This is a genomic window from Candidatus Sulfurimonas baltica (assembly GCF_015265455.1).
Lineage (GTDB): Bacteria > Campylobacterota > Campylobacteria > Campylobacterales > Sulfurimonadaceae > Sulfurimonas > Sulfurimonas baltica.
In genome coordinates this window covers 115,344-230,686 of sequence record NZ_CP054492.1, presented here as the reverse complement: position 1 = coordinate 230,686, position 115,343 = coordinate 115,344, and the positions used below count along the sequence as shown (strand labels likewise).

The window sequence follows — 115,343 nt, the reverse complement described above, 5'->3', positions numbered from 1 at the left end:
TCTCTTAAAATATTAGGAGGTTCACGGTGTCAAATTGTATCGGAATTGATGTATCAAAAGCAAGTATAAATATTCATATAGCAAAGAATAAGCAGGATTTAGTTTTAGAGAATAGCATTAAAGGTTTCAGGTCTCTTATCTCTAAATTAAAAAAAATATATAAAAAAGAGATGGAGAATATTGTCTTTATTTTTGAGCCAACAGGTAGTTATTCTGAAGCACTTAGAAAATATTCTTCAGAACAAAATATCAAGTGTTTTATCATAAATCCTAAGCAGTTTAGTAATTATGCTAAAGCATTGGGAGTGGAAGTAAAAAATGATATTGAAGATGCTAGAGTTCTTTCAAAAGCTCTTCATTTAGCTAAAGATAATCAGATCAAGGTTCCTGTATATAACGAAGATATAGAACATATTAAGGAGTTGATGAGTTTTTATAAATTCACGAAAAAACAAACAACACAACAGAAGAATCATCTTGAAGCATTGACAAGTAAAGATGGTGATAACTTCTCAATTAAAGAACTTAAAAAGTCTATCAAAGAATCGAAAGAAAAAGAGCTTAGAATTATTGAACAAGTACAAACTTTAATTGATTCTACGGATGAATATAAAATTGCATATGACAATATTATATCAATAAAAGGAGTTGGTCAAATTGGTGCCATTGTACTTTTACATCTCTTTTTAAAATACCCAGAAGCTAATCAAAGGCAGATTACCTCGTTAACAGGTCTAAATCCAATTTATAGACAATCCGGTACATCAATTCAATCAGGTTATAAAATAGCAAAGTCAGGCGCAAGTCTATATAGAAGTGTGATTTTTATGTCAGTTCTTACTGCTGTACAACATGATAAAAATTTTAAAAGTTTTTATGAGAGATTGAAATCTAAAGGAAAACATACAACATCTGCTCAAATTGCTGTCATGCGAAAAATAATACTTACTGCACATTCTCTTTATAAAAATAATAGAAAATATAATGAAAATTATAATACTCATGAAGCTTCTGATATGGAATAAAATTGAAGAGAATTGTTACTATCGGTATCATTTTTAAAGGAAGTTAAACGTGGCGACTTTCGCACATAGATTTCACTAAATCCACGAACTTAATTTGAGTATTAAAGCCCATAAATAGCCACTTTTTAGTATAATTTTGTCACCACAACATCAAAAATACAAGGCTATTTTATGGAACTTGACAATTATATACAAACTGCAGTGAGAAGCATATTAAAGAATCCAATACTTGAAGTGCTAACAGAGATAAAAATCACAAAAATACTTAAGCAGAGCAACTTCATTAAACGAAATGTTGGCTATCCACCATTTCAAATAATATTACACTTCGTTTATATGTTAGTGATGCAAAAACGCCAGTCAACATTTATAAAAAAGAGCGATAGTGCATTTGGGAAAGATGCCTATTACAGATTTATCAAAGATAGTCGTTACAACTGGCGAAAGTTTTTAATGCTAAGTACTACTGCACTTTTGCAAAGAATAAAACCACTACATAAAAATGGTGAACATCGCTTACTCATTATTGACGATACAGTAGAGTCTAAGAGAGGTAAATACATTGAGGGAAGCTGTAAATATATTTGGAGCAATAAAGAACATAGGAGTATCAATGCGCTCAATATCGTATCTCTAAATTATGCAGATTCACATTCAACTTTTCAATTAGATTTTTCTATAAAAATGAATGGTAGCAATAGAAAAGATATTTCAGAGTTCACAAATAAGCTACATCACAGAAGTAATGCATATCAGAGAAAGAGTGAAATTACTAAAGGCAAAAATATACTAGCTATTGAGATGCTGCAAAGAGCTTTGGATAACGGTGTTGATGCAGATTACTTGCTCGTAGATAGCTGGTATGCTAAACCGAATTTCATACATCAAGCTAATGAACTTGGCATGCCAGTAATAGCAAGACTTCCAAACAATAAACTTATTTGGAACTTTAAAGGCAAACATAAAACTATGAATGCAATCTATGACAGTATGAAAAACTATCGTCACAAAAGTAGTGGTAAACATGGCAAAATATCGTACAAATATTTCGATGCCATTGTAGAACATGCAGTTTTAGGTAAAGTCAAGCTCGTATTTTTACACACAGGTAAAGAGTTGTTAGTTTTTATCTCAAGTGATATTACTATTGCAGGCAAAGAGATTCTAGCAACTTATAAAAAGAGATGGAATATTGAACAAGGCTATAAAGATCTCAGAAACCTCTTCGGTTTTGGAAAAGAAGAAAATCGTATCTATGAATCACTAATTGCAAAAATAACGCTATCCATGTTCGCATACAATATTGTAAGCTATATAAATCGCATAAAACATGAGCCTCAAACTCTTGGAGAACTATTTAGAGATTTAGAATGCGAACTTGAAACTTTGGCAATATCTATGCAACTTTTTATTCAAATACTGACAAAAATCTCTGAAATCCAAAATGTTGTCAAGGATAATAAAAATTTACTCAATATTATCGCTGTGCTCAGTGCTTATACTCAAAAAGAGTTAGGTTTTATGTGCGAAAGTTGAGTAAATTAACTAAAACACTTTAGGCTGTTAGAAAAAAAATGTACTGTTTTTCTTCATGATTTTCACCAAATCCTATAACAGGCATAAGCGGATGCTCATTGGAAATTTTCACAACCAATTCATACATCATTGCTTGCATTTGCAAAGAGTCAACAAGCTCTAGTAACTCCTTTGTAGTATCATTTTCATCTGCAAATCCTAACTGTAACTGTTTGGTGTCATGGTCAATAAACAAAGATGAAATAACTTTTTCACCGGCATTTTGAAAATTCTCTGAAGTGTTTTCTTTTAATAGCATAGCTACGAGCGTGTACTCTTTAGAGTTTTGTATATTCTCTCGTATATCATCTATCATATCTATAATATATTTCATTTTTACCCTTTAAATATAACAACTAAATTTTTCCAGATTGTTTTGCTTAATATAGTGAACAGAGTTTTTCACCATATTCTTTTTCAAAAAGTCCGTGAGATTTTTTGTGACAAATGCTAGATTCAATATTTTCTAATGACAAAGTAGAATCTTCAGTTTTAGCTACTATAGAGCTAAACCTTTTTAAGTATTTTAATCATATATAGCAAAATAACAGCGCCTATGGTGGCCATAACTATAGAGCCTAAAAAACCGCCTGTGGTTATGCCGAGCAAACCGAATACAAAGCCACCCAATAAAGCGCCGACAATTCCCACAATTATATTGCTAATGACGCCAAATCCTCTTCCTTTCATTATGATGCCAGCAAGCCACCCAGCCAGCGCACCAACTGCTAAAAAAATTATTAAGTTAATGATATCCATAATGTCTCCAATTTTATTTTTTTCTGAAAAGATATATACCTACAAAAAAACTGACCGCTCCGGAGATGTAGAAAGTCATGACCTTGTCTGTATCTGAACCTGTGACAGCTTGTGTTATTTGTGAGCCGACAGAACCGGATAGTTGATACCCCCATACTGCAAGACCAACTCCTAAAACTACTAAGCCTATTCCTATAATTTTTGTTGTAATTCCTGAACCCATTGCCATATTAAACTCCTTCAATTAAAAAAGATGAGATGTTTTTATTTATTTATTTAAGGAATAGTATAGCATATAAATAATTGGCGTTATCGGTTATTAATTTAAGTTTATAGCTTTATTGAATTGATTAGAAAGTAAGGATAGAAGTAGGTCGAAAAAATAAAATTTTAGTTTTCTTCAAGTCTCTGTAAAGTAATTATTTAAGGGGTTTTATTGAGTTTATTAAAAGTTTATGGTGCGGATGATGGGACTGATAGTATCCTGTAAGCCCCATAATGTCGGCAAAGTAGAGTTATATTTTATCATAATTTCAGTTTCCCATAAGTTTCACACTACTGTATTTAACCCATAATGAGCAATTTACAAACAAGACTATTTTACTTCTCTTGTTAGAAAATCATAACCTGGTTTGAATAAGTTACGAACTTTTAAATCTTTATGCTTCATAATCTTTTGAATCATTTTCAAGTCTGACAGTATAATAAAATTACTTATTTTTCCATCATTACCATCATTACCATCATTTAAATATTTACTAAACGATTTTTCATTATCAATGATGTAATTTTGTAAATCAATATGTTTATTATCATTTATATCATATGTTACATTAGTAAAGAATTCCGGTTGATATAAGTATAATGGATTTAAGACAAAACCTATTAGTCTATACTCTTTTTTACAATCTTTTAAAGTTGTAAATGGAGAATTTTTAATATCTATAATTTCATCATTTAATTCATTATCAATTAGTTCCTTAAAGGATATTTTATCTTTATATAGGTTCGGAACAGTATCAATTGTTCCAGCAAAAGACCATTGTATTTTATTTTTAGCTGCAGCTTCTGATTTATGTCTTACTTGTAAAATATAATAATTCTTATTATTGAAGTTCAAAGTGACAATACCTGTCAATCCTAATGGATTTGGTAGTAAGTTAAAAAGTTCAATACTATTTGATAAAAGCTTTTGACTACTATAAGTTTCATCTAAATTATTTTTCAATAAACTTCTTAATGTAAATATATTTTTAGAATCTGTGCTACTACTCGAAGAAAGTTTATAATCTGGAAAGTAATGAGTATATGCTATATCATAAAATGATGCTTGATTACAATGAATCTTTAATTTATTATCTTCAATTACAATTCTTTTCACTGCTATTTTACTTATGTCAAGAGAGCCATAATGAGTTCTAAAATAATCATCTTTATCAAAGTCAATCCATTTTAATAAATTTTCTATTAGTTGTGGTTGGCTGTAATATTCTTCTTTATTAAAAATAATTTCTATATTATTAATATCTACATTAAAGTTCTTTAGTTGATATATCTTTAAATTTTCTTTTTCATCTTCATTAATTCGTCCATCTTCATCATTATATATAATTCTAATAACTAAAACTGTAACAGTTATTAAAAATACAATTGCTATATCCACAAAAAATGGAAATATATTATCAATTATTCCCTGAAAAGTATGTTTCGTATATATTTCATATACAACGTAGATTATAAATATTAAATAAATAATAAATAATAATGAAAAGGTTAATTTATTATTTTTTATTAGATAAAAAAAATCATATTTTATAGATAAATTATCAACTATTTTACTTAATCTTTTTTCAAAATCCAATTTTTGCCTTTTTAGTATAAATTCTAAGAATTACATTACTCAACTTTCGCACATAGATTTCATTAAATCCACGAACCAATTTTAAGTATTAAAGCCCATAAATAGGCACTTTAATGTATAATTTTGTTACCACTAACATCATTATAAAGGCCTATTTTATGGAACTTGCAAATTATATAGAAACTGCTATGAAAAGCATATTAAAGAATCCAATACTTGAAGTGCTAACAGAGATAAAAATCACAAAAATACTTAAGCAGAGCAACTTCATTAAACGAAATGTTGGCTATCCACCATTTCAAATAATATTACACTTCGTTTATATGTTAGTGATGCAAAAACGCCAGTCAACATTTATAAAAAAGAGCGATAGTGCATTTGGGAAAGATGCCTATTACAGATTTATCAAAGATAGTCGTTACAACTGGCGAAAGTTTTTAATGCTAAGTACTACTGCACTTTTGCAAAGAATAAAACCACTACATAAAAATGGTGAACATCGCTTGCTCATTATTGATGACACAGTCGAAGCTAAAAGAGGTAAATTTATCGAAGGTAGCTGTAAATATATCTGGAGCAACAAAGAACATAGAAGTATCAATGCTTTAAATATTGTATCTCTAAATTATGCAGATTCACATTCAACATTCCAGCTTGATTTTTCTATCAAGATGAATGATAGTTATCGTAAGAATATATCAGAGTTCACAAATAAACTACATCACAAAAGTAATGCTTATCAGAGAAAGAGTGAAATTACTAAAGGCAAAAATATACTAGCTATTGAGATGCTGCAAAGAGCTTTGGATAACGGTGTTGATGCAGATTACTTGCTCGTAGATAGCTGGTATGCTAAACCGAATTTCATACATCAAGCTAATGAACTTGGTATGCCAGTAATAGCAAGACTTCCAAACAATAAACTTATTTGGAACTTTAAAGGCAAACATAAAACTATGAATGCAATCTATGACAGTATGAAAAACTATCGTCACAAAAGTAGTGGTAAACATGGCAAAATATCGTACAAATATTTCGATGCCATTGTAGAACATGCAGTTTTAGGTAAAGTCAAGCTCGTATTTTTACACACAGGCAAAGACTTATTAATTTTTATCTCAACTGACATCACTATAGCTGGTAAAGAGATTTTAGCGACCTACAAAAAAAGATGGAATATCGAGCAAGGATATAAAGATTTACGAAACCTATTTGGGTTTGGAAAAGAAGAGAATCGCATCTATGAATCGCTGATTGCAAAAATAACGCTATCCATGTTCGCATACAATATTGTAAGCTATATAAATCGCATAAAACATGAGCCTCAAACTCTTGGAGAACTATTTAGAGATTTAGAATGCGAACTTGAAACTTTGGCAATATCTATGCAACTTTTTATTCAAATACTGACAAAAATCTCTGAAATTGAGAATGTTGTAAAGGATAATAAAGATTTACTCACTATTCTCGCAGTGCTAAGTGCTTACACTCAAAAAGAGTTAGGTTTTATGTGCGAAAGTCGCCACGTTTAACTTCCTTTAAAAATGATACCGATAGTAACAATTCTCTTCAATTTTATTCCATATCAGAAGCTTCATGAGTATTATAATTTTCATTATATTTTCTATTATTTTTATAAAGAGAATGTGCAGTAAGTATTATTTTTCGCATGACAGCAATTTGAGCAGATGTTGTATGTTTTCCTTTAGATTTCAATCTCTCATAAAAACTTTTAAAATTTTTATCATGTTGTACAGCAGTAAGAACTGACATAAAAATCACACTTCTATATAGACTTGCGCCTGACTTTGCTATTTTATAACCTGATTGAATTGATGTACCGGATTGTCTATAAATTGGATTTAGACCTGTTAACGAGGTAATCTGCCTTTGATTAGCTTCTGGGTATTTTAAAAAGAGATGTAAAAGTACAATGGCACCAATTTGACCAACTCCTTTTATTGATATAATATTGTCATATGCAATTTTATATTCATCCGTAGAATCAATTAAAGTTTGTACTTGTTCAATAATTCTAAGCTCTTTTTCTTTCGATTCTTTGATAGACTTTTTAAGTTCTTTAATTGAGAAGTTATCACCATCTTTACTTGTCAATGCTTCAAGATGATTCTTCTGTTGTGTTGTTTGTTTTTTCGTGAATTTATAAAAACTCATCAACTCCTTAATATGTTCTATATCTTCGTTATATACAGGAACCTTGATCTGATTATCTTTAGCTAAATGAAGAGCTTTTGAAAGAACTCTAGCATCTTCAATATCATTTTTTACTTCCACTCCCAATGCTTTAGCATAATTACTAAACTGCTTAGGATTTATGATAAAACACTTGATATTTTGTTCTGAAGAATATTTTCTAAGTGCTTCAGAATAACTACCTGTTGGCTCAAAAATAAAGACAATATTCTCCATCTCTTTTTTATATATTTTTTTTAATTTAGAGATAAGAGACCTGAAACCTTTAATGCTATTCTCTAAAACTAAATCCTGCTTATTCTTTGCTATATGAATATTTATACTTGCTTTTGATACATCAATTCCGATACAATTTGACACCGTGAACCTCCTACTATTTTAAGAGAGTTCGTTAGCATAGGAGTAAACTCCTATGTGACTTTTAAGCAATAATACTACACATAACTTTGCCTCGTGATTCAATCCGATCTAGCTTCAACTTTTTCTTGCAAAAAAAAGATATTAGAAACCGATCCACTCGCCACTCAAATTTAAAGTGTAATTATCCGACTTTCGCACAAGCTAGACTATGCCGCTTTAGTTAAGTACCGATACATTACTTCTAACGAACAACTCAAAAGAAGTATAAACTAAAAATTTACAAAAAAAAGAACATACGAGTTGAGTAACTTACAATGTTATATGCAAACATAGATAGTGTTATTTTTGCAATTAGTGATTCATAGATACGATTTTCTTCTTTTCCAAAACCGAAGAGGTTTCTGAGATCTTTATAGCCTTGTTCAATATTCCATCTCTTTTTATAAGTTGCTAGAATCTCTTTGCCTGCAATAGTAATATCACTTGAGATAAAAACTAACAACTCTTTACCTGTGTGTAAAAATACGAGCTTGACTTTACCTAAAACTGCATGTTCTACAATGGCATCGAAATATTTGTACGATATTTTGCCATGTTTACCACTACTTTTGTGACGATAGTTTTTCATACTGTCATAGATTGCATTCATAGTTTTATGTTTGCCTTTAAAGTTCCAAATAAGTTTATTGTTTGGAAGTCTTGCTATTACTGGCATACCAAGTTCATTAGCTTGATGTATGAAATTCGGTTTAGCATACCAGCTATCTACGAGCAAGTAATCTGCATCAACACCGTTATCCAAAGCTCTTTGCAGCATCTCAATAGCTAGTATATTTTTGCCTTTAGTAATTTCACTCTTTCTCTGATATGCATTACTTCTGTGATGTAGCTTATTTGTGAACTCTGAAATATCTTTTCTATTGCTACCATTCATTTTTATAGAAAAATCTAATTGAAAAGTTGAATGTGAATCTGCATAATTTAGAGATACGATATTGAGCGCATTGATACTCCTATGTTCTTTATTGCTCCAAATATATTTACAGCTTCCCTCAATGTATTTACCTCTCTTAGACTCTACTGTATCGTCAATAATGAGTAAGCGATGTTCACCATTTTTTATGTAGTGGTTTTATTCTTTGCAAAAGTGCAGTAGTACTTAGCATTAAAAACTTTCGCCAGTTGTAACGACTATCTTTGATAAATCTGTAATAGGCATCTTTCCCAAATGCACTATCGCTCTTTTTTATAAATGTTGACTGGCGTTTTTGCATCACTAACATATAAACGAAGTGTAATATTATTTGAAATGGTGGATAGCCAACATTTCGTTTAATGAAGTTGCTCTGCTTAAGTATTTTTGTGATTTTTATCTCTGTTAGCACTTCAAGTATTGGATTCTTTAATATGCTTCTCACTGCAGTTTGTATATAATTGTCAAGTTCCATAAAATAGCCTTGTATTTTTGATGTTGTGGTGACAAAATTATACTAAAAAGTGGCTATTTATGGGCTTTAATACTCAAATTAAGTTCGTGGATTTAGTGAAATCTATGTGCGAAAGTTGAGGAAAGTAAAATGTAGTAAATATAGTTCTAAATATTTTTTACAAAAAAGTTTAGTGTCAATTTATACACGAAAATATTTTCAAACAAATGCTTCTGGTGCTCAAAAAAATATGCCAAAAATAAATCAACCAATAGTATTAAACACTATGATAGCTCTACCACCACTTGAAGAACAAAATGCAATATTAAAAAAAATAGAAAACCTTTATTCAATTTGTGATGAACTTGATACTCAAATCAATAGTTCAAAAACAAATAGCCAAACACTTATACAAGCAGTATTAAAAGAGGCATTTGAAAAATAATGATAAACAGAGAACTATACAAAGGATATTTTACACATGATGATATGTCAAAATGGCAATGTCCTACATGTAATAGTGGTTCATTGCAAGTAATACAAGATAAATTTTTGAAACAACATAATTCTGAAACTGAAATCAATTATCATGAGAATTGGTTTCAAGCACCAGAGATGATAACATATACATTTACAGCATTATTATCATGCACTAATCCAAGTTGTAAAGAAGTTGTGACTTGTTCAGGAACTGGTGGTGTAGAAAGAGAACAATATTCATATGATGATTATAGACATGTCGAATACTTTAAGCCTGTTTTCTTTTACCCACCGTTGAATATTTTTCAAATACCTGAAAAAACTCCTGAAAATGTTCAAAATTCTATAAAGTCATCATTTTCACTTGTATTTAATAATAAGTCATCCGCAGCAAATCAGGTAAGGATTGCAATAGAGTGTTTATTAACACACTTAAAAATTAAGAACTATCATACAAGTGGAGGAAGAAGAAATAAACTATCCTTACATAAAAGAATTGGATTATTACCGACAAAGTATCAAAAAATCAAAGATATTTGCTTGGCTATAAAGTGGCTCGGTAATGCAGGAAGTCACTGTGACGATGATATAACACTTGACGATGTATTTAATGGCTACGATATGCTCTCTTTTGTTTTAGAAGAGCTATATGATAACAAACACACTCATGTTACAAAATTAGCTAAAAAAATAAATGCTAAAAAAGGTGTGTAAATGATAGTAAAATTAAATGGTGGCTCCACTGATTCACATATGATTTCACTAACTGATATGAGAAAATTGTCAGATAGTATTCAAAAAATATCTTATAACTATGAATATCAAATTCACGGTACTAAAAATCAAAATATTTACATAGAAGCGAATAAAGAAGGTAGCTTTGAGATACTTTTAGGGTTAATTGACCCCATAAGTATGCAAACAGTATCAGAAGGTCTTGTAGGTGCTTTTTTGTATGATTTAATACATAAAATGAGAGAATATCTAAACTCTGAAACTAAAACAGAAGATATTAAAAAACTTGTTGATGAAACTTTTAAACTTGCATTAGATTTAGTAGAGGCTGAATATTTTGATGTAAGGTTTGAAAAGAAAAAACAAACTATCGAAAAAAATACTAAACTTATAAATGCTGAACTGGCTAATTACCAAGCGATGAAACAAATCGCTTCAATAGTTGGAAAAAATACCGAAGAACATTCATTAAAACCCACTTCAATAACATTCTCATCAGAAGCCGAAGGCAATATTGAATTATTGGAGATAAATAATTTAACAAAAGAACTCTTGAATAAAAATGAGATAAATACCATTAAAATTGAAAATATAACAATTTCTGGTGTTCCTGACGGACTGACAAGAGCCAGTATGTCATTTATGATGGAAGTTGCTTTTATAGGCAAAATAAAAGTCCATACTAATAATAAACAGTTAGAAGCAGTCAGTGATTATTTTAAAAAATCTAATTCAATCAAAATTGAAGTTGAACCTATCATTAGAATGGGTGATTTAATTGAAACAAGAGATGCTAAACTTATTAAAATTATTAAGGACTAAAATGCGTATAGCACAAAGTAAAATCCAGAATGTCGATAAATTTCTACTTGAATTTAAGAAAGATGAAAATTTATATATTATTTTAGATGATATTGATAGTTTCAAAGATAGATTATTGCAGGTAGGTTTTAGCAGTTCCTTGCCAATTGGTGAGAAAGTTTTACCTTCTATATTATGCGGTAATGTATCTGAAATCAATGCTAATGGAAGATATGAAAAATTAAAAGACCTGCCAAAAGAAACATATTATAAAACACAAAGTGCAACAATCAAAGCATATGGTAAGCATGATGTGCATATTACAAAACAACAACCATATAAAAAGTTTCAAGTTGGACTTATAGAAGTAGCTCCTTCAATGGAATTACTAATTTTACTTGATGATAATAATGAAAAAATAGTTACCTCTGATAAATTGATATTCAATGAAAATAATAAAAACTTAATAAAACATACAATAAATCTATTTTTAGAACTCTTTGGTGAATGTAGTGTTGTAGATATTGAATTTCTTTCAAGACAAAAAACAAAAATAAAAAAAGTAAGTTGGAATATTTTACCGCAGGGTGTAATGCCGTGGGTTAAGTTAAAAGAAGCACTAATTGATTTACTTGATAAAACAGAAGTTGTAAGTAAGGAAGACACATTAAGAAGGTTTGAATATATCAATAGTTTCAGTCCTGATTTTGTAGCGACTGGTAATGGTGGATTTAATGACTATGTTGTCTTTGGTTTTACTGATAGAAATTTATATGTATTAGAAAACTCATTTGCAGGAAATGCTACATATATATTTAACAATGATTGGGAAACTCTTTCTCAATTATCGAAAGCAGAAATATTAGCAGAAAATTTACAAGTGCATAGACTTATACATAGAAAATATTGGAAGAGAAGTATAAAAGATATACTGAATAAATAATGGTATTGCAAAGTTTTACAATTCAAGGTTAGAAATAGGTTAGAAAAATAATTTTGAAGTTTTCTTAAAGTCTTTGAAAGTTCGTTATTAAGGGAGTTTTGAGAGATTCAGTTATTTGATGGTGCGGATGAGAGGAAACTAAAAACAAACCCTATCAAATACCACTAAATACCATAAATACAGACTTTACTATTTTCAATCACTCTAAAAATACCCTATTTAATGGTATTAAATGGCACCCATTTGGCACCAAATATTCTTTTAGATATCCATATCCATATTTTCAACATTATCTACATTTTTAAAATGATTTATTATTTGATAGTCAATGTCATCAGTAAATGAACTAGCTTCATTAACATAGCCTTGTTCTACACCAAACTCATGTAAAATACTTAATTCAACTCTCTTATCTTCATATGCTTTATGTATCTTCTTATACAGAGCTATTTCCCTGTTAAATTCATCCATAAATATCTTTTTGAATAATTTTAATAGTAGCAATTTTTTATCATTATCAAGTTTATTAAAAATATCAACTGCATCTTCATTAGCATCTTCTAATAATAATAAAAGTATAAATATCATTATTCTTCCTCATCTATATCTATATCTATTTCTATTTTATTAGTTATTTTTGAAATATCTCTACTGTCTAATAACTGAGGGTATAGCTTTAATTGTTTTAAAAACTCTTCTGCAAACTCAATAGGTGTTAAATTATTTGCTTTATTGACTCCATATTTCATTAATTCATTGATATCTTCTTCTGAACTGTCCTTTAATTCATTAAGTGCTTTATCATTACCTAAGAACTTATCTATTCTCTCCTCTTCTTGTTTATCTTTAATATTAGCCATTATATGACCTCCTTATTTTTATATACAGTTTTAAGTTGAAATGCATTTGCTTTTGTACTTCTGTCAAAAAATCATCTTTCATTTAAGAAAAACTCTAAATTATTAGGTGCATATTAGCACCTAACTTCAAAATACAATGCTCTTATCAATTAACTTTTAGAGGTTGATTGAAATTTAACACCTATCTAAAAAGGATATTTTTTGAGAAGTTTATTTGACAGTCTAGATGAGACTATAAATCATAATACTATTACTGATAATGTGATAGCAGGTAATGTGGAAGTGATTTCATTTGATAATGGCACAAGTGCAACTGTACATAATAATGATTGTATTAAAGTTATGGATAGTTTGATTGCTGATGATACTTATATACCTCTTGTTGTTATGGATCCCCCCTACTTAATACTTAATACAAAATCTGGTAGTAAATCTAATTTATCCAAATCTTTACAGAAATCACAAGATAAATTAGTAAAAGCTTCTATTACAGAAGGCTTTGACTATGAAGCTGTACTTGATAGATTAGTCAAATTACAGAAAGGAAAAATAAATATGTATATCTGGTGTAATAAAGCACAGATACCTACATACTTTAACTATTTTATAGATGGGCTTGGTTGTTCATTTGATATATTAAAATGGGTTAAAACTAACCCTATTCCTACCTTTTACAATAAATATACCACTGATACAGAATATTGCCTGTATTTCAGGAAGGGTGGACTTTGTATGCCTAAAAATATGGAGGATGCTTCAACTTTATTCCTTGATGCTACTAATGCAAAAGATAATAAGAAATATGCTCATCCAACAGTAAAGCATTTAGAACATATTGAGAGATTAATAAGAAATTCAAGTAGAGAGAATGACCTGATCTTAGACCCATTCTCAGGGAGTGGCACAACTGCTGTTGCTGCTCTTAACCTTGGTAGAAACTTTATAGGTGCAGAACTAGACAAAACATTTTTTGACACCTCTGTTTCAAGAATAAAAAACAATCCTGTAAATAAGCCAATAAATAACAATAGTAATTTATTTGCACAAGATGTTGCTTAAAATATAAGGTGCATATTAGCACTCTATATGAAATTATAATACTCCCATCAAAACATTTATTGAGTCAAATTAGTAAGTGGATTGTAAATAAAATTTAAAGGATAGATTTTGAAAAATACAAAACACAGTGCAGAGAGCACAAAACACACAAATAGTTTCACTAATGAAAGTGCAGAAGAAAGACTAGAAGCTTTATATGAAGAGTATGAAAACTCTCCTCAATATGAAATAGATATGGAAAAACAATCACAAGATAATGAAGATAAAATAGATGCAGATCTTGAACAGTTAGAACATCTATATACAAGTCATCCTGACTATCCAGCAGAGGAGATATAGTATGTCCCATATTAATAATGAATCAACAGTATTAAACTCTATTCTAAATGACAACTCTTTAATGGAAAACATTGACTTAACTGTTAATGATTTTACTGTAAAAGAAAATAAAGAAATGTTTACAAATATGAAAGCACAATATGATGAAGATGGTTATATTGAACTAAAAGAACTCTTAGTTGATTTAGATCCAAAATATATGGATGACTATCAAGATAAAATTGAATCTAATTCAGTAAGTGATATTACAAGATATGTCCATAGAATGAAAGAAATCACTAAGAAACAAGCTATTGAAAAAGCTTTAAAGAAGTACTCTACTATTGATAAGGATATTAATTCAAGTCAAGTTATAGAAGAATTAGGGAGTTTAGTTTCAGAGCTAGAAAAGGAATCAAATGAAGGTACTTTTTCACTTGATATTCAGAATCTATCTGATGTAATAATAGAGCAACCTGCTTTTTATTTAACTGATTTTTTACCATTACAGAAAAATGAAATAAATCTAATAAGTGCTGGTGGTGGAGTGGGTAAAAGCTACTTGGGTATTTTACTACTCTCTAAATTAAAAAAAGAATATGAAGGGATAAATATATTTTCTTGGTTTTCAGAGGATACAGCAGGTTTTGTAAAAAATAGAGGAATTGAATTAAAAGCAATTTATAATAATGAAATTGATATTAATTTTGATTTGGCTGGTAAAGGTCATGCAATGGGGTTTGTGGATAAAGGTAGAAATGGAAATCTTCAAGCAAGTAAGTTTTTTGAGTTCTTTAAAAAACAATTGGTTTCTTATGATGTGATTCTATTAGACCCACTTATTCAATTTATGGGAAATATTGATGAAAATAACAATGGAGAAGTTAGGTATTTTTTTAATTTGTTAAATACTTGGGCAGAAGAAGAAAGTAAAACTTTTATCATAATACACCATCATAATAAAGGTTCTAATGATGCCAATGGTAATAAAACCACCAGTGTAAGGGGGGCCAGTGCTATTATTGATGCTGTTAGGGTGCACTACTCTATTAGTGCAATAGACCCAAGAATAAAACCTATCAAGGATAGCAAAGGTAAAGCTGTTAAAGTTGAGCAAAAGATGAGTAAGATTTACAGATATTGCAAAGTAGAAAAAGCTAATCATTTTGATCCAGGGGATGGTGTATTTGAGATTAAAATATTTGCTCCTAAATCAGAAGACAATCAACCAATAGTTTCCAAAGAATTAGTAGCACCAGTAGAAGTAAATAACAACACAGCTGTTTATGACTGTGATGAAATACCATTTTAGGAGATAGGATTATGAGTAAAATTTTATTAGATATATTAAGTAATGCAACAAGCAGTGTGGATACTACTAGAAGCTCTATTTTCTTGCCATATTCCAATATACAAAGTACTAATACTTACAAAAATTTTGTAAGTAATGGAAATAAAGGTTCTATTTTTGAAAATAGAGAGTATAAAATCAAGATAAGGAATAGACTTCTTGGTCAATCTCATAGAGATATACTTGATGTGATTTTTTCTGAAAAGCTACTCAAAAGAACTACAAATAATGAGCACTATGCTGAGTTCAGTTTGTATTTTATTTTGAAGAAATTAGGAAAGAGTCAAGGTGGCAAGAATAGAGATTTCCTCAAAGAAAAGATACAAGATTTAGTTGATGTTGTAATTAGCCTTGAAAGATTTTATGGTAGTTCAAATAGTTGGTCAGATATTCATATACTAGACAAAGCACAATATAGCTCAAAAAATAATAAGTTTATTATTAAGTTTAGCAGTGATTATATCAATAGTTTTAAGACTGATACCCTAGTCAACTATGATAAATATCTTCCAGCAATTTTAGCTATCAGAAATGACACTATTAAATCATTTGTGAGGTATGTATTAGCTAATGATTTTATTAATTTTCAGTTAGTTTATGTGTTGGAACAGCTTGGAATTAATACTAAGGCCATTGGCACAAGACAACTTAATAAAATTAAAAAAACTATTAAAGATTTTGACTTATCAGTGTTTGGAATTACTATAACTGATTCTGAACAAGTAAGCTACAACAAGCAAAATGATATTAATTTTTGGACTGTAGATACTGAGCTTAAAAAGGCTGGTGTATCTCAACAAGTAGTATCAGCTTCTGCACAGGCTAATAATACACTGTTAAAAAATAGTTATGATCAAGCAAGTGGAATTACAATCTACTAAGGCTAAATAGTGAATCTATTTAGCTCCCTTCTCTCTTAAATCTCATAGAGCAAGTTGAATGGTTAATGTGTGAGAAAATTAGGTTTAGCTAACTTTTTTTACATATTTAACACTACTTGCTTTTGCTAAACAAAAGAACTCTTTATCTTCATATATGGATTTTGCAGAGGTAAAATCATTTACATACTTTTCTTCAATTGTAAGGCTTCATATAACTCAATCCAAAATGACTTCATATATTCAGCATATTCTTTTAGCTGTTTTAATGAAATATTTTTTAAAGTATGTGTGGTAGTATCTGGATTGTCTCCAAAATGCTTTTCAATTTTACTATCAATCAAGTCAGGTCTTATAACTAATAGCTTTTCCTTTGCCCTGCCATCTCCATGTTTATTTATGTCACATATATGTTGTAGCTCTTCATTGATTTTATAAAAGTTAGAGGGTGTAATTGTTGAGATAGATAAACTTGCAATTTTTTCTTTTCTAATTCCCCATTTTGTATCACTAAAAATTTTATTACAATCCTGTTCAAATAAATGATAAAGCCAAACTGTTGTCATATTTAAAAAATCATTTTTCATTTCTGTATATGTTACATAATATTCTCCACCAGTATCATATGCTTCTTCATAGTAAGGAGATGGATCTTCTGCTCCTCCATATGTTTCAGCAAGTTCTTCTAATCTCTTATCAGCAGCAGCTTGTGCCTCTACTTCAAGATTATCAAAACTTGGTAGCAACCTTGTTTCAATTGTAGTGATTAAGTTATCTATACCTAAAATCATTTCATTCTTATCTGCTTCATACATTTTTAAAGTTCTAATCCAATATTTCCAGAATAAACAGGAACTTGTTCATAACTTGCACCCATCTCATAAGACTTCTCTTGAACATTTGATTTAACATAGTCATATAATCTATTTATGTCAGTATTATTATTAATGAGACCTCTCATTAAATAATAAGAGAAAAGTCTATTACTTTTTTCATCATATTTATTTGAGTATTGAGTTCCACTTCCAGCACTTATAACCACCATTTTATTCTTATTAAAAGTTACTGACTTAGGTTTAATCCTTGTTGCAGCCACACCTTTTATAAGGGCTTGATTATCTGTTCCCCCACTAAAACAACTATCTATGAAAGCTACAATTTTTGTAGCTTTTGAATTAGAAAGTTTTTTATAAATATTTTGAAGCTTGAATCTTTCATCATCTATATAAGCTGGATTCATATCTTGGGCTAACATGTATGGAGCATTATCTTGTGCTGGAACTGGAATACCATGTCCACTGTAATAAAAGTAAACAGTATCCCCACTCTTTACTCTTCTGAGCATATCTTTCAAGTTATAATCTATTTTTGAGCTAGTAGCTCCTCTATTTATGAGGGTTCTAATATTGCTCTCTGGGATACCAAGTCTTTTCTCTATAACAGATTTAAACTCTTTTGCACTATTAGCTGAAAATGCCACAGGGTCTGTATATTCATAGTTTTCTATTCCTACTATGAAGAGCCATTTAGTATTATCTACTTTTTTAGCTTTTGATTTTTTAAGAAGACTTGGAATATCATTGACTCCTCCCTTTGTTTGTTCAAGGAGTGCTATTTGTGATTCAAGTGCAAGTTTTTGTGCTCTTAACTCTGCTTCTTTAATAAGGGTTTGTTTTTTATATCTTACATTTTTTTCTAACTCAAACTTCTGTTTTTGAAGTTTTGCTATTTCAGGGTCTTTAGAGTAACTAACCTCGCCAATGCTATAATCACTTGCACTCACAGCTAAGGATGAACTTAGAAGTGGTGAAGCAGGCAGATTTAAACTACCGCCGCCAACAGCTACACTTATGTTCTCACTTTTAAAATTAATATCACTTAGCATTGCTATATAAGGAGTGTTTGCTTTTTTTACAACTATCTTTTTTAAAGCGAGTTGATTATCTTTGTAGTCAAAAACTACACTTGTTTTTAAAGAGTTTATGTTTTTTTCAAAACTCTCTGCTTGGTCTATTGGAACTCTTACAGCAACCTTTTCGCTAAAACCACCTTTTGTAGATGTTACCACTCCAAAAAACGTCTCACTATCTGCATCATACTTTAAACTATTTTCTAAGTATGGTTTTCCATAAACAATTGAGTAAGCTTTTTCCATAGCTTTTAAAGTTATATCATCTATTTTTTTTTGTTTTTTAGCCAATTCATTGTTGTAGTTATCTGTAAGTTTTTTTACTTCATCATTATATACTCTTACATCTTTCGCATAATTTACTTCTAAAGTTTTTATAGTTTTTAATCTTTTTGCTTTCTCTTTTTTTACTCTTTGCTCAAAAGTACCAGTCTTTTCATACTTACCTTTTGTAAGTTTTTTGGCTAATGGTATAGTTGGCTGTTTTGGTTTATTTGGCAAGGTTGGTTTACTTGGTTGTAACTCTAACCCAATAAGATAATTTGTTAAAGCTGTAAACTTTTCTGATTGATTGATGTTGTATGGATTTTTCAGACCACTTGCATACCCAGACAAAACAAAAACCATCAAACCTAAAATAAAAACTCTTTTTATCATTATAAACACTCCATTAAAGAAAAATCAAATAGCAAAGTTACTGTCCTGCCCTAACACACCTAACATAAAAGTTACTTGCCTTACCGTAGTAGTACTGACCGCCATTGCTGAAGTAGACATTCCACGCACGTGCTGTATTACTAGCATTGGTAGTAGAACTCCAATAACCGTTAGAGATGGTATTTTTAAACTCTTTTTTTATAGCCGGTGTTCTGTTTTTATCCACTATACTTTTAAGTTCATCTATATTTGGTAATCTCCAGTCATCAAAACCCACAAGAGTTAAATCTTCACAATACTGTTTTGCTCCTGACCAATTTTTCATAGTTGACAAAACATCTTCATTATCCTGCCACATCAAACCATTATTATCCTGCCACATCAAACCATTATTAAAGGTGGCCCAAGCTTCCACTATCTCAGGATACTTCTTGTCAACATAATCTTTTATAACTTTGTCATACTCCGCTTGACTCAGCTCACCACTAACATCACCACTCCAAACCATCTCACTTGAAAAAAGAGTAAGGGGTAGTATAAATAAAAATAGTTTTAAAATCATTTTATTGTATCCTTACAAAAATCAAAGTTACTGTCCTGCCCTAACACACCTAACATAATAGTAATAAGTCTTACTGAAGCTGCTCTGACCGCCATAGCTGAAGTAGACACGCCACGCACCGGTAGTATTACTAGCAGTGGTAGTAGAACTCCAATAACTGCCAGAGACAGTATTTTTAAACTCTTTTTTTATAGTTGGTTTTCTGTTTTTATCCAATATGCTTTTAAGCTCATCTATATTTGGTAGTCTCCAGTCATTAAAACCCCCAAGAATTAAATCTTTACAATACTCTTTTGCACCAATCCAGTCTCTTTCTATGAATATAGCATCTTTGTTATCTTGCCACATCAAACCATCTAAGGAGATTGTATTATTTTGTATCTCTTTTTGTTTTTTTTCCCAAGCTTCAACCCTCTCAGGATACTTATTATCAACATACTCTTCTATAACTTTGTCATACTCACTTTGACTAATTTCACTACTGGCGTCACTGCTCCAAACAACTTCTCCTGCAAATAGACTAAAAGGAAGTAAGAATAAAAAAAGCTTTAAAAACATTTGTGTTTTCCTTAAATATAATATCTATAACTATTAGTTGTTTCATAGTAAATTTCCTTAAAATTAAAGCTCTAACCCAATATTCCCATCATATATTGGAACCTGCTCATAACTTGCACCCATCTCATATGACTTTTCCTGTACATTTGATTTTACATAATCATATAATCTTTGAGTATTTGAATTGTTTTCAATCAATCCTCTCATAACATAATATGAGAAAAGTCTATTACCCTTTTCATCATATTTATTTGAGTATTGAGTTCCACTTCCAGCACTTATAACTATCATCTTACTTGTATCAAAAGTCACACTCTTAGGTTTAACTCTTGTTGCAGCTACACCTTTTATAAGTGCTTGATTATCTGTTCCACCTGAGAAACAACTATCTATAAAAGCTATTACCTTAGTTGCTTTTGAGTTGCTCAGAGATTTGTAAATATTTTGAAGCTTAAACCTTTCATCTGTTAAATAAGCTGGATTCATATCTTGTGCCAACATATATGCTTCATTGTCTTGTGCTGGAACTGGAATGCCATGTCCACTGTAATAAAAGTAAACAGTATCCCCACTCTTTACTCTTCTGAGCATATCTTTCAAGTTATAATCTATTTTTGAGCTAGTAGCTCCTCTATTTATGAGGGTTCTAATATTGCTCTCTGGGATACCAAGTCTTTTCTCTATAACAGATTTAAACTCTTTTGCACTATTAGCTGAAAATGCCACAGGGTCTGTATATTCATAGTTTTCTATTCCTACTATGAAGAGCCATTTAGTATTATCTACTTTTTTAGCTTTTGATTTTTTAAGAAGACTTGGAATATCATTGACTCCTCCCTTTGTTTGTTCAAGGAGTGCTATTTGAGCTTCAAGGGCAAGTTTTTGCTGTCTTAATAGATCTGCTTTTGCAAGAGATTGTTTTTTATCTCTTTGCCTATTTTCAAGTTCAAACTTCTGTTTTTGCAGTCTTGCTATTTCTGGATCTTTTGAATAGTTTATTTCTCCAATATCATAATCAGCTGAACTTATAGCCAAAGAAGAGCTGAGAAGTGGAGTAGCTGGAAGATTAAGACTCCCATTATTTACTGCTACTGATACTGCTCTATCTTGATAATTTCTAATAGTAGAGGTTGCTATGTAAGTGATTTCAGAATTTTTAATGTTTATTTTTTTTAACACTAATTTCTTATCTTTATATGTAAATATTACATTAATTTTTAGTAAGCTTAAATTTTCTTTGAATTTTTCTGCTTCATTGATTGGTACAATTATTTCAATTTTTTCTTCAAATCCACCTTTTGTAGATTTTATATTAGTATAAAATTTTTCATTATCTGCATCATATTTTAAAATTTTATCTAAATAAGGTATTCCATAAACTAGATAATATGCTTTAAGTATTGACTCATATGTAATTAAGTTAATTTTATTTTTGTTTCCTGCCACTTTATTGTTATATTCATCTGTTAATCTTTTGATTTCAGAATTATATAATTTGACATCTTTGGTATATTGTTTTTCAATAGAAGTGATTATTTGTAATCTATTATTTTTCTCTACTGCTACTCTATCTTCAAACATAGCAGTTTTTTCAAATTCACCTTTAATAAGATTCTTTGCTTTTGGAACTATTGGTGTATCTGGTTTTTTAGGAAACTTTGGTTTTTCTACTTCCAATGCTTTTGATATCAATTTATTAGTTAATACTTCCATCCTTTGTTTGTATAAAGCCATTTGATCTATCTCAGACAAGACAAATTTATCACCTACACATAAGAATAAATTTTGGTTATTTTGAAAATCAAAATCAGCACTTCCTGTTTTTATATTGACAGCAATTGCATTTGGTATATTGTCAATATCTTTAGTATCAGAACTCCAATAATAATTTAATGAAATATTAGAAAATATACTTCTATTTTCTCTAATATAATTTAGCTCATTTTGGCTTGGAAGTCTCCAATTTGAAATACCATGATTTGAAAGATCAGTGCAGTATTTATAGGCTTTCTTCCATGTTGCAATATTGTTTTTTTCTTTGTTAGCCCAAGTTAAATTATTGAAATTCAATAGCTCTGTTGGCTCATTATCTATCTTCACATTATCAAAATTATTCCAATTCATTTCAGCAGTTTTTTCATCAACAGATACATCTATATTTTTTGCATAAGATATTTCACTATTATTAACTTTACTGGTTCTGACTTCTGGTTGTCTATCCATACATCCATTAATAAAAAATAAAGTAGCTGAAAATAAAAAAAGTTTTAAAAGCATTTGTTAATCCCTTGTATTAGTAAAATGATTATTATTTGTTGTATTCTAACATATTAAACTTAGCAGGACATACTAACACCCCATATAAGACTTAAAAATACCCCATTGAGGACTCATTATTCCCCTAAAAAGACCTAATATCACCATAGTTTTTTAGCTCTCCTAAGAGTATCTTTAAGAGTGTCTTTAAGATACTCTCTTAATTAAATCTCTTTATAGAGATATTAATACAAGAGTAGAGGGTTAATAAGAAAAGAGGTCTGCTTCAATAAACATTGAGATTATGTTTTATTAGTATAGGGGTTTATAAAGAAAGAAGAACCATAGTAACAGGCTTATCTGCTGAACTGATTATTTTGTCTGTATTCCAGCTTCACATATTTCTTTTTATTAACTCTAATTCAACACTTTTCCACTGTTTTTTATACCATTATTCAATATTGCACATAAAACATAGGGCAACACAAAAATAGTAAAAATTTACTCTATTTTCCTATCAAGTCAATTAAGCTCATATTGCTTTCTCTTTTCCCACTTCTTAGTTTCTTCAAGGTAGAACCTATTTTGATCTTTGCTCTTTGCATAATTCCAAGCTGACTTTCAAGAGATTTTACTCTTGCTTGAAGCTCTTGATTTGATAAAGTTAGTTTAGCAACCTTAGTTATATTTTCTTTATTAACCCTTTCTGAATCTGTGTGTGATTTTTCAAGTTTAGAGAGTTTATGTTCTGACCTAACCAGTGCAGTGTTTTTAGCTCTAACTCTCTTGTCAAAATTCTTGACATTTTCTTGATAAAACTCATCTGACAATCTCTCATTTCTCTCTAAATCTGATGTAAGTTTTTCAACTGTACTATTTAACTGATTATTTTTTTTAAGTAGTTTATTAGTGCTAAGACTTGACACAAGCAATTTAAACTCTATTTTCATAGCTTTAACAGTGTTTAGCAAACTGTTTAAAACTTTTACCTTATCAATATTCCCTTTTGAGTCTTTACTTTTTTTGATAAGTTTAGATTTTAGTTGTTGAGTTTCTTTCTTGGCTTCCTCTGTAACTTCTAGGAGAGTTTCTTTTTGTTCTCTTTTAAACTTTGCAAGAGTTTTATATTCTCTTTTTCCATTTTTAACTATATCCTCATAATCTATATGAAATTGCTCTACAACTCTACTCTGTTTAATTTTTTGCTCCCATTCAATAGCTAAATCTTGAATGTGTTTCTCATCATCTTTATATTTTAATTTCATATCATTTGTGAAACTATTATCTGCATCATATTCTATTAAATAGTGGATGTGCTGTACATTACCTGGCTGGTCTCTGTGGATTACTGCCTTGATGAGTTTGGCATTTAAATTGTCTTCTAAAAACTGTCTTGATAAATTGTATAGTCTATTGGAGTACTGTTCATCTTCAAGTAAGTGTCTAACACCTGTAATGCTAAATACTATTTCTCTGTAAGATATTTTATTGCCTCCAGCATTATCTTTTCTGCTGTCTGAAATTGAATCCCTCTGTTCTGTTAGCTCTTTGATTTTTGCTTCATTCCTTGCAATAGCAGATTCAGCTCTGCTTATTCCTTTTTGGTCTGAAATAAATTGTGCATTTTTTAGTTTTAAAGTTTGTTTGTTTAGCTGATTTTTATAGCTTCCAATTGTTCTGGTTAATTTACTTCTTAATACTGTTGTTGCTTTGGCATCAGGAATGTTTTTTGTTTCAGTATCTTGAGAAAATTCCTCATTAATATAGATGATATTATCAAATACTCCTTTGAACCTGTTGTATGGTTGGACTATGTGTGTAACCCTTTCTTGTAGATGTTTTTTTGTTTTGATGGCTTTGATTTGAATGAAACTGGTTGACATTTTATGTACTCCTTTTGAATATCTATTTTAAGTACAAAGTGTCAAAAAAAGGAGATGTGATAAAATTTTTGGACAGTTGATAGAGTTTGTAAAAAAGAAAGTGTTAATAGTGATTGCCAGGCAAATACATACTTATGGATAACAGTGATTGAATGAAAGGAGCAACAAAACTAGTGGGATATACATATGTCCTAACTTTCTGTTTTTTAAGTTCTATATGATAAAATCTAACAAATAATCATTTTCTTTAAGGAATCTATAAATGCTTTTAAAACTTTTTACAACTTCATTAATCTTACTTTTAGCTACTGGATGTGGAAATATAGAACCAAAAGTTACAAGTTTGGATAACACTCACAACAATCAACCAGAAGCATCAAAACTAAAAGTAACAAGCATAGATAGCACAGAAGTATTAAGCAATAAAATAGTTTGGGATGGAAGTAAGTCTGAAATTGATAATAATGAATATCAAAAAATTATCACAAATTACTCTAAACAAAAATATCCAGAAAAGTACAAAAACATACAAAATTCAATTAATAATGTAGTTAATCAAGGCAACATAATATGGCAAGACAATATTGATACCAAAACAGTGAGAGTTAACTTATATGATGCAGAAAAGTATTGCAAAAACCTTAACTTTTCAGGACATGGAAACTGGTATTTGCCATCTGAAAAACAATTGGTGGATTTAGATCAAAAAAATATTAAATATTATTTAGATAGTTATTATTGGGCTGCCAGTGGAAGTGTTGTAGGTTTTAAAACAAAAAGTATTGTAAATCCTTATGGTGCATTTCCTTATTATGTTAGATGCATAAGTGATAACACAGAAGTATTAAGTAATCTAGCTTTTAACAATATCTTAGAGGATCAAGAAAAAGTCTCTATAATAACTAACCACTTAATCCTCAAAAAATATAATTTAGAAAAAGATAAGTTTGAAAAAACATCAGATTTTAAAAAAAGAGTAGATTATGTGAAAAATAATATAGAAGAAATTACCAATGTAAATATGAGTAAAGCATATAATAAAATTTATGCTAAACCATTAATAAAATCAATTGATTATGATGCTGATAATGAATTGTTTTATGGTAAATTAACATCTAGTGAAGGACAGTTTTCCAAAGATATAGCTATAAATATTCCATTAGAAATTGCCAAAGATTTTTACAAGTATGAGAAAAAAGTAAAGGTAATTTATGAATATAGAGATGAAAAGGTTTTTTTAAAAAATATTGTTGTTCCATATGAAGGGAAAATATACTCAGCTGTATTGAGAGATGCAGACTATAAGCCCAATGATATTAAAGTGGCAATATATAAGCAAATTGAGTATGGTGAAAATATAATTAAAGAGTATCAAAATGACATTCCTAAGTTTTTAGAAAATTCCAAATCTGGTAAGACTGATAACACCAAATGGCTTTTTATAGTTGGAATAGAAAATTATGAGTTTACAGATTCAGTCAAGTATTCAGAAAATAGTGCTGAACAAATTAAATCTGTTATGAAAAAAAGACTTGGGATACCTGAGAACAATGTTAGAACCCTAATAAACCAAGGTGCTACCAGTGCTAAAATAGATTATAACTTGAAAGATATGCTCAGAAGAGTAAAAAGTGGAGATACTATCTATTTTTATTATAGTGGACATGGTATTCCAGTCCCATCTCAAAATAATGAACCATATATGTTGGCACAAGATATGAATCCAGCTTATCTAACAGATGAAAGATTCAAGCTCCAAAATATTTATAAATCTCTGAGCAATTCAAAAGCAACTAAGGTGGTAGCTTTTATTGATAGTTGTTTCTCAGGTGGCACAGATAACCAAGCACTTATAAAAGGTGTAGCTGCAACAAGGATTAAACCAAAGAGTGTGACTTTTGACACAAGTAAGATGATAGTTATAAGTGCTGGAAGTGGAACTCAATACTCAAACAAATATGATGAAAAAGGCAATAGACTTTTTTCATATTTTGTAATGAGAGGATTAATTGAAAACAATTCAAATACTCAAAGATTATATGACTATGTAAAATCAAATGTCCAAGAGAAGTCATATGAAATGGGTGCAAGTTATGAACAAGTTCCTGTTTATAATGGGAATATTGGATTAGAGCTTTAAAAAATTAAGGAAATTTACTATGAAACAAAAAATAAAAATCTTATTGCTTTTTACACTGTTGCAATTACCAGTTCAACTACTGGCAGATTATAGTTATGATATGGCAGTGAAGGCTGATAATTATATAAAAAATAATAACTATAAAGATGCAAAATATTATTTGGAAGAAGCTGCAAAAGGTGGTAGTAATGAGGCTTGGTCAAAATATCTACTTGGGTATATGTATGTCAATGGCTCAGGAGTAACAAAAAACTATACAAAAGCAAAACAATATCTTGAAGAAGCAGCAAATGGTGGAAGTATAGAAGGAAAATTTCAACTTGGAACTATATACCTGAATGGCTTGGGAGTAACAAAAGACTACACAAAAGCAAAACAATATTTTGAAGAAGCATCTGACAGTGGACATATAGGTTCAAAATATCAACTTGGAAATATATACCTGAATGGCTCAGGAGTAACAAAAGACTATTCAAAAGCTATAAAATTATTTAAAGAAGCTTCAAATGCTGGTAATTATGGTTCAAAATATAATCTTGCCCTGATGTATAGAGATGGGCAAGGTGTAACAAAAAACTATTCAAAAGCTATACAATTATTTGAAGAATGTTCCAATATTGGTGACACTAATTCAAAGGTTTTTCTTGCAAATATGTACTATAGAGGGCAAGGTGTAACAAAAAACTATTCAAAAGCTATACAATTATTTGAAGAAGCTTCTAAAGATGGTTATGGATTTGCAAAATCTAGCTTTGGCTGGATGTATTACACAGAAAAACCAATCAAAGATTATAAAAAAGCAAGAGAACTATTTGAAGATGTTGATAGCAGTATTTCACTTGATGGAAAATCCAACTTAGCTCTTATGTACTTTAGAGGACAGGGTGTAGAAAAAAACTATTCAAAAGCTATACAATTATTAGAAGAAATAATAGAGGCTAATAATGATTTTCCAGATCCTAAAAATAATTTAGCCTGGATATATTTAAATGGTTATGGTGTAGAGAAAAACACTGAAAAAGCACTTAAACTTTTTAAAGAGGCTGCTGAAAAAGATAATGTGGCAGCCAATCTAAATCTTGCTTGGATATACAAAAATGGAATAAATGTAAAAGCAAATAAACAAACAGCAACTTATTGGCAAGAAAGAGCTAACAGTCTTGGAAAAGATGCTTCACAAGAAAATTATCAATTAACTTATCTTTTTGATGCACCTACAATTAGTGACAATATAGCAGTTCTTGTTAAAAAATTTCAACAAAAAAAAGTAAGCTATAAAAGATATTTAATTGTAATTGGTGCTGAAAACTATGAATACACAGATAATATAGTTTACTCACAAAACACTGCCCAAATGTTTACAGATGTAGCCCAAAAAACATTAGGAATATCAGAATCAAATACACTTGAACTAACAAGCAAAAATGCTTCAATGGGTAGAATTCAAATGAAAATGAAAAAATTACTTAGAAGAGTAAAGCATGGAGACACTGTCTACTTCTATTATAGTGGGCATGGGATCCCTGTTGTTTCACAAAAAAATGAACCTTATATCCTACCAATAGATGTTGAGCCTGAATTTATAAGTGAAGCACCCTTCTTTAAATTACAAAATATTTATAAAACACTTGCAGATAGTAAAGCTTCAAAAGTGGTAGCCTTTATAGATAGTTGCTTTAGTGGTGCCACAGATGGAGTAAGTGTCATCAAGGGTGTGGCTGCAACGAGAATAAAACCTAAGAGTGTAACTTTTGATACAAAGAAAATGGTTATATTAACAGCAGGTAAAGATAATCAATATTCAAATATGTATGAAGAGAAAAAGTATAGATTATTTAGTTATTTTTTAATGGAATCAATGCTAAAAGGGAGAACAAGTCTCCAAGATATTTATAGTGATGTCTATATTAAAGTTAAAGATGAATCATATAAGATGGGTGATATGAAATTACAAGAACCTACAATGAGTGGAAATAAGGCTATGGAATTTTGAAGATAGCTTTTCTTGCCTTGCTGGCTTTATTGTTTGTAGCTTGTGGAACTCCAAAACCAAAAGTTTATCCACAGTGGTATAAGAACAGAGAGCTACAATCAGCAGTTAAATATGAAATAATAGGTTATGGTAATGGCAATACAATTAAAGATGCAGAAGCCTCTGCAAAAGAAGATATAGCACAAACTTTGATTAGTAAGGTTGATAGTAGTTTCACTTCTACTTCAACAGATGATAAAACTACCAGTAAGGCTATACTAAAAGTTACAAGTAACTTAAATCTGCAAAATGTAAAAACTATCAAGCAAGAGCAAATTGATGGTTTGTTTTATGTAGCTCTAAAATATAAAAATCTTGACTTGGCATATAGAGTGAAAACTACTATTGGAAATTTTGAATGTACAAAACAAGAACTAAACTCTTATCTTTTACTAACCCCTCTTGTCAAAAAACTAACTGATTCACTTGGTTGTAAACTTAATTTTAAACTTGATAGAAGAAATGAAGCTTGGTATCTAAAATATAAAGAGTATTTATTTTTACTCAGTGATGATGAATTTGAGGAATTATATGAAACAAACATAAATGATAATTTTGAGTTTAAATCTAATAAAACAGTTTTAACTGATGGAGATAGTTTTTACTTCACATTTAACTCTAAACAAGATGGATATATTACACTTCTAAATGTTTATGAAAATGGTGTTGTCACACTACTTCAACCATCAGCACCTATAAAAAACAGTATTCAAATCCCCTCAAAAGATAGTGAAAACTATTTTGAAGCAGGGTTAGTAAAAGAGGATGAAAATACTTATGATTTATATGTAGCTATCTACACAAAAGAGCCACTTAATATGAGTAGATTTGAGTATGCTAATGAAGATTTGGCTTCAAGTGAGTTGGCTTATAAATTTGATGAACTAATTGGTGTTATGAATCAAGCTGAGTATAGTTCTTTGTTGCTTAGAACAAGAACAAAATAGGCTAATTTTATGGAGTCTAAAAAATACACTTGTTCAATATGTAAAGATGAATTAGATGAAAATAATTTTGATATAGAGCAAAATAAATGTATTTTACACTGTGAAAAAACTGATAAAAATGGTTGGTATTCCATAAATTCTCATGATAAAGAATGGACTGAAAAGTTAAATACTTTTTGGCTATATATTCAACAGCAATTAGATAATATATATCAAGATAATTTACTTGACTATTATGATACTACAAGTGAATACCAATACACAGATGTTATATTTCCAAAATTTGAAAAAGAATATGAATACAACCACTATGCAAGTAATGAACCTGATATGGGTACAAACTTTTTCTCATTTGGTGTATTTGAAAATCAAAATGAACAACCAAGCCAAGAGGTAAATCAAATATTCAATAAATTAAGTATTACTTTTAAAGGTTGTACTTTTTTAGATGAAGCAAATTTTAAAAAATATTATAGAAAAAGCCCGCTCACTTTTAATGAGTGTAAATTTGAAAAAACTCTACTACTAGGTAAAACACAAAAATCTCAATTAAGTTTCTATGACTGTGATTTTAATAATAAAGATTTAGATATTAGTGAGTCTATTTTTGAAGATGTCTTAATTATGAAAAACTGTAAAAATATAAATTTATTTGATATTAGTAATTCAACTCTAAATGGTTTTAGCAACTTTATGAATTCAAATTTTATAAAAGCTGACTTTACTGGAACATTATTTGGTGATTCAGTTGTTTTTATTGAAACTACTTTTCAACAAGATATTGACTTCAAATATACAACTTTTAACAAATTAGCACTTTTTAGAGATAGTGTATTTAGTGATACTTTGAACCTTAGAGATACTATATTTAAGGATGAAGTTAATTTTTTAGGTATGAAAGCAAATATGGCAAATAGAGAAACAGCAAGATTGATAAAAAGCTCATTTGAACAGCAAAAAAATCTTATAGAATCGAATAAATATCATGCATTAGAATTAAGAGAAAAAAGCAAAGAACTCTCTCTATTAAAAAACTTACCTGAATGGATTTTATTTAAAGCTCATTGGATATCTTCTAATCATTCCCAGAGCTATATATTAGCTTTATTTTGGATTATAGTTATTAGTATATTGGGAATAGAAAACAATGTAATTTGCTCTTTGTTTAGTTTCATCTACAGTGATGACAAACTTAATGATATTGCTATGTCTATACATAGTATTTTAAGTGTAAAGTCTGATAGTTTTAGTATGTATCAACTATTTTTAAAAATTTCAATGGCTTATCTGGTTTATCAATTTCTTGTATCAGTAAGACAAAATACAAGAAGAAAATAGGCTGATTATACAATAGCATTTTTTGCTATGAAATCCTTATATCATATTTTATGTGTAATTTACATTTAGGGTATAAAAACCACTCTAAAAGTGTTGAAATTAGGGTGATTAAAGAAGAATGTTTAAGTTGGAATATTCCAAAATACTTAGTTCAGTAGATAAACTTGTCACTATGTCTATTCTTTCTTTATAAACCCATGTCCCAATAAAACATCATGTCAATGTTTATGGAAGTAGACTTCTTTTCTTACTAACCCTATACTCTTGTATTACAATCTCTATCAAAGAGATTTAATTAAGAGAGTTCTTAAAGGAACTCTTAGAGTACTCTTAGGAGAGCTAAAAAACTAGGGGGATATTAGGACTTATTAGTGGGATAGTAGTTCCTCAATGGGGTAAAATCAGGTCTTCATTAGGGGGATAGTATGTCCCAAATAGTTGATTTATCATATTTTTAGAGTTAATAAAAGTAAACAATATTCACTTAAAATGAATCTATATACTTGGTACTTGATACCATTCAACAATAAAACTTTGATATAAAATTGGAACTATAATTTAGTAAATTAAATTTATACAATAAATCAGAAGAATTTATCATATAAATTGTAATTATTGCATTAAAATTCATACAGAAAATATAAATATATTTTGTATAAATTTGAAAGTTTTAAATATCTATAAAAGTAGATAAAATAATCCTTATGTGGCAACTATGCCACATATTCCCATAAGACACCATCACTATCTTCAAAGTATGAACCTTCAATTTCCATATCTCTACCTAATTTATCATAATCAAAATATGATTGTAAATTCTCAGGCATAGTCTCTAATAAACCACAATCATTTACATAATTATAAGCCACATCAGATATTTTTACTTCTCCTGTACAAATTAGATTATCAATATTCTCAATTGCACTATCTATATCATTGGCAAGATTGTTTTCAAGCATTATTTTAACTGCTGTTTGTTGTTGCTCATCTAATGCTTCCATTTTTTCAGCAATTTCATTTAAATTAGTTAGTGATGAATATTCACTAATTACCAAATAATCACACTCATAATCTGTAATAAAAAATTCTTCATGGTAATGATCTGAATTACAAATCTCTTTACCCCTCTGTAACTCATTTTCAATAGCCTCAGCAAGTAAATCTTCATTCATTGGCAATGTGTACCAATTTCCCACTAAATGTCCACAATTGTAAGCTTCTAGGTCAGTAATGTAAACTCTCATAATAAAATCCTTTTATCAAATATTTTTAAAAATGTTTGGCACTCTAAGGAGTGAAACTCTCTTTGCCCTTGTCTCTAACTCTTCCTAATATTCTTTTGGGCTAAATGCCCTTTTGAACAAAGACAATAAATTGCACTATGCTTGGAGAAAAATATAAACTTGTTTGATTTTTATGTAAGTAATGCAGTGCAGTAGAATTCTATTGTCTCAAAAGGGTTTTAGTTTTAAAGAAACTTCTATAATTAATAAAAGCTCTCTCAATGAGAGCTACTGAGTAGGTAAAAGGGGAATGGGAATGACTAACACAAATTGAATAGGAATAAAGACCTTGGCTTTATGATAAATATATCAAGATTTTAGCTTGGTATCCAGCACTTACTTACTTTTCTACAACCTACTATTACTACTATATTTATTGAAAATGCTAATTACTTTTTGATGCAAGTTCTTTGGTGCAACAATTCTAATATCACTGAGTGTGTCTAAAACAATTGCAGTTGCATTATTAAGAGTGTCATTTGCTATGACATAAAAATATGAGTCTTTAATTTTAAACTCTCTTGGAATAATTGATTTAAGCTCCTCTGTCTTAATAATAGTTTCAAACTCTACAATTTCATCTGCTTTTGCATATATTTTCATATGATCAAGAGGCTGGATTTTGAAAAACTCTAATGCAGTTAGTGGTAGTTCTAAAATAATTGTATATAGCTTGTCTTCAATAGACACCTTATCTTTAAAAGCCTCTAAATACTTTGGATTACATATATAATAATAGTCATTACCTTTTTTATCTTTATCTGTAATATAGGAATTTACACAGCTGAAATCTTGGGTTATCTCTTCTTTTATATTATCAATAATATTAGTGTCATATATTTGAATTCTAACTATGTCTGATAAAGTAACTGTATATGTCTCATCATTTTTATCACTGTACTCTAAATACTTTTCATCCTCACCAAAAAGTATTCTGATTGGTGTAATAGTAATTATCTTGGTAAATATTTCAATTTTATCCATAGTCAAAGTTAAGCTATCTTTACTACCTGAATTATCTACCATCCTAGTACTAACTTCATTGTTTATATTATCAAGAAAGTATTTTTCAAGCTCAAAGTTCTCATTGTGATTTTCAAAAGGTTGTAAGACATACTCTAAAACAGAATCAATTTTATCAAAAAATTTAGGAACTGGTGTTGATATTGAAGACCTAGAATATTGGATTAATATTGGTGCTAATATTTTTAATAAAGATTTATTATATATATAATATTTTTGTTCTGCAAACCATTTATTAATTTCCATAGTATAGTAGGTGTATGTTTTATTGTATAGTATGTTGTCTTTTTCAAAAGAACTTTTCATAGATTTTGTGTTATTTTTTATTAAATGAAGACATTTCAATGTACCTAAGCTTCCATTTAATAAGTAATTTATTGAATCATCAGATGATGCTGAGTAACCTAAATCCTCTTTAATATATTTTAATATATCTATTCTTGACATTACATTTGAATCATCAATAAACTTATCAAATATCTTGTACATAACTTTACCTATCTCATAATCTTTACCAATATATTTTCTACAAGTTTTAACAGATTTTTGATCAATCTTTTCATATTCACTTTGAACATCTTTGATAGTCAATATATTTAGCTGATCTGCAATATTATATAAATCATTATCCCTGTTAAAGGGGTTAATCTCTTCAAGCCTGATTAATAAATTCTCTTTATCTTCTTTTAGTTCTTTTGCTTTTTTCTTCTCTTCTGCCTTAGTCATTATTTTTCCCTTTAAGTTGATAACAACAGTATATCACACTAGGTGCATATTAGCACCTAAGTTGAAAATATAATACATTTATCTTTACTTATAAAGGCTAACAGATGAATGTAAATTTTGATGCATTGGAGCAAATTCCAAAAATACTAGAACTACTTAAACAGTTATTAGACACTAAAAATAATCAAGTAGAAAAAAGGTGGCTCTCAACAAAAGAGACTGCTGAATACCTTGGATATTCCAAAGATGCTATTGATTCAAAAGTAAAAAGTAATGAATTTCTTGCAGGTACTCATTACCACCAAAGAGCTTCTAAAAGAATGTTTGACAAGTCAGTACTTGATAAATGGGTTATTGGTATAGATATGATAGATGTCTGTGCAAATAGCAATATCAATGCAACTATAAAACATATTACAGATCAATTTGTAGCCTAAATAATTAAAAATTCATCCACTCTAGGCTATAGTTCTTATCTGTATTTATGGTTGAAAGTGGTTTCAAATAAAAAGGAAAACACATGAGACTATATGTAAAAAAAACAAAAAATAAACAAGGTGTTAAAGAATCTCTATGGATTGACTTCACTCACAATGGAGAAAGACACAGAAAGCCTTTAAATCTTGGCAATACACCAGCTAATAAGAAGATAGCACTAAATCATATGATTCCAACTATCCAACTTGCAGTTTCAACTGGTGAGTTCTTTAAAAATAAAATGATAACTGTTAGTGAGTATATGGATAAATCTTTTGAATTGCAAAGTTCAAACAGAAAAGCACCAACTATTGAAGATTATAGGAGCAAGTACAACAAGCACCTCAAACCTGTCTTTGGCAAAAAAATGCTGGATTCAATTAAAGGTACTGACATTACTTTATGGCAGAATAAAATGCTAAAAGATGGGTATGCTATTAGAACTATAAAAGGTGTAAGAGGAATACTTAGTACTATGTTTGAAGATGCTATAAGAGAAGAAATTATTGAGAAAAATCCAATTAGATTAGCCTCTTTGCTATCTGCAAGAGGTATGAAAAAAACTTCTGAGGATGACCTACTTCCTTTTACAATAAATGAGATTAAAACATTAATTGCAAGTACTGAAACTACACAAATGAAAAATTTCTATATGCTACTTTTCACCACAGGTTTAAGAGGTGGAGAAGCCATTGGGTTAAAATGGAATTTGGTGGATTTTGACAAGAGAGAGATAAAAATATCTTCTCAAATTGGAAGAGGAGTAACTGGATCACCTAAATGGGATTCATTTAGAACTGTACCAATTATTGAAAGCTTCTTGCCCTTTATAAAAAGTCAATTTGAAATCACTGGGGAACAAAGTGAGTATGTATTTTTAAACACTCTAAACAACCCATATTGGGATATCTCAAAGATTAGAGAAGGTAACTGGAAAAAGGATTTAGAAAGGGCAAAAGTTCAGTACAGAAAAATACACCAAACAAGACACACATTTTGTTCTACTATGATAAGTGCTGGTGAAGACATAAATTTAGTCTCAAAAGTTGCAGGGCATAGCTCTCCAAGAATGACACTGGAAGTTTATTCTAAATATATACCAAGAGATTTAAGTGATTTTGGAAATGTTTTTAATAAAATATAAGGCACTGAATGGCACTCATATGGCACCAAGGTAATTTGATAGTCTCTGAAAGTAAGTATTTTAGGGGTTTGTTAATTTGATGGTGCGGATGAGAGGACTTGAACCTCCACGCCTTGCGGCACCAGATCCTAAGTCTAATCTTTACACTTTTTCATTCTTTATTAAATCTTTTCAAATCTCAACAAAAGCCCAGCACATCGTATTTTAAAGACATGCTTGTTTTTTCATTCTTTTACATTTTAATCTATATTTTTTCAAATACTGTAGTAAAAACTGTAGTAAAAAACTACTTTTTTTGATACAATTTCATATCAACGATATTTTATTATCAGATTAATAGAAGATAACTTTTGGACAAGAAAAATCGAATGTTTTTAGCTATCTTAACAAAACGAATTCTATATAAACTAGGAAATATTTTTCAATCTTAGAGAATTATATACTAAAGAAAAAAACTTGAAGAATGGAGTTTCTTATGGCATTAAAACCTGTTGGTGGCAAATATGAAGGCGTATGGATTAACGAGCTTAAAAATGGTGATAAATCATACTATATAAACTATAGAGACGAGCATAATAAGCCCGTTAAAGTTTTAGTTGGTAAATCTACAATATCAAATAGTTTTACTGCTAGAGATGCCTATAGCAAGCTTATAGAAGTTAAATATAAACTGCAACACGACCAAGAACCAACTATAAAAGGCTCTAGAACTACAAAAATTAAATTAGATACCATCTGGGATGAATATTTTAAGTATTCTAAAGCCAATAAAAAGTCATGGATAACTGATAAGCAAAACTATAATAAACATATAAAACCACTTTTCGGAAGCAAACCCGTAAAAAGTTTAAAATCCTTAGATTTTGAAGATTTTAAGCAAAAATTATTTGCAGAAGGATATGAAGCACAAACGGTTAAACATCAACTTACTTTAGTAAAAACAATTATAAATCACGCCATAAAGCATGATATAGTGAAAAATTTCAATAATCCACTAGCAAATGGTAAAGTCAAAATGCCAAATATAGATAATAATCGACAAGCATTTTTAACGAAAGAAGAGGCTAAAAACCTACTAGATATATTAAAATCTACTCATCTTCTAACTTATCACTTAACAGTATTGTTACTTTTCACTGGTGCTAGATTTAGTGAAGTTACTGGCGCTGCCTCACAAAAGAATAAGACTAATGAAAAAACAGGATTAACTTGGAACAATATAAATTTTAAAACAAACTCAATTTATATTGTAAAAACAAAAAAAGGTAGTGAAAGGCATATATATATGAATGATTTACTCTTAGAGACAATAAAATATTTACAAAATAATAAAGATAAAAATTCAAATAGAGTAATCTCCAACAGCAGAGGTGGCATTGTACTGAAAATGCCGGAATACTTCATGACTGCCATCGAATCTATAATACCTGGAAATAAGAAAAAAGACATGAAGTATAAAATTACCGCTCATAGTCTAAGACATACACACGCAAGTTGGCTTGCTCAAAACGGATTAGATATTTTACAGATTAAAGATCAACTTGGGCATAAAGATTTAACTATGACTCTTAGATATAGTCATTTAATACCCAATACTAGACATGAAGCAACTAAAGCCTTATCAATATAAACAACTTCTTAATGAACTAAATATTAAGTATACGCAAGCCTTATATCTATAACTATATTTTTAGATATAATCTATAAAATAAAATAAAATAAAACTATACCTAGACCCAAGAGCATGTCACCTGTGCCATTAGAACTGCTTAATAGTATATCAAAGGAATCATAAATGATAAAAACTGCTGAAGATATATTAAGCTTAAGTGAAAGTATCGAGCTTGAATGTAAACTAGCAATCGGTCGAAATGGGACGGGTGGCTTACCTGGAAAAACATTCTGGGAAACATATAGTGCATTTGCTAATACTAATGGTGGTACTATATTACTCGGCGTGAAAGAGAATAAAAACCATACCTTTGAAATTGCAGGCGTTCAAGATGTTCAAAAGGTTCTAGATGAACTATGGACATCAGTTGAAAATACACAGACGGTTAGTTGTAACTTACTAAAAAAAGAATTTGTGCAAATTATTTCTATAGATGACAAGAGTATTATTCAAATCTATATACCAAGGGCCTCTAGACATGACAAGCCTGTACATAGAACAACGAACCCAATGGATGGCACATATCAACGACTACATAGTTCAGATATTAAATGTTCTAAAGAAACTGTAAGACGAATGTTGTCTGAACAGTTAGAAGATAGTCGTGATGATAAAATGCTTGAAAATTATGACATGGCAGATATAGACCAAGAAAGTTTGCGAGCTTATCGACAAATGTATAGTAATCGTGACTCAAGCAATGAAAGAAATCGTTACGATGATGTTGAGTTCCTTCGCAGTATTGGCGGATGGAAGAGAGATAGGAAAAGTGGTTTAGAAAGCTTAACTATAGCTGGTTTGTTAATGTTTGGAAAGCTGATGAGTATACAAGAAGAGTTTCCAAACTACATGCTTGACTATCAAGAAAGAGCTGAAGCTAGAGCAAAGGCTCGTTGGATTGACCGTATAAGTTTAGATGGTACCTGGTCCGGAAACTTATTTGATTTTTATACGCGTGTTATTCGCAAACTAACAGCAGACCTAAAAGTGCCTTTTAAACTTCAAGGTGACCAAAGACAGGATCAAACCGCAGTACATGATGCACTTCGTGAAGCTTTGGTCAACACAATAGTACATGCTGATTATAGTGGGAAAGCTTCTATTTTGGTTGTGAAACGGCCTGATATGTTTGGATTCAGGAATCCTGGGTTAATGCGTATTTCTATTGAACAAGCAATTAGTGGTTATGAGCATGATTGTCGTAATGAAAAACTACATCAGATGTTTCATTTTATAGGTCTTGGTGAGCGTGCTGGTTCAGGTATTCCAAATATATTTATGTGGTGGGGAGAAAATCATTGGCGACCACCATATCTGCATGAAAAGCTAGAACCATATGACCAAACGTTATTTGAGTTAAGAATGGCTGATCTTATATCTTCTGATGTTATAAATGAAATGAAAATTTTATTTGGTCCAGAGTTTGACACATTAGATAACACACAAAGGTTGATACTATCCACTGCTTTTAGTGAACAAACTGTAACTCACGCTAGACTAAAAGAGATTTGTAATGAACATAATTCAGATCTTTCTCAAACACTGCATAAACTTGTGCGAGATGATATGTTGCTTTCAAGTGGTTATGGTCAAGGCATGGTTTATTATCTTCCTAATCAAGTTCTAGTTACTCCAGATGATGTTTTTGGAAGCTACCTAGTAACAGAGAATGGTGATAAACTTATAACAGAAGATGGCAATAAAATTGTAACTGAAGGTCTGGGGGTAAGCTCTGGGGGTATGGGGGTAAGCTCTGGGGGTTATGTAGTTAAAGGACTTGAATTTCCTATTTTTGATAGTGTAGCTAGTATGGATGAGTCATTACAAAATAGCTTAAAAGAAATAACAAAACCAATAATAGATAGCAAAAGGTTTCCAAAAAATGAATTTAAAAAAATTGTTAAAATGCTATGTGAAGATAAATTTTTAACATTAGCAATTTTAGCCGAGTTGCTAGATAGAAGTGAAGACTATATACGAAAAGATATTTTAAATCCAATGGTAGAACAAGAGGAGTTACTAAGAGCATTCCCACAAACACCAAACGATCCTAGACAAGCTTACACATCAAGAAAAGAACATAAAACTTCCTAAAAAATTTAATATTATCGGAGACCGTTCAGAGTTTTGTGTCAGTAACCGATAGTCATTAAAATTATATCACAGTTCAGCTTCTGCTCCTTCATTTAGAGAAAGTTCCAAATATTACAGTTTTTGAACAATTTATCGATGTAAAAGATTAAGAACTTGATTTTTACCATTTCTTTTTACAGGAATTAGTGCAGTTTGTAGTGCTTATTTTAGTTTTAGCTTCATCATTTAATTGACCAAGAAGTGTGGTTACCGGTGCAAGCAACTTACCGTGAAATCCCTTCAATCAGCAACACAAGAGAGTTCCAAGCAAGACGTGCGAAAATCCGTTTCAAAGATGGAAAGAAAAATAGCTTTGTAAATACACTTAACGGTAGTTCTCTTGCTGTTCGTAGAACTTTAGTAGCTATCATGGAAAACAATCAACAAGAAGATGGAAGTATTACTATTCCTAAGGGAGTGTAATAAATTCTGTGTCAACACCTAATTTCTCTTAAAATTGTATCATAATCCTAAAGCGTCTTTTAATCTCTCCTTGAAAAATATGTTGAGTTGAGAGATTGTGAGACTCCAGTTATGTATCGGCATAGTCCATTTTTTCTCAGCATTTCTTATCCCAGCAAACAATAATTTCAATAGGCTATTATCGTTAGGAAAAGCGCCTTTTGTCTTTGTCAATGTCCTGAATTGTCGATGTACGGATTCAATAATATTAGTAGTATAGATAATGCGTCTAATAGGCTCTGGATACTTAAAATAGTTGGATAAATTATCCCATTTATTTCTCCATGATTCAAATACTATAGGGTATTTTTTACCCAATTTTGACTCAAGTTTATCTAGTGCCAGTTCAGCTTCTTCTTTTGTGAAAGCTTGATAAACGCTTTTAAGCTCGCCTACGAATATTTTCTGATCTTTAGATGCAATGTATTTAACGCTGTTGCGTATTTGATGGACTATACAGAGTTGAATTTCTGTATCTGGAAATACAGCATTAATAGCTTCAGGAAACCCCTTTAGCCCATCTATGGAAGCAATGAGAATATCCTGTACTCCACGGTTCTGTAAGTCAGTAAGAACCTGTAGCCAAAATTTAGCGCCTTCACTTTCATTGAGATATAATCCTAATATCTCTTTTTTGCCTTCGAGATTTACCCCGAGTACGGTATAAAAAGCTTTAGAAATGTAATGACCATCTTCTCTCACTTTATAGTGAATAGCGTCCAGGTATATGAATGGATATATCGCGTCAAGCGGTTTTATTTTCCACTCTTCAAGCATTGGTATTAGTTTATCAGTAACGGTGGTAATAGCTGGCTTAGAGAAGTGTACACCATAGATATCTTCTATGTGTTCGGTAATCTGCGAGTAGCTGCTTCCTAAGCTAAAGAATGAAAGCATCTTTTTTTCTATTTCATCTGATAGATGTGTTTGGCTTTTTTTCACAATTTGAGGCTCAAAACTTCCATTGCGGTCTCTTGGAGTCTCTAGTTCAAACTCGCCATGCTCAGTTCTCATGGTTTTTGACATATAACCATTTTTACGATTCTTTTGAAGGTCTTGAGCTAGATGAGATTCTAGCTCTGCTTGTAGTGTCATCTCTGTAATCTGTCTAACTAAATCTGTCAGAGCGCCATCTTTACCAGATAAGCCTTTTCCTGATTTTATCTTCTCTGCAAAATCCGCAACATCTATTTCTATTTTCATCTGTATTTCCTTCTGTGTGTTCAATTTTACCAAATTGACACAGAATTATTTACAGTCCCATTCCTAAAGTTTTGAAGCCTTATTTGGGGATGTAGATTCTTCTTTTTATACTGAATAGGCAGATTGAACTGCCTATTAACTGCCACTATTCTCTCCTAAAATAGATACCTAAACCCAACATTCACATTGTGAGCACTGTTATGTGTTAATTGTGATTGTGCATTGAGTAGGTCTATCATAGTTGTATGATTCATAAAGTTGAGTTCATACTTCATAGTAAGTTCTATATTGTTTGAAAGTGGGTATCTTGCACCTAGGTTAATACCACCCATGTATGAGTCTGAGTGTATATCATTATCTGTAGTGTTTACAGGGTTTTTAGACCATGTAAGTTGTGAGTATCCAAGTTGTGCACCAATGAAGGGTGTGACTTGATTGTACTCTCCTACTTTAAACTCTGTAGCTAGGTAGAAGTTATTTTCATAGGTATCATCTTGTTCTACTCTTTGGTAGTTAAGAGAGATATCTACATTTTTAGAGTGGTGGTATCCTGCTTGAAGTGTAAGGTTATATCCACTCTCTTGTATCTCATTTCCTAGGATGATTACTCCTACATTATCTCTTTGGTCAACATTCAAGTAAGAGTATCCTGCGCTTACTCCTACGAATGTATTTTTTAGGTAATTACTATCTGCTGTAGCTACACTTCCTAAGAGGAGTGTAGTTATAAGTGTTACTTTCATATAAGACATATCTATTCTCCTTTATCTTACTATATGAGCGACTCCGCTCACAAGGCATATTTTTTTATTTCCATCTACATCATGGTAAATACTTACTGTTGTATTAACATCATCTTTAACGATAGCATCGCCACTTAAAAGTGTCTCATAGGTAGCTATATCGTTTTCATCCGGTGCTGTTATACATGCTATGCTAACGGGTATGATAGTCTGTCCATTTTCAAACGAGGCATCACCACCTCCTCCACTACAAGCATTAAAGCCTATAGTGAGTAGAACGAATGTTATGATTGCTGTTATGTTTTTCATCTTTTTCTCCTTACTCTATCACTAAGTCTGTAGTGAGGTTTGCTTGTGTTTTAATATATAAAACACTATTAATTTCATCTATTTCAACACTGTTTCCAGCATCGAATTCTGTTGACTCTTTGAGTGTTCTTGAGACAATTTCTCTATCGTTCTCATCTGTAGTACTTACTTTTTCAAACTGTGTATGGGTTGTTCCATCTGTGTTAGTCACTACTACTGCTCTTATGACATAGCCATCTGCATCTGGAGTGTTATCGCCAACTTCTGTTTGTACTTCACCTGTAGCTTTAATAACTGTAGCTGCGCCTTTTACTTTTGAGGTAGCGATAGATCTACCGCTTGGAGTTGTAACACTATGCTCTGCTGTTCCATCTGCTTTTGCTTTTACGGATACTTGAGTTCCATTTACATCTACTGAAGTTACAATCTCTATAGAACCATTTGCATCTTTAGCAATACGAGTTGAAGCGCCTACTTTTTCTGAAGTTGCTGTTGTTGTTTTACCAGTAACTGTTAATAGATGGCTTGCTTCTCCTGTTACGCTTGCGTTTACTTCTAGAGATAGATTTACATCTGAGTATGTTGTTTTTACTCCACTCTCTGTAAAGGCTACTTCTGAACCATTTAGATCTGAAGTAGCTGTTATAACTTTTCCAGCCACTGTTATCTCGTGGGTTACTGTTCCGTTTGTGTCTTCTTTAGTAGAAATCGTAAGATTATTGTCAATGCTGAGTGTTGTCGTTGTACCATTTTCATCAGACTCATAATCTACAACTCCAACTTTCTCTACATCCTCTCCATCTTCGAGTGGTAGGACAGTAAAGTGAAGTATATTTGATACATTTAAATCTCCATCGCTTAGAGTAATATTTATATCACTAGAGCCTACTGCTCCATCTATAGCTTCGAAGATAAGAACATTATTAGTAAATGACACGCTTGCAAGAGAATCATCTTCTATTACTGCAGTGTATGTAAGAGGATCTTCCTCTACATCTGTACCAAGAAGAGTTATATTTACATCTACAAAGTTTTTATAAACGATTTTAGTCTCAGCTATAGCAAACTCTGGTGCATCATTTACAGGAGTTACATCTACTGTAAAAGTTTTAGATACTGCTGCATCATTTTCATCTCTTACAGTTACAGTAATAGTCACTTCACCATTAGCATCTGCTACAGTTGTTAGGTTGTAGTCAAGTGTTTGACTCCATGCTGCTTGATCTAAAGGGTTTGTCCAGTTTGGTGAAACCATAAGAATGCCAGAGTCACTTGAGGTCATTGTTACAGTTAGTGCATCGCCGTCTATATCTGACACATTAAGTTCATAGTTGGCTGTAGCGCTATCTTCTAAGAGTGAAAGATTTGCAAAGACTGTGTCTATTGCAGGGTCATCATTTACAGCTGAAATTGCAACATCAAAGCTTTGCGTTGTAGTTTGTCCATTTGCTGTAGCGTTTACATCCACTCGCACTGTTCCGTTTGCATTTTCTACAGGTGTTATTACTACTTTATCATTAACGATAGTTACAGTAGCTATTTCACCATTACTCGAAGTTGCCACGTAACTAATCGCATCTCCTTCAACATCACTTGATATAAGTGTCAGACTTACCACATTGAAGTCTTCATCTAAAAGTTGGCTTTGAATAGTACTTAGTATAGGTGCATCATCCACCGGAGTCACATGTATAGTTGCACTCTTCACTTCTGTCCATGCTTCACCATCATATGCTTTATATGTGAAGCTTACATCTGTGTTGTTATTTTCACTTGGAGTATATACAAGAGTTGGTAACTCTGTAATGCTTACATTTGTATCTGCACCTAGAGCTATATTATCTCCTAGATGTAACATACCATGAGAAGGTAGAGTTACAATAGTAAAGATATTAGGATACAACTCATTTGCATCTTGAGATGAATCATTCGTATCACTATATACAGTTGTAGGATCTAATGTTGCGAAACTGTAGTTATTATCTTCATTAATCACTTTTTCAAAGTTAAGAGCTGTTGGAACATCATTGAGAGTATTAATATGAAGTGTAAATGACCTCGTGCCATTTTTATCTCCATCAAATGCGCCTAGAGTTATGTTTATATCTCCATATACATTTGCTTTTGGGGTGATGATAACAGATACATTGTTATCACTAATTCTAGTGATATTAAAGTCTCCATCCATTAATGATACTTTCGTTGAATCATTAGAATCAATTACACCTACTAAGAAAGCAGTAGGAGTGTAGTCATCACTGAATATGATATAGATTGGTTCTGTTTTTGAATCTTCGTTTATAGTTACTATGGAGTTATTTATATCAACTCCGTTAGAAGTTATATTTACATCAGGAGCGATGTTGTTTGCAGGATCAATAATAGTCACAACACCTGTTGCAGTGTTTGAATAAAGACCGCTTGCGTATGTATTATCGATACTTGTCATAATAGACCAATTAACATTTGCATTCAGTCCTGAATTATCTCCAGCGTTGAATCTGTAGTTTGCAAGATCCATCATGGATACTTCAAATGGAACTGAATCTATAAGAGTCCATGTAGAGCCTCCATCTGTTGTAGTTTCAAATGTTCCTACAGATGGTAAAGTTTCTATTTTTAACATAATTGGATTGTGTCCATCAACATCACTAAAGTTTGGTGAAAATGTATCAAAAGTATTTTGAGAGTTAGGTCCGACTGTTGCTGCCATAGAAAAAGCCACTGGTGCATCATCTGTTGGAGTTACTGTAATGCTAAATGTCTCACTATATTTTTCACCACTTGGATCTTCTACAGTTACATTTAACTCTGTTGTTCCAAATTTATTTGCAATTGGTGAAATTGACAATGCAAGACCGCCACTGTAGTTTGCATTTGCTATCCAATCTGTAGAGTTAGTTGGTATAGATATGATTGTACTATCATTCATATCTACAGATAGTTTTAGGTTATCACTATCTATATCTGATGGAGCGATAGATACATTAAATGTATCGAAATCTTCATCTTTGGTTATATCAGATATAGATGCAATGACAGGCGTGTCATTTACAGCCGAAATTGCAACATCAAAGCTTTGGGTCGCAGTTTTTCCATTTGCAGTTGCGTTTACTTCAAAGTTTACTAAACCATTTGCATCTGAAATATATGTAACAATTAAGTCACCATTTGCATCTACTACTGCTGTAGCGATTGAAGGGTTTGAAGAGGTAACTATGTAAGTAATAGGATGACCTTCTATATCATTCACCGCTAGAGTGATGTTTAAATCATCACCATCTTCAATACTTGTCTTATTTGCTATGGCTTCTAATGTTGGTGCATCATCAACTGCAATTACATTTATCGTAGCTGTATTGGCTGAGTTAGAGCTAGTTCTTCCATCATTTACTTTAAAACCAAAGCTATCATATGGAGTTCCAAATTCATTTACTGCTGGAGTGAACGTTAAGTTTACTATGTCTTCTACAGCTATTTGTTGATTTAGCGCTACGTTGTTGCTGTTTAGTTTTAATGTTCCTTTTGAAGGAAGAGTTGTTATTACTATTGAGTCTAGAACGTCGCCATAATTTGCATCAACATCGTTAAAGATAGATGTGAAGTTTGAATCGCTTACGTTTAGATTACTATCTTCATCTATAGTAAAGCTAATATTTGACGCTGTTGGCGCATGATTTATATTCTTTACTGTAATTTGGAAGTTATGTTCAGTTAGGTTTGTGCCATCACTGAGTGTTAGGTTTACATCATGTACTCCAATATCTGCAATTGTTGGGGTTCCTGATAAAATAGTTTTAGGAAGTTCAATCTTTAAAAAACCTGTTTTACCAGTTTCTGCAACATATATATTTCCTTGATTATCTAAATCTATACCTCTTGGTGAAGATAATCCACTCTTTAATATAGTAGTTTCAACTCCATTATATTTTTTAAGCGTATTATCTTGATCTGTAAAATAAATATTATTATATTTATCAACAGCAATACCCCATGGTGCATTAATACCACTGAAAACTACAGATGTTGATGAACCATCATATTTAATAATCTCACCATCTCCTTGATTTGTTATGTATAAATTACCATCATTATCTACAGCTATATGTCTTGGTGTGTTTAGTCCTGTAATTATAGTTTCTACAGTATTTCCATCATATTTTTTAATGACATTATTTCCTGTATCACATATATATAGATTATCATCCTTATCTATAGATAGACCATTTGGGCCTGACAATCCTGTAATTATAGTTTCTACAGTATTTCCATCATATTTTTTAATAACATCATCCATACTGTCGCTAACATATACATTACCATTACTATCAACTGCTACACCTAAAGGCATATTTAATCCTGTTATAATTGAGCTTTGAGAACCACTATCATACATATCAATAGTTTTATCTCCAAAAGAATCAGTAATATATACTTTTCCACTATTATCAATAGCAATATCATAAGGGACAGTAAGTCCTGATCCTAAATAAGAAGATTGCAAACTATAAGTATTAAGTTCCAACCAACTAGGAAGTTGTGTGTTACTTCTCACACTCCAGTTTAAGTCATCACCATCGACATCACTTCCTAAAAGTGTATAACTATAAATACTATTTTCAACTACGCTTGTAATTGGTGTACTTGTGATAGTTGGGGTATCATTTATAGCACTAATGTTAACATCAACATTGATTGTATCTGTTGATTGTCCATCGTCTACTTTAACTACAAAGCTATCAGTTCCATTGTAATTTAGATTTGGTGAATATGTAATATCTTGAGATGTACCATCTGGATTCGAACTTACTGTGGCTACTCCATTTGATGGAAAAGATAAAATACTCCAAGATAGAATATCACTATCAGCATCTGTTGCATTCAAAGTAAATGTTACATTCAGATCTTCACCTGTCTGTTGCTGAGTATCTGTACCTTCAGTGATAATAGGTGCCGTATTGACTGAATTTGATATCTTAACTTTAGGAGATTGCCAAAAATCAATTTCCCATCCCCATGGATTTTGAGTTACTACTTGATCGAAATTATATATCCTTTCAGTAGTAGGGTTAGTTACATTTTTCAGTGTTACCTCTAACGTTGAGTTGGCACTAATATCCTCAGCTAATTCTACTCGTATACTACCCATAATAAAAGATCTAGCTCGTACACAAGTAACAGCTACACCATTTAATGTAATAGAGTCTATAATATCAGCACAAGGGACAGTATAATCATCACCAGAAACGCCTAGCGTATAGTTGAATGAAAATTGACTAGGAAAATCTACAAAGAGGACAGAATTCTTATACCATGGAGCTGTCTCGTTTATATATGTAAAAGCTGTTTGGGTTGTATATGTAAATTTATACTTTGTAGTTGCACCTGTACTATAATCGTCTGCTACTATAGAGGTATTTAAAAGCGTCCCCGCAGAGGTATTTAAAAGCGTCCCCGCTTGCAAAGCTATAGAAAGTACCAACATAAGTACAAAAGCTTTTAATCTAAAAACTTGCATTTCATATCCTTGTGTTTTATTTTGTTTGTTTTCATCTTTCTTTCTTCCTTTCTTTCTAAAATCTACACATAGAATACCAAAACGGTGACGGAGCGGTGACGGAGCGGTGACGGATTGGTGACGGAAAATGAATTTTTTCGTGTGCTATACTTACACTTGTAAAAATAAAGCTCAAAAACACCCCTTTAATGGATAAAAGTGAAACATACATGATTAAATATATTTTTACTTTTCTCTTTTTTATCACAACTCTATTTTCAGATTCAAATATTATGGTTGGTGAAAATGATGCTGTAGATAATGATTTTAAAATTTCTTACATCAAAGATGAAACTGCACTTTTAAACATTGAAGATATAGCGACACAAGATTTCTCTAAAACCACTCCCAACAACTTTACCTTAGGCTACACAAAAGGTGCTCTCTGGCTTAAGTTCAGTGTCACAAATGCAAGCTTAGAAGAGCGTTTTATCATCTCACTTAATGAGAGTTTTTATGAAGTAGCAAATCTTTACTACTTCGATAAAAAATGGATAAAAAAGTCAAATGGAGTTTTTGTACCCATTCAAACTAGAGAGGTAAAAGAGAGCAAACTCTCGTTTGAGGTACCAATAGCTACTGGACAAACTCAGACTTTTTACGTACAGCTTCAAGGAAAGTACTCTTGCTTTGGTAAAGTCACTGTAGAAAAAAAGAGCTTCCTTCATTACAATAGTATTCTTAGCATGAACACTATAAATATTCTTTTATTTGGCATCTTGCTAATGATTGTACTTTTTAATCTTTTTTTATATCTCAAACTAAAAGAGAAGATATTTCTATACTATGTCGGTTACAGCTTTTTTAACCTTGTGTACATTGTAAACATGAGTGGTCTTTTAAGTTATGTAGGTTTAGGAAAGTACATCTATCACTTTCACCTCTCAGCTGCCTTTATGATAGGATTTTTAGTTCTCTTTTCACTCGAGTATCTTAAAGTAAAAAAATATCTCAAAAACTACTATAAAGCATTAAGACTACTCTCTGGAATCTTTTTTATTTTAGGTATTCTTGTATTATTCTCTTATCAACCATGGAATAAAGTTATTAACAATTTAGCAGGATTGACAAGTATTATTCTTATACTCATTTCAGTGATTATCTATTTTAAGGGCTACTCTAAATCAAAATATTATATTTTAGCCATGATGACTTACTTTGTATTTGTTGTGCTATTTACCTTTATGGTAGTGGGGCAGTTCGAGTATACATTTACTACAAGATATGGTTTTATCATTGCTTCTGCAATCGAAGCGATTATATTTTCTCTAATGTTAGCTGACAGATACAACGAGATGAAAGATGAAACGATTGCAACACAAAAAGTGCTAATAGACATAAAAAACACTACACAAGATCAACTAAAAAAAGAAGTGAGAAACAGAACAGATGATTTAACAAAGACAAATAAACAGCTAAAGCTACTCATAGATGAGAGAGAGTTGCTTTTAAGAGAAGTCTATCACAGGGTAAAAAATAACTTTCATGTCATCATCGGAATGCTATGGTTTGAAAATACAAAAGTAAGCAGTGAGGCTCAAAAATTTACAGAACTGATAAATCGTATAAAATCCATGTCTATGATACATGAACACCTTTACAATTCCTCAGACTTAGTAAATATTAATCTTAAAGAGTATCTTGAGAAAATCGTGAGAAACCTCTCTGCCTCTTATGGAGATATAAACTTGCAAATGAGTGATATGTCAAATAAAGTTATTGTTGAGTTTGACCATGCAATCTCCATTGGAATTCTTGTAAATGAAGTTTTGACGAATGCTGTAAAACATAATCAAGAGCATAAAAATCTCAGCATTAAAATAGCCTTGTATAGTGAAAAAAATAGAACTTTTTTAATTATTCAAGACAATGGTTTAGAGTTTAAAAAAGCAAAGAATGAAGATGGCTTAGGTTTAAAACTCATAGACCAATTTTGTAAAAAACTGCCAAATTCAAACTATACTTTTGACTTTAACGAAGGCACAAAATTTAAACTTAACTTTGAGAGCACTCATGCACACATATAATATTTTAGTAGTAGAAGATGACGTCTTTGGTCTGCAATACATAAAACATATACTTAGAACCTTAGGTTACAAAAATATATTTGAAGCGACAAATAAAGATGAAGCATTCAATATAGTTCAAAACCAGACTATAGACCTTGTCTTTATGGATATAAACATAGATGGGTCAATAGATGGCATTACCTCTGCTCATCTTTTAAATGAACTCTATTTTCTTCCCATTATATTTACGACTGCATATGGGGACTCTGCTACTATTTCAGATGCCAGTGACACAAATATTTTTGGCTATTTAATCAAACCTTTTGAATTAAGTGATGTAGAAGCAACACTGACAGTCGCACTCAAAAAGATAAAATATGTTCATCAAAGTATCCTAAAAGTACTTAGTCCTAATAAATTTATTGATTTAGGCAACAATCAATTATATAATCTTACAAAAAAAACATTTTTCATAGACAATATGCCTGTTGATTTGACAAACAAAGAACTTAATCTCCTAGATCTACTATGCAGAAATATAAATAACAACGTCTCTAATGAAACTATTAAAACAATACTATGGGAGAACAAAAATATCTCAAACTCCACTTTAAGAGATACAATGTCAAGACTTAGGAGAAAAGTCCCTTTATTACAAATTGAAAATATTGTCAATTATGGATATATTTTAAAAGGTAGTAATACTTTTTCTAGTACAAATTTGGCATAGTTCCAAATTTAATAAAATATAGTAAAATTCACTTTTAAATATTCAATATTTACATCATCTATTATTTTATATTTTAGGCACTATACGCGTTAATGGTTGGTACTACTTTTAGTAAAATAAATATCATATTGATAGAGGAGAAATACACTGTTTTATAACGCACACGCATAGCATAAACTCCACAGCATCTCTAGCATTGCCAGTACAGAGACCTCTATCAAGTTCATTTTCTTCTTATATTTGAAACAATTTTTAGTAACAGGAAGATTGTTCCAAATAGAGCTGAATTTTGGAACATACTCCAAAACACACTTTAGGAGAAAAGTACTCTAAATAATAGCCCTATCTATACTCTTCAATAATTAAATCAAACTCTCTTTTGGACTCTTCATCAGTATCAAAAAAAGTATCTTCAATTTCTAGTTTATCATACTTATAATACTCTTTTCTAATTCTATATTTGAAACTTTTATCTGTGTAGACTATACAATCTAAATTTATATAAAATCCTAAACAATCATCCATCTCAATTTCAATAATTTCTTTTATTTTCATTCTATTTTACCATCCCAATCAACATTATTTACACTACTGCAGTTTTTAGAGTGAGGGTTACTATTATCTGAATTACCTAACAACTCTTTAAACAAATCAGTAGGGTAGTTATACTTAACATACTTGTAAGGTGTATTGTTGAGTTTTCTGTGAAGCTCATAGAGATTATCTCCAGCATACAGATAAGCTTCAATCTGATTTTTCATATCATTCATAGAAGAAATTACACTCCTATTGGAAGTTTTAGCATATTGAATATTTTCTAATGAAAGTAATACTTTTTCAAACTGATATTGAGAGAATCCCAACTCTACCATTATCTTAAAAATGGGTTGAGAAATACTCTCCTTAAAATCTTTGAAATCAGAAGCTATTAATCCATATATAAAAAATGAGAATAGAGTTTTATCGTTGGTAATTAATACACAGTTGTATCTACCAAATTTGAGTAAATTACAATGATAATTACCTATATCGTTATGCTTCGTGGTATCAATCTCTACTAAATCTACTTTGAGTTTATCTGATAATTTTTTTGTTAGTTGTAGAATCATTCTTAACTCCATATCTCTTTATAAAATGATACTCAAACTTCATTGACAATAGGATTATATGTTAACTCCCTATTTAATTAAATTGAAGACATAACTAAGTGTGCATATGACGGAGTATCCGGACACCTCTGCCGTTTCAGTTCGGACAGTTTAAGAAGAGATATTTTCTGTAACAACATTTTAGCATAAGTGTCCGGATGCTATTCTAATATTTCCTTATTCTCTATCGTAGATTTGATTTTTCGCATAGATGGTCCACTTAATTCTACCCTGTGAGACGAGTGAACAACCCTGTCTAAAATTGCATCTGCAATTGTGTTGTTATTGAGATAGTTGTACCACTCACTCACTGGAAGTTGTGAGGTTATAATAGTAGAATTTATCTCAGTTCTGTCCTCAATAATCTCAAATAAATTTGTAGCGTCATCTTCAATCATTGGCGCAACTCCAAAGTCATCAAGAATCAGGAGCTGAAATCTTGAATATTTTTTGAGTAAATTTGTATAAGTCCCATCTATTCTTGATATTCGTATCTCCTCAAGCAATGAAGGTGTCCTTATATAATATGCTCTGTATCCGTCAATAATTGCGCGATTAGCCATTGCTTGAGCAATGTAACTTTTACCAGTGCCTGTTTTACCCGTGATTATGACGTTTTGCTTGGAATGTATAAAATTTAGTGCTGCCAGAGAGTGTATCTGTGTCTTATTTATTTTTCTTCTTGGAGAAAAATCTATAGCATCTATTGCAGCTTGTTTATCTTTTATTTTTGAAAGTCTAAATGCCATCGCAATGCGCTTATTTCTAAGAAAGATATCCTGAGCATCAAGAAGTTGATAGAGTCTGTCTTCGAAACATAGAGTGTCGTAGTTAACATCTTCTATCTGGTGCATATATGCATCTTTAAAACCTTTGTAGCTTAACTCGCCAAGTTTATTGATTATTGTTGTGTGATCCATTGTATTTTTCCTTTTTTATTTATATTCATCCGCACCGCGGATATTAGTGTGTGTATCAAAGAGTGATTGTTTAGGAGGAATTGTGTTGTTGGCACTCTTTGCAAGATAGAGTTTTTTATCAAGTATGGACTTAATAGACTTGGTTGTGACAGTTCTCATTCTTACTGCGTACATAAGCGCTAATTCTAGTTCTGTTTTTCCATAGATGCGAGCTAGTGAGAGTACAGCAGATATTTTTCTGTACGCTTGAGGATTGTGTTGCACTTCTTCAAACGCATCTTCTACAAACACACTTGAGAATTCACCGATATTTTTAGCCCATGAGCGGAGTCTATCTGGGTTCATCTTCTCATTGATGTATTGATGGTCATTTGGCATATGCTCATGAAGTGTTGAACTCTCCCCAATCCTCCTGAGTCTTGGATGTGTGGCTATGAGTTTATGTTTATGATAGATATAAACACTCTGAGTTGAATATCTCACTTCAACTTCTTCTTTTATGTATTTAAAGGGTACGGAGTAATTGCACTTTTCTAAAGTTATGTGGTAGTCTTGATTGACACGAGCGATTTTAAACTGCTTATAAACATATCTGTTCATAGGGAGTGGATTTAAATATGGCTTATCAAGTTCTTCAAATAGCTCAGTACGGCTTTTTTGCAGATGCTTGATAACTTTATCATTATATCTATCAAGAAGTGGAGCAAGGGCTTGGTTTAGTTCGTCTACACTAAAGAATTTGTGATGGCGAAATCTTGCTAATATGTAGCGCTGTATAGCTTGAACACCTTGTTCTGCTTTAGGCTTGTCTTTTGGTTTACGAGGTCGTGCCGGTTCAACAGCGATGGAATAGTGTCTATTTAAATCAGCATAACTTTCATTGACGACTATTCCATTTTTATTATTGGAGATAATGGCTGACTTGAGATTGTCTGGAACTATAACTCTTGGTATACCACCATAAAAGCTATAACACATTACATGTGAATAAATAAAATCCTCTTGTGTTTGACTTGGTGTTGCATGTACAAATGTATATCCACTCGCTCCCAATACAGCTACAAATATCTGTGCTTTTTCGACTTCGCCGGTTCTTTGATTATAAATTGGCATCGTTAAGCCACTATAATCCACAAAGACTTTTTCGCCCGCTAAATGGGTTTGACGCATTGATGGGTTAAGTGTTCGTTTAAATCTGCTGTAGTATAAACGAAACTGTGTATATTCGTATCCATCAGGGTTGTCTACCTTATACTCTTCCCAAAGAAGTTGGAGTGTCACCTTAGTTTTTTTGCGGAGTTTCATCTCTTTGTGGAGATAGTTCATGTCTGGCATTGCTCTACGAGAGACTATAACAGATGAGTGTTCAGGAAATAATTTTAATCTTAGTGAGTCATCGTCTAAAATATTGATTTGCTCAATACTCAGACCAGAGGTTTTAAATCTTTTTATGTAATCGGATATTGTACTTTTAGCTACTCTTGTAGCACCTTCAATTCTCCGCAAAGACAAATTCATAACACTATGAAGTTGCAGTACATCTCGAACTTGTTTCATTGATATTATCCTCATTTAACACCCTTGTAAAATCATTTACAATCAGTGTATTTAAATTTAGAAAATATCTCTTTCTTAAACGATTCTAAAATCGCGTTTTTTATCCAAAAGTGTCCGAATCATTTCCGGCATCACTGTCCGATTAGAACCGGCACGGGTGTCCGAACTAAAACGGCATTGGTGTCCGATTTGCTCCGTTTTTTGCATAAGTGTGATTTTTATCCATAATTTCTAAGTAAAAAAGCAGATGAAAGATTAAAAAAGCGTGCTATTAGAAATGCAGAAAATGATATAGAAAAACTAAATAGGGCTAATCCTATTGTTTCTTATAGCCCTATTGGCAAAGAGATGATTGATGCTATGGATAATGACCCTATAGCTGCAATTAAAAAATATGCTACAAATTTTATTACATTACGAGAAGTAAAGAGCCATGTTAATGCTCAGAATATTGACAATAAAACTAAAGCTGTTATTAGCGAAAATACTATTACTAACAGTATTCAAGAAAATACAAAAAAATCTATTGATATATATGCAGTACATAGAAATGATGGGACAATTATTGCAAGAGTTTCTAGTGATCAAGAATTTAAAATTGATGACGAACTCTCTATCGGTTCTGATGTTAAAGCATTAGCTAAAGTAATTGCTTATAACAAAACTCCCTTACCATTGGCAATAGGTTTATTCGGCCGTTGGGGTAGTGGAAAAAGTTTCTTTATGCATAAATTAGAAGATCAGATCAATTATTTGAGCAGTTCTGAAGAGAGTGTATACTGTAAACATATTGTGCCTATAAAATTTAATGCATGGCACTATTCTGACTCAAATTTATGGGCAAGTTTAGTCAATAAAATTTTTCATGATTTGAATATATATATATCAGGTTCAGACAAAAAAGACTACAAAACACTTTACTCAAAACTTGAATCAGTAAAAGAACATATTAATGAAAAAAAGAGTCAAAAGCAAGAGTTAGAAGATACTAAAAAAATTAATGAAAAAGAACTTGAAAAAATAGCAGGTACTAAAGAAAATTTAGAAGGACAAATAGCTAAATTAAAAAATACTTCTACAAAAATATTACAAATACCTAGTGTTAAAGAACGAATAGATATTTTTTCTAATGATGACACTTTAGGCTTTAAGAGTTTTAAAGATATACATAAAGCTTATGTTGATGCTAAAAAAATTGGAACACTCCTTAAGCAAGTATGGAGTTTATTATATAAATCAATATATTTTTGGATATTTTTGATAATTCTTATTCCTTTTATTATATATTATAATGAAATTAATAATTGGCTATTATCAATACTTACTCCATCTTTACCAGTAATTCTTCTAATAGCTAAAAAAATATCTACAGTAAGAGAAAAAATAACTCCATTAAAAAAAATTATAGATCATTGGGACTCGTATGAAGAATCTGTTATACAACAGAATACTGAAGAAGAAAAAGGTTTACTTAGCCAAATTAGCTCTCTAAATTTACGTATTATAAATATTCAGAATGATATCTTTGATGAATCTAAAAATATTGAATATATTGAGAAAGAGATAGAAGATATTAAATCAGGGAAACGTCTTGCTTCATTTATTTCTCAAAGGTTTGAAAGTGATGATTATGCAAAACATCTTGGAGTAATTTCAACAATCAGAAATGATTTTGAGGCATTAACGAGTCATCTAACAAATAGCAATGAGGAATCTGAATATAAGATAGATCGTATTATTTTGTATATAGATGATTTAGATAGATGTCAACCAGAAATGGTTATGCAAGTGCTTGAAGCAATACATTTAATACTAGCTTTTGATTTATTTGTTGTTGTTGTTGGAGTAGACCCAAAATGGGTTTCTAATAGTTTAATATCAAATTCAGCAACAGGCAACAATAAAATCGCTCCTTCAGAATATTTAGAAAAGATTTTTCAAATACCATTTAAGCTTAAAAATATGGATACTCAAGATAAAAAGAATTTGTTAGATTCTTTACTACAGCAAGACTCAGCAGGTGTGGAACAAGACTCAGCAGGTGTGGAACAAGACTCAGCAGGTGTGGAAGGCTCACCAGATAGTAAAAATCAAGAGGTCACGCGGCTAGAAATTACAAAAGCTGAATTATTATTTATATCTAAAGTTGTGAATTTTGTTGGTGACACACCTAGGACAATTAAGCGTTTTGTCAACATTTATAGAATAATAAAATCACATGCAGATATGCCTCCTTACAGTGAAGAATTTCATTCGCATTATGAAATTATAGTTTGTTTCTTGGTTATCTTATTTACTAAATTAGATGATGATGAATTACTTAAAGATAAATTCTGGCAAAATATAATTAAAGAGGTTGGATTTGATTCTAAATGCGAAACAGTTACTGGTATTCATCCTAAAATAATTGAAAGATATAAAACATTTGTTATGAGGTTTAGCTTTGATTAAAATTGATGTTCAATACTAAAAGTTATATGCCAAATACTAACAAAGAAATATTTTTTGATAATATAGTTCCTAAATTTATCTATAAAACCCAATAATTCTAGAGTGAGTAAGGAGGAGAGGCTGTAGTTAGGGCTTAAAGCATGCCAAAAAATTTGGCAGACCTATCTGCTCTTGATTTTTACATATATACGATATATGTTATAATTCCATCGTTTCGATCAGTTATCGAATAGCCTCTTCGCCTTTTACACGCTCAGCAAGAGCATACCATGCAACTGTCGGTTGTGCTGTACAGCTTGTTCCTTGTCTATATGTGATAGTTTAGATTTAGGTCTTGGTATGAGAAGGTGATGAGAGCATAGTATCATCCACAGCGCTACTAACTCGCGTGTAATCGATCCCCCTTTTTGTTTCCATGTGAGAGCAGCCGCGACTATATCAATTTCTACTATTTTTTCAATATACTAGGTACTCATTATGCTTTTTAACTATGCTATTACACATAACAGTATATTTACTTCATCAGACGCTTGATAATACGCCTATCATTTTATTTTTAACATTGATAATTGATTGAGTTGGGAACAGGTACCAAGTATTCCTATGAAAATTACTCAGCGGGAAGCCAAGAGGCTAACCGCACAATATATAAATATTGCTGCAATTGGGAATGCAAAAACACTTGGTACCCCGCTAAATAATTTAAACTGGGTAATACTACTACTATTGTTGAGGAAAGTTAATAAAGAGAAATACACGATTATAGAACAAAGCACTATTGTATTTCTCAACAATATCTTTCAAATTCTTGCAAAAGTTTTCATTAATTTTTTTTAGTAGTGTGTAATGGTTTATTAAGCTTAATTTTTCAACTTAATTGAAAAAAGAATTTAATTTTAAGTTTGAGTGTTTGTAGTTAAATTGTAGTAAAAAAGAGGTTTTTGAGTTTTCTTAAATTTTAGTAGAAAGTCTTTGAAAGTACCTATTTTAGGTATGGTGCGGATGAGAGGACTTGAACCTCCACGCCTTGCGGCACCAGATCCTAAGTCTGGCGTGTATACCAATTTCACCACATCCGCATGTGATTTGTGTTCGACATTATATCTTTCTATTCTTAAATAAAAAGAAAAGTGGTACGCCCTTCAGGATTCGAACCTGAGACCGATGCCTTAGAAGGGCATTGCTCTATCCAGCTGAGCTAAGGACGCATACATATAAAAACATGGTGCGCCCGATAGGATTCGAACCTATAACCGTCGGATCCGAAGTCCGAAACTCTATCCAGTTGAGCCACGAACGCCACAATAATTTATTAATTAATTTTTATTTTTTATATTTATTTTATGGGGTGGGATACGGGATTCGAACCCGCGACCCCCGGCACCACAAACCAGTGCTCTAACCAACTGAGCTAATCCCACCATGCAGTAAATATAAAAAAAGGTGGTCGGGGTGAAAGGACTCGAACCTTCGGCCCCCTGGTCCCAAACCAGGTACTCTAACCATACTGAGCTACACCCCGACCTATTACAAAAACCGACCATACAGCTGGTTAATGAGGCGAAATTATAGTCAATAAATTTTCAAATGTCAATAGTTATCTACTACAATCAGTAAACTTTGTTACTATTGACACAAAATGAGATTAAGATTAGTTTGTTACAATACTTTTAAATAGTTTTTAGGGGTAGTATTTGAGTGAAATTTTTATTAGCATTAACTCTTTTTTAGAGGCATTTTTATTTTTTGACATACTTTTTGGAACAGTTGATGGTGTAAATTTTCCTTTTTTAGTTGCTTGGCTTATTTCTGGTGGTATTTATCTTACATTTGTTACAAAATTCATAAATATAAGAGCGTTCAGTCACTCTTTTAACATACTAAGGGGAAAGTACAAAACAATAGATGATGTAGGACAAATATCTCCTTTTGCAGCTTTAACAACTGCTCTAAGTGCAACGGTTGGACTTGGCAATATTGCGGGAGTTGCTCTTGCTGTATCTATTGGAGGGCCTGGAGCTACTTTTTGGATGATAATTGCCGGTTTTTTAGGTATGAGCCTAAAATTCACAGAGGTCACCCTCTCTATTCAATATAGAGAATTTTTAAAAGATGGTACTGTTATGGGTGGTGCCATGGAGTATCTCTCAAAGGGTCTTGCAAAGAAAGGGTATGTCAGCTTTGGCAAAATTTTAGCTGTAATGTTTGCATTTTTAATGATTGGTGGAGCAATTGGAGGAGGTAATATCTTCCAAGTATCCCAAGCTTATAGCGCTATTTCACATGAAGTTCCATATTTTGCAGAAAACCCGTTAGTATTTGGATTTATCATTGCAACTTTAGCAGGTGCAGTTATCATTGGTGGAATAACAAGAATTTCTGCTATAACAGAGAGACTTGTCCCAGTTATGGTTGTTATATATCTTAGTGCATCAATATGGATTTTAGGTTCATTTTATGACAAAATTGATGATGCCTTTGTTCTAATATTTACTGAAGCATTTAGTACAAGTGCTATTTATGGCGGTATGCTTGGAGCATTGATACAAGGTTTTCAGAGGGCTGTTTTTTCAAGTGAGGCTGGGCTTGGCTCATCCCCTGTTGCACATGCCCCTGTACTAACAAAATACCCTGTAAGACAAGGCTTTGTTGCACTTTACGAACCTTTTATTGACACAGTTGTTATATGCACAATGACTGCTTTAGTTATCATTATTACTGGTGTTTATGAGCCGGACGGTGCGCATGCATCTCTTATTGCAGCAAAAGAGGGAGCAGCTCTTACAAGTGCAGCTTATGGAACTGTGTTATCGTGGTTTCCGACTGTTTTATCCGTAAGTATATTTCTTTTTGCTTTTTCTACAATGATATCTTGGTCTTACTACGGCGAGCGAGCTTGGGTTTATATTTTTGGCTCTAAATTTTCGGTTGTTTATAAAATAATGTTTCTATCTCTATCGGTGATTGCTACTGTTGTAAGCACAGGAATAATGGTAGATTTTAGTTTTATGCTTATGCTTACTATGGCGGTGCCGAATATACTAGGACTCTTTATTCTAAGTGGCGATGTTAAAAAACAATTAGAGGATTATCTAGTAAAACTAAAAAGCGGTGAGCTAGACGTAGAGGCGATAAGATGAATAAAATACAACAACAATGCAAGCAGATATTGACTGAGGAAGGTATTGATATTTTCTCGGAGATAGACTTTGATGTTAACGGAGAAGTTCATACACTTTCATTTAACTATATTATAGAGACTTTTATGGGAGCTTCGGACGAATCACAACTAGTTTTCTTAACAGCCCTCCAAAAGGCTTTAGAGGCTAAGGAGATGGGTGCTAATAAGTTCTTTGAAGGAATGGGTCAACTGCTTCTGATGACCCACCTCTCAGAGAAGATGTAACAGAGACCTCTGATTAATTCATAAACTAGATTCCAAGTCAAGCTTGGAATGACGATAATTCCGTCACTCTGAACTTGATTCAGAGTCTAATTGCTAATTATTCAGAGAGTTCAACTAAATTATTCTATCGCTTCCGCCATCTATTGCAACTTGAGAGCCGGTAGTTTTTGCAAACGGCTTTCCTGCCATTGCGCATACTAATTCTGCTACGTTTTCTGACTTTATCTCTGTCTTAAGAATATTGTTGGTTTTATACTCTTCAACACTCATTCCATAAGCTTTTGCACGATTTGCCAAAACATCATCAGTCCAGATTGCTGTATCAAACACTGCATGTGGGTGCAGAGTGTTTACTCTTACCCCAAATTCACCGAGTTCAAGTGCTGCTATTCTAGCCAGCTGAGTCTGTCCAGCTTTTGCAACAGAGTAAGCTGCCGCACCTTTTCCTGGAGCAGGAAAGTTTTTAGAAGCGACCATCACTATAGAAGCGTTGACTCCAAGTTTTAAAAATGGAGCAGTATATTTGATAAGTTTTTGGTGTGACGTTAGGTTAATGTCCATGCTTCTTTGCCAATTCTCATCGCTTAACATGTCAAGATTCTCACTAGGTGTAAAGATGCCCGCATTGCTTACAACTATGTCAATCCCGCCAAAACTCTTAACAGCTCTACTAACAGCATTTTGAATATCATCGCTACATGTCAAATCACACTTCACACCGATTGCATCAGATTTTGAAAAGATTGTCTCTATGTCTGGATTTATATCAAGAGCCACAACCGCAGCACCTCTTGCATTTAGCATCTTTGCAATTGCCAACCCTATTCCGCTTGCAGCTCCTGTTACAAGAGCAACCTGACCACTGAACTCAGGAGCACTTCCGCCACCTTTTAGTTTTGCCTGCTCTAGTGACCAGTACTCAACCTCAAAAATATTTGCAGCACTTAGGGCTTTATAGCCACCAAGTTTTTCTGCTTTTAAAATCGCTTCAAAAGTGTGCTCATTTATGTCTTTGATTATATTTGCCTCTTTAGCATTTGCACCAAATGAGAGTGCCCCTCTATCTTTAAGGATAGCAAAATTAGGTGCAGGGTTTAAAAGTGTTTCGTCCTTTTTGTTATCACCAAAGTATTGTTTATAATCTTGTACATAATTTTCTAATTCTACTTCAAAATCAACTCCCAATATAGCCGGAATTCGTTTTGTTCTTATAACATGGTCTGGTGTTAAAGGGCCTTGTGTCGCAATTTTTTCTATATTTTGTTTTGAGAAGTTTATAGCTTCATTGCTGTCATTTAAGATAGAGATAGTCGCTTTACCTTTAATCTTGGAGACCTCTCGTCTAATTTTAGCAAGCTCTAAAAGCTCTACATGTAACTCTTCTTTTTCTACATGTAGAGTAGCTCCCTTATCTGCTAAGTACTTCTCAGCCTTGTCAACCAGCTCTATAGTTTTTTCATAAGACTTCTTAGCGTCATCATTAAATGTAAAAAGACCATGATTCATAAGAACCATTCCCTCCAACTCGCTCCAGTTTACATCTCTGGTCATATCGTAAATAAGTTTTGCAAGGACAAACCCAGGCATGATATAAGGGATAATAAGAACCTTATCGCCGTAAAGCTCTTTTATTTTATCTTCACCACCCTCAGTATTTGTAATAGTCACAACAGCGTCAGTGTGAGTATGGTCTACAAATTTAAAAGGGATAATTGCATGTAAAATAGCTTCAACAGAGGGGTTTGGAGCATGAGGGTTTGTCATGGCAACTCTTTGGTACTTAACCATATCTGTGTCGTTAAGCTCTTTTAACTCCGCCATTTTTAAAAGCATATCCATTTTTACAGGGGCAAAACCCTCAGCCTCAATAGTAGCTAAATCCCAACCACTACCTTTTACGTATAGTATATCTTCACTTTCACCAAAAAGATTTATTGCAGTTGATTTTACAGAAGTATTTCCGCCTCCGTGTAAAACAAGAGAACTGTCTCTTCCTAAGAGTCTAGATGTATAGACTCTTAAATCTAAGTCCGTTTTGTAATTCGTTGCTTCTTTATCATTATATAAACTTTTCAATACTTTACCTTATAAATTTTATAGCTTTAGAATTTTAGCTAAAAAACTTATGATTTAAATGTTGATAAGTTTTTATCTAACTGATTTACAGATTCTTCTAAGGAGTGTAGAGAATTATCCATCTCTTCAGCACTTTTTGCATTTAAGCTTTCCATTTCACTAACTTGCTTAATATCAACAAGCATTTTTTCAATCTGAGTAGATAAAAATACTGAGTCGTTAGCCGCTTTTTCTACGGAGATAGTTGCTTCATTCATATTGATTGCTGACTCTTCCATCTCTTTATCTGCAATATTTGAGAGTTCCATAAGTTTTTCTGAAACTTCTGCATTTGAATTCATCTCTTGGCTTGAATCCATAATCGATTGAACAATAACGCTAATCGTTGCATTGATATCATTTAAAGCCTTTTGAGTTCTTTCAGCAAGCTTTCTAACTTCATCTGCAACAACAGCGAAACCTCTACCGTGTTCACCAGCACGTGCTGCTTCAATCGCCGCATTTAAAGCTAATAGATTTGTTTGTTCTGCAATGTCTCCTATTATATTTAAAATATCTTTTGCCTGACTTGCTTCTTCAGTTAGTCTATTTAGTTTTTCTGCAAGGGCTAGTTCTTTTTGAGAACTTTCACTCATCATATTTGTTAAATCAAGTAAAATACCTTTAGTCGCTTCCAGCTTCATTTGTGTTGAGGCAATTACTTCTTGAGTATTTTTTGCTTCTGCATTTGTAATCTGAAGAAGCTCATCTACTTTTTCTCCATTGGCAACAAGCTCATTCATAACAGACGCACTACTAACTGCTCTTTCTTTTATTTTACTTGAGCTATTGGATAAATCACTTGCTACAGCATTATTATTAGAAGCTAGTTTTTTACTCTCATTTACAAGTTCTTGAACTTTTTCTATAAAAGTATTTATCCAACTGTTTGTTTCACATATTTCATCTCCATTATAATGACAAGGAAGCCTTTTAGTTAAATCCCCTTCTCCAGAAGACAACTCTTTTGTATGTGCTATTAGCGAGAGTAAAGGAACAGTTATAGCTTTTCTAATTGTCAAAAGAGCAACTATGTTAATAAGCAGAATTAATGCAAGAATAGCTCCAATTGAGATATAAACAATTTGTAGAGAATCATTTACTGTATCATTAACTATTTCTACGTTTTTTCCTAGAAGATATAAACCGATTTTTTCACCCTGAAAATCTTTTACATATTCATAAGTATACATGTAATTATCAGTTACTAAAAAACCATTTTCAAGAAGCTTTGCAAAGTCCAGTTTTTTTGCATCTGCTAAAAAAGGCTTGTCATAACTTCTTTGAGAAAGAACATAGTTTTGTACTCTCTCATTCTTTTTTGCTAAAGTAGCTATGTTTAAGAACTTGTCATCCATTAAAAAAAGAAACTCAACTTTCTCTTCTTTAAAGCTTTTTTGAACAGAATTGAGTCCTTGAATAAATTCAAGTGAACCTGCATAGCCAAATGAGTTATGGATAGGAACAATAGCTCTCATTACCATTCCAGCTCTGCCCATCTCTATTGCTAAAACAGGTTTATTTGTTTGTTTTACTTTATTGATAGTATGTCTAAAACCACTAAGGTCATCGCCATTTTTTTCTGGTTTCCATGCTCTTAAAAAAGATTTTACATCTTTGGTGTGAATATGGATTTTAATGTTTTTGTAGTTTGTACTAGCTTTATAAGCCTTACCTAGATTTTGAATGACTTCTAATGCCAAGTCTCGATCATCTTCCTCTACAGCCATTTTTAGTTCCATGTTTGAAGCTAAAGATATCGCACTTGTTATTCCAACTTCATACTTTAGAGCTAATTTATCTTTTAACTTAGAAAGAAGTTCCTCTTTTGTACCTGTATATGTTTTCTCAGAAATGCCTGATGCTATATAAAACTCAATAACAGAGACTATTATTAAGAATACAAGAGAAACAACAACTATTGGGATAGAGGTTTTCTTTCCAATTGAAATATTTTTATACATTTTTATTTCCTATCTTTACTATTTTTTTAGAGAACTTCCCTCTTTTAAGTTTACAGTTCCCGCTTTACTTATAACATCTTGTCCTTCAGCAGATAGGGCATAGTCAACAAAGTTTTTTGCTTCACCAGCTGGTACACCTTTTGTATATAAAAAGAAAGGTCTATAAAGAGAGTATTTTCCGCTTGCAATATTTGCTTTTGAAGCATCAACGCCATTAAGTTTTAAAATCTTAACAAGCTTTGTGTTGTGTTTTGCACTAGATATATCTCCAATTCCAAAACCACCTTTGTCTTTAGCAATAGCTTTTCTAAGTGGACCAGAACTTCCCTTTAGTTCTGCACCCTTTGCAAAACTTGCTTTTGGATCTTTAAAGATAGAGTCTCTTGCTGCATAACCAACACCAGAAGTTTTACCTTTTCTTGCATAGACAGTTATAGCTTGATCTTCTCCACCAATCTCTTTAAAGTTTGTGATTTTACCCATCATTATACTTTTTGCTTGATCTACTGTAACTGTTTCTAAAGGGTTATTTGGATTTACTAAAAACACTAAAGCTCCCCAAGCCACATGAGTTCCAACTACACCTTTATCATTAGCGATATCTATGACAGGACGACAACCACTACCAACAGCAACCTTGCCAGCTCCTGCTAATAAAATAGCCTTGCTTGCTCCACCTCTTCCAGGAATAGTAACTTTTACGTTATACTTTTTTGCATAAGCGGCATTAAGCTTTTTTAAGTACGCACTTTTTGTGATACCGCAACCAAAAGTTTGTATATCTGAAGCTCCAAATAGAGAAAGTGTTCCAACAGCCAATAGCAGTGTAGTAATTTTTTTCATTTTCATTTCCTTAAATTATCATATATGAAACAAGTCTACACACTATTGTCTGAGGACTGTCTTAAATAAGGAAAAATTATATATAAACGCTAAATAACTATATTATAATTTATCAGAAACGTTAAAAAACATTCTCACAATACTGTCGTAATTGGCGTAGCAGAGACCTTTGTTTGTTATAAGACCTGTTATAAGTCTGGCAGGAGTCACATCAAAGCCGTAGTTGATTGCGGGTGAATCTTTTGGGGTAATAAGAACTTCTCTCACAACTCCCTCTTCATCAACACCCTTTATATATCTCACTTCATCTGGACTTCTAAGCTCAATAGGAATCTCTTTTACACCATCTTTTATACTAAAATCAAAAGTGGAGGCTGGTATAGCTACATAAAAAGGGATGTTATTATCGTATGCGGCAAGTGCTTTTAAGTATGTTCCTATCTTGTTTGCCACGTCGCCATTTGCACTCACTCTGTCTGCTCCGACTATAACCATGTCAACTTCACCGTGCTGCATCAGATGTCCGCCGGTATTGTCTGCAATGATAGTGTGTTCAATCCCACTTTGTTCGAGCTCCCAAGCTGTAAGACTTGCCCCTTGGTTTCTTGGTCTTGTCTCATCAACCCATACATGTACATCTATTCCTCTTCTTTTTGCCTCATAGATAGGTGCGAGAGCTGTACCCTCATCTATAACAGCTAACCATCCTGCGTTACAGTGTGTTAGTATATTTATCTTTGTCTTATTTTTCTTTTTTAAAATCTCTTCAATTATGTCACATCCGTACTGAGCTATTTTTTGACTCTCTAATGCCTCTTCATCATTTAGTTGTATTGCAAACTTCAACGCATCTTCAGCTAAAGCCTCTGAATCTTCCGGATCTTCTGAATCCTTTAAAAGCTCCATCATCTTGTCAACCGCCCACATAAGGTTAACGGCAGTCGGTCGTGATTCTCTTATAAGATTTGCTTTTTCTTTTAGTTTTTCATACTCACCTTCTACTTCGATAGCCGCTATATATATCCCAAATGCTGCAACGCTACCTATAACTCCAGCACCCCGAACAGTCATATTTTTTATGGCTCTAACTACCTCGTCAGTCGTTGTAAGAATTTTTGTATCGTACTCAAACGGAAGTTTTGTCTGATCTATAACTTCTAAATACTCATAAAAGTCATCATCATTTAACCATAAAGCCTTATATTTACCCTGCATTTTTTATAATCTCCAATATCTCGTCACTTGTGTCTATTTTGTCGTAGTTCATAACAAACTCTCTTGCTATTAATAGAGCCAGCGCCTCAGCTTCGCCTCTTAATGTCACATCTTTTACACCTCGTATCTCTGCAACGCCTGCAACACCGTAAACTCTTCTAGCCATCTTGCATCCTGCAAATCCGACACTATCTTTTAGGATTTTTTTGACAAACCTTTTTTTATAATCATGAAGTGTTTTTTCATTCAAAAAGCCCGCAACACAAAGGGCAGAGTTTTTTGACTCACTCCAATAGTTTAAAAACTTCTCACAAAACTTGTCTAAAATTTCTTTTATGGTTTGAAGCAGCCACTCCATAAACTCCGTATCTTTTGTAACAACAGAGTGATGTATATAGTTGTTCACCAAATTCGCCAAAAGTGCCCCGACATCAAAACCAAAAGGGCCTACAAAAGCAAATTCCGGGTCTATTACGTATGTTTCATTTTCATTTATCATAATAGAACCTGTGTGCAAATCACCATGGAGCAACGCATCACTTTGGGTCATAAACTTATATTTTAGTTCCAACACTCTCTCTTTAAACTCATAATCTTCAAAAAGTTTTTTGGCATTTACATTATTTTCTACATTCTCATTGTCATTTGTCTCATGCTCCATAAATGGGAAGCTGAAAACTAAATCTTCGGTTAATTTACATAGCTCGGTATTGCCGTTAAACTTACCAATAAGCTCTCTTTTGTTTAAACTGCTCATAGCAATAGATGAGGTATAAAAAAGTGTAGCTGACATGTAGGTTGAGATATGTTCAGAGAACTTAGTATATTTAACTCTGTTTATGAGACCTTCGCGCATAATTATATGACTATCTAAATACTCCATAACAACAATGCTCATAGCTTCGCTAGAGTGGTACACTTTTGGTACAAAATTTGGAAAGATTTTGTAAAACTTCTCAAGAGCTCTTATCTCATATGTCATTCTCTCGCGAGAGAGAGGAAACTGCTCTCCAACACATCTAAGATATGGAACTGCCTGTTTTGCTATAAGTGCTTTCTCAGGCTCTTGTTCTGAGCTTATCTTATAGACATAGTTTAGATTTCCGTCACCGATTTCAACAGCATTTAAACTCTCTGTACCAAAAAATTCAACAACTTCTTTTATTGATAAGAGATACTCTACTACACTATTGACATCTAATACTTTATAGCTCATAATGCTCCTAAGCGTTTGTTTAAAAAATTGTATCATAATTCGCTATATATTATAAAAATCAGAGGTCTATTATGGGTTGGACATGTCAACATGACCACAAAGGTTACTGCAAACTTCTTAGCAAGGATTGCTTGCCTGGTATAAAAGGGTGCATACTAAACAAAAGTGATGGAATTATTTTTAGTAGCGGTATTTTGGAGAAAGACAAAGAAGATAGTGAAAACAAAAAAGAAGAGATAGACTTTGCCAAATTAGCCAGAGAAAACTAGACTTTCTTACTCCACATGTAAAGAGGGTCCGGATACAAAAAAGTGTAATTTAGTTCTTTTATAATCTTGTCTGAATTCACTATGCGGTAACTATTCCCCTCAAACTCTCCAAGCTCAAACCCAAACCCCTCACTGTTTTTTTTATGCACCTCTGAGCGCAGAGGGTGTTTAGGTGCAACAAGATTATATATCCCGTTTGTATAACTGCTTTGAATCAACTCTTTTGTAATCTTTATAACATCATCTCTGTGAATATAATTCACAAATCCATCAGCAAAAGATGAGCTGCTTTTCCACTTACCAGAGATTCTATCTTCGCCCATCAGTCCTCCAAGTCTCAGAATAACAACACTATCTTTTAGAGCCTGCATTAGCTCCTCTGCCTCTTTTTGCAAAGATGTTTTTGTTATAACTGCACTCTCATCAATCTCACAATCAAACTCCTTGTAAACAGAAGTAGAACTCATTAAAATTACTCTACATGTAGGTTTAGTTAATTCAGCTATTTTGCTAAGTGTTTGAAGATAATTGTGCTTTGGATTAATGGCGATAATCATCGTGTCACAATGGTAAAAACTTGAGTTATCTTGAGTTTTGTCACGCTCATAACACTCTACATGTAAGTCCAATGAAAGCTCTTGTGAAAGCGGTTTTCCTAGCCAGCCACACCCGATAATGCTAATATGTTTGATAGTTGTCCCCTTAATCTCAAAAAGAGTATTTAATAAGTATATGTTATTATGTCATAAATAAATAAAGGCTTCTTGTTATGAGTAAAAAGATAAACACTCAAGAGGCGGTGGAGATAGCGCCCAATATATATTGGGTGGGGATGCACCTTAAAGATGACCCTTTTCAGTGCCACCCATATCTTATACTTAACGGCAGTGAGTCTATTTTAATTGACCCAGGCTCAATGATTGAGTTTGATGAGACAATCGCAAAAGTAAAAACACTTACTGATATAAAAAACATAAAATACATTGTGCTTCATCATCAAGACCCAGATTTAGTAGCAGCGGTTCCAGAGATAGAAAAGCTTATAAACAGAGACGACCTGTTGGTTGTTACGCACTCAAGAACTTCTGTGTTAATTAAACACTACCTTATTAAATCAGACTATTATGAGATAGATAAAAACAACAACCAATTAGTGACTTCAACCGGCTTAAGAATTGATTTTTACACTACTCCTTATTGTCACTCGCCTGGTGCGTTTGTATCTTATGAGCCTGCTTCTAAAGTTCTGTTTTCCGGTGATATTTTTGGAGGATTGGATGACTCTTGGGATTTTTATGCCGATGAGACATATTTTCATAAAGCAAAACTTTTTCATCAAGAGTATATGCCAAGCAAAGATATATTCAACTATGCTCTAAATAAAATAGAAAAACTCGACATTGATTTAATAGCTCCCCAGCATGGTTCTATTATAGAAAAAAATTACATTAGTGATTTGATTAGTGATATGAAAAATCTTGACTGCGGATTATATATAGAGGAGAAGTACAATAAGGAACTAGTAGACACGATAAAAGAGCTTCAAGAGAAAGAAGAGGCATTAAAAGAGCGTGACATGCTGCTGTTTGAGCAATCCAAAAGAGTAGATATCAGCGAAATGCTCGGTAATATAGCACACCAATGGAGACAGCCTCTAGCTATCATAAATACGACAGTAGCAATACTCCAAGAGAAAAACAGTGCAGATATGTTGCAAAAGGATGATGTTAACGCTAAGTTGCACAAAATGGAAAAATCTATAATCTACATGTCAGATACAATCGAAGACTTTATGAACTACTACCGCCCAGATAAAGAAAAAAGTTGGTTTAAAGTTAATGATTCAATAAAAAAAGCACTCAATATTGTCCATTTATCTGGAAACGATAAAGGAGTTAAGCTAAACCTCTATCTTGATGATAATATTAAAATATATGGTATTATTAATGAATTTGTTCAAGTAATAGTCTCTATACTTTCAAATATCAACGATATCATAGCTAACAAAAATCTAGAAAATGTAAATATCACTATTTCACTAAAATCTGATGCTCAGCACACAACGCTTAGTATAGCTGATGATTGTGGCGGTATTGACGATAAAATAATAGGCAAAATATTTGACCCTTACTTTACAACCAAACATAAATCTATGGGAACAGGACTCGGCTTGCATATAGCAAAAATGATTATTGAGAACAATATGGGCGGCTCGTTAAGTGTGAAAAACAGTAATGAAGGTAATAGCACAAAAGTAGGTGCTAAATTTATTATAAAGATGAAAATTGAAAATTGATAAAATCAGGGATGTCTCTATCATGTTAGCCGAAGACGAAGAAGAGTTGAGAGAGTCAACGGTTGAATATTTACAGATGTTTTTTACCAGAGTCTATAGTGCAGCTTGTGGCAAAATGGCTTATGAGATATACAATGAGAAACGGCCCAATATTATACTTACAGATATTAATATGCCAAACCTTGATGGGCTGAGTCTAATCTCTAAAATAAGGCAAAAAGACAAAGAGACAAAAATCATAATCATGAGTGCTCACTCTGATCAGGAAAAACTTCTTCACGCAGTTAAACTTCATCTTGAAACATATTTGATAAAGCCTATAAAATCAGATATTTTAAAAAAAGTCCTATTTGACACAGTGGAACAAATCAGAGTCACTACAAGGCGTATTTATTTTGGCAGCAACATCTACTGGGACAGCGAGACCTGCACATTTTGGGAGAATAACGCAGAGATACAACTCAGAAAAAAAGAGACTATGCTGCTAAAATTACTATGTTCAAAACAAAGCCACAACTTTTCATCTGAAGATATATTTTATTATCTTCACCCCTCGGCAAATGAAAATGAATTTTCAAACGATGCAGTCACCTCTTTAGTAAAACGTATCAGAAGCAAACTGCCAAAAAACATTATTAAAACCGTTTACGGCTCAGGATATAAAATAGTGCCGATTTAAAACTTTACTTTTTTGGTATAGCGATACTAAAGCAGACACCATTTTTAATATTAACCGCACTGATTGTCCCTTTTAGGTGCTGTTCTATCATAATCTTGCTCATATATAGACCTATCCCTGTGCCTGAATGGACACCTTTTGTTGTAAAGTAGGGATCGAATATTTTTTCAATTATCTCATCTTTAATCCCGTTAGCATTATCTTTAATTTCACAAATCACACTATTCTTGTCTTCATAAATATTGATAATTATATTAGCCTCTTCTATCTTTTGCTCAGCAAGTGCCTCTTTTGCATTTTTTAGTATATTTATATAGACTTGAATAAGCTCTCTTGCATATATTTCTACAGGGGTCTTACATGTATAATTTTTTTCTATATTTATATTGCTGTTTTCTAAGCTTTTCCCGATAACTCCTAAGCACTCCTCCATAACATCCTGTATTAAAACTTTCTCTTTAGCCTTGTCCGGTTTAAAGAAGTTTCTAAAATCGTCTATTGTGTGGGATAGATACTGAGTTTGCTCATTTATATGTTCAGCATATTTTCTCAAATCCTCTTTATTAACTTCGTCCATATCAATATCTGCCATTATATTATTTGCCCACATAGAGATTATTGATATAGGCTGTCTCCACTGATGAGCTATCATGCTAATCATCTCCCCCATGGCTGCGCTTCTCGATTGAGTTAACATTATCTCGTCTTTTTTTCTGTTCTCTTCATAGAGGCGCTTTTGTTCTTCTAGGGAATTTTTTAGACGTCCATATGTATAAAGCATACCCCCGATAACAATACTGTAAAAAATAAAAAATACCGAGAGAACTCTTTTTATCGCACTATACATATCATCATTGTATTTTTTCATAGGTATAGTGACTGAGACTCCACCCCTTACATCACCTACCTTATACCCTTGATGTGAATGGCATTTCATACAATCATCTTCAACAACTAAGGCTCTCATATAGTATATGTACTCTTTTCCATCTTTGTTTAAAAACTCATGGACCTCTTCTTCCTTACCTTCTTCAAACAACTTAAGTGCTTTAGTTTCCCAATCGCTTGGCTTGTTGTTAGGATTAAGCAAAGTTAAGCTTGTTATATGTCCTTTTGCTCCATACAGCCCTTCACTCTCTTGCATTAGCTGTCTTAACATGTAGGCGGGATTCATAAGTGTTAGTCTCTTGCCTGTTGTTGTCACAACATCCTTATCTTCCACGTTAATCAGATATGGATTTGAGGGTGTTCTTGATGTAGGGGGGACATATACTCCTCCATGGCTCGAAGCCCACTGTCTAAACAACAAATCTTTATCAAAAGAAATTTTTGCATACTCTAATGCCAAATTTTTATAATGCTTCACTTCATTATTAATGCTCCACACCAATAATACAATAATTATAAGCGTTGCAGAAATCAAAATATTAATATAATATTTTTTTATTTTTTTTAATCTTTTATAGAATATCTCACTTATCATTATTATCTCTTTTATTTATTTATTGGCAAGCTTATAGCAAACACCGCCCCTTTGTAATGTTTCCCCTCATAATCGTACTCTGAGTTTTCAACACTTATCTCTCCGTGTAAATGCTTAGTAATTATAGACTCTGTCATATAAAGACCTATCCCCGTCCCTTGTGATTTATGCTTCGTTGTAAAGTATGGCTCAAACACTTTATCTATTATATTTTCTGGAATTCCTCCACCACTGTCTTTTATCTCTATAATCGCTCTATTGCCTTGTTTGTAAACGTTGACAAAGATAAGTTTTCTACTTTCCCGAGGCAGTGTAACGAGTATATCTTTTGCATTTTTTATAATATTTAATATGCCTTGGGTAAGCTCATTCTCCAAAGCTGTTATCTCTATCTCTTCTATATTTTCTATAAGTTCAATACTGTGCGTTTTAAATGAAGCTGTTAAGAGGGACATTGTCTTGTCTATGCTGTTCTTGAGTGTGAATGTCTTTTTCTCCTTGTTTGGAGCAAAAAAGTTTCTAAAATCATCTATGGTCTGTGACAAATGTTGTGTCTGAGCATTAATACTGTTTGCATATTTTCTTAATTGTTCATTTTCAATATTTCCCATATCTATGTCTGCTATTATATTGTTAGCCCACATAGATATAATGGCTATCGGCTGTCTCCACTGGTGTGCAATATTTCCTATCATCTCACCCATGGCCGCCATCTTTGATTGCTGGAATAAAATTTGTCTCTCTTTTTCCTGCTGTCTTTGAAGTTCCTTCTCCTCTATTAATGCTTTTTCCAAATAATCATTTAATTTTTTCATACTTCTGTTTTTAGATGAGATAGCAGAAATAATCTTTCTATTTGCAAGATAATAAAATATAGATGCGGATAAGATAAGCAAAATTACAATGTAGTAAACCATCTCCTCTTTCATCCACTCTATATCTGACATGTCAATTTCCTTGATTGGCTTAAAGAGTATGATGTATCCCAAAGGGTTACCCTTAATGTCAGGCACCGTGTAAAGTGTTTCTAAGTTACCTCTCTCTTTATCTTCATTGTAAATTTTTTCTAAAGTTAAAAAGTGTTCTACAGTTTTTTTCTCAACAATATCCATATATTCAGGATTTGCATTTAGATTGGCTACATAATAATCATCTATAAACAGTTTTGTAAAAGGGTATAGAAGTTGTTTTTTATACTTTTTATCTGCCAGAATAATGGGTTCTATCCCTTTTTTAACAAGTTTTTTGGCGATAGAATTAAAATGTGTAATTACTTCCATTATTCCTAGTAGATTTTTTTCATCATAAATAGGAATCATTACCTTAAATGTCATATCGTAGTTGCCAATGCTGATGGTTGTCATTATTTTTGGATCTTTAAGCATCTCTTCAATATCAATTCTATTATTTACTACCGAGTCGCCTCTCCTATCTGTCCAGCTTCTATAAAAGCATTTTCCCTCTCCTGTAAGAACATGGAACCAAACATTTTTAAAATCACTGTTTTTTCGCAAGGATGCTGAGAGTTCACCTAATTTTATTAGCTCTGCTTTATCTTTTTTCAATGCTTCTTTTATAGTTTTGTCAAAGGACAATGAGACACCAATAGCAACTGTTGCATTTTTCTTCTCTTCAACTAATATATTTGTCTGTTCTTGTATCTCTTGCGTGACTGCTGTATATTTTTCTTTTTTCAGCAGCTCTATCTTCTCTTGCCACACTATATTCAAAAGTACAGTAGTAGTAATAAACAGAAAAATAAATATTAATTTTTGGCTAAATTTCAACTTTCACCCTTTTTCCTCACTAGTCGGCAAGCTTATAGCAAACACCGCCCCTTTGTAATGTTTCCCCTCATAATCGTACTCTGAGTTTTCAACACTTATCTCTCCGTGTAAATGCTTAGTAATTATAGACTCTGTCATATAAAGACCTATCCCCGTCCCTTGTGATTTATGCTTCGTTGTAAAGTATGGCTCAAACACTTTATCTATTATATTTTCTGGAATTCCTCCACCACTGTCTTTTATCTCTATAATCGCTCTATTGCCTTGTTTGTAAACGTTGACAAAGATAAGTTTTCTACTTTCCCGAGGCAGTGTAACGAGTATATCTTTTGCATTTTTTATAATATTTAATATGCCTTGGGTAAGCTCATTCTCCAAAGCTGTTATCTCTATCTCTTCTATATTTTCTATAAGTTCAATACTGTGCGTTTTAAATGAAGCTGTTAAGAGGGACATTGTCTTGTCTATGCTGTTCTTGAGTGTGAATGTCTTTTTCTCCTTGTTTGGAGCAAAAAAGTTTCTAAAATCATCTATGGTCTGTGACAAATGTTGTGTCTGAGCATTAATACTGTTTGCATATTTTCTTAATTGTTCATTTTCAATATTTCCCATATCTATGTCTGCTATTATATTGTTAGCCCACATAGATATAATGGCTATTGGCTGTCTCCACTGATGTGCAATATTTCCTATCATCTCACCCATTGATGCCATCTTTGATTGCTGGTATACTAGTCTGTCTTTTTGCATATTCTCTGCTACTTCATCAGTTACTCTTTTTTCTAACTCTTTACTAAATTTTGATAATTCAAGAGTTGCTTTTTCTAGCTCTACATTTGTCTCTTTTAATTTTTTACCCTTTCGCTCCAACCTTTCATTTAAACTATTGACATGTGCATTGTAAATCATTAGTGATAGGACACCCAATGAAAGAAGAAGGAGGGTATATTTATACTCTTGCCATACTAACTCTAAAGTTATCTTCCCATGATTTTCATAAGGAAAAACTTTCAGTTGTTTTAATATGTCGCTAACCACTGTATACTCAAGAGGTGTGGTCCAGCCTGTATAACCCCCTTGTAGAGCAGCCTCATCGTCTGGTTTTATCTGCAACAAAGCTATTGCTACTTTATTTGTAAGCTCTAAAGGGACATGTGGTAATGAAGCAAATGCCCACTCGGGATAAAGAGAAGTGCTATGAAGAAGTGGAAATTTATCTACTTTAACATTGATTACTTTTATTTCAGATGTTAATATTTTTCCATCTTTTATCAATCTCTCCATTACTCCTGTTCTTACTGTTCCTAAATCTGCTTTACCATTTAGTACAGCGTATACAATCTCTTGTTGAGTAGAAGCTAGGTTAAATTTAACATCCAAATCTTCAAATGGATCAATACCGTTATCTAAGAACTCTTTATGAGCCATCTGCCAAGCACCGAATGCCTGTTTCTTTAAACCTAGTATAGATTTACCCTTGGTATCTTGCAAGAAATTAATATCGTCTCTATCTGCCTTGGTAAAAATAATAGATGAGAACTGAGTTAATCCACCCTCTTCAGCATGATTTATAAGAGTGGTAATTCTTCGAACATTGTCTCTTACTTCAAATGCGACATATTCAGTAGGGTTTGTTAAAATAAAATCAATAGTTTGCTCTTCTACCGCTTTTTCCATATCTTTAAAAGTAACTATCGGCACTACAGTAATGTTATGGTCATGGATTTCTTTATTAAGAGCATTAACAGTTTCTCCCCACTTTTTTATGGCAGCTTCTTTACCATTATAAGCCCTTACACCTATTCTCATCTCTTCATGTGCGAAAAGTGATGCTGTTAACATAATAGTGATTATTAATATGAAAAGCCTCATTTTTTTACATCCCTATAATTTAAAAATTTATTTTATAAATTGAATTTCTTTACAATTTCCTGCAAAACAGTATTCATGTCATCATAGGAGATTGGCTTTCTGTAGTATAAATCACACATCTCTTTGATATCTTCTAATCTTACCTCGGAAGCGGTTAGCGTCACACAAAAAATATTGTTATCAATCTCTTTAATTTTTTTTATCATCTCCTCCCCGTCCATTCTTGGCATCATAACATCGGTGAAAATTATATCGTGCCTATTTGTCTGAAATTTTTCAAGCCCCTCTTCTCCATCTTTAGCCGTCTCGACAAAATTAAAAAACTTTTTTAAAAAAAGTTCACTCCCACTTCTCATCTCATCTTCATCTTCCACATAGAGCACTGTCAGCTCTTTTACCATCTCTTTTAGCGCTTTTATATCTTTAATCATCTTGCTCTCCATTCAACAGTGCCTCTTCGAGTTCCCGTTTGTTTGATATACTCTTTTTTCTTAGGTCGAAATGCATAGCACTTATATTAACATTGGCATCTTGTATAAAATCTAACTTCTTAAACTCTTCTAAATCAATCTCCACATGCTCTTTGTTCATTAATACAAAATCATCCCCATTGACTCTGAAAACAGTTGATAGAGGGAAGTTTTTGTGCAAATAAGCAACAAACTTGTTTAAAAAAACATCGCCCTCCTCCCAACTGTTTTTTTGGTTATATTGATTAAAGTTATGAAGGTATAGCTTATTAACACACACATATTCTTTTTGGATATTACGTTCTAATATAAAATCAAGATACTGCTTATTGTAGGCATCTGTGATTTGGTCACGGAAAAAATAGGAGAAACGCTCTTTTTCAATCTCTGTTTGAGGCAATTGTGTTATTAAAGTATCTATATCTATTTGTGAAAGAACTTTTATTGCACTTTTTACAACCTCCGGATGAAACTGCATACCGGAGAATGCATTAAGCTCTCTTACCGCTTTTTCAATATTTTTACGCCCTTTATAGATACGGTTTGTTGTCATAGAGTCAAAAGCATCTGCAACAAGTAAAATATGCGAAAGTAATGGTATCTCTTCACCTGCAAGACCTTGCGGGTAACCTTTTCCGTCATATCTCTCATGATGATGTCTAACTATCTCTGCATGCTTCTTGTACATAGGAATTTTATTAAGAAGTTCGTAACCTACCGTTGCATGCTCTTTGATTAATTCATACTCTATATCATTGAGTTTGCCAGGCTTCAACAGTATTGTATCTGGTGTGGCAATTTTACCAATATCGTGCATCATACCCGCCACGTAGAGAAGTTCACAATCTTCATCGCTAAAACCCATCTCTTTTGCAATGAGTTTTGCATAGCTTGCTACACGCTGAGAGTGTCCGCCGGTATATGTGTCGCGGTCTTCAATCATCTCAACAAATGACAATATTGTATTTTCAAAATTTCTTGTTCTCTCATCTTCCATAGCCAAGATTTTTTCTGTCCGCTCTGCAACCATATCTTCAAGATGAAGTTTATAGTCGGCATTTTCTTTAAAACTAACGAGTTTCAATGTAGATTTATACAACTCTTGATTCATCTGCATGTAGTCAATAGGCTTTATAATATACCCATTAATCCCTATGCGAATTGACTCAAGAAAATAAACAGTCTCCCCATATGCAGAGGTGATAATAATCTCCTGATCATGGTTAATCTCTTTTATTTGTTTTGACATCTCCAAACCATCCATAATTGGCATCTGAATATCCGTCATTACAATATCGAATTGACCATTTTTGTAGTAATCCAGCCCCTCTTTGCCATTTGCGGCGGAGACTACATTAGCAAATATCTTACTCAAATAACTCTCTACAGAGATTCTCAACTCATCTTCATCCTCTACGTAAAGCAGTGTTAAATTTTTTGTAATATCTTTTAATTCTCTTGCATTAATCATAGCCCTCTCCCGATTCTAATAATTATAGCATATTTATTTTACTATTTTTCTTTTATTATTGTTTTTTGAATCTGATCAATAATTTTCACAACAACTAAATCTGATGTGACATTCAAAGATGTTCTTGCCATGTCTAATATCCTATCCACTGCTATGATAAGTGCAATATACTCAACAGGCAATCCTATTTGATTTAAAATCACAACCATCATAACAAGAGATGCACTCGGCAGTGCCGCAACTCCAACACTTAGTGCAACCACGGTTATTCCCAAAAGCGCTTGGTCTGCTAAACTCAAATCAATGCCGGCCAAATGTGAAATATACAATACTGCTATTGTAAGATAAGCTGCCGTTCCATCCATTGAAACCGTTGCGCCTAAAGGGAGCACAAAAGATGCATGTTTTTCATCAACTCCGCCCGCTTCTTCTGCAATACGCATTGAGACAGGGAGAGTTGCTGCACTTGAAGCGGTTGAAAACGCCATTATTGGTGCTTCACGAATATCACTTAAATATCTAAATGGATTGATTTTACCAAAAATGGCTAACAGAGCCGGAAGGGTAACAACAGCATGAATAAATAAAACTGAAATAACCATCAGCAGATACTTCCAAAGGCCAAAAACTATCTCAACACCCTGTTCTGCAATAACATAAGAGATAAGACTAAAAACCCCAATAGGGGTAAGTTTAATAACCCACTCTGCCATTGTAAGCATTGCATTTGTAATAGCTGTAAAAAAATCAAGCATCAACTCTTGTCTCTTTACATGCAGATGCATTGAAGCTATGGCAAATAAAACTGAAAAAACAATAATTTGCATCATTGAGCCATTTGCTAAAGAGTTGAAAATATTTGTAGGAATAAAACTAAGTATCATTGATTTAAAGGAGAATGGTTCTATTTGTGATGCTTTGATGTACTCCAAGCCTTCAACAGAAGTGGGCTCTCCAATTGGCACTAAGTTCATCACAACAATAGCTAACAAAACAGCTAAAGCTGTAGTGAGAAGGTATAACCCAATTGTTTTGAGTCCGATTGATTTTAAATCATTTAAGCTTCCAAGTCCCATTATTGCAATATATATACTTGAAAAAACTAAAGGGACTACCAGCATTTTTAAAAAACTTACAAAAATTTGTCCAATCACCTGCTGTTTTAGAGCCAGTTCAGGTAAAAACACTCCAAACAAAGCACCAAAAATAATTCCAAAAACTACCAAGGTGTTTGTTGTGGAGTATTTTTTAATTTTTTGAATCACGTCAGCTCATACTCGCCTGAATATATTTTTTGTATATATATTCCTGATATTGCAAGAAATACACCTGCAACGGCACAGATAAATGCCAATGACGCAAACCACACCAATGCAACTAGACCAACTATATCACGTGGCACTTCTATTGCATTATCTTTACCACTGATGTAAGTTGCAACACGGTATACCTGATTTTGATTTACAAGCTTATTGATTCCATAATGAATCTCACGTTGTTGCTCAATCAGCTTAAATATTTCCTCATCATAAGCTTTGACTTTTACTTGGATATTTGCATACTCTTTAAGGCTATAGTTTCTGTCATTCGCGGCTTTTTGAACTGTAGTTCTTCTGTTTTGAGAAGCATTAGTAGTAAAAGTATTTAATTCGTTTCTGTACTTGTTTTCCAAAAATTCATTAGCTTCTTGATGACTTTTTATTTTTTTATTTAGGTAGTCTATCCTATTTCTAACGGTATCAATACGTGCCTGATAATTCTTTGCTACAACCGCTAAATGCTCTTGAAGCTGCTCCTCAGACTTTGTTTGTTGCTCAATAGCTTTAGACCCGACTGCATAATCAGTAACAGCATATAGTCTCTTCTCTTTTTTCTCTATTAATGCTCTGTATTTATTCTCAATCCCTAGTCTTGTTAAAAAATTAGAATCATCAAGCTCTCTTTTCATCTCAGCCTTTAGTGCATCTAACTCTTGCGCCAATTTTACTTTATCAGATGTTGAGCCCTCAATATTTTGATTTATCAAACCTCTCACTCGCCCTCTTAGCTCAGTTCTCTCATTATCCCATGACTTGTATATTTCACTCTCTTGTTCTGAAAGTTTTGAGATCTCATCATTAATTTTATCCATGTCATTTTTAGACAAAGAGTTTATCTGGGCTTCTATAAACTCTCTTTGTTTGCTTACTCTTGTGTTAAAACTCTCGTTTGCAATTGCTATTCTTTGGTTCCAAGAAGATTCAACTCTCTCCGGAGATATAACATCTATCTTCTTCTTTTTATCTTCTAAAATGTCAATCTTATGCTGCAATAAAAGTTCATCATTTTTTTTCTCATCTATAGTTAAAGTTAAGTTAGAAAAATTTCTCTCAAACCCGTTAATCATAGTCTCAAAAGTAATAGTCGCCAACAATAATAATCCTATAAAAAGTATTATTCTCCAACTTCTATGCTTAGCATACATCAGTGCAGTTGCTACTGGTATTTTAGTAGCCTCTACAATCGCCACCAAGAAAAATGGCAATCCCGCTACCAATATTGTTGAGTAATCTCCAAATGTAAATGCTTCATCTGCTCTATTTATCTGAAAATAGACAGAGTATGAAACAATTATAGATATTAAAAAACCTATCAATACAGCAACAATCTCCACCAGCCACGCAAATCTGACTAGATTTACACCAACTTTAAACAAACGCTCATTTCTCATAACTTATACCCTTAATTTAATTAAGTATGATAATATCAGGTTTTAACTTAAGAAATAACATTAAATCATAATCAAAAGGTTTGTATGCCAGGTATAAATTTTACCCACTTGTTGGTGTTATCTATGCTTCTATGGGGTGGCGGATGGAGTGCTCTGAAAATTTTAACTTATGATTTACCAGTAGATATAATTATATTTTGGAGATTTTTTCTTATGAGTCTCTCGTTTATTCCAATACTTTATTTCATTAAAAAACCAATAATCTTAAACAAATCCAGCTTGAAATATGTGCTTGCTAGCTCAACTCTGAATATTGCTTTTATGGTCTCTTCATTTTTTGGGATTAAATATGGCTTAGCAGGAGCAGGAAGTGTAATAATCACTACACTTAGCCCCATTATGACCTCTCTTTTAGTTTTCATCGTATTTAAAAACAAACTTGGTGACAGACAATATTTTGGGCTTTTTTTGGGCTTGATCGGCGGTGTAGTAATGCTAGAATTAAGCAGTTTGGAACAATTTTTAAATGGCTCTAATATCTACTTTTTACTTTGTGCAATTATTTGGGCTGGAGTAACAGTTCTCTCACAACACTCACAAAGACATATTCACCCTGTGCACTATAGTTTTTTTATATCAGTTGTTGCTACAGTAGTTACATTTTTGTATGCCTTTAATAGCGATTTAATGTCTGTTTTCAATCAAGGAAGTAGGTTTTGGATAGCTCTTATATATCTGGCGGTGCTTGGACAGAGTGTTGCTACAACTATATTTTTTACAGCATCCGGTAAGCTTGGTAGTGAAAAAACAAGCTCATTTATGTTCCTTGTTCCTCTTTTCGCCCTTTTAATTGCTTGGATTGTGCTCGATGAAGATATTCAGACACATATAATTATAGGTGGGACACTTAGTTTGTTTGCTGTGTATTTTATAAATAAAAAAAGTAATTAATTAGTTTTTAACATCTTACAGTGTAATATTTCTTATTATATTTATAAGGTTAAATTATGAAAAATGCACTTATTCTCGGTGGCGGTTTTGCTGGTTTAGAGGCTGCAATATATTTACGAAAAGCAAACTACAAAGTTACTTTAGTTAGCGATAGGGACTACTTCTACATATATCCTACATCAATCTGGATTCCAACTAGAGAGTCTGAATTTAGTGACGTTTGTGTAGATATGAATGAGCTGAAAAATGCTCATGGATTTGAGCTTATCATTGACTCTGTTTCTAAAATAGACGCAAAAAACAGCGCTGTAACACTCAAAAGTGGAACTGTTTTAAATGAGTATGACCATCTTGTTATTGGTATTGGCGCATCTAAAATGAAACATAAAGGGATTGAAAACACACTCTCTATATGTGGTGCACCGGAGCAGTCGCTTATGATACGCGATAAGATTGATGAAATTATAAAAAAAGGGAGTGGTAAAATCTGCTTTGGTTTCGGAGGCAACCCTAATGATACCTCTGCTGTTCGTGGTGGTCCCGGCTTTGAGCTACTTTTTAATGTGCACAATCTTTTAAAGAAAAAAGGGATTAGAGACAAATTCGAGTTAACATTTTTTGCACCAATGCCTGAGCCTGGAAAAAGAATGGGTCCCAAAGCACTGAAGATGATGAATAAGTTTTTTAACATGTTAGATATTAACCAACACTTTGGAAAAAAAATAAAAATGTTTGAAAAAGACGGTATTATTTTTGAAGATGACTCTAAACTAGAATCAGATTTTACCATGTTTATTCCGGCGGGTGACGGACATGAAGTTGCAAAATTGTCTGACCTTCCCCTTAATGAAGCTGGATTTATAAAAACAGATGATTACTCCAATGTGATTTTTAAAGACCCTGCAATGCCTACTAACATATATGCAATAGGAGATTCAGTCGCACTTGAAGGCTATGAGTGGAGAGCAAAACAAGGTCATATTGCTGAAGTTATGGCTAAAAATGTTGCCCATAATATTCAAGAAAAAGACAACAATAACACAAACTTCAAAGGTTACCATGAACATCTAAACATCCTTTGTATTATGGACAGTGGAGATGGTGCTTCATTTATCTACAGAGATGAAAAAAGAGCTTTTATGATTCCGCTGCCTGTGATTGGTCATTGGCTTAAAAAAGCATGGGGCAGCTACTGCAGATACTCTAAACTTGGCAAAATACCAAGAATTCCGGGAATGTAACATATTTATTAATATAATTTTTAATTTTTAATTAGATATGATTCTTTAACAATTATCTATAATGAGGATTTTTTATGTCCACCAAAACATTGTCCAAGCTTGATTCTCCTAAAAATATAAGAGACAGCGAAAAAAAACTTGGTGATAATGACTTTATTGTGTCTAAAACAGATACTAAAGGTAAAATCACTTACTGCAATGAAATATTTACAAAAATGGCCGGATATCCAGCTTCAAGTTTAATTGGAGCAAACCACAACCTCATTAGACATCCTGATATGCCACGCATTGCTTTTAAGGTTGCTTGGGATTTAATACAGAGCAAACAAGAGTTTTTTGGATTTGTTAAAAACTTATGTGCAGATGGTGGGTACTACTGGGTTTTTACTTACATAACAGCTGATTTAGATTCAAGAGGAAACATTATCAGCTATACGTCTGTAAGAAGAAAACCTCCTCGAAGTGCTATTGATGCAATAGCCCCTATATACAAACTTCTTTTGGATGCTGAAAATAAAGGTGGCTCTGACGCATCAGGAAAAATTTTAGCTAATTTCTTAGCTGAGAAAAAAACAAGCTATGATGAGTTTGTTATAAACCTTCAAAAAGACATAAGAACAGGAAACTAAAATGACAAATATTAAAAATCAAAACATACTAGTTCTCTTAATTCTAGTTATAGTTGGGAGTATTTTTTTAGCTATAAATTCTCAAATTATAGTTGCTTCTATTTTATTAGTTTTAGCTGTTGGTTCTCTTTTTATCCAAAGTAAAACATCATCTACTTCTAAAGATACAGAGTTGATGATTAATATAGACAATGTTTTAAAAAGTGTTAAAGAGGGCAAGTTGGCTACCCGTATCGTCTTACATGCAAATGAAACTCCACTAGAAAACATAGCATGGAATATAAATAATTCACTTGATCAAATGGAAGTAATTTTAAGAGAAACTAGAAATACTATAGAAGCGGTAAGCAAAGGTCAAATGCACAGAAGCATGTTTCCTTCTGGACTACGAGGGGAATTCCAAGAAACAGCCAACACCATCCAAAAAGCTGTTACTTCAATGAAAGCAAATGAGAAATACAAACTAACAGGTATGTTATCAACTTCTTTTTCTACTTTTAACGGAGGGATGAAGGGCAACCTAGATGTAATCACAAATGGTATAAATAAAACTGAAAAATCATTTAGTGAAGTAACAGCTAGCACTTCTAAAGCATCAACTTCTGCTCAAGAAACTTTATCTGCTGTTGAGACAACTACGACTCAAATTTCTCATCTTAGTGAGCTTGTTACAAATACAGCAGATGCAATAACGGAAATGGATTCAAACGTCAATAATATAACTATGGTAGTAAATCTCATAAAAGATATTGCGGACCAAACCAACCTGCTTGCTCTAAATGCAGCAATAGAAGCAGCACGTGCAGGCGAGCATGGTCGTGGTTTTGCTGTTGTTGCTGATGAAGTCAGAAAGCTGGCAGAACGCACTCAAAAAGCAACTAGTGAAATAAGTATTACTATCCAAAATCTACAACAGCAATCAAGCGGAATATCTGAAAATGCTAGTGCTATGAACACTATTTCAAACGACACAAGTGATACTATGAATAATTTTTCAAATACTATGAGCAGTTTTACAAATGATTTGTCAAAAACATCACAACTAGCAAACCAGAGCAGTTTTGCACTCTTTTTGTCAAACTATAAAATTCACCATATTCTATTTAAATCGAATGCTTATTCTGCGGTTGTAAACGGAACAGTTACACAAGAACTTAAAAAAGATCATAAACATTGCGGATTTGGTTTATGGTACTACACTATTGGGCAAAAACTATTTGCAAACAACACTACGTTTAAGCAGATGGAATCTCATCATCTAGAGTTTCACAGGCTTATTAATGAAAATCTAGAGTGTGTGTTAACTTCTGGTTGTATGACCAAAGTTGACAGTAAAGAGGATGTCTCAAAAAGATTTAAAGATGCAGAAGGACATTCAAATTCACTATTCTCTCTGTTAGATAAACTCTCAGAAGAAGTTGGAGCTAACATCAATATGAGCGAAGTTTTAGAGTAAAGTCTCTTTCACTTCGCAGTTTCTACTTTCACTATCTTTTCTTTTTAGTTTCATTTGAAGCTTGGCAAGCTCACGCATGTCATCTATAGAGTCACTCTCATCTACAATTTCAACACCTAAAATAGTCTCTATACAATCTTCAAGCGTTATTATTCCATCTGTTTGATGGTAACTGTCTACAACCAAAAACATATGGTCTTTTTTAGATATGAACAGGTCAAGCGCTTTGCTCACCGGAATATTCTCATTAATAACGAAGATGTCTTTTTGAATAGAACCTACAGTTACACTATCGTCTTCTAAGGCTTGTCTGAATATTTTTTTTGTCAAAACTATACCTGTTACATTCTCTAAAGAGCCGCTGTAAACCGGTATTCGAGAAAATTTAAAAATATCACTTTGTGTATCAATAATCTCTTTAATGCTCATTTTTTCTTCAAGTGCAAAGACAACACTTCTAGGCGTTAAAACCTCTTTTACCTTTATCTTGTTAAAGTTTAATATGTTCTCTATAAAGTCTGATTCTTTTTCATCAATAACACCGTCATCTTCACTAAGAAGCATACTGTGGAGCAGTTCCTCTTTGGTTAAACTATTTGCAAACTCGTTCCCTTTTGATATTCTGTTAGTTACAAAAAGAGTTGTTAAAATAATAGGATATGTAATCCAAATAAAAAATCTAATGAATTGAGCTGCTGCAGGAGCTAATTGCTTCCAATATACTGCACCGATTGTTTTAGGAATAATTTCTGAAAGAAAAAGAATAGCAAAGGTCATAATAATTGAGATAATCACAACAGCATCATTCCCAAACAAAACAGCAGCTTGTGCTCCAACAGCGGCAGCTCCCAAGGTATGTGCAATAGTATTTAAGATTAAAATAGCGGCTATAGATTTATTTATATTTTTTTTATGGTGTCTTAAGAGTTTTCCGACCGATGGTCTCTCTTTTTCTAACACCGAGACATATGACATGCTTACAGATAAAAGCACAGCTTCTAAAATTGAACACAAAAACGAAACACCGACAGACAAAACGAAAAATAGAATTAATAAATCCATTTATTTTTAAATATCCTTTAAAATAATATAATAGTGGCTAGTGCCAAAAAGCTAAAAAAGCCGACAACGTCAGTTACTGTTGTTAAAATCACAGCACTTCCAATTGCTGGGTCAATATCCATCTTCTTTAAAAAGAGTGGTATCGCCGCACCAAAAAAACCTGCCATCAAAAGGTTTATTACCATACTAAGTGCGATAACCACACCAAGCATTTTCATATCAAACCAGATAGCGGCTACAATTCCCATAATTATAGCAAAGAAGATACCATTCATCAACGAAATTGCAACCTCTTTTTTTATAATACGCAGAGCATCCCCCTGAGAGATATCCCCAAGTGCAAGCTGTCTAACAACAACGGTCAAGCTTTGAGTCCCTGCATTACCCCCCATTGAAGCGACAATGGGCATAAGTACTGCAAGTGCCACCATACTCTCCAATGTATCGGCAAAAAGACCGATGACTAAAGAGGCAAATATTGCGGTAAAAAGGTTTAAGCTAAGCCAAGATGCCCTTTTCTTGCCAGCCTTATATATCTCGTCATCCTCTTCTGCTTCATCATCCAAACCTGCAAGATTATACATCTGCTCTGTTGCTTGTTCGTTGATAATATCATATATATCATCCGAAGTAATACGACCCAGCAATATGCCATATGCATTAACAACCGGCATTACAGAGAGGTCATACTCTTCAAAATAGTGCACTACATCTTTAATACTCTCTCTGTCTTGTGCTTTTTTGGGTTCAAAACTATCTTCACTCTGCTCAATATTTTCTAGTAATGTTTTATCAAAATCAAATACGAGAAGGTCATCTAGCCCAACTGTAAAACGAAGTTTTTTATCACTTGAGACAATAAAAAGATTTTGAATATTCTCAATAGTTTTGGCTTTTCTAAGTTCACCAAACCTCTTAATTACATCATGTACAACTTCATCTTTATCTGCCGTAAAGACTTCAAGTTGCATGTAAGCACCAGCTTCTTCATCATCATAAGTTTGAAGCCTTGTAATCTCTTTTTTATCTTCATCATCAAGTGTTTCGAAGACTTCTGAGGCAATATTGACATCAACCTCTACGAGTTCATGCATAAAGTCAACTTGATCGTCAGATTCAAGCTCTGTTACCGCATGCCTTAACTCATCTACACTCAGGTTACCTACTACGTCGTCAAAGTACCTGTCAGGGAGAGCGAGGGCAACATCACCAATCAAATCTCTAGGTACAAGTTTTAAGGCATCGGCAAACTTACTGTCATCAAGCTGCTTAAGTATTTTTGCTATATCCGACGGGTGAACCTCACTAGGTTCATGTGAGTTTAGGTACTCTTGTAATTTATTCATTATCTCTTTATCTTCTTTGTGGAATTATACCCTAGTTAGTGCTAATTAGAAAAAATTATAATATAATCTATTAATTGAACTCTGCTGATTAAATTATAAACTAGATTCCAAGTCAAGCTTGGAATGACGAACTGCCGTCATCCTGAACTTGATTCAGGATCTAATTCGATAATTGTTAAGAAGCTTCAATTATAATCTTACAGATAAAGACGTATCACAGTTGAACTCATTTAATAAAAATTTTTATATTTCTGCAATACAAAAATACGGTATAACAGCCAAAGGTGTAAACTGGATATCAAAAGAGACTCAGAAGCTTAGGTTTGATGTTCTTCTAGATATGCTCCCTGATGATTTATCATCCTACTCTATTGCTGATGCTGGATGCGGATTTGGTGATTTTTACCTCTATACTCAAAAAAAATCCAAAGAACTAAAAGAGTATATTGGGATAGATTCACTCATTGACATGTACGAAATATCCTCAGAGCGCACCGGTTGTGAAATCATACTGGCTGATATTTGCAAAGACTCCCTCCCTGTAGCAGATTATTACATATGCAGTGGTGCGATGAATACACTTAAGCTATTTGAAGTACATCTTTTTATTCAAAACTGTTTCTCTGCATGTAGATATGGATTTATTTTTAATGTGCTTCACGGAGATAAAAAGAGTGAAACATACAATTATGTTACAACACAGCAGATTGAAGATATTGCAAAGGCATTAAATGTCGACAAAGTAATATTTAGAGATGATTATTTTGAAAACGACATAACTGTAACATTTCTAAAGGCACGTGATTAATGTGTGGAATTTTTGGAATCATAGGAGAGTATGAGGAAGAAAAAGCTAAAAAAGCACTCTCTTGTTTAGCTCATAGAGGACCTGATTATTGTGGAATCACACAAAGAACAAACCTTTTTTTTGCTCATCAACGCCTAAGTATACTCGACACCCACTCCCGCTCACATCAACCTCTACATGTAAAGAATATTTTACTCTCTTTTAATGGGGAGATTTATAACTTCAAAGAGTTAAAACAAGAGCTAACATGTGAGTTTGAATTTAAAACACAAAGTGATAGCGAGGTTATAATAGCCGCCTATCTTAAGTGGGGAGTAGAGTTTGTACAACACCTAAGAGGCATGTTTGCTATAGCTCTTTTAGATGATGAGACTCTCTATCTTTTTCGTGACAGACTTGGCAAAAAACCTCTCTTTTATCTTGAGGGTAAAAGCTTTATATTTGCCTCCGAAATAAAAGCACTTACGCCATTTTTAAGTAAGGTCGAGATGGATGAGGATGCCCTTATGAGCTACTTGTCATTTTTAGCACCAACTCCACCCTTTACTTTTTTCAAAGGGATTAAAAAACTCTCCGCTGGGGAGTATCTTACTTTTAACAATTCACATGTAGAGGTGAAAAGATATTTTGACCTGCTGGATAACAAACCAAACGTTATAGCTAACAAAGATGAAGCTGTTAACATGCTGGAGAACCTACTAAAGGAGTCTATTGAGATAAGACTGGATTCTGATGTTCCTATGGCTTCACTGCTCTCGGGTGGGATAGACAGTGCGACCTTAAATGCCTATGCTATTAAAAATGGTGTCAACATGCAAACTTACACTCTAGGATACAAAGAGTTTGGCAAGTATGACGAAAGAGCTAATGCTAAGGAGTCTGCGGAGTTTTTAGGGCTTAAAAATCAAGAGGTAGAGATATCTCAAGATGCTTTTATAGAGGCAAGTGACAAAGTTTTGGACACCTTGGATGAACCGCTCAACGACCCGGCATCAGTTCCACTCTATCTGCTGTTTGAGCAAATAAAAAAAGATGGGTACAAAGTTGTTTTAAGCGGTGAGGGGAGTGATGAGTTATTTTTAGGGTACAGGCAATATTTCGAGTATTTAGATATAGAGAGCTTATCTAAACTAAACAACAAAAACTGGCTGAAAAAATACTTCCGCTCAAACTTCTCTATGAATAGGGAGTGGGAGTATTACAAGCGGATTTTTGATGAAACTTTGCTCTTTAGAACATCCGGAGAGAACTTTACAGACCTACAAAAAAATGAGCTGATGAAGAGAAATATCAAAGATAACCAATCGTTAAAATATCTCAAAAGCTATAGAGAGAGGTTTGAAAATTCTTTACATGTAGATGAGAGCATCTGGTACAGCTATATAGATTTAAATCTTTTTCAGGCAGAGCATTTTTTAACTAAGCTTGACCGTGTCAGTATGGCTCACTCCATTGAGTCCCGCACACCTTTTTTAGACCACAAGCTGGCTTCTGCTGTTTTTAATATAGACCCAAAGCTTCGATATGAAGATGGTGTCACAAAAGCACTTCTTAAGAAAATTGTAAAGCCGCATTTAAATGAAAAAATACTATCCAGAAAGAAAAAAGGATTCTCAAATCCGTATATGGAGTACTTGATAAACAGCAGAAAAATAGAGCTGATTCAAGAGGTAAATAAGCAAAGTGGGCTGTTTAAAAAAGAGAAACTTGACGAGTACATAAAAGGTGCCGACCGAGGGGAATTCAAACAGCATATTTGGGGACTTTATGTCCTTAGTGTTTGGATTAAAAAGTGGTTACTCTAATCTACTACTCTTCTCTAAGTGAACTCAGTGACTCAAACTGTGAATTTTCAGGGTTATAGTACTCTATCTCGCCACTCTCTATATCATATACCCAGCCATGAATAACTATTTCACCACTATCAACTCTCTTGCTTACTGATGGGTATGTTAAAAGATTTTCCAGTTGAGAAATAACTGAAAGTTTTTCTGTGAGGCGGTAAAGAACCTCTTTGTCGGCTTTTAAGCCTAAGGCTAAAAGAGCCTGTGATTTTGCGCCCTCGCCAAGAGTAAGCCATGTCTTAGTGTGAATCAGCTCAGGATCATTTGCGCAACTTTTATTGTGAAGTGCCGCAATAGCTCCACAATGAGTATGCCCGCAAACTATAATGTTCTTCACTTTTAAGACACTAACCGCATACTCTATCGCTGAGGCTGTTGAGTGAAAATCTTCATCAGGCTTATAAGGTGCTACAAAATTACCAATATTTCTCACAACAAACAAATCGCCAGGAGTGCTGCTTGTCATCAAATCCGGAACTACTCTAGAGTCAGAACACCCTATGTAGAGAGCTTTTGGATGCTGACCTTTTTTAGCCAATGAGATAAGCTCTTTTTCATGAGCCTTAAAATAACTCTTTTGAAAAAGCTCATTTCCCTGCATAAGACCAAAATTATCCATATTAGTTTCCTTGTGAATTTTACATTAAGTAGTATATCTCAGAACAAACAATAGTAATTCTTACTTCACACTTATTTCTTTCGAGTTTTTGAAACTCTCGCTTTATTTACCTTGTATTTTTTGTTTTTAAGTTTTTCAATAATTTTAAAAGAGAGCTCATGAACTTCACTAATTTTACACTCATCATTTTTTTCAAAAGATTTTCTGTTAGATTCAAATTTACCTATTAAATCCAAAAAATCTATCTCTTTTAAAAATGGGTACAAGCTTACCGACTTTTCCTCTTCTAAAATCCAATCTCCCAGTAAACAAATAACCAAACATTCCGGCAAGTAAGCTGGCTTATCCGCATAATATTTTGATACTTTTTCTGCCATTACATCATAGTAGTTAATTAAAGGCTCTTCAAGTTTAGCTAACGATCTAAGTTCTGGGTACTTTTTAGCACCTTGAACTAGATTGATAGCATAATCCACATTAACAACGCACTCTTGAAGATTAGCCAGCAACTTTCTTAGAGTCTCATATACGTAAATTGTATCTTCCTCTGTCCCAACGCTAGGTTTATATCCGGCCTCATCTATCTGCTCAAAATATCTCTCAAGAGCCGTTCTGGAAAAAACAAGCAAAGCTTCAGTTTTAACATCTCTTAAAAGAGTAGGTTTTATCCTTTTTTTACAATTATCGTCTAGAAGCTTAGTTATTGGCATAAATATCCTTTTTAGAGCTCTATACGGCTATAATTGTCTCTATTTCTGAAGAATCTTTTTCAACATTTTTAGCTTTTGTTACACGGTCTTCTTTTAATTTTGAAGCTAACTCTTCATTATTGAGTGCAAGTATTTGCATAGCTAAATAAGCAGAGTTTATAGCTCCGGCTTTGCCTATGGCAACTGTGGCAACCGGCATTCCTGCAGGCATTTGAACAGTAGAAAGTAATGCATCTATTCCGCCAAGAGCTGATGCACTCATTGGTACACCGATAATTGGCTTAACAGTTTTGGAAGATAAAACGCCGGCTAAGTGTGCAGCCATTCCCGCTGCAGCTATAAAAACTTGAGCACCTTTTTTTTCAGCACTCTCAATATACTCCGCAGTTCTTGCCGGTGAGCGGTGTGCAGAAGATACAATCATCTCAAATCTAACACCAAAAGACTCTAGTGTTTGTGAACACGACTTCATAACCTCATAATCACTTTTAGAACCCATTACAATTGATACAAATTTCATCTGCTTTTTCCTTTATTTTGTTGATAGAAATTTAACATTTTGCTGAAAAACATCAAATGTTAATTATGTGGGGATTATAGCTAAAAAAAAAGAATTATACTAATTATTTATTATTTTTATACGATATGCTTATATTGCGAAGGTGGGAGGGGATATTTTAAACAACATTATACCTAAACTATCTTTCTTGCTGTCAAAAATAGATAATCTTTTCCAGTAATAATTACTCTATACTTTTTTTGTTGCAGATACTTTTTACAAAAATGTATATCTTTTAAAACCAAACTCATCTCATTAAAGCTATAGTTTGGTGCTTTCGCCCCATAAACCATCTCGCCGTCAATCCATCTACAGTTTGGAAATCCAAGTATTATGGAACCGTCTTTTTCTAAGTGGTTTTGATACAAGGACATAAAAGTAGCATTAAACTCTATGTTTGAACTTTGCAGTGTCCCTATTGAGATTATTAAATCGAATCTGCCCAAGTCAGACTCATGAAGTTGATTTATATCTTGACATGCGAATGTTACATTGGTATCTTGCGCAAACTCTCGTGAAGCATACTCTATAGCAGAAGCACAATAGTCTATGCCAACAAATTCTTTGTTCTCAAACTCGTTACATGTAAGCATCTCTTTTATAACTGTAAACTCATCACCTTTGTTTACACCAAGGTTTAGAACTCTCTTTTTACTATCTATGTTTATAAATTTCAGCGCTTGTTGGTAGTGGTATAAAAAAGTGAACTGTTTTGTTTTATCAACGCTAAAAAACTGACTCTCTACACCGTATTTTTCACTGCTTGTCTGTGCCTTATGAAAAGAGTTTTGTTGATTTAGTTTTTTAAATTTCAAGACAATAGTATTATTCTCTTTGTGAATTGGAGTAAGCATTTTCATAAAAAATATTTGTGCCAAATCTATAAAAGATTTGTAGCCGATTGATTCAATATCTGATTCTAAAACTTCTACATATATAACTTCGCCATCTTCTATATTTAGATTCTCAAAACACTTAAGTATCTCTGAGGAACTCTTCTGTTTTAAATCAATTGTCATACTGATTTATTACTCTATTTTTACTTCATTTGGCAGGCTTGAGCAGATGATGGAGGACAAGCTTTAACTAAACTCATCTCAAACTGCTCCTCTTCTATCCCCTCTTGCTGACGTTCATAATGACGCATAGCGGCACGAAACGAAAGTATGACCATGTTGGCATTATCTTGATGTTTCATTATTGCGTGGCTATACTCATCAGAAGTAATATTTGAGTTTACCATCTCTCTCACTTCCTCTTCCAAGCCTTTTACAGCAATATTTGCACTCTCAATATCATCACCCTTAATCATCTCTGTGAAAATAGAGCCAAGAGTCGTAATATCTTCAGGATCATTTGTCCCAAACATAACATCCAAGATTGTATTTTCATCTCTTTTTATATACATAATAACATAACTCTTACCAGCGTGATCTACGGCAACCCCAGTACAGTTTGCATCTTCAAGTTTTCCATAGTTTTCAGGCTGTATAAGATGTTTTCCTATCTCAGCAGCTAGCTCTTCTTGTTCATTCATAAATTACTCCTTATGAGTGAGTTGCTCGATGCTCACTCCGTTATCTTTAATAAATTTTGAGATTGTGTCTGAGTGCGTGTGCTCATACGGCTTTGAATACACTATTCTTATAATGCCACTGGCAATTAAGTTTTTACTGCACTCACTGCAAGGCTCTAAAGTTACATAAATAGTAGCGCCCTCTACACAGATACCTTTTCTTGCTGCCCAAATTATTGCATTCATCTCAGCGTGTATCTCATATGTTTTGGACCACTCGTGATGATCTTTTGTGTACTCGCCATCCCAATGATCGCAACAGTTTTTATAGCCTGCTGGGGTACCATTGTAACCTGTACTTAAGATTCTTCCATCTTTTACAATAACTGCTCCAACCTGCTTGGATACACACTTTGAAGCTGTTGCCAACTCCAATGCAATTTTTATAAAATTTTCATCATTTAACATCTATTTTGCTTCTCTAATAACTTTAATATCTGCGCCATCACGAAGTCTTGCAAAGTAATCACTAAGAACCTGTTCTCTTTTTTTACCCATTATAAAATTAATTATTTGCTCTTTAACACTATCGTATGTTGCTTCTTTTGCACCATCAATCTCTTTTATATAAAAAGACATATACCCGCCTTTTCCATCAGGAACAATTGGGCTGAAACTATTTACTTTTTGCTGTTGTAAAAATCCTGCTAATTCCGGTGAAATTTTTTCATAATCAAGTTTTTGCTGATCTTCTTTTATATCTGCTGAGTAAAACATTGGACTATTGATTTTCTTTTGAAGCAATGACTCATCTTTAGTGTTGTAAATAATAACATTAAAAATACTTGGATGGGCAAACTCATTTTTATGAAGTTCAAAATACTCTTTTGATTCCTCTTCGCTTGGCATTGAAACTGATGTGTAAGCTATTGCAGAGTATAGTTTTTGAGAGAGCAGTTTCTCTTTTGTTGTTTCTTTAAACTCTGTAGAGCTTAATCCACTAGAGTTTCTAACTGCCTCATAAAACTCACTTATACTCATATTATTTTTAGCAGCTGTCTGCTTTATATGGTCATAAACTTCACTGCTATCGACGCTGATTTTTCTCTCTTTTATCTCAAGCTCTTCGAGTTTTTTTCTTATTAGTGTGTCAGTGGCTTCATTAATGGTTAGCTTAGAGATTCGCATCTCTTCTCTTATATCGTGAAGGGTTATAGCTTCACCTTTTACAACAACCGCAACACCGTTAACCAACTCCGCATTTAATATTGCACTAAACAGAAGAATCAAAAAAATTTTATACATATATATTCCTATTAATTAAAAAAAGTATTTTACCCACCTTTAACAAACATTTGCCTAAAATTCCATTAACTATAATAAAAGGTTTTTCATGGTTGTTACTCGCTTCGCTCCAAGCCCTACCGGCTATCTTCATATTGGTGGTTTACGAACCGCTCTGTTTTCATATCTTTGGGCTAAAAAAAATGGTGGTAAATTTCTTCTTCGCATAGAAGACACTGATAAAGCCAGAAATTCTCAAGAGGCTGCAGATGCTATTGTACGAGCATTCGAGTGGTTAGGGTTAAAACATGATGGCGAGATAATATACCAATCAAACAGAGATGAGATTTATGCAAAATATATCAAACAACTCTTGGTTGAGGGCAAAGCTTACAAATGCTACATGTCAAAAGAGGAGCTCACAGAACTTCGTGAAACTCAAATGGCGAATAAAGAGAGAACAAAATACGATGGAAGGTATCGTGATTTCAGCGGAACTCCGCCAGAGGGAGTAGATCCTGTTATTCGTATAAAAGCACCACTAACCGGGGAAATCTTAGTTAAAGACGGAGTAAAAGGCAATGTAAGCTTTCAAGCTGAAGACATTTTAGATGACTTCGTTATCGCTAGAGCTGACGGCTCTCCTACTTATAACTTTGTTGTTGCGATAGATGACCATTTGATGGGTGTCAATGAGGTTATCCGCGGGGATGATCACCTCTCAAACACTCCAAAACAGATAGTGGTGTATGAAGCTCTCGGTTTTGATTTGCCAATGTTCTACCATGTCCCGATGATTCATAACTCTGAGGGGAAAAAACTAAGTAAGAGAGATGGTGCGACTGATGTTATGGCTTATAAAGAGATGGGATATACTCCAGCTTCACTTTTAAACTTTTTAGTTCGTCTTGGCTGGAGCCATGGTGATCAAGAGATATTTTCTATGGATGAGATGGAGGATCTTTTCAATCCTAAAGACATAAACAAATCTGCGTCTATATACAATACTGAAAAGCTAGATTGGTTAAGTGCTCACTACATTAAAAATACTCCAAATGCAGAACTTGCAAAACTTTTAGAACTGTATGGACTAATCTTAACTTCACATGATAAAAAAGAGATACTTTTGGACGCACTAAAAGATCGTGCAAAAACTTTAAAAGAGCTTGCAGAACTGACAAACGAGATTATTGTTGCTCCAATCTCATACGATGAAAAAGCTGTAAAAAAAGCTTTTAAAGAAGATTCTATTGAAGTTTTAAATACTTTTGGGGCAAAAGTTGGTGCCGCTAAAGAGCTTCATCTCCCAAGTGATTATCACCATCTGATGGAAGAAGTAGTTAACGAAATGGGTATAGGTTTTGGCAAAATTGGACAACCTCTCAGAATTGCACTTTTAGGAAAAATGACAGGGCCTGGACTTGACAACATTATGGCTATTATAGGCAGGGATGAGACCATGCTTAGAATTGCAAACGCAATAACTGTCCACTCTTAAGCATAATGGAAATAGTTACTCTTTTTTTTACAGCATTAATCGAGCTTAGCAATGCTATGGCTCCTTATATTCTCTTTGGACTAATCTTTGCGGGTATTTTACACGAGTTAGTTCCAGACACAATTGTTACAAAACATTTAGGCAAAGAGACTATCAGCTCAGTTGTCAAATCTACACTTTTTGGAATACCTCTTCCCGTATGCTCTTGCGGTGTAATTCCTCTTGCTACAAGTATTAAAAAAAGTGGTGCAAGTAAAGGTGCAACTCTCTCATTTTTAATCTCTACACCTATAACCGGTGTTGATTCTATATTAGCTACTTTTGGTATGTTCGGCTGGGTTTTTACTATATACAGAGTGATTACCTCTATGGTTATTGCAATGTTTGCGGGGATAATGACTAATATTTTAGACAAAGAGCCAGAAAAAGTTGTTGCTATGAACAAGTTTAGCATCCATCCTCAAAACTTCAGTATTGAAGTGCCGGACGGAGAAGGCGAAAGCTGTTGCTGCGTAGGAGAATCATCTTGCTCAACTGGTGAGAAAAAAACAAGGTTTTCACTCAAAAAAGCTATGAACTACGCTTTTTTTACACTCCTTTCAGATATAGCAAAACCTCTCTTCTTAGGTCTGCTTTTGGGTGCACTAATCACAATAGCTATTCCTCAAAATCTGAGCGATGTTTTAACTGAGTATTCTTGGCTTTCATACCTGATAGTTATCGCAATTGCTGTCCCTATGTATGTTTGTGCAACAGCCTCTCTTCCAATCGCTGCTGCACTTATGTTAAGCGGAGTTAGTGCTGGGGCAGCTTTTGTCTTTTTAAGTGCCGGACCTGCAACAAACACAGTAACCATCGGTGTTGTTAAGAAGATGCTTGGAACAAAATCGTTATATATTTATCTAGCAAGCATAGTTTTTGGAAGTGTTCTTTTTGGAGTTGGTCTCGACTATATATTTGACATCAACTCAATTGACCCGAAATCATTAGTACATTTCCATGAAGAAGTTGGCATTTTAGAGATAGTGAGCAGTGTTATACTTTGGGGGTTTATCATATTTTTTATCCTAAAACCGTACTTTAAAAAGTGAGAACAAATGAGTAAAAAAGTTTTACTACTGCACGGCTGGGGAGGAAGCGACTTTCCTCATTGGCAGAGTTGGCTGGCAGGTGAGATTGCAAAAGAGTATGGAAAAGTAAGTTTTTTAAAGTTTAGCAATATTGATTTTCCAAATAAAAATGATTGGGAAAATGAGCTAAAAACAGAACTTGAAGATTTCAAACCCGATATAGTCATTTGTCACTCAATAGCAAATATACTTTGGTTTCATATCTGCAATAATCTACATGTAGAAAAAATAGAGAAATTATACATGGTAGCTCCTCCAAGTTTAAAGTGCAATATAGAGGAGCTTAAAAGTTTTTTTCCTTGTAAGATACCAACAAACCTCAACGCCAAAGAGTCTCTGCTGATAACATCTACGAACGACCCTTATTTGACGCAGGATGAGGCTAAAGCTCTTCAAGCAGACCTTGGGATTCCTATGAAAGTATTAGATGGTGCCGGACATATTAACGCCGAGAGTGGTTTTGGTGAATGGTCTTGGATGTTAGAAGAGTTAAGGAAGTAAAGCCTTAACTCGTTTGCTAGTGCGTCTTTATCTCGCCTCTTTCTCTCTCTTTTTCAGAGTAATCTTTACCCCATTTTTTATCATCTGTTGATTCAGGTGTTTTCATCTCAGAACCGCATTTTCCTGCTCCGCATTTCATATTCTCTTTTTTATCTTTAGGTACTTTCATATCAGAACCACACTTTCCTGCTCCGCATTTCATGTCTTCTGCACTAACTGTTGTGGCACCCATACTTAAAAACAAAGCTGCTCCTAAAAGAAGTGCCAATATTTTGGTAGTTTTCATAAATATCCTTGTCGTTGATTTTCATCATTGTACTCAAAAGATTTTTTATAATTTCAAAACTTTAAAAATTAGTATTAAAGTTTAAAAAATTAAGCCTACTTTTTTAACGAAGCTATGTGAGCAGCTACCGCTTTAACATCATCCTCAGAAAGATTTGCTACTTGCCCTTTCATAAGACCTTTCATAGCTCCGCCATAACTGCCGGCTTTATAACCATTAAGCGCGCTGTTAAGCTCTTCTTCACTCATATTGGCAATCACTTTTGACTTACCAAGAGCAACTTTCTCACCTGTTGAGCCGTGACAACCAGCACACTTGTTGTAGATAGAAGCACCATCAGCAGCGAACAGAGTTGATGAGCCAATAATAGCACCTGCTATAACTAAAGATTTTAATGTTTTTGTTATTGTTGTAGTTTTCATTTGAAACTCCTTTTTTGATGGAGTAAGTTTAACAATTAATTGTGAGATAATTGTGTAATGAAAATTTTACTATTTTAATTTTCCAAAGACTTTATATATTTGCCAGTAGATGTCAACAGCCTCTTTTAGCTCTTTTTGGCTAAGTTCACTTTTTTTCTTTATACCAAACCTGTTTATATCCTCATCCGTCATAACTGTAGTCTCTTTGGCTGGATATTTCAAGTAACTAATAATCGCATTTTTCATATCTGTCTCACTGCTATATATAAGCAAATACTTGTAAAAATACTTATCTATACTAACGGGGAGTTTGTTATGGCACTTTATGCAATTGTTCTCATACACATTAGCCCCTGCAAAACTAAACATAAGAGCAAGGGTTAAAACTATTTTTTTTACCATGAGACACTCACTTTTGTTCCAATATTCTCTTTGGATGTTATATCTATATTTAGATTATACTCTTTGGCAATTGAAGAGACTATACTTAGTCCTATACCGAAACCGCCGCTGCTTTTGTTAAACCGTTTGTATCTCTCTTTTATTTTGGAAATATCATCTTTTGCTATACCTATGCCGGAATCTTCTACGCTAAATACTCTCTTATCTACATTGACAATAATCTCTCCGCCAACTTTATTATACTTTATCGCATTTGATAGCAGGTTATCTAAAAGTTTTGAGATTTTAAACTTATCTACATGTAGAAATGTTTTCTCTATTATATTTGTGCTGATTTTTATTTTCTTAGCTAGGGCGAGTGAAGTAAAATACTCTACTCTTTCTAACACTAACTGTTCTACATGTATATCTTCATTGTTAGAGATTATCTCATTACCAAGTGTTAGATAAGTTAAATCTTGATAGATATTTGAGACTGTTTTTGCACCTATGTCTATTCTATTTATCTTTTTCAACAACTTCTCATCAAGGGATGATTTATCTATCATCTCTATATTTGCGACTATAGTACTTACAGGTGTGTTCAGCTCGTGAGTAGTGTCTTTTATAAACTCGTCAAGCAGAGTGATAGCATCACGCATAGGCTTTAAAAACAGTCGAAGAAGTATATAACCTATACCTAACATAAACAAAAATGTTATAACTACAAAAACCGTAATCTTTTTTTTGGTTTGCTCCAGCCACACTTCATCATCTATTATTTTTACAATTATATATCTAGCACCAAGGTAGTAAGACTCAGGTATGTTAACTAAGTGAATAACTCCATCCTCGAGATAAAGAATCTTATCTAGTCTAAGTTTGCTCTGTGTCGTTGAAAATATAAGCTTTTTTTCGTTATCAAAGATTGCAGAGTCAAACTTGTCGCTTCTTGGATAGATTTGTGTTTTGTCAAAATTTACATGTAGTTTCTTAAGCTCTTCTATAAGCTCTTTAGAGTACTTTTGCAGGGTTGATTTTTTTTGTTGTAGCATCAAATCTTTTTGAAGCCCAAAATAGATGAAAGAAAATACAGAGATGATAATAACCGTAAGTAAAACATACAGAGCCAAAAACCCAAATAGGGTCTGTTTTTCACTTTGACGAAAATCTATACCCAAGCTTTTTGATGCTAACAATTTTATCCTTTCCTATAATTTTTCTAAGATCTTTTATGTAGGTTCTTAAAGCACCCTCGCTAGGTGTCTCCTCGTAGCTCCAAAGAGCATCGTAAATCCTCTCATGAGAAATTACTTCCTCTTGATGAAGCAAAAATAGTTTTAAAAGCTGAGAAGTTTTTGTATTTAGACTTACCCGCTTAGAGTCCACAAAAAGAAGATTTGACTCTGTGTCATACTCTACATGTTCATCTATTTTTAATCTTGAGGTTCTCTCATGAAAAAAGCCTCTTTTCAATATAGTCTCAACACGGAAGAGAAGCTCTTTTAGAACAAAAGGTTTTCGTATATAATCATCACAACCGCTTTTATAACCATCTTCAAGAGAATCTATGGAGTTTAGCGAAGTGATATAGATAGCTGGAGTTTTTACACCATCATCGCGCTTTTGTTTCAAAAGCTCAAATCCATTAAGAAGAGGGACATTAACATCAAGTAAAAAAAGGTCAAACTGCTGTTCATAAATAATCTCCGATGCCTCTTCACCATCATAGGCACTAACCACTTCAAAACCGTTCTCCTGCAAAAACTCAACTACTGTTTCACTAAGAGTTAAATCATCCTCAAGTAAAAGTATTTTCGCTCTCATGTTGGTTTTTTTCTCCGCTTCGCCCATATTTTTACTAGCTTTTATGAGACGATTATACACTAAATATTTATTGTGCTTATATTGCATTAGAAAAAAGTGTGATAATTGTAAAGCAATAGCTTCTATTACTGTATAATTCTAAAAACAAACTCCAAGGCTCCTACATGTCAAAATATAACAAATACAAAAAGAACCCAACACTTTTAGCACAGTTTCGCTCATTCTATTTTCAGAACAACCCTAAAGATATAGAAGAGGCTATAAAATATTTTGCTGTATTTGGTGGAATGAGTTGGAGTGTTGACATGGAAAAACCGTTACCAGAACTTGTAGAGAGCAAGGTTTTAAATAACTATCGCTATATTCATGCAGACATTACGCAGATTACAGAGAGTGACAAACATAGCCACGCACTGCTGAGTGGTATTGCCATGGGAGACCGTCGCACTCACTCTGCCCTGAAAAAAGCACGAATATCCAGAAATGATGGCGAGTATGCAATGGAGACTCTTTTTGAAAGAGGTCTTTTAGAAGCTGAGTATTCCCTTGAAAATCCACCAAACGAAGAGGAGCGTGTTGATGAAAAGCTGAACTTCACTAAACCTTTTATGCGTTTTTGGTTCTCTTTTATATCACCGTATTTTAAAGGGATTAAAGAGGGCGATTTTAAAGAGGCGAAAGAGAGTTTTGCCAACCGTGAACAAGAGTTCTCTGAGCTTATATTTATGAAATTGGCACAGGAAGTTATAAAAAAAAGTTTTAAAGATGACCCTATTACAGAGATAGGAAGTTATTGGGACAGAAATACTCAAATCGATATCTTAGCAAAAACAAAGTCAGGCAAAGTCGTTGCCGGTATATGCAAATACTCTAATTCAAAAGCAAAAAAAAGTGAACTTACTAAACTAAAAGAGCAGTGTGCGTTAGCAGAGCTGACTCCTGACATATGTGTAGTTATCTCTAAAAGTGGTTTTACAAATGAGCTTAAAAGTTTAAAAGGAGCAGAGTTAAGACTCCTTGCTCTTAAAAACTTCAAAAGTCTTGTTGAAGATTTAAGCGAAAGAGACTTTATGGAGTGCACGGGGAAAAGGTACTAAATTTTAGAGTACCTCTTTTATTTGATCTTTTTTTCTTTGTGCATTTTTTTATCCAAAAACATCTGCTCATCAGCTTTTTTAATTAGCGCATCCGCTCCATAATAATCACTCGGCCCAGTATCAACAATACCAATACTTAATGTCACATCTTTAAAACTCTTTTTTAATTCAGCTCTAAGGCGATTTATATAGATATCATGTGCTTTTTCTTTGGAGCAATTTGGTAAAACTATACAAAACTCATCGCCGCCGTAGCGATAACAGCTATCCTCCAAGCGAGATACTTTTTTTATTGAATCACCTACTGCCTGTAAAATTTTATCTCCCTTGTCATGTCCCTCCGTGTCATTAACTATCTTAAAATCATTAACGTCAATATAAACAACACTTACCATCTCTGAGCGTCGCTGAGCAGACCTTAGTGTTTTTGTAAGAGTCTCAGAGAGAGTTCTTACATTCAGTAACCCGGTTAAAGCATCGGTTGTTGACATAATCTCAAGCTGATGGGTACGTTGCAGTACTGTTTCTTCCAATGCTAAAGCATATTGCTCTGACTTCTCTTTTGATGACTCTATCTCTGCCACCAAACTTCTGATATATGTCTCAAAGACCAAAGTTATATCAAATAAAAATAGTTTATCCAAAGCCGAGATGGTGTCTAACATCTCTGTTGAGTCTTTCATCTCTTCTCTAATAACTTGAAAAAGGAGATTTTTTAGCGTGCTGATTGCTGAGAGATATAGCTTTGGCTCAACGCCTATACGCTTGTGTACCAGCCCGATTCTAAGTCTGTTGTTAATATATTCGAGGTCATAAACTCCGCTGAAAAGATCTTGTAAATATTTACGCTGTGCATTTTTAAGTCTAAAAAGAGTGTCAGAATCACCAATCAGCAGAGCAATCTCTACAATAGAAGTCTGCATCTCATAAAATTTATCAACTAACGAATTCATTTTCGGCTCTATAAAAGTTTTACATTTTTTTAAAAGTTTAAAATCAATATCATCAAGATAAAATAACTCTTTGCGATGTGCCATTTCAAACTCTGTAATTCTCATCTGTTCCAATAAAGTCTGGTCTGTTTGCTTCACTGTTAAATCCTTAACAATCTAAATTTATCATAAAATATTATATTGATTGTAACTTAAAATTACTAAGAATTTTGTTTTTGAGAACTAATACATAAATAAGATACTTAGAACAAAGTCAATATAAGATAAAATTTCCAAAAATATAATCGAGACCTCTGATTAATTCATAAACTAGATTCCAAGTCAAGCTTGGAATGACGATAATTCCGTCACTCTGGACTCGATCCAGAGTCTTGTTGATAATGATTCAGAGAGTTAAATCATAAAGAAACTATATATGACAAATCTAATAACTTTACTATCACAAAAAACTTCTCTTAAAAAAGAGCATATCGCTAACATTTTAAAACTTCTTGACGAGGGTTCCACTATCCCTTTTATAGCACGCTACAGAAAAGATATGACCGGCGGTGCCGATGATGAAGTTCTTCGTGAATTTGAGACAATCTACATAAGCAGCAAAAAACTCTTAGAGAGAAAAGAAGAAGTCAGCAGACTTATAACTGAGCGTGCAACTTTAACAGACTCTATTAAAAAAAGTATAGAAGATGCTGACACGCTTAGAGTTTTAGAGGATATTTACCGACCTTTTAAAGAGAAAAAAAGTTCTCGTGCGATGAGTGCCATGGCAAACGGTTTAACACCACTTGCCAATACTCTGCAAAGTGCCAGACTAACTACTGCTGAGTTTAAACAAGAGGCTAAAAAGTTTGTAAAAGGGTCTGTTGCCTCTGTTGATGAAGCTGTGAAAGGTGCGCAAGATATCTTGGCGGAACGTTATGCCGACCTGCCACGTGAGCGTGAAGCCATCCGTAGCAATATGCTCCGTTTTGGTATATTAGAAGTTAAGAAAAGCAAGAGTTTCGATGAAAACGGTACATTTAAAAATTTTGCGAACAAAGATGCAAAGGGTGAAAAAGTTGCTTATATCCCTTCTCATCGCTATCTTGCCATTATGCGCGGGGTAAAAGAGAAAGAGCTATCTGTAAAAATCACTACCGATATAGGCCAAATAGAAGAGAATATAAAACAGTACAAGATTCCACGTCACGCTTCTAGTTCCAAAGAGTTGCTGTTTGAAGCTTACAGAGATGGGCTTAAAAGACTTCTGCTCCCTTCACTTGAGAGAGAGCTACATGTAGAGCTAAAAGAGAAAGCTGATATCTCTGCAATTAGTGTTTTTGGTAAAAATCTAAATCAGCTTCTTATGACTCCTCCAGTTACTAAAAGGGTTCTTCTTGGTGTTGACCCTGCTTTTGTTAGTGGATGTAAACTAGCTGTTATTGATGAAAACGGAAATTATCTTGAGTCTGCCGTAATCTACCCAACTGAGCCAAAAAAAGATTATGAAAATTCTAAAAACAAGGTACTAACACTAACAAAAAAGTATAACATAACAGGTGTTGCTATTGGAAACGGGACAGCTTCTCGTGAAACACAAGAGTTTTTTGCCCGCATAAATAAAGAAGAAAATGCAAAACTAAACTACACGGTTGTCTCTGAAGCAGGTGCATCTGTTTACTCTGCTTCAAAAATAGCCGCTCAGGAGTACCCAAACCTTGATGTCACAATAAGAGGTGCAATCTCTATTGCCGGAAGATTGCAAGACCCTATGGCAGCACTAGTTAAAATAGATCCAAAATCTTTAGGCATCGGGCAGTATCAACATGATGTTGACCAAAAACTTTTAGAGAAAAAATTAACAGATGTTACGCAAGACCTTGTAAACAGAGTAGGTGTTGACATAAACTCCGCTTCCGCTTCTCTTCTTGCTTATGTTGCAGGAGTCGGTGCAAAAGTGGCTCAAAATATAATTGCTTTTAGAGAGGAGAATGGTCTCTTTAAAACGAAAGAGCAGCTTTTAAAAGTAAAAGGGCTCGGAAAAAAAGCCTATGAGCAAGCTGCAGGATTTGTACGTATAAAAAATGGGAAAAGTGTATTTGACAACAGCGGTATTCATCCTGAGAGTTATGATATTGCGAAAAAATTGAGCGCTTTAGAGTTAAGCTCGATAGATACAAAAACAAAATCTCAGGAGCTACATGTAGGAGAAGAGACACTAAAAGATATCATTAAAGAGCTTAGTAAGCCGGGCTTTGACCCAAGAGAGGATTTACCACCTATTCCTTTTAAAGATGGCGTTACAGATATTAAAATGCTTAGTGTTGGGAGTTTTGTATCTGGTGTTGTCCGCAACATCGCTGACTTTGGTGCATTTGTAGATATTGGACTCAAGAATGACGGGATGATTCATATATCAAAAATGAGTGAAAAAAGAATTTCCCACCCCCTTGAAATTCTTGCACTAAACCAGTATCTTCCTCAAATAGAGGTAATATCAATAGATAGTGAAAAAGGGAAGATAGGACTTAGTCTAATTTGAGATTTTGAATAGCTTTTTTAGTTAAATATGGTCTAAAGACACCGTTGACATAGTCTATACTCTCTTTAACACTGTTCTTGTCAATATCTTTTCCAAGTGTTTTTAGGTATGAAAAATAAAACTGCGTTATCATCAAAATAGAGTCGGCAATATAATCTATTTTTTGTCCATTTATCAGTTCTATCTCCCCATTTTCTATAAAACTCTCAACTGACTTTATAACTCTTTGGCGATGTTTCAAGTTGTCTTCAACATACATTTTCTCCAGATCTGCATCGCGGGAAAAAAGGAAAAGCAGCTCCTTATAAAAGAATCTATACTCCCATAAAATATTTAATAAATCTTCTTGATGTTTATTTAACTCTAAAATTGTTTTTGGCAGAGCTTCCACAGGTAGAGACATCTCTTTTCTCATCTGTTTATATAAAACTCTAATTATCTCTTCTCGGTTATTGTAGTGATAATGCAAATTGCCGGGGCTTATATTTATAGCTTTTGCAATATGATTTGTTGTTGCCATTTGAGTGTTTCCCTCATTGAACAACACCAAAGCTGCTTGCAAAATTTTCTTTTTTGTACTCATATTTACTCTTATTTTATAAAATTTAAAAACTCTTTTTTATTCATATACCCAAGTCTCTTATCGTAAACTTTTTCTTGATTTTGTTCTATTAGATACGTAACGGGACTTCCGGCAACATCAAACTCTTTTGGGAAGTTTTTCTCTTCTTTGTTTAAAATAAGTGGAATAAATTTAGCTTTTAAAGTTTTGTCGACATCTAAATTTGAGAGCACCCTTTTTTCCATTTTACTACACCATGGGCAATAGTTTGTTATCATAAAAAACATTATATTTTTATTCTCTTTTTTTGCTTTTTCCATAGCTCTCTCATATGAGGTCTCATAACCCATTTTGTGAGCGAATTCTCTATACTCTTGTGCGGATAATAGCGTTGTCAATAACAACAGTAAAACTAGATTTTTCATAGTTGATCCTCTCTGTATTGTTCTGCAAACTCTTCAAGCAAATCTTCTACGTTGTCCATTAAATCATCTTCAATATTTTCTACAACAAATATACGACTCTTTGCATATGCGAGAACAAAAATCTCATCTTTTGTATCCAAACGCATTACATCTTCACCCAAAACAAGAGATACTTTTAAAGCAAGAATATCTCCGACACTTATATAATTTATTAAAAATGTTAAAGAGCGGGAAGAAAAATTATTTGTGTTAACGCCTAGCTCATTTGACATCTCAATCAACGAGTCCAAAACAATCTTTTTATATTTTTTATCTATTCTGTCGCTATGAAGTTCAACTACTGGGTAGTAAGATTTAACGCCGGTGAGAGTAAATGGTGATTTGGCATGTAACAATGTTGTCAATGCGATTATAAGCAAAACTGCTTTGATAATTTTCAAAAAAAATCCTTTTTTAGCCCTCTTTTAGGAGGGCTATTATACATACTATTTAGTTAAAATTCCCTCTGCTTCGATGATGATTTTAACATCATTTCCAACCATAAGAGCACCAGTTTCAATTAACTTGCTGAACTTTATATTAAACTCTTGTCTATCTATTTTACCCTCTAAAACAAATCCTGTACGAACATTTCCCCATGGGTCTTTAACCATACCGCTTATATCTTCAACATCCATCTTGATTGTTTTAGTAACATCCTTAATGGTTAGTTCAACTAATGCCGTATCTCCATTATGCTCAACTAGTTTTAGTTTCATCTGCGGATATTTTTCAACATCAAAAAAATCTGCACTTCTTAAATGCTTATCTCTATCTTCATTTTCTGTCGAAATAGAGGCAACTTTAACTTTTGCATCTATTTTTGTGAACTTCTTTGTTGAATCATCTATAGAAAATGTCCCTTCAAAGCTATTGAACTTACCATTAACATTTGAAATCATCATGTGTTTTACTTTAAAACCTACATTTGTGTGTGATGGGTCTACATTAAAATTAGAACCGAACAATCCTGAAACACCTACGATACTTGCTACTACTAATGAAGTTAATACTTTCATTTTTCTATCCTTTTTTCTTGTATTAGTGTAATTACTCTAAAAGTATAGCCAACAAATATATTAAATGTCAAGAGCAATTACTCTAATTTATCTCTCTTAATAAAACATATATAAAACTTGAAGGATTAATGATGAAAGAGAAAATTATATGGGTTTGATGTAATGGGGGATAGATGAGCGAGAATATTTCTCGCTCTTGTATGTTTAATTAATTATAAAATCTATTTAAAAGATGGGTCCAACTCGTGAACAATACCGTCAAGAATACCAAAAAGTTTTTCACTCTCTTTTTCCATGTCTATAAAATTATTAATGATTGCATCTTCGTTTACTTGATTCAGTGCCGTGCCATTTTTAACAAACTCCATATTCTTTAGTACATTTTGATGAACTTTAGAATGAGGAGCATCAATCAGAGCGTAACCATTTGTATTGCCATACTGTTTTTTACCATCATTTTCGTACCACTTTCCAAGGCGACAATTATGGTGATCAACAAATTTTGCATCACTATTGCCTGCAACAATTGTTGCATAAGCATTTGATTTAAATAAAATATGATCGATTTTTATAAGTACCATAAATAGTGAACCACCTATGTATCCTGTGTAGTCAGCAGACTCTTTAGCATCAACTTCAAAACCATCCAATGTAGTAGAAAAATCATCTATACTGCTGGTTACATTTTGAGCAATTGTTGACATCTCCTCTGAATTTGATTGAATCTCTTGTGTCTCTTGTTGAAGAGTTGAAATAGTAATAGATATCTCTTGTGTAGCTTTTTGAGTTCGCTCTGCAAGCTTTCTCACTTCATCAGCAACTACTGCGAAACCTCGACCATGCTCACCTGCACGTGCAGCCTCAATAGCAGCATTTAGTGCAAGCAGGTTTGTCTGCTCGGCAATATCTTTGATAAGGTCGGCGATAGTGGAAATCTCATTAGAACGTGCTGTTAATGCCCCTATGCTGTCATGGGATGAATCAATTTTTTCAATCAACTCTCTAAAAAGAGCTGATACATCCTCCATAGAACTACTACTATTACTTGCTTTATTTGATGTCTCTTTGGACATGTCAGTTATCTTTTTAACTTCTTCGAGATTACGTAAAATACTATCTTGAATAACTTTTAAACTTTGTGACAAACCACCGCCTAAGCTATGAAGTTTTTGTGTAAAATCACCACGAACTTGAAGTTTATAACTTTTTTCTATATCTACAACTGATTTATTGATAGCCTCAACAGCGTTAGCAAGAGCTGGATTTAACCCGTCAGTTTTTGCATAATAAGAGGCATTTATGTCTACAGCTACATCAATAGCTTTCATTGTTTCTTTCATATAAAACGTAAATTGTGCCAAAAGTGAGTTGAACTCAGTCGATAGTTCTTTAATTTCACCATCACCAACGACTTGTGCTACAACATCAAAGTCGCCCAAAGATGCTTTCGTGATTGTTTTATTTAATTCATCAATAGCACTCTTTACTATCATCAGCTGAGACCTTAAATATAGTGCCAGTGAAATATGTACAGCTGTTAGTGCAACAACAACTATTGAAAAGCCAAGGAAAAAGGTCTCTATAGCAAATGATGCTACAAAAATAACAAGTTGCCATAAGTTAGAGAGTGCAACATTTTGAAGAGTTGAAGTGTTCATTAATTGTCCTATTTATAATAATTTTCTTAACATATAAAAATAAAAATATTATTATATGCAAACTTAACTTAATTAATTTCATATGTCAAATATACTTTGTTTATAAAGACAACCTGATATAATACAAAAAATTTTAAATAGCAAAAGAACATTATGATACAACTAATCAATATCTCAAAAAGCTTCTCTTCACAAGAGCTTTTCAGCAACCTTAACTTTAAACTAAACTCCGGCAACAGAGTTGGTTTGGTGGGTCGAAACGGTAGCGGCAAGTCTACCCTGTTCAAAATTATATTAGGCGAAGAGAGTCCAGACAGCGGTGATGTTATAATACCAAAGGGGTACAAAATCGGTACGCTAAAACAGCATTTAGAGTTTAGCGAGAGCACTCTAAGAGAAGAGGCTGCATTGGCGCTTGAAGAGGATATGAAGTATGATGTCTATAGGGTTGAGAAAATTCTGTTCGGATTAGGTTTCGTTCAAGAGGATTTAGAGAAAAACCCTCTCTCTTTTTCCGGTGGATATCAAATAAGAATAAACCTCGCAAAGCTTCTAGTGACAGAACCGAATCTGCTACTCCTTGATGAACCTACCAACTACCTTGATATTCTCTCTTTGAGATGGTTGAAAGCATTTTTACGAGCTTTTGAGGGTGAAGTTATACTTATAACACACGACCGCAATTTTATGGATGCTGTTACTACACATACTATGGGGATAGTACGCAAGACTCTAAGAGTTATACCCGGCGACACCCACAAATACTACGAGCAGCTCCAAGCCAACGACGAGCTATATGAAAAACAAAAAATAGCACAAGATAAAAAAGTAAAAGAGTTGGAGGATTTTATCGCTCGCAACAAAGCGCGTGCATCAACAGCTGCGCTTGCTCAGTCTAAGGTAAAACAGTTGGAGAAGATGGAGCTACTCGATGATTTGGGATTTGATGCAAGTTTGAAATTTGATTTTAACTTTAAAGAGACTCCTGCTAAAGTTCTCCTTGATGTAAAAAATCTGAGCTTTGGCTATACGCCCGATAACATCCTTTTTAAAGACATCTCTTTTACCCTTGAAAAAGGTGAGTGTCTTGGAATTATCGGAAAAAACGGTAAAGGTAAATCAACTCTTTTAAACACAATTGCCGGTGAGCTAAAACAACTCCATGGCGAAGTAAATATGCACACCAGCACAACTTTTGCCCATTTTGGTCAAACAAACATTTCTCGTCTGCACCCAAACAGCACTGTTATGGATGAGATTCACTCAGCTAACACTAAACTCTCAACACAAGTTATAAGAAGTATTAGCGGGGCGATGATGTTTAGCGGAGATGCTGCAGATAAAAAAGTCTCACTTCTATCTGGAGGAGAAAAAAGTCGTGTAATGCTAGGGCAGATATTGGCTCGTAACGTAAACCTACTCTTTCTTGATGAGCCTACAAACCACTTAGATATGGATTCTATTGAGGCACTGACAAAAGCAATTAAAAACTTTAAAGGCTCAGTTATTATTGTTACTCACTCAGAAGAGCTGCTTCGACGTGTTTGTGACAGACTTATTATCTTTGCAAAAAATGGTGCAGAGTATTTTGATGGCGGCTACGACCTCTTTTTAGAGAAAATAGGCTGGGAAGAAGAGGAAGCCGTAGAGAGTGAGAAACAAAAACCAAAAGCGAACAACAAAGATAATAAAAAACTAAAGGCTGAGCTAGTTCGTGAGAGAAATTCCATAACATCACCTTTGAAAAAAAAAGTTGAAAAGCTAGAGAACGAAATTATTAAGATAGAGGAGCTTTTGGATAATAACCATAAAAAGCTGATAGAGGTCTCAAACAGTGGCGAGAGCGCTAAACTTATGGAGCTTTCCAAACTTGTCTCAACTCAGGAGAGTGAAGTCGAAGAGAAGTTTGAGCTTTTAGAAACTGCACAATCTGAGCTAGATGAGATAAATATAAATTATGAACAAAAAATAGAAAAACTAGAGGATTAAGACCACTCCTCTAGTTTACCTTTTATATCGATTTGCGTTAAGTAGAGTCTCACATCAAACTCTATCTGATGATAATTAGGTTGCATATACTCACACAGTTTATAAAATGCCTTGTTATGCTCTTTCTCTTTAAAATGTGCCAACTCATGGACAGCTATCATCTGCAAAAACTCTTCGGGCACACTTTTAAACATTGAAGCTATGCGAATCTCATTTTTAGATTTAAGCTTCGAGCCCTGAACCCTCGAGACAAAGTGGTGAGTACCCAAAGCATTGTGAATAACATTTATCTTCCCGTCATAAAGAACTTTGCTAAGAGGAGCTACTTTTTTCATATGAGTGTTTTTCAATTCATTTACATATGAAAAAAGAGTCTTGTCATTTTTTATGACATGTGGATTCGGATATTTTTTTAAAAGGTGGTGCGCTAACTTGTCTTGTTTGATTAGCTCATGCACCTGTTTCTTTGTAGCCTCAGAGTAGTGGTTTATATATTTTAGAGAATCCAAACCGAAAACTTTTTACCTTTGATTTTTCCATTTTTTAGCTTCTCATGAGCCTCGTCTATTTTTTTACTCTCTATTGCAACGTAACTCTGTCTTTCGTAAATATCTATCTTGCCGATTGAGCTGCCGGTAAGTCCAGCCTCTCCCGTTAATGCACCAAGTAAATCTCCTGCACGGACTTTGTCTTTTTTTCCACCCTCTATAACAAGTGTGATATATGGCGGTTTCATTGTAAAGCCGACTGCAGATTTTAGCTCGCCCACATCTTCAAAAAGACGGCTCCCATTTTTATACTCATATGCTTTGTCAGCCTCATACGCAGTAAAAAGTGTGAAAGCCAAACCCTCTTTTCCTGCTCGCCCAGTTCTGCCAATGCGGTGAGTATAGGTCTCTTCTCCGTGAGGAACATCATAGTTTACGACCATTGAGAGCTCTTTTATATCAAGCCCTCTTGCTGCTACATCAGTTGCTACTAACACTGGGCAGCTTTTGTTAGCAAACTGAACTAACACATCGTTTCTCTCGTACTGCTCCAAATCCCCGTGAATTGCCAATGCGTCAATTTTTCTTTTTTGAAGAGTCTCTGCGATTTCTTGAACTTCTACTTTTGTGTTTGCAAAGACTATAACGTTTTCAGGTTTAAAAGTGCTGAAAATATCTACTAAAGTATCTATTTTTTGAGAGTTTTGAACCTCATAAAATCTCTCAACTATACTGTTTGCAATTTCAGTAGAGATTGTTTTAACATTAACCGCGTCTTTTTGCAAAGTTGCACTTATGCCCATAATCTCATCTGTGTAAGTAGCTGAAAAAAGAAGTGTCTGTTTCTCTTTTGGAGCAAACCCCAAAACTTCATTTATCTCTTCACTAAAGCCCATATCCAACATTCTGTCAGCCTCGTCAAGAACAAGAGTATCCATGTCTTCAAGAGATAGTGTCTCTTTTTTTAGATGTTTTAAAATTCTCCCAGGAGTTCCGACAACTATATGTGCTCCGTGACGAAGTGAGCCAAGCTGCGGTCCAAAAGCACTTCCACCGCAAAGTGTTAAAATCTTTATATTGTGAGCGAATCTTGCAAGTGTGCGAAGCTCTTTTGCAACCTGATCAGCTAACTCTCTGGTTGGACACAATATAAGAGTCTGAACTCTAAACTTTTTAACTTGAAGCTTCTGAAGTAGGCCTATCCCAAAAGCAGCTGTTTTACCGCTTCCTGTTTTAGCCTGAGCAATCACGTCTCTGCCATCCAAAATAAAAGGCAAACTCTCTGCTTGAATAGGGGTCATCTCTTTATAACCAATTTCATTTAGGTTATGAAGCATCTCCTTTGATAAAGGAAGATTTGAAAAATCTGTTTCATTCATTAGTATATTACCTTTACTCTTCCAACTTCACGACTCATAAGGCGGACTTTAATCCCATGAGGGTGAGTTGGAGATTTTGTTAAAATATCACGGACAATTCCATCTGTCAGACGCCCGCTCTCCTGATCCTCTTTAAGGACAATTGCCACACTTATTCCGCTTCTAATATTTACCCGTTTTGTACCATCCATATTTAACCTTTATATTGAACAAAATGCATTTTCAAATGCTGTTACTTCGCTCATGCTATCAAACATTAAGCGCTCAATTGTATTATTTTCTAAATTATGTTTTTTTTCAAAGAGGGTTATGTTTTTTGTCTTAAATTGCTCAACATCCCTAACCAAAGCATATATCTCCCCTAGAAGACCACCATCATCAAGTAGAGCCAATTTTGTAGTATCATCCACATTCATATCATCTAATATTTTCTCTAGCTTTTCTCCAAATACAGTATCTATAAGAGACAATACTCCAACAAAATATGCCTGTCCTAAAACATTGCTTCTTGAGTAAGGTTCTATTTTTTTGAAAATTGTCTGCATTAAATCCGTACGGTGTTTTACCATCAACAATAAAGGTGAAATATCACCTTTTTTAGCAACAGACTTCGAATATATCATAAGCATTAACCACTGAGCAAGAGGTGTTCTTCCGACAAGTGTCAAAATATGGTGAATTGAAGAGATTTTATCCTTAAAATGAAATGCACTAGAGTTGATATACCGCAGCAACTGAATAGTAAGGGCGTGATTTTTTTCAAACTCTGACGTGATTTCGTCTATATTGGTATCTTCCATAAGTAAGCTATAAAGTTTTAATATATTCATTTGTGAAGGGTCATGCTTTTCACTTTCTAATATTTTAGGTTTTGCAAAAAAGTAACCCTGAAATAATTCACACCCTAGACTTTTAGCAAACAAATACTTCTCATCATTTTCTATTTTTGTAGCAACCACTTTGATATTGTTATCTTTAAGCCCTGATATTATATTTTTTACATACTCATCATCTTTAAATGTTTTGTCAAAATTTATTTTAACATACGAAAGGGTTGAGAGTATTGATGAATATTTATTTAAATTATCTTCATCAAATGTTATATCATTTATAGCCAGTTCATAACCTCTCTCTTTTAGCTGCTCACACCTCTCAACAACTCTCTCATTAACATCAGCTTCAACTATTGAAAATATGAAAAACTGACTTGGAATTGTGAAAATCATATCACTCATTAAAAATTTTTCATCTACTTTTGCGAATGCTTTTCGACTACCCAGTACTGCATGTGTCCCAAATTTATTTAAAACACTACATATAACGGCGGCACTAACAAAGCGGTTATTAACCCCTTTGTTTTGCTCATATTCACCCCTGTATAAAATCTCATAAGAGTTAAGTTTGCCATATAAATCTAAAATTGGCTGACGTCCCAAATATACATTTTGCATAATCTTATCTCCTATACATTAATAGCTTAACAGATTATATTCGATTTGTGCTATTTTTAAACTGATACATAAGTATTGATGCGGCAATACCAACATTGAAACTTCTGACATCATCCATCATTTCAATCTCTACTACCTCATCACACATCTCGATAATTTCTTCGCTTAAACCTTTCCCCTCGTGACCCATCAAAAGTACCCACTTTTTAGGAATTTTCACTTCCATTAGTGGGGTAGAATTTTTTGTTACCTCAGCTCCAAATATTTTATATCCATCAGCTTTTAAAGAGCTTAGTGTGAAAAATATATCATCATAAATATGCACATGTAGCTTACTAATATGCCCCATAGATACTCTAAGCGCTCTGCGTGAATATGGGTGTGGAGCCTGTTTTGGAAGCATATATGAAGTAACTCCGAGTGCGGCCGCGCTTCTAGCAATTGAGCCGACATTTTCAGTTGATGTAATCTCATCTAACATTATTATATTCTCACCCATATTCTCAAGCGAAGTGTCATCTGGACGAATTCCGTGCATCATACAGTTATGGTGTATTTTGTGTCCGATTATTTTCTCCATCTCATCTTTTTTTATAACAAAAAGTTCGGGGATTTTTTTTAAGGATATCAGCTCTTCAAACTCATCATAGTACTCTTGTGTGGCAAGAATACTCTTTACTTCTATGTCTGTCTTTAAGAGTATATTTACCACCTTGGGAGAGTCTGCTATAAAACTGTTGTCCTTTGTAAAAGCGTTCTCTCTTAGCTTGTGGTAAATCTCTAAAGATGCTCTATTTGAGTCATTTATTGCGATTAGTTTAATCTTATTCATGGTGCAATTATACACAAGACATACTGAACTCTACACACTCTCTGCACATACAGTATGGTACAATTCAAAACATTAAAAAGGACAAATCATGAAAAAAATATTAATTGCTTTACTAGCCTTAATGTTAAGTGCTACTCTCTTGCAAGCTGCAGCTTTTGAACAATCTGCAAAAAACACAACGACTGAAGTAATTATCAGTTCTGACAAACCACTTACTACAGGCTCAAATACTCTTATTCTTGATATTACACCAAAAGATAAAGATGTAAAAGTAAGTGTAAAAGCCTTTATGCCTGCGATGCCTGGAATGCCAGCGATGGAATCAAAAGCTGATGCAAAAGATTTGGGAAATGGAAAATTTGAAACTACTGTAAACCTCTCTATGGGTGGAACATGGCAGTTACATATCTTTATAACGCCGAGTGCTGGTAAAAAGTCACGTGTTAAAACCTCTTTGAATTTTTAAAGGATTTATATGAAAAAATTGCTTTTAGCACTATTTATTCTGGTTTCAAGCCTTTACGGATTGACTCTTGAAGAGGCGATATCTAAAGCATTAGATAAGAAACCATTTATTCTGGCTTCAAGT

104 protein-coding genes, 5 tRNA genes and 2 pseudogenes (1 of these 111 only partly in view) are annotated in these 115,343 nt (G+C 33.0%); 42 read left to right on the top strand and 69 right to left on the bottom strand.

Features of this window, described 5'->3' with window-relative positions; all coding sequences use genetic code 11:
- The first annotated feature begins 26 nt into the window (after window positions 1-26).
- Window positions 27-1,025, top strand: coding sequence for an IS110 family RNA-guided transposase (locus tag HUE88_RS01110; RefSeq protein WP_194369361.1), 999 nt, complete (start codon window positions 27-29; stop codon window positions 1,023-1,025).
- Between the two features lie 171 nt (window positions 1,026-1,196).
- Window positions 1,197-2,561, top strand: a complete 1,365-nt coding sequence (locus tag HUE88_RS01105) for an IS4 family transposase (RefSeq protein ID WP_194370253.1) — start codon at window positions 1,197-1,199, stop codon at window positions 2,559-2,561.
- A 19-nt stretch (window positions 2,562-2,580) separates the two neighbouring features.
- Here HUE88_RS01105 and HUE88_RS01100 read toward each other — a convergent pair whose 3' ends face one another.
- The 4 genes from HUE88_RS01100 to HUE88_RS01085 all read right to left on the bottom strand — a co-directional run bounded on the left by HUE88_RS01100 (window position 2,581) and on the right by HUE88_RS01085 (window position 5,220).
- Window positions 2,581-2,934 (bottom strand): hypothetical protein, encoded by a 354-nt coding sequence (locus tag HUE88_RS01100; protein WP_194370251.1) that lies wholly within the window; start codon window positions 2,932-2,934, stop codon window positions 2,581-2,583.
- A gap of 173 nt (window positions 2,935-3,107) precedes the next feature.
- Window positions 3,108-3,359 (bottom strand): GlsB/YeaQ/YmgE family stress response membrane protein, encoded by a 252-nt coding sequence (locus tag HUE88_RS01095; RefSeq protein ID WP_194370249.1) that lies wholly within the window; start codon window positions 3,357-3,359, stop codon window positions 3,108-3,110.
- 13 nt (window positions 3,360-3,372) lie between these two features.
- Window positions 3,373-3,588 carry a DUF3185 family protein gene (locus HUE88_RS01090; protein WP_194370247.1) on the bottom strand — a complete coding sequence of 72 codons (216 nt, stop codon included), beginning with the start codon at window positions 3,586-3,588 and terminating at the stop codon, window positions 3,373-3,375.
- A gap of 366 nt (window positions 3,589-3,954) precedes the next feature.
- The gene (locus HUE88_RS01085) at window positions 3,955-5,220 is read right to left on the bottom strand and encodes a hypothetical protein (RefSeq protein WP_194370245.1); all 1,266 of its coding nucleotides are present in this window, start codon (window positions 5,218-5,220) and stop codon (window positions 3,955-3,957) included.
- A gap of 158 nt (window positions 5,221-5,378) precedes the next feature.
- On the opposite strand from HUE88_RS01085, the gene HUE88_RS01080 reads away from it, so the two are divergent.
- Entirely contained in the window at window positions 5,379-6,752 is a 1,374-nt protein-coding gene (locus HUE88_RS01080; RefSeq protein ID WP_194370242.1) for an IS4 family transposase, read from the top strand.
- A gap of 43 nt (window positions 6,753-6,795) precedes the next feature.
- Here HUE88_RS01080 and HUE88_RS01075 read toward each other — a convergent pair whose 3' ends face one another.
- The 3 genes from HUE88_RS01075 to HUE88_RS01065 form a co-directional block, all read right to left on the bottom strand.
- Window positions 6,796-7,794 (bottom strand): IS110 family RNA-guided transposase, encoded by a 999-nt coding sequence (locus HUE88_RS01075; protein WP_194369361.1) that lies wholly within the window; start codon window positions 7,792-7,794, stop codon window positions 6,796-6,798.
- Between the two features lie 277 nt (window positions 7,795-8,071).
- Window positions 8,072-8,887: a transposase gene (locus HUE88_RS01070; RefSeq protein ID WP_268245940.1), complete on the bottom strand. Its 816-nt coding sequence runs from the start codon at window positions 8,885-8,887 to the stop codon at window positions 8,072-8,074.
- 16 nt (window positions 8,888-8,903) lie between these two features.
- Window positions 8,904-9,242, bottom strand: a complete 339-nt coding sequence (locus tag HUE88_RS01065; RefSeq protein ID WP_194370240.1) for a hypothetical protein — start codon at window positions 9,240-9,242, stop codon at window positions 8,904-8,906.
- 106 nt (window positions 9,243-9,348) lie between these two features.
- On the opposite strand from HUE88_RS01065, the gene HUE88_RS01060 reads away from it, so the two are divergent.
- The 4 genes from HUE88_RS01060 to HUE88_RS01045 are packed head-to-tail and all read left to right on the top strand — an operon-like array spanning window position 9,349 to window position 12,180.
- Window positions 9,349-9,666: a restriction endonuclease subunit S gene (locus tag HUE88_RS01060; protein ID WP_347401030.1), complete on the top strand. Its 318-nt coding sequence runs from the start codon at window positions 9,349-9,351 to the stop codon at window positions 9,664-9,666.
- Window positions 9,666-10,415 (top strand): DUF4145 domain-containing protein, encoded by a 750-nt coding sequence (locus HUE88_RS01055; protein ID WP_194370235.1) that lies wholly within the window; start codon window positions 9,666-9,668, stop codon window positions 10,413-10,415. Before HUE88_RS01060 ends, HUE88_RS01055 begins: the two co-directional genes overlap by 1 nt.
- Window positions 10,416-11,258 carry a hypothetical protein gene (locus HUE88_RS01050; RefSeq protein ID WP_194370233.1) on the top strand — a complete coding sequence of 281 codons (843 nt, stop codon included), beginning with the start codon at window positions 10,416-10,418 and terminating at the stop codon, window positions 11,256-11,258.
- Between the two features lies 1 nt (window position 11,259).
- Window positions 11,260-12,180 carry a hypothetical protein gene (locus HUE88_RS01045; RefSeq protein WP_194370231.1) on the top strand — a complete coding sequence of 307 codons (921 nt, stop codon included), beginning with the start codon at window positions 11,260-11,262 and terminating at the stop codon, window positions 12,178-12,180.
- Window positions 12,181-12,441: 261 nt separating this feature from the next.
- On the opposite strand, the gene HUE88_RS01040 is transcribed toward HUE88_RS01045, so the two are convergent.
- Together HUE88_RS01040 and HUE88_RS01035 are read right to left on the bottom strand one after the other, a co-directional pair.
- Window positions 12,442-12,768, bottom strand: coding sequence for a hypothetical protein (locus HUE88_RS01040; RefSeq protein WP_194370229.1), 327 nt, complete (start codon window positions 12,766-12,768; stop codon window positions 12,442-12,444).
- On the bottom strand, window positions 12,768-13,040 hold the full coding sequence (locus HUE88_RS01035; protein WP_194370227.1) for a hypothetical protein: 273 nt from the start codon (window positions 13,038-13,040) through the stop codon (window positions 12,768-12,770). The genes HUE88_RS01040 and HUE88_RS01035 overlap by 1 nt, the downstream gene beginning before the upstream one ends.
- A gap of 201 nt (window positions 13,041-13,241) precedes the next feature.
- On the opposite strand from HUE88_RS01035, the gene HUE88_RS01030 reads away from it, so the two are divergent.
- The 4 genes from HUE88_RS01030 to HUE88_RS01015 all read left to right on the top strand — a co-directional run bounded on the left by HUE88_RS01030 (window position 13,242) and on the right by HUE88_RS01015 (window position 16,649).
- Window positions 13,242-14,099, top strand: coding sequence for a DNA-methyltransferase (locus tag HUE88_RS01030; RefSeq protein WP_229860114.1), 858 nt, complete (start codon window positions 13,242-13,244; stop codon window positions 14,097-14,099).
- A gap of 108 nt (window positions 14,100-14,207) precedes the next feature.
- A complete protein-coding gene (locus HUE88_RS01025) occupies window positions 14,208-14,438 on the top strand; it encodes a hypothetical protein (RefSeq protein ID WP_194370225.1) in 231 nt (76 codons plus the stop codon).
- A 1-nt stretch (window position 14,439) separates the two neighbouring features.
- A complete protein-coding gene (locus HUE88_RS01020; protein WP_194370223.1) occupies window positions 14,440-15,729 on the top strand; it encodes an AAA family ATPase in 1,290 nt (429 codons plus the stop codon).
- A gap of 11 nt (window positions 15,730-15,740) precedes the next feature.
- A complete protein-coding gene (locus tag HUE88_RS01015) occupies window positions 15,741-16,649 on the top strand; it encodes a hypothetical protein (protein WP_194370221.1) in 909 nt (302 codons plus the stop codon).
- 179 nt (window positions 16,650-16,828) lie between these two features.
- Here the strand turns inward: HUE88_RS01015 and HUE88_RS01010 are convergent, their stop codons facing one another.
- The 6 genes from HUE88_RS01010 to HUE88_RS00985 form a co-directional block, all read right to left on the bottom strand.
- Window positions 16,829-17,461 (bottom strand): hypothetical protein, encoded by a 633-nt coding sequence (locus HUE88_RS01010; protein ID WP_194370219.1) that lies wholly within the window; start codon window positions 17,459-17,461, stop codon window positions 16,829-16,831.
- Between the two features lie 2 nt (window positions 17,462-17,463).
- Entirely contained in the window at window positions 17,464-19,212 is a 1,749-nt protein-coding gene (locus HUE88_RS01005; protein WP_229860113.1) for a caspase family protein, read from the bottom strand.
- Between the two features lie 37 nt (window positions 19,213-19,249).
- Window positions 19,250-19,774, bottom strand: coding sequence for an Lcl C-terminal domain-containing protein (locus HUE88_RS01000; RefSeq protein ID WP_194370217.1), 525 nt, complete (start codon window positions 19,772-19,774; stop codon window positions 19,250-19,252).
- Window positions 19,775-19,801: 27 nt separating this feature from the next.
- Entirely contained in the window at window positions 19,802-20,332 is a 531-nt protein-coding gene (locus HUE88_RS00995) for an Lcl C-terminal domain-containing protein (RefSeq protein ID WP_194370214.1), read from the bottom strand.
- Window positions 20,333-20,395: 63 nt separating this feature from the next.
- Window positions 20,396-22,609, bottom strand: a complete 2,214-nt coding sequence (locus HUE88_RS00990) for a caspase family protein (RefSeq protein WP_194370212.1) — start codon at window positions 22,607-22,609, stop codon at window positions 20,396-20,398.
- Between the two features lie 485 nt (window positions 22,610-23,094).
- Window positions 23,095-24,471: a hypothetical protein gene (locus HUE88_RS00985; protein WP_194370210.1), complete on the bottom strand. Its 1,377-nt coding sequence runs from the start codon at window positions 24,469-24,471 to the stop codon at window positions 23,095-23,097.
- Between the two features lie 262 nt (window positions 24,472-24,733).
- Between HUE88_RS00985 and HUE88_RS13750 the strand changes: the two genes are divergently transcribed.
- The 4 genes from HUE88_RS13750 to HUE88_RS00965 are packed head-to-tail and all read left to right on the top strand — an operon-like array spanning window position 24,734 to window position 30,928.
- Window positions 24,734-26,611, top strand: a complete 1,878-nt coding sequence (locus tag HUE88_RS13750) for a caspase family protein (protein WP_229860112.1) — start codon at window positions 24,734-24,736, stop codon at window positions 26,609-26,611.
- A gap of 19 nt (window positions 26,612-26,630) precedes the next feature.
- Window positions 26,631-28,604 carry a caspase family protein gene (locus tag HUE88_RS00975; RefSeq protein ID WP_194370208.1) on the top strand — a complete coding sequence of 658 codons (1,974 nt, stop codon included), beginning with the start codon at window positions 26,631-26,633 and terminating at the stop codon, window positions 28,602-28,604.
- Complete coding sequence (locus HUE88_RS00970) at window positions 28,601-29,590, top strand: LPP20 family lipoprotein (protein WP_194370206.1); 990 nt, start codon at window positions 28,601-28,603, stop codon at window positions 29,588-29,590. Before HUE88_RS00975 ends, HUE88_RS00970 begins: the two co-directional genes overlap by 4 nt.
- Window positions 29,591-29,599: 9 nt before the next feature.
- Window positions 29,600-30,928: a pentapeptide repeat-containing protein gene (locus tag HUE88_RS00965; protein WP_194370203.1), complete on the top strand. Its 1,329-nt coding sequence runs from the start codon at window positions 29,600-29,602 to the stop codon at window positions 30,926-30,928.
- A gap of 713 nt (window positions 30,929-31,641) precedes the next feature.
- Here HUE88_RS00965 and HUE88_RS00960 read toward each other — a convergent pair.
- Together HUE88_RS00960 and HUE88_RS00955 are read right to left on the bottom strand one after the other, a co-directional pair.
- Complete coding sequence (locus HUE88_RS00960) at window positions 31,642-32,172, bottom strand: antirestriction protein ArdA (protein ID WP_194370201.1); 531 nt, start codon at window positions 32,170-32,172, stop codon at window positions 31,642-31,644.
- 387 nt (window positions 32,173-32,559) lie between these two features.
- Entirely contained in the window at window positions 32,560-33,960 is a 1,401-nt protein-coding gene (locus tag HUE88_RS00955) for a hypothetical protein (RefSeq protein ID WP_194370199.1), read from the bottom strand.
- 104 nt (window positions 33,961-34,064) lie between these two features.
- On the opposite strand from HUE88_RS00955, the gene HUE88_RS00950 reads away from it, so the two are divergent.
- The 5 genes and pseudogenes from HUE88_RS00950 to HUE88_RS00930 all read left to right on the top strand — a co-directional run.
- Complete coding sequence (locus HUE88_RS00950; RefSeq protein ID WP_194370197.1) at window positions 34,065-34,397, top strand: helix-turn-helix transcriptional regulator; 333 nt, start codon at window positions 34,065-34,067, stop codon at window positions 34,395-34,397.
- Window positions 34,398-34,480: 83 nt separating this feature from the next.
- On the top strand, window positions 34,481-35,581 hold the full coding sequence (locus HUE88_RS00945; protein WP_194370195.1) for a tyrosine-type recombinase/integrase: 1,101 nt from the start codon (window positions 34,481-34,483) through the stop codon (window positions 35,579-35,581).
- Window positions 35,582-36,056: 475 nt separating this feature from the next.
- A complete protein-coding gene (locus tag HUE88_RS00940; protein WP_194370193.1) occupies window positions 36,057-37,211 on the top strand; it encodes a tyrosine-type recombinase/integrase in 1,155 nt (384 codons plus the stop codon).
- A 165-nt stretch (window positions 37,212-37,376) separates the two neighbouring features.
- Window positions 37,377-39,347: an RNA/DNA-binding domain-containing protein gene (locus tag HUE88_RS00935; RefSeq protein ID WP_194370191.1), complete on the top strand. Its 1,971-nt coding sequence runs from the start codon at window positions 37,377-37,379 to the stop codon at window positions 39,345-39,347.
- A 228-nt stretch (window positions 39,348-39,575) separates the two neighbouring features.
- Window positions 39,576-39,809: pseudogene (locus HUE88_RS00930) on the top strand (aminoacyl--tRNA ligase-related protein); the annotation flags it as partial.
- A 39-nt stretch (window positions 39,810-39,848) separates the two neighbouring features.
- Here HUE88_RS00930 and HUE88_RS00925 read toward each other — a convergent pair.
- From HUE88_RS00925 to HUE88_RS00910, 4 genes are all read right to left on the bottom strand, one after another.
- Window positions 39,849-41,051 (bottom strand): IS256 family transposase, encoded by a 1,203-nt coding sequence (locus HUE88_RS00925; RefSeq protein ID WP_194370189.1) that lies wholly within the window; start codon window positions 41,049-41,051, stop codon window positions 39,849-39,851.
- Between the two features lie 155 nt (window positions 41,052-41,206).
- Entirely contained in the window at window positions 41,207-41,803 is a 597-nt protein-coding gene (locus HUE88_RS00920) for an outer membrane protein (RefSeq protein WP_194368084.1), read from the bottom strand.
- A 12-nt stretch (window positions 41,804-41,815) separates the two neighbouring features.
- Window positions 41,816-42,103: a hypothetical protein gene (locus tag HUE88_RS00915; protein ID WP_194370186.1), complete on the bottom strand. Its 288-nt coding sequence runs from the start codon at window positions 42,101-42,103 to the stop codon at window positions 41,816-41,818.
- A gap of 10 nt (window positions 42,104-42,113) precedes the next feature.
- Window positions 42,114-47,621: a tandem-95 repeat protein gene (locus HUE88_RS00910; RefSeq protein ID WP_194370184.1), complete on the bottom strand. Its 5,508-nt coding sequence runs from the start codon at window positions 47,619-47,621 to the stop codon at window positions 42,114-42,116.
- Window positions 47,622-47,809: 188 nt separating this feature from the next.
- Between HUE88_RS00910 and HUE88_RS00905 the strand changes: the two genes are divergently transcribed.
- Window positions 47,810-49,687 (top strand): 7TM diverse intracellular signaling domain-containing protein, encoded by a 1,878-nt coding sequence (locus HUE88_RS00905; RefSeq protein WP_194370182.1) that lies wholly within the window; start codon window positions 47,810-47,812, stop codon window positions 49,685-49,687.
- The gene (locus tag HUE88_RS00900) at window positions 49,674-50,399 is read left to right on the top strand and encodes a response regulator (RefSeq protein WP_194370180.1); all 726 of its coding nucleotides are present in this window, start codon (window positions 49,674-49,676) and stop codon (window positions 50,397-50,399) included. Before HUE88_RS00905 ends, HUE88_RS00900 begins: the two co-directional genes overlap by 14 nt.
- Before the next feature lie 342 nt (window positions 50,400-50,741).
- Here HUE88_RS00900 and HUE88_RS00895 read toward each other — a convergent pair whose 3' ends face one another.
- The 4 genes from HUE88_RS00895 to istA all read right to left on the bottom strand — a co-directional run bounded on the left by HUE88_RS00895 (window position 50,742) and on the right by istA (window position 54,024).
- Window positions 50,742-50,954 carry a hypothetical protein gene (locus HUE88_RS00895; protein WP_194370178.1) on the bottom strand — a complete coding sequence of 71 codons (213 nt, stop codon included), beginning with the start codon at window positions 50,952-50,954 and terminating at the stop codon, window positions 50,742-50,744.
- Complete coding sequence (locus HUE88_RS00890) at window positions 50,951-51,508, bottom strand: DUF6933 domain-containing protein (protein WP_194370176.1); 558 nt, start codon at window positions 51,506-51,508, stop codon at window positions 50,951-50,953. The genes HUE88_RS00895 and HUE88_RS00890 overlap by 4 nt, the downstream gene beginning before the upstream one ends.
- A gap of 200 nt (window positions 51,509-51,708) precedes the next feature.
- Complete coding sequence (gene istB, locus HUE88_RS00885) at window positions 51,709-52,467, bottom strand: IS21-like element helper ATPase IstB (RefSeq protein WP_194370174.1); 759 nt, start codon at window positions 52,465-52,467, stop codon at window positions 51,709-51,711.
- Between the two features lie 15 nt (window positions 52,468-52,482).
- The gene (gene istA / locus HUE88_RS00880) at window positions 52,483-54,024 is read right to left on the bottom strand and encodes an IS21 family transposase (RefSeq protein WP_229860111.1); all 1,542 of its coding nucleotides are present in this window, start codon (window positions 54,022-54,024) and stop codon (window positions 52,483-52,485) included.
- Window positions 54,025-54,372: 348 nt separating this feature from the next.
- Here istA and HUE88_RS00875 point away from each other — a divergent pair, with 348 nt between their 5' ends.
- Entirely contained in the window at window positions 54,373-56,475 is a 2,103-nt protein-coding gene (locus HUE88_RS00875; RefSeq protein WP_194370170.1) for a P-loop NTPase fold protein, read from the top strand.
- 994 nt (window positions 56,476-57,469) lie between these two features.
- Here HUE88_RS00875 and HUE88_RS00870 read toward each other — a convergent pair.
- The 5 genes from HUE88_RS00870 to HUE88_RS00850 form a co-directional block, all read right to left on the bottom strand.
- Window positions 57,470-57,554 (bottom strand) — tRNA-Leu (locus HUE88_RS00870).
- A 52-nt stretch (window positions 57,555-57,606) separates the two neighbouring features.
- A tRNA-Arg gene (locus HUE88_RS00865) sits at window positions 57,607-57,683 on the bottom strand.
- Window positions 57,684-57,698: 15 nt separating this feature from the next.
- Window positions 57,699-57,775 (bottom strand) — tRNA-Arg (locus tag HUE88_RS00860).
- A 44-nt stretch (window positions 57,776-57,819) separates the two neighbouring features.
- Window positions 57,820-57,896 (bottom strand) — tRNA-His (locus HUE88_RS00855).
- Window positions 57,897-57,919: 23 nt separating this feature from the next.
- Window positions 57,920-57,997 (bottom strand) — tRNA-Pro (locus HUE88_RS00850).
- A 172-nt stretch (window positions 57,998-58,169) separates the two neighbouring features.
- Between HUE88_RS00850 and HUE88_RS00845 the strand changes: the two genes are divergently transcribed.
- Together HUE88_RS00845 and HUE88_RS00840 are read left to right on the top strand one after the other, a co-directional pair.
- The gene (locus HUE88_RS00845) at window positions 58,170-59,615 is read left to right on the top strand and encodes an alanine/glycine:cation symporter family protein (RefSeq protein ID WP_194370168.1); all 1,446 of its coding nucleotides are present in this window, start codon (window positions 58,170-58,172) and stop codon (window positions 59,613-59,615) included.
- Window positions 59,612-59,881: a hypothetical protein gene (locus tag HUE88_RS00840; protein WP_194370165.1), complete on the top strand. Its 270-nt coding sequence runs from the start codon at window positions 59,612-59,614 to the stop codon at window positions 59,879-59,881. The genes HUE88_RS00845 and HUE88_RS00840 overlap by 4 nt, the downstream gene beginning before the upstream one ends.
- 114 nt (window positions 59,882-59,995) lie before the next feature.
- Here HUE88_RS00840 and HUE88_RS00835 read toward each other — a convergent pair whose 3' ends face one another.
- The 5 genes from HUE88_RS00835 to mtnK form a co-directional block, all read right to left on the bottom strand.
- Window positions 59,996-61,957 (bottom strand): bifunctional aldolase/short-chain dehydrogenase, encoded by a 1,962-nt coding sequence (locus tag HUE88_RS00835; protein ID WP_194370163.1) that lies wholly within the window; start codon window positions 61,955-61,957, stop codon window positions 59,996-59,998.
- Window positions 61,958-62,004: 47 nt separating this feature from the next.
- Window positions 62,005-63,960, bottom strand: coding sequence for a methyl-accepting chemotaxis protein (locus tag HUE88_RS00830; protein ID WP_194370161.1), 1,956 nt, complete (start codon window positions 63,958-63,960; stop codon window positions 62,005-62,007).
- An 18-nt stretch (window positions 63,961-63,978) separates the two neighbouring features.
- Window positions 63,979-64,803, bottom strand: a complete 825-nt coding sequence (locus HUE88_RS00825; RefSeq protein WP_194370159.1) for a substrate-binding domain-containing protein — start codon at window positions 64,801-64,803, stop codon at window positions 63,979-63,981.
- A 102-nt stretch (window positions 64,804-64,905) separates the two neighbouring features.
- Window positions 64,906-66,018: an S-methyl-5-thioribose-1-phosphate isomerase gene (gene mtnA, locus HUE88_RS00820; protein ID WP_194370157.1), complete on the bottom strand. Its 1,113-nt coding sequence runs from the start codon at window positions 66,016-66,018 to the stop codon at window positions 64,906-64,908.
- Complete coding sequence (gene mtnK, locus HUE88_RS00815) at window positions 66,008-67,234, bottom strand: S-methyl-5-thioribose kinase (protein WP_194370155.1); 1,227 nt, start codon at window positions 67,232-67,234, stop codon at window positions 66,008-66,010. Before mtnK ends, mtnA begins: the two co-directional genes overlap by 11 nt.
- 71 nt (window positions 67,235-67,305) lie before the next feature.
- Here mtnK and HUE88_RS00810 point away from each other — a divergent pair, with 71 nt between their 5' ends.
- A complete protein-coding gene (locus tag HUE88_RS00810; RefSeq protein WP_194370153.1) occupies window positions 67,306-67,503 on the top strand; it encodes a hypothetical protein in 198 nt (65 codons plus the stop codon).
- On the opposite strand, the gene HUE88_RS00805 is transcribed toward HUE88_RS00810, so the two are convergent.
- A complete protein-coding gene (locus HUE88_RS00805) occupies window positions 67,500-68,132 on the bottom strand; it encodes a Rossmann-fold NAD(P)-binding domain-containing protein (protein WP_229860110.1) in 633 nt (210 codons plus the stop codon). The genes HUE88_RS00810 and HUE88_RS00805 overlap by 4 nt on opposite strands.
- A gap of 140 nt (window positions 68,133-68,272) precedes the next feature.
- Between HUE88_RS00805 and HUE88_RS00800 the strand changes: the two genes are divergently transcribed.
- Both HUE88_RS00800 and HUE88_RS00795 read left to right on the top strand, forming a co-directional pair.
- Window positions 68,273-69,799 (top strand): oxygen-binding di-iron domain-containing protein, encoded by a 1,527-nt coding sequence (locus HUE88_RS00800; RefSeq protein ID WP_194370151.1) that lies wholly within the window; start codon window positions 68,273-68,275, stop codon window positions 69,797-69,799.
- Entirely contained in the window at window positions 69,789-70,478 is a 690-nt protein-coding gene (locus HUE88_RS00795; protein WP_194370148.1) for a response regulator transcription factor, read from the top strand. Before HUE88_RS00800 ends, HUE88_RS00795 begins: the two co-directional genes overlap by 11 nt.
- 4 nt (window positions 70,479-70,482) lie before the next feature.
- Here the strand turns inward: HUE88_RS00795 and HUE88_RS00790 are convergent, their stop codons facing one another.
- From HUE88_RS00790 to HUE88_RS00760, 7 genes are all read right to left on the bottom strand, one after another.
- Window positions 70,483-71,961 (bottom strand): ATP-binding protein, encoded by a 1,479-nt coding sequence (locus tag HUE88_RS00790; RefSeq protein ID WP_194370146.1) that lies wholly within the window; start codon window positions 71,959-71,961, stop codon window positions 70,483-70,485.
- A gap of 11 nt (window positions 71,962-71,972) precedes the next feature.
- Window positions 71,973-73,682 (bottom strand): ATP-binding protein, encoded by a 1,710-nt coding sequence (locus HUE88_RS00785; RefSeq protein ID WP_229860217.1) that lies wholly within the window; start codon window positions 73,680-73,682, stop codon window positions 71,973-71,975.
- Window positions 73,683-73,751: 69 nt separating this feature from the next.
- Window positions 73,752-75,590, bottom strand: a complete 1,839-nt coding sequence (locus tag HUE88_RS00780) for a sensor histidine kinase (protein WP_194370142.1) — start codon at window positions 75,588-75,590, stop codon at window positions 73,752-73,754.
- 62 nt (window positions 75,591-75,652) lie between these two features.
- The gene (locus tag HUE88_RS00775; protein WP_194370140.1) at window positions 75,653-76,051 is read right to left on the bottom strand and encodes a response regulator; all 399 of its coding nucleotides are present in this window, start codon (window positions 76,049-76,051) and stop codon (window positions 75,653-75,655) included.
- The gene (locus tag HUE88_RS00770; RefSeq protein ID WP_194370139.1) at window positions 76,044-77,561 is read right to left on the bottom strand and encodes an HD domain-containing phosphohydrolase; all 1,518 of its coding nucleotides are present in this window, start codon (window positions 77,559-77,561) and stop codon (window positions 76,044-76,046) included. The genes HUE88_RS00775 and HUE88_RS00770 overlap by 8 nt, the downstream gene beginning before the upstream one ends.
- A 41-nt stretch (window positions 77,562-77,602) precedes the next feature.
- Window positions 77,603-78,826: a dicarboxylate/amino acid:cation symporter gene (locus HUE88_RS00765; RefSeq protein WP_194370137.1), complete on the bottom strand. Its 1,224-nt coding sequence runs from the start codon at window positions 78,824-78,826 to the stop codon at window positions 77,603-77,605.
- The gene (locus HUE88_RS00760; RefSeq protein WP_194370135.1) at window positions 78,823-80,271 is read right to left on the bottom strand and encodes a hypothetical protein; all 1,449 of its coding nucleotides are present in this window, start codon (window positions 80,269-80,271) and stop codon (window positions 78,823-78,825) included. The genes HUE88_RS00765 and HUE88_RS00760 overlap by 4 nt, the downstream gene beginning before the upstream one ends.
- Before the next feature lie 84 nt (window positions 80,272-80,355).
- Here HUE88_RS00760 and HUE88_RS00755 point away from each other — a divergent pair, with 84 nt between their 5' ends.
- The 4 genes from HUE88_RS00755 (at window position 80,356) to HUE88_RS14065 (ending at window position 84,548) form a co-directional block, all read left to right on the top strand.
- Complete coding sequence (locus HUE88_RS00755) at window positions 80,356-81,222, top strand: DMT family transporter (RefSeq protein WP_194370133.1); 867 nt, start codon at window positions 80,356-80,358, stop codon at window positions 81,220-81,222.
- A 56-nt stretch (window positions 81,223-81,278) separates the two neighbouring features.
- Window positions 81,279-82,463, top strand: coding sequence for an NAD(P)/FAD-dependent oxidoreductase (locus tag HUE88_RS00750; protein WP_194370131.1), 1,185 nt, complete (start codon window positions 81,279-81,281; stop codon window positions 82,461-82,463).
- A 74-nt stretch (window positions 82,464-82,537) separates the two neighbouring features.
- Entirely contained in the window at window positions 82,538-83,092 is a 555-nt protein-coding gene (locus HUE88_RS00745; RefSeq protein WP_194370129.1) for a PAS domain-containing protein, read from the top strand.
- 1 nt (window position 83,093) lies between these two features.
- On the top strand, window positions 83,094-84,548 hold the full coding sequence (locus HUE88_RS14065) for a methyl-accepting chemotaxis protein (protein WP_194370127.1): 1,455 nt from the start codon (window positions 83,094-83,096) through the stop codon (window positions 84,546-84,548).
- Here the strand turns inward: HUE88_RS14065 and HUE88_RS00735 are convergent.
- Both HUE88_RS00735 and mgtE read right to left on the bottom strand, forming a co-directional pair.
- Window positions 84,540-85,610 carry a CNNM domain-containing protein gene (locus tag HUE88_RS00735; RefSeq protein ID WP_194370125.1) on the bottom strand — a complete coding sequence of 357 codons (1,071 nt, stop codon included), beginning with the start codon at window positions 85,608-85,610 and terminating at the stop codon, window positions 84,540-84,542. The genes HUE88_RS14065 and HUE88_RS00735 overlap by 9 nt on opposite strands.
- Window positions 85,611-85,627: 17 nt before the next feature.
- Entirely contained in the window at window positions 85,628-86,956 is a 1,329-nt protein-coding gene (gene mgtE, locus HUE88_RS00730) for a magnesium transporter (protein ID WP_194370123.1), read from the bottom strand.
- Between the two features lie 220 nt (window positions 86,957-87,176).
- On the opposite strand from mgtE, the gene HUE88_RS00725 reads away from it, so the two are divergent.
- Both HUE88_RS00725 and asnB read left to right on the top strand, forming a co-directional pair.
- On the top strand, window positions 87,177-87,764 hold the full coding sequence (locus tag HUE88_RS00725; RefSeq protein ID WP_194370121.1) for a class I SAM-dependent methyltransferase: 588 nt from the start codon (window positions 87,177-87,179) through the stop codon (window positions 87,762-87,764).
- The gene (asnB, locus tag HUE88_RS00720; RefSeq protein ID WP_194370119.1) at window positions 87,764-89,569 is read left to right on the top strand and encodes an asparagine synthase (glutamine-hydrolyzing); all 1,806 of its coding nucleotides are present in this window, start codon (window positions 87,764-87,766) and stop codon (window positions 89,567-89,569) included. The genes HUE88_RS00725 and asnB overlap by 1 nt, the downstream gene beginning before the upstream one ends.
- A gap of 4 nt (window positions 89,570-89,573) precedes the next feature.
- Here the strand turns inward: asnB and HUE88_RS00715 are convergent, their stop codons facing one another.
- From HUE88_RS00715 to HUE88_RS00685, 7 genes are all read right to left on the bottom strand, one after another.
- A complete protein-coding gene (locus HUE88_RS00715; RefSeq protein ID WP_194370117.1) occupies window positions 89,574-90,227 on the bottom strand; it encodes a carbonic anhydrase in 654 nt (217 codons plus the stop codon).
- Between the two features lie 71 nt (window positions 90,228-90,298).
- On the bottom strand, window positions 90,299-90,937 hold the full coding sequence (locus HUE88_RS00710) for a hypothetical protein (protein ID WP_194370115.1): 639 nt from the start codon (window positions 90,935-90,937) through the stop codon (window positions 90,299-90,301).
- Window positions 90,938-90,956: 19 nt separating this feature from the next.
- Window positions 90,957-91,457 carry a 5-(carboxyamino)imidazole ribonucleotide mutase gene (gene purE, locus HUE88_RS00705; RefSeq protein WP_194370113.1) on the bottom strand — a complete coding sequence of 167 codons (501 nt, stop codon included), beginning with the start codon at window positions 91,455-91,457 and terminating at the stop codon, window positions 90,957-90,959.
- Window positions 91,458-91,630: 173 nt separating this feature from the next.
- Complete coding sequence (locus tag HUE88_RS00700; protein WP_194370111.1) at window positions 91,631-92,515, bottom strand: class I SAM-dependent methyltransferase; 885 nt, start codon at window positions 92,513-92,515, stop codon at window positions 91,631-91,633.
- Window positions 92,516-92,535: 20 nt separating this feature from the next.
- On the bottom strand, window positions 92,536-93,033 hold the full coding sequence (locus HUE88_RS00695; protein ID WP_194370109.1) for an iron-sulfur cluster assembly scaffold protein: 498 nt from the start codon (window positions 93,031-93,033) through the stop codon (window positions 92,536-92,538).
- A 3-nt stretch (window positions 93,034-93,036) separates the two neighbouring features.
- Entirely contained in the window at window positions 93,037-93,480 is a 444-nt protein-coding gene (locus HUE88_RS00690) for a deoxycytidylate deaminase (protein WP_194370107.1), read from the bottom strand.
- Window positions 93,481-94,317 carry a peptidylprolyl isomerase gene (locus HUE88_RS00685; RefSeq protein ID WP_194370105.1) on the bottom strand — a complete coding sequence of 279 codons (837 nt, stop codon included), beginning with the start codon at window positions 94,315-94,317 and terminating at the stop codon, window positions 93,481-93,483.
- 88 nt (window positions 94,318-94,405) lie between these two features.
- On the opposite strand from HUE88_RS00685, the gene gltX reads away from it, so the two are divergent.
- Genes gltX through HUE88_RS00670 form a run of 3 tightly spaced genes read left to right on the top strand, consistent with a single transcriptional unit; the run spans window position 94,406 to window position 97,425 of the window.
- Window positions 94,406-95,794, top strand: a complete 1,389-nt coding sequence (gene gltX, locus HUE88_RS00680; RefSeq protein WP_194370103.1) for a glutamate--tRNA ligase — start codon at window positions 94,406-94,408, stop codon at window positions 95,792-95,794.
- Window positions 95,795-95,799: 5 nt separating this feature from the next.
- Complete coding sequence (locus HUE88_RS00675) at window positions 95,800-96,885, top strand: SO_0444 family Cu/Zn efflux transporter (RefSeq protein ID WP_194370101.1); 1,086 nt, start codon at window positions 95,800-95,802, stop codon at window positions 96,883-96,885.
- Window positions 96,886-96,891: 6 nt separating this feature from the next.
- Entirely contained in the window at window positions 96,892-97,425 is a 534-nt protein-coding gene (locus HUE88_RS00670; protein ID WP_194370099.1) for an RBBP9/YdeN family alpha/beta hydrolase, read from the top strand.
- A 16-nt stretch (window positions 97,426-97,441) separates the two neighbouring features.
- Here the strand turns inward: HUE88_RS00670 and HUE88_RS00665 are convergent, their stop codons facing one another.
- The 5 genes from HUE88_RS00665 to HUE88_RS00645 all read right to left on the bottom strand — a co-directional run bounded on the left by HUE88_RS00665 (window position 97,442) and on the right by HUE88_RS00645 (window position 100,341).
- A complete protein-coding gene (locus HUE88_RS00665; RefSeq protein ID WP_194370097.1) occupies window positions 97,442-97,711 on the bottom strand; it encodes an HvfA family oxazolone/thioamide-modified RiPP metallophore in 270 nt (89 codons plus the stop codon).
- Window positions 97,712-97,806: 95 nt separating this feature from the next.
- Entirely contained in the window at window positions 97,807-98,133 is a 327-nt protein-coding gene (locus HUE88_RS00660) for a c-type cytochrome (protein WP_194370095.1), read from the bottom strand.
- Window positions 98,134-98,202: 69 nt separating this feature from the next.
- Window positions 98,203-98,535 (bottom strand): hypothetical protein, encoded by a 333-nt coding sequence (locus HUE88_RS00655; protein ID WP_194370093.1) that lies wholly within the window; start codon window positions 98,533-98,535, stop codon window positions 98,203-98,205.
- A complete protein-coding gene (locus tag HUE88_RS00650) occupies window positions 98,529-99,713 on the bottom strand; it encodes a sensor histidine kinase (protein ID WP_194370091.1) in 1,185 nt (394 codons plus the stop codon). Before HUE88_RS00650 ends, HUE88_RS00655 begins: the two co-directional genes overlap by 7 nt.
- Window positions 99,670-100,341, bottom strand: coding sequence for a response regulator transcription factor (locus HUE88_RS00645; protein WP_194372453.1), 672 nt, complete (start codon window positions 100,339-100,341; stop codon window positions 99,670-99,672). The genes HUE88_RS00650 and HUE88_RS00645 overlap by 44 nt, the downstream gene beginning before the upstream one ends.
- A gap of 164 nt (window positions 100,342-100,505) precedes the next feature.
- On the opposite strand from HUE88_RS00645, the gene HUE88_RS00640 reads away from it, so the two are divergent.
- Complete coding sequence (locus HUE88_RS00640; protein WP_194370089.1) at window positions 100,506-101,438, top strand: DUF234 domain-containing protein; 933 nt, start codon at window positions 100,506-100,508, stop codon at window positions 101,436-101,438.
- Window positions 101,439-101,455: 17 nt separating this feature from the next.
- Here the strand turns inward: HUE88_RS00640 and HUE88_RS00635 are convergent, their stop codons facing one another.
- Complete coding sequence (locus HUE88_RS00635) at window positions 101,456-102,529, bottom strand: GGDEF domain-containing protein (RefSeq protein ID WP_194370087.1); 1,074 nt, start codon at window positions 102,527-102,529, stop codon at window positions 101,456-101,458.
- Window positions 102,530-102,806: 277 nt separating this feature from the next.
- Between HUE88_RS00635 and HUE88_RS00630 the strand changes: the two genes are divergently transcribed.
- Window positions 102,807-104,912 carry a helix-hairpin-helix domain-containing protein gene (locus tag HUE88_RS00630; protein ID WP_194370085.1) on the top strand — a complete coding sequence of 702 codons (2,106 nt, stop codon included), beginning with the start codon at window positions 102,807-102,809 and terminating at the stop codon, window positions 104,910-104,912.
- Here the strand turns inward: HUE88_RS00630 and HUE88_RS00625 are convergent.
- The 6 genes and pseudogenes from HUE88_RS00625 to HUE88_RS14115 all read right to left on the bottom strand — a co-directional run.
- A complete protein-coding gene (locus tag HUE88_RS00625; RefSeq protein ID WP_194370083.1) occupies window positions 104,899-105,495 on the bottom strand; it encodes a TetR/AcrR family transcriptional regulator in 597 nt (198 codons plus the stop codon). The two genes, HUE88_RS00630 and HUE88_RS00625, sit on opposite strands and share 14 nt — an antisense overlap.
- Before the next feature lie 8 nt (window positions 105,496-105,503).
- Window positions 105,504-105,899 carry a thioredoxin fold domain-containing protein gene (locus tag HUE88_RS00620; RefSeq protein ID WP_194370081.1) on the bottom strand — a complete coding sequence of 132 codons (396 nt, stop codon included), beginning with the start codon at window positions 105,897-105,899 and terminating at the stop codon, window positions 105,504-105,506.
- Complete coding sequence (locus HUE88_RS00615; protein ID WP_194370079.1) at window positions 105,896-106,339, bottom strand: hypothetical protein; 444 nt, start codon at window positions 106,337-106,339, stop codon at window positions 105,896-105,898. The genes HUE88_RS00620 and HUE88_RS00615 overlap by 4 nt, the downstream gene beginning before the upstream one ends.
- A 45-nt stretch (window positions 106,340-106,384) precedes the next feature.
- Window positions 106,385-106,957, bottom strand: a complete 573-nt coding sequence (locus tag HUE88_RS00610; RefSeq protein ID WP_194370077.1) for a YceI family protein — start codon at window positions 106,955-106,957, stop codon at window positions 106,385-106,387.
- Between the two features lie 221 nt (window positions 106,958-107,178).
- A complete protein-coding gene (locus HUE88_RS14120) occupies window positions 107,179-107,538 on the bottom strand; it encodes a CZB domain-containing protein (RefSeq protein WP_229860214.1) in 360 nt (119 codons plus the stop codon).
- A gap of 129 nt (window positions 107,539-107,667) precedes the next feature.
- A pseudogene (locus HUE88_RS14115) lies at window positions 107,668-107,985 on the bottom strand (methyl-accepting chemotaxis protein); the annotation flags it as partial.
- A gap of 783 nt (window positions 107,986-108,768) precedes the next feature.
- Here HUE88_RS14115 and HUE88_RS00600 point away from each other — a divergent pair.
- Window positions 108,769-110,604: an ABC-F family ATP-binding cassette domain-containing protein gene (locus HUE88_RS00600; protein WP_194370073.1), complete on the top strand. Its 1,836-nt coding sequence runs from the start codon at window positions 108,769-108,771 to the stop codon at window positions 110,602-110,604.
- Here HUE88_RS00600 and HUE88_RS00595 read toward each other — a convergent pair.
- The 5 genes from HUE88_RS00595 to HUE88_RS00575 are packed head-to-tail and all read right to left on the bottom strand — an operon-like array spanning window position 110,601 to window position 114,754.
- On the bottom strand, window positions 110,601-111,113 hold the full coding sequence (locus tag HUE88_RS00595) for a YgjP-like metallopeptidase domain-containing protein (protein WP_194370071.1): 513 nt from the start codon (window positions 111,111-111,113) through the stop codon (window positions 110,601-110,603). The two genes, HUE88_RS00600 and HUE88_RS00595, sit on opposite strands and share 4 nt — an antisense overlap.
- Window positions 111,101-112,471 (bottom strand): ATP-dependent RNA helicase DbpA, encoded by a 1,371-nt coding sequence (gene dbpA, locus HUE88_RS00590; protein WP_194370069.1) that lies wholly within the window; start codon window positions 112,469-112,471, stop codon window positions 111,101-111,103. The genes HUE88_RS00595 and dbpA overlap by 13 nt, the downstream gene beginning before the upstream one ends.
- The gene (locus HUE88_RS00585; protein ID WP_194370067.1) at window positions 112,471-112,662 is read right to left on the bottom strand and encodes a YwbE family protein; all 192 of its coding nucleotides are present in this window, start codon (window positions 112,660-112,662) and stop codon (window positions 112,471-112,473) included. Before HUE88_RS00585 ends, dbpA begins: the two co-directional genes overlap by 1 nt.
- A 9-nt stretch (window positions 112,663-112,671) precedes the next feature.
- Window positions 112,672-113,922, bottom strand: coding sequence for an EAL and HDOD domain-containing protein (locus HUE88_RS00580; protein WP_194370065.1), 1,251 nt, complete (start codon window positions 113,920-113,922; stop codon window positions 112,672-112,674).
- A 34-nt stretch (window positions 113,923-113,956) separates the two neighbouring features.
- Window positions 113,957-114,754 carry a TrmH family RNA methyltransferase gene (locus HUE88_RS00575; protein WP_194370063.1) on the bottom strand — a complete coding sequence of 266 codons (798 nt, stop codon included), beginning with the start codon at window positions 114,752-114,754 and terminating at the stop codon, window positions 113,957-113,959.
- Window positions 114,755-114,842: 88 nt separating this feature from the next.
- On the opposite strand from HUE88_RS00575, the gene HUE88_RS00570 reads away from it, so the two are divergent.
- Window positions 114,843-115,220: a FixH family protein gene (locus HUE88_RS00570; protein WP_194370061.1), complete on the top strand. Its 378-nt coding sequence runs from the start codon at window positions 114,843-114,845 to the stop codon at window positions 115,218-115,220.
- A 9-nt stretch (window positions 115,221-115,229) separates the two neighbouring features.
- A protein-coding gene (locus tag HUE88_RS00565; protein ID WP_194370059.1) for a TolC family protein crosses the window boundary here: on the top strand, window positions 115,230-115,343 show its start. Its footprint extends 1,137 nt past the window's final position; the window shows 114 of its 1,251 coding nt (coding positions 1-114); the start codon lies at window positions 115,230-115,232; the stop codon falls past the right edge of the window.

Coding starts and splice junctions, on each gene's coding strand:
- HUE88_RS01105 (WP_194370253.1), top strand. CDS start 1,197: ATGGAACTTGACAATTATATACAAACTGCAGTGAGAAGCATATTAAAG.
- HUE88_RS01100 (WP_194370251.1), bottom strand. CDS start 2,934: ATGAAATATATTATAGATATGATAGATGATATACGAGAGAATATACAA.
- HUE88_RS01095 (WP_194370249.1), bottom strand. CDS start 3,359: ATGGATATCATTAACTTAATAATTTTTTTAGCAGTTGGTGCGCTGGCT.
- HUE88_RS01090 (WP_194370247.1), bottom strand. CDS start 3,588: ATGGCAATGGGTTCAGGAATTACAACAAAAATTATAGGAATAGGCTTA.
- HUE88_RS01080 (WP_194370242.1), top strand. CDS start 5,379: ATGGAACTTGCAAATTATATAGAAACTGCTATGAAAAGCATATTAAAG.
- HUE88_RS01065 (WP_194370240.1), bottom strand. CDS start 9,242: ATGGAACTTGACAATTATATACAAACTGCAGTGAGAAGCATATTAAAG.
- HUE88_RS01055 (WP_194370235.1), top strand. CDS start 9,666: ATGATAAACAGAGAACTATACAAAGGATATTTTACACATGATGATATG.
- HUE88_RS01050 (WP_194370233.1), top strand. CDS start 10,416: ATGATAGTAAAATTAAATGGTGGCTCCACTGATTCACATATGATTTCA.
- HUE88_RS01045 (WP_194370231.1), top strand. CDS start 11,260: ATGCGTATAGCACAAAGTAAAATCCAGAATGTCGATAAATTTCTACTT.
- HUE88_RS01040 (WP_194370229.1), bottom strand. CDS start 12,768: ATGATATTTATACTTTTATTATTATTAGAAGATGCTAATGAAGATGCA.
- HUE88_RS01035 (WP_194370227.1), bottom strand. CDS start 13,040: ATGGCTAATATTAAAGATAAACAAGAAGAGGAGAGAATAGATAAGTTC.
- HUE88_RS01020 (WP_194370223.1), top strand. CDS start 14,440: ATGTCCCATATTAATAATGAATCAACAGTATTAAACTCTATTCTAAAT.
- HUE88_RS01015 (WP_194370221.1), top strand. CDS start 15,741: ATGAGTAAAATTTTATTAGATATATTAAGTAATGCAACAAGCAGTGTG.
- HUE88_RS01010 (WP_194370219.1), bottom strand. CDS start 17,461: ATGTATGAAGCAGATAAGAATGAAATGATTTTAGGTATAGATAACTTA.
- HUE88_RS01005 (WP_229860113.1), bottom strand. CDS start 19,212: ATGATAAAAAGAGTTTTTATTTTAGGTTTGATGGTTTTTGTTTTGTCT.
- HUE88_RS01000 (WP_194370217.1), bottom strand. CDS start 19,774: ATGATTTTAAAACTATTTTTATTTATACTACCCCTTACTCTTTTTTCA.
- HUE88_RS00995 (WP_194370214.1), bottom strand. CDS start 20,332: ATGTTTTTAAAGCTTTTTTTATTCTTACTTCCTTTTAGTCTATTTGCA.
- HUE88_RS00990 (WP_194370212.1), bottom strand. CDS start 22,609: ATGCTTTTAAAACTTTTTTTATTTTCAGCTACTTTATTTTTTATTAAT.
- HUE88_RS00985 (WP_194370210.1), bottom strand. CDS start 24,471: ATGTCAACCAGTTTCATTCAAATCAAAGCCATCAAAACAAAAAAACAT.
- HUE88_RS13750 (WP_229860112.1), top strand. CDS start 24,734: ATGCTTTTAAAACTTTTTACAACTTCATTAATCTTACTTTTAGCTACT.
- HUE88_RS00975 (WP_194370208.1), top strand. CDS start 26,631: ATGAAACAAAAAATAAAAATCTTATTGCTTTTTACACTGTTGCAATTA.
- HUE88_RS00965 (WP_194370203.1), top strand. CDS start 29,600: ATGGAGTCTAAAAAATACACTTGTTCAATATGTAAAGATGAATTAGAT.
- HUE88_RS00960 (WP_194370201.1), bottom strand. CDS start 32,172: ATGAGAGTTTACATTACTGACCTAGAAGCTTACAATTGTGGACATTTA.
- HUE88_RS00955 (WP_194370199.1), bottom strand. CDS start 33,960: ATGACTAAGGCAGAAGAGAAGAAAAAAGCAAAAGAACTAAAAGAAGAT.
- HUE88_RS00950 (WP_194370197.1), top strand. CDS start 34,065: ATGAATGTAAATTTTGATGCATTGGAGCAAATTCCAAAAATACTAGAA.
- HUE88_RS00945 (WP_194370195.1), top strand. CDS start 34,481: ATGAGACTATATGTAAAAAAAACAAAAAATAAACAAGGTGTTAAAGAA.
- HUE88_RS00940 (WP_194370193.1), top strand. CDS start 36,057: ATGGCATTAAAACCTGTTGGTGGCAAATATGAAGGCGTATGGATTAAC.
- HUE88_RS00935 (WP_194370191.1), top strand. CDS start 37,377: ATGATAAAAACTGCTGAAGATATATTAAGCTTAAGTGAAAGTATCGAG.
- HUE88_RS00925 (WP_194370189.1), bottom strand. CDS start 41,051: ATGAAAATAGAAATAGATGTTGCGGATTTTGCAGAGAAGATAAAATCA.
- HUE88_RS00920 (WP_194368084.1), bottom strand. CDS start 41,803: ATGTCTTATATGAAAGTAACACTTATAACTACACTCCTCTTAGGAAGT.
- HUE88_RS00915 (WP_194370186.1), bottom strand. CDS start 42,103: ATGAAAAACATAACAGCAATCATAACATTCGTTCTACTCACTATAGGC.
- HUE88_RS00910 (WP_194370184.1), bottom strand. CDS start 47,621: ATGCAAGTTTTTAGATTAAAAGCTTTTGTACTTATGTTGGTACTTTCT.
- HUE88_RS00905 (WP_194370182.1), top strand. CDS start 47,810: ATGGATAAAAGTGAAACATACATGATTAAATATATTTTTACTTTTCTC.
- HUE88_RS00900 (WP_194370180.1), top strand. CDS start 49,674: ATGCACACATATAATATTTTAGTAGTAGAAGATGACGTCTTTGGTCTG.
- HUE88_RS00895 (WP_194370178.1), bottom strand. CDS start 50,954: ATGAAAATAAAAGAAATTATTGAAATTGAGATGGATGATTGTTTAGGA.
- HUE88_RS00890 (WP_194370176.1), bottom strand. CDS start 51,508: ATGATTCTACAACTAACAAAAAAATTATCAGATAAACTCAAAGTAGAT.
- istB (WP_194370174.1), bottom strand. CDS start 52,467: ATGGATCACACAACAATAATCAATAAACTTGGCGAGTTAAGCTACAAA.
- istA (WP_229860111.1), bottom strand. CDS start 54,024: ATGAAACAAGTTCGAGATGTACTGCAACTTCATAGTGTTATGAATTTG.
- HUE88_RS00875 (WP_194370170.1), top strand. CDS start 54,373: ATGATTGATGCTATGGATAATGACCCTATAGCTGCAATTAAAAAATAT.
- HUE88_RS00840 (WP_194370165.1), top strand. CDS start 59,612: ATGAATAAAATACAACAACAATGCAAGCAGATATTGACTGAGGAAGGT.
- HUE88_RS00830 (WP_194370161.1), bottom strand. CDS start 63,960: ATGTATAAAAATATTTCAATTGGAAAGAAAACCTCTATCCCAATAGTT.
- HUE88_RS00825 (WP_194370159.1), bottom strand. CDS start 64,803: ATGAAAAAAATTACTACACTGCTATTGGCTGTTGGAACACTTTCTCTA.
- mtnA (WP_194370157.1), bottom strand. CDS start 66,018: ATGCAGGGTAAATATAAGGCTTTATGGTTAAATGATGATGACTTTTAT.
- mtnK (WP_194370155.1), bottom strand. CDS start 67,234: ATGAGCTATAAAGTATTAGATGTCAATAGTGTAGTAGAGTATCTCTTA.
- HUE88_RS00810 (WP_194370153.1), top strand. CDS start 67,306: ATGGGTTGGACATGTCAACATGACCACAAAGGTTACTGCAAACTTCTT.
- HUE88_RS00800 (WP_194370151.1), top strand. CDS start 68,273: ATGAGTAAAAAGATAAACACTCAAGAGGCGGTGGAGATAGCGCCCAAT.
- HUE88_RS00790 (WP_194370146.1), bottom strand. CDS start 71,961: ATGATAAGTGAGATATTCTATAAAAGATTAAAAAAAATAAAAAAATAT.
- HUE88_RS00780 (WP_194370142.1), bottom strand. CDS start 75,590: ATGTTAACAGCATCACTTTTCGCACATGAAGAGATGAGAATAGGTGTA.
- HUE88_RS00775 (WP_194370140.1), bottom strand. CDS start 76,051: ATGATTAAAGATATAAAAGCGCTAAAAGAGATGGTAAAAGAGCTGACA.
- HUE88_RS00770 (WP_194370139.1), bottom strand. CDS start 77,561: ATGATTAATGCAAGAGAATTAAAAGATATTACAAAAAATTTAACACTG.
- HUE88_RS00760 (WP_194370135.1), bottom strand. CDS start 80,271: ATGAGAAATGAGCGTTTGTTTAAAGTTGGTGTAAATCTAGTCAGATTT.
- HUE88_RS00755 (WP_194370133.1), top strand. CDS start 80,356: ATGCCAGGTATAAATTTTACCCACTTGTTGGTGTTATCTATGCTTCTA.
- HUE88_RS00750 (WP_194370131.1), top strand. CDS start 81,279: ATGAAAAATGCACTTATTCTCGGTGGCGGTTTTGCTGGTTTAGAGGCT.
- HUE88_RS00745 (WP_194370129.1), top strand. CDS start 82,538: ATGTCCACCAAAACATTGTCCAAGCTTGATTCTCCTAAAAATATAAGA.
- HUE88_RS14065 (WP_194370127.1), top strand. CDS start 83,094: ATGACAAATATTAAAAATCAAAACATACTAGTTCTCTTAATTCTAGTT.
- HUE88_RS00735 (WP_194370125.1), bottom strand. CDS start 85,610: ATGGATTTATTAATTCTATTTTTCGTTTTGTCTGTCGGTGTTTCGTTT.
- mgtE (WP_194370123.1), bottom strand. CDS start 86,956: ATGAATAAATTACAAGAGTACCTAAACTCACATGAACCTAGTGAGGTT.
- asnB (WP_194370119.1), top strand. CDS start 87,764: ATGTGTGGAATTTTTGGAATCATAGGAGAGTATGAGGAAGAAAAAGCT.
- HUE88_RS00715 (WP_194370117.1), bottom strand. CDS start 90,227: ATGGATAATTTTGGTCTTATGCAGGGAAATGAGCTTTTTCAAAAGAGT.
- HUE88_RS00710 (WP_194370115.1), bottom strand. CDS start 90,937: ATGCCAATAACTAAGCTTCTAGACGATAATTGTAAAAAAAGGATAAAA.
- purE (WP_194370113.1), bottom strand. CDS start 91,457: ATGAAATTTGTATCAATTGTAATGGGTTCTAAAAGTGATTATGAGGTT.
- HUE88_RS00700 (WP_194370111.1), bottom strand. CDS start 92,515: ATGACAATTGATTTAAAACAGAAGAGTTCCTCAGAGATACTTAAGTGT.
- HUE88_RS00695 (WP_194370109.1), bottom strand. CDS start 93,033: ATGAATGAACAAGAAGAGCTAGCTGCTGAGATAGGAAAACATCTTATA.
- HUE88_RS00690 (WP_194370107.1), bottom strand. CDS start 93,480: ATGTTAAATGATGAAAATTTTATAAAAATTGCATTGGAGTTGGCAACA.
- HUE88_RS00685 (WP_194370105.1), bottom strand. CDS start 94,317: ATGTATAAAATTTTTTTGATTCTTCTGTTTAGTGCAATATTAAATGCG.
- gltX (WP_194370103.1), top strand. CDS start 94,406: ATGGTTGTTACTCGCTTCGCTCCAAGCCCTACCGGCTATCTTCATATT.
- HUE88_RS00675 (WP_194370101.1), top strand. CDS start 95,800: ATGGAAATAGTTACTCTTTTTTTTACAGCATTAATCGAGCTTAGCAAT.
- HUE88_RS00670 (WP_194370099.1), top strand. CDS start 96,892: ATGAGTAAAAAAGTTTTACTACTGCACGGCTGGGGAGGAAGCGACTTT.
- HUE88_RS00665 (WP_194370097.1), bottom strand. CDS start 97,711: ATGAAAACTACCAAAATATTGGCACTTCTTTTAGGAGCAGCTTTGTTT.
- HUE88_RS00660 (WP_194370095.1), bottom strand. CDS start 98,133: ATGAAAACTACAACAATAACAAAAACATTAAAATCTTTAGTTATAGCA.
- HUE88_RS00655 (WP_194370093.1), bottom strand. CDS start 98,535: ATGGTAAAAAAAATAGTTTTAACCCTTGCTCTTATGTTTAGTTTTGCA.
- HUE88_RS00645 (WP_194372453.1), bottom strand. CDS start 100,341: ATGAGAGCGAAAATACTTTTACTTGAGGATGATTTAACTCTTAGTGAA.
- HUE88_RS00640 (WP_194370089.1), top strand. CDS start 100,506: ATGTCAAAATATAACAAATACAAAAAGAACCCAACACTTTTAGCACAG.
- HUE88_RS00630 (WP_194370085.1), top strand. CDS start 102,807: ATGACAAATCTAATAACTTTACTATCACAAAAAACTTCTCTTAAAAAA.
- HUE88_RS00625 (WP_194370083.1), bottom strand. CDS start 105,495: ATGAGTACAAAAAAGAAAATTTTGCAAGCAGCTTTGGTGTTGTTCAAT.
- HUE88_RS00620 (WP_194370081.1), bottom strand. CDS start 105,899: ATGAAAAATCTAGTTTTACTGTTGTTATTGACAACGCTATTATCCGCA.
- HUE88_RS00610 (WP_194370077.1), bottom strand. CDS start 106,957: ATGAAAGTATTAACTTCATTAGTAGTAGCAAGTATCGTAGGTGTTTCA.
- HUE88_RS14120 (WP_229860214.1), bottom strand. CDS start 107,538: ATGGTACTTATAAAAATCGATCATATTTTATTTAAATCAAATGCTTAT.
- HUE88_RS00600 (WP_194370073.1), top strand. CDS start 108,769: ATGATACAACTAATCAATATCTCAAAAAGCTTCTCTTCACAAGAGCTT.
- dbpA (WP_194370069.1), bottom strand. CDS start 112,471: ATGAATGAAACAGATTTTTCAAATCTTCCTTTATCAAAGGAGATGCTT.
- HUE88_RS00585 (WP_194370067.1), bottom strand. CDS start 112,662: ATGGATGGTACAAAACGGGTAAATATTAGAAGCGGAATAAGTGTGGCA.
- HUE88_RS00580 (WP_194370065.1), bottom strand. CDS start 113,922: ATGCAAAATGTATATTTGGGACGTCAGCCAATTTTAGATTTATATGGC.
- HUE88_RS00575 (WP_194370063.1), bottom strand. CDS start 114,754: ATGAATAAGATTAAACTAATCGCAATAAATGACTCAAATAGAGCATCT.
- HUE88_RS00570 (WP_194370061.1), top strand. CDS start 114,843: ATGAAAAAAATATTAATTGCTTTACTAGCCTTAATGTTAAGTGCTACT.